This is a genomic window from Hyphomicrobium sp. MC8b, from assembly GCF_905067615.1.
In the GTDB taxonomy this organism is placed as follows: domain Bacteria; phylum Pseudomonadota; class Alphaproteobacteria; order Rhizobiales; family Hyphomicrobiaceae; genus Hyphomicrobium_B.
In genome coordinates this window covers 851,562-964,188 of the sequence record NZ_LR898465.1, presented here as the reverse complement: position 1 = coordinate 964,188, position 112,627 = coordinate 851,562, and the positions used below count along the sequence as shown (strand labels likewise).

114 protein-coding genes, 1 tRNA gene, 1 other RNA gene and 2 pseudogenes (1 of these 118 running past the window's edge) are annotated in these 112,627 nt (G+C 60.9%); 65 read left to right on the top strand and 53 right to left on the bottom strand.

Annotated features, from left to right (window positions below):
• Positions 1–461, top strand: the 3' portion of a protein-coding gene (locus tag ACLB1Z_RS04650) for a type IV secretory system conjugative DNA transfer family protein (protein ID WP_409562261.1). The gene continues 1,558 nt to the left of window position 1, outside the view; only the last 461 of its 2,019 coding nucleotides appear in the window; its start codon lies off the left edge, out of view; its stop codon occupies positions 459–461.
• A 69-nt stretch (positions 462–530) separates the two neighbouring features.
• Positions 531–962 (top strand): hypothetical protein, encoded by a 432-nt coding sequence (locus ACLB1Z_RS04645; RefSeq protein WP_409562260.1) that lies wholly within the window; start codon positions 531–533, stop codon positions 960–962.
• A gap of 2 nt (positions 963–964) precedes the next feature.
• Here ACLB1Z_RS04645 and ACLB1Z_RS04640 read toward each other — a convergent pair whose 3' ends face one another.
• Together ACLB1Z_RS04640 and ACLB1Z_RS04635 are read right to left on the bottom strand one after the other, a co-directional pair.
• Positions 965–1,333 (bottom strand): hypothetical protein, encoded by a 369-nt coding sequence (locus tag ACLB1Z_RS04640; RefSeq protein ID WP_409562259.1) that lies wholly within the window; start codon positions 1,331–1,333, stop codon positions 965–967.
• Positions 1,333–1,632: a primase-like DNA-binding domain-containing protein gene (locus tag ACLB1Z_RS04635; protein ID WP_409562258.1), complete on the bottom strand. Its 300-nt coding sequence runs from the start codon at positions 1,630–1,632 to the stop codon at positions 1,333–1,335. Before ACLB1Z_RS04635 ends, ACLB1Z_RS04640 begins: the two co-directional genes overlap by 1 nt.
• A gap of 185 nt (positions 1,633–1,817) precedes the next feature.
• Between ACLB1Z_RS04635 and ACLB1Z_RS04630 the strand changes: the two genes are divergently transcribed.
• From ACLB1Z_RS04630 to ACLB1Z_RS04565, 14 genes are all read left to right on the top strand, one after another.
• Entirely contained in the window at positions 1,818–2,465 is a 648-nt protein-coding gene (locus tag ACLB1Z_RS04630) for a hypothetical protein (protein ID WP_409562257.1), read from the top strand.
• 177 nt (positions 2,466–2,642) lie between these two features.
• A complete protein-coding gene (locus tag ACLB1Z_RS04625) occupies positions 2,643–3,563 on the top strand; it encodes a restriction endonuclease (protein ID WP_409562256.1) in 921 nt (306 codons plus the stop codon).
• Positions 3,564–3,729: 166 nt separating this feature from the next.
• Entirely contained in the window at positions 3,730–4,296 is a 567-nt protein-coding gene (locus ACLB1Z_RS04620; RefSeq protein ID WP_409562255.1) for a hypothetical protein, read from the top strand.
• A 10-nt stretch (positions 4,297–4,306) separates the two neighbouring features.
• A complete protein-coding gene (locus ACLB1Z_RS04615; protein ID WP_409562254.1) occupies positions 4,307–4,579 on the top strand; it encodes a hypothetical protein in 273 nt (90 codons plus the stop codon).
• A gap of 8 nt (positions 4,580–4,587) precedes the next feature.
• Positions 4,588–4,989, top strand: a complete 402-nt coding sequence (locus ACLB1Z_RS04610; protein ID WP_409562253.1) for a hypothetical protein — start codon at positions 4,588–4,590, stop codon at positions 4,987–4,989.
• Positions 4,986–5,813: a hypothetical protein gene (locus tag ACLB1Z_RS04605; RefSeq protein ID WP_409562252.1), complete on the top strand. Its 828-nt coding sequence runs from the start codon at positions 4,986–4,988 to the stop codon at positions 5,811–5,813. Before ACLB1Z_RS04610 ends, ACLB1Z_RS04605 begins: the two co-directional genes overlap by 4 nt.
• A 193-nt stretch (positions 5,814–6,006) precedes the next feature.
• Positions 6,007–6,564, top strand: a complete 558-nt coding sequence (locus ACLB1Z_RS04600) for a hypothetical protein (protein WP_409562251.1) — start codon at positions 6,007–6,009, stop codon at positions 6,562–6,564.
• Between the two features lie 163 nt (positions 6,565–6,727).
• Positions 6,728–11,062, top strand: a complete 4,335-nt coding sequence (locus ACLB1Z_RS04595; RefSeq protein WP_409562250.1) for a strawberry notch-like NTP hydrolase domain-containing protein — start codon at positions 6,728–6,730, stop codon at positions 11,060–11,062.
• 14 nt (positions 11,063–11,076) lie between these two features.
• Positions 11,077–12,096 carry a toprim domain-containing protein gene (locus ACLB1Z_RS04590; RefSeq protein WP_409562249.1) on the top strand — a complete coding sequence of 340 codons (1,020 nt, stop codon included), beginning with the start codon at positions 11,077–11,079 and terminating at the stop codon, positions 12,094–12,096.
• Positions 12,097–12,404: 308 nt separating this feature from the next.
• A complete protein-coding gene (locus ACLB1Z_RS04585; RefSeq protein WP_409562248.1) occupies positions 12,405–13,328 on the top strand; it encodes a DUF2493 domain-containing protein in 924 nt (307 codons plus the stop codon).
• Positions 13,329–13,463: 135 nt separating this feature from the next.
• Positions 13,464–13,892, top strand: coding sequence for a helix-turn-helix domain-containing protein (locus ACLB1Z_RS04580; RefSeq protein WP_409562247.1), 429 nt, complete (start codon positions 13,464–13,466; stop codon positions 13,890–13,892).
• Complete coding sequence (locus tag ACLB1Z_RS04575; protein ID WP_409562246.1) at positions 13,843–15,846, top strand: ParB/RepB/Spo0J family partition protein; 2,004 nt, start codon at positions 13,843–13,845, stop codon at positions 15,844–15,846. Before ACLB1Z_RS04580 ends, ACLB1Z_RS04575 begins: the two co-directional genes overlap by 50 nt.
• A gap of 130 nt (positions 15,847–15,976) precedes the next feature.
• Positions 15,977–16,375, top strand: coding sequence for a hypothetical protein (locus ACLB1Z_RS04570; protein WP_409562245.1), 399 nt, complete (start codon positions 15,977–15,979; stop codon positions 16,373–16,375).
• Positions 16,376–16,524: 149 nt separating this feature from the next.
• The gene (locus ACLB1Z_RS04565) at positions 16,525–16,722 is read left to right on the top strand and encodes a hypothetical protein (protein ID WP_409562244.1); all 198 of its coding nucleotides are present in this window, start codon (positions 16,525–16,527) and stop codon (positions 16,720–16,722) included.
• Between the two features lie 300 nt (positions 16,723–17,022).
• Here the strand turns inward: ACLB1Z_RS04565 and ACLB1Z_RS04560 are convergent, their stop codons facing one another.
• Positions 17,023–17,991: a helix-turn-helix transcriptional regulator gene (locus ACLB1Z_RS04560; RefSeq protein WP_409562243.1), complete on the bottom strand. Its 969-nt coding sequence runs from the start codon at positions 17,989–17,991 to the stop codon at positions 17,023–17,025.
• 88 nt (positions 17,992–18,079) lie between these two features.
• Positions 18,080–18,316 (bottom strand): DUF262 domain-containing protein, encoded by a 237-nt coding sequence (locus tag ACLB1Z_RS04555; protein WP_409562242.1) that lies wholly within the window; start codon positions 18,314–18,316, stop codon positions 18,080–18,082.
• 306 nt (positions 18,317–18,622) lie between these two features.
• Here ACLB1Z_RS04555 and ACLB1Z_RS04550 point away from each other — a divergent pair, with 306 nt between their 5' ends.
• Positions 18,623–19,279, top strand: a complete 657-nt coding sequence (locus ACLB1Z_RS04550) for a hypothetical protein (protein ID WP_409562241.1) — start codon at positions 18,623–18,625, stop codon at positions 19,277–19,279.
• Positions 19,280–19,610: 331 nt separating this feature from the next.
• On the opposite strand, the pseudogene ACLB1Z_RS04545 reads toward ACLB1Z_RS04550, so the two are convergent.
• Together ACLB1Z_RS04545 and ACLB1Z_RS04540 are read right to left on the bottom strand one after the other, a co-directional pair.
• Positions 19,611–19,740 (bottom strand): annotated as a pseudogene (locus ACLB1Z_RS04545) (integrase); the annotation flags it as partial.
• 81 nt (positions 19,741–19,821) lie between these two features.
• A complete protein-coding gene (locus tag ACLB1Z_RS04540) occupies positions 19,822–20,691 on the bottom strand; it encodes a hypothetical protein (RefSeq protein ID WP_409562240.1) in 870 nt (289 codons plus the stop codon).
• Positions 20,692–21,024: 333 nt separating this feature from the next.
• Between ACLB1Z_RS04540 and ACLB1Z_RS04535 the strand changes: the two genes are divergently transcribed.
• Entirely contained in the window at positions 21,025–22,362 is a 1,338-nt protein-coding gene (locus ACLB1Z_RS04535; protein ID WP_409562239.1) for a helix-turn-helix domain-containing protein, read from the top strand.
• A 123-nt stretch (positions 22,363–22,485) separates the two neighbouring features.
• On the opposite strand, the gene ACLB1Z_RS04530 is transcribed toward ACLB1Z_RS04535, so the two are convergent.
• Positions 22,486–23,364: an ImmA/IrrE family metallo-endopeptidase gene (locus ACLB1Z_RS04530; protein ID WP_409562238.1), complete on the bottom strand. Its 879-nt coding sequence runs from the start codon at positions 23,362–23,364 to the stop codon at positions 22,486–22,488.
• A gap of 2 nt (positions 23,365–23,366) precedes the next feature.
• On the bottom strand, positions 23,367–23,681 hold the full coding sequence (locus ACLB1Z_RS04525) for a helix-turn-helix domain-containing protein (protein ID WP_409562237.1): 315 nt from the start codon (positions 23,679–23,681) through the stop codon (positions 23,367–23,369).
• Between the two features lie 131 nt (positions 23,682–23,812).
• Between ACLB1Z_RS04525 and ACLB1Z_RS04520 the strand changes: the two genes are divergently transcribed.
• From ACLB1Z_RS04520 to ACLB1Z_RS04505, 4 genes are read left to right on the top strand one after another with little or no spacing between them, the layout of a single operon-like run.
• On the top strand, positions 23,813–24,034 hold the full coding sequence (locus tag ACLB1Z_RS04520) for a DUF2188 domain-containing protein (protein WP_409562236.1): 222 nt from the start codon (positions 23,813–23,815) through the stop codon (positions 24,032–24,034).
• A 6-nt stretch (positions 24,035–24,040) separates the two neighbouring features.
• A complete protein-coding gene (locus ACLB1Z_RS04515) occupies positions 24,041–25,051 on the top strand; it encodes a CBASS cGAMP-activated phospholipase (RefSeq protein WP_409562235.1) in 1,011 nt (336 codons plus the stop codon).
• Complete coding sequence (locus tag ACLB1Z_RS04510; RefSeq protein ID WP_409562234.1) at positions 25,048–26,247, top strand: nucleotidyltransferase; 1,200 nt, start codon at positions 25,048–25,050, stop codon at positions 26,245–26,247. Before ACLB1Z_RS04515 ends, ACLB1Z_RS04510 begins: the two co-directional genes overlap by 4 nt.
• The gene (locus tag ACLB1Z_RS04505; protein WP_409562233.1) at positions 26,247–26,723 is read left to right on the top strand and encodes a hypothetical protein; all 477 of its coding nucleotides are present in this window, start codon (positions 26,247–26,249) and stop codon (positions 26,721–26,723) included. The genes ACLB1Z_RS04510 and ACLB1Z_RS04505 overlap by 1 nt, the downstream gene beginning before the upstream one ends.
• Before the next feature lie 331 nt (positions 26,724–27,054).
• Here the strand turns inward: ACLB1Z_RS04505 and ACLB1Z_RS04500 are convergent, their stop codons facing one another.
• Together ACLB1Z_RS04500 and ACLB1Z_RS04495 are read right to left on the bottom strand one after the other, a co-directional pair.
• Positions 27,055–28,038 carry a hypothetical protein gene (locus tag ACLB1Z_RS04500; protein ID WP_409562232.1) on the bottom strand — a complete coding sequence of 328 codons (984 nt, stop codon included), beginning with the start codon at positions 28,036–28,038 and terminating at the stop codon, positions 27,055–27,057.
• Between the two features lie 2 nt (positions 28,039–28,040).
• Positions 28,041–28,889 (bottom strand): hypothetical protein, encoded by an 849-nt coding sequence (locus ACLB1Z_RS04495; protein WP_409562231.1) that lies wholly within the window; start codon positions 28,887–28,889, stop codon positions 28,041–28,043.
• 73 nt (positions 28,890–28,962) lie between these two features.
• Between ACLB1Z_RS04495 and ACLB1Z_RS04490 the strand changes: the two genes are divergently transcribed.
• A complete protein-coding gene (locus ACLB1Z_RS04490; protein WP_409562230.1) occupies positions 28,963–29,793 on the top strand; it encodes a hypothetical protein in 831 nt (276 codons plus the stop codon).
• A gap of 422 nt (positions 29,794–30,215) precedes the next feature.
• Here the strand turns inward: ACLB1Z_RS04490 and ACLB1Z_RS04485 are convergent, their stop codons facing one another.
• Together ACLB1Z_RS04485 and ACLB1Z_RS04480 are read right to left on the bottom strand one after the other, a co-directional pair.
• Positions 30,216–32,432, bottom strand: coding sequence for a heavy metal translocating P-type ATPase (locus tag ACLB1Z_RS04485; RefSeq protein ID WP_409562229.1), 2,217 nt, complete (start codon positions 32,430–32,432; stop codon positions 30,216–30,218).
• A gap of 104 nt (positions 32,433–32,536) precedes the next feature.
• Entirely contained in the window at positions 32,537–32,962 is a 426-nt protein-coding gene (locus ACLB1Z_RS04480; RefSeq protein WP_409562228.1) for a MerR family transcriptional regulator, read from the bottom strand.
• Between the two features lie 95 nt (positions 32,963–33,057).
• Between ACLB1Z_RS04480 and ACLB1Z_RS04475 the strand changes: the two genes are divergently transcribed.
• From ACLB1Z_RS04475 to ACLB1Z_RS04450, 6 genes are all read left to right on the top strand, one after another.
• Positions 33,058–33,753, top strand: a complete 696-nt coding sequence (locus ACLB1Z_RS04475; RefSeq protein WP_409562227.1) for a ZIP family metal transporter — start codon at positions 33,058–33,060, stop codon at positions 33,751–33,753.
• Between the two features lie 1,258 nt (positions 33,754–35,011).
• A complete protein-coding gene (locus tag ACLB1Z_RS04470; protein WP_409562226.1) occupies positions 35,012–36,304 on the top strand; it encodes an efflux RND transporter periplasmic adaptor subunit in 1,293 nt (430 codons plus the stop codon).
• Between the two features lie 13 nt (positions 36,305–36,317).
• On the top strand, positions 36,318–39,605 hold the full coding sequence (locus tag ACLB1Z_RS04465) for an efflux RND transporter permease subunit (protein WP_409562225.1): 3,288 nt from the start codon (positions 36,318–36,320) through the stop codon (positions 39,603–39,605).
• A 1,314-nt stretch (positions 39,606–40,919) separates the two neighbouring features.
• On the top strand, positions 40,920–42,278 hold the full coding sequence (locus ACLB1Z_RS04460) for an MFS transporter (RefSeq protein ID WP_409562224.1): 1,359 nt from the start codon (positions 40,920–40,922) through the stop codon (positions 42,276–42,278).
• The gene (locus tag ACLB1Z_RS04455) at positions 42,262–43,908 is read left to right on the top strand and encodes a tryptophan halogenase family protein (RefSeq protein WP_409562223.1); all 1,647 of its coding nucleotides are present in this window, start codon (positions 42,262–42,264) and stop codon (positions 43,906–43,908) included. The genes ACLB1Z_RS04460 and ACLB1Z_RS04455 overlap by 17 nt, the downstream gene beginning before the upstream one ends.
• Positions 43,909–44,335: 427 nt before the next feature.
• On the top strand, positions 44,336–44,593 hold the full coding sequence (locus ACLB1Z_RS04450; RefSeq protein ID WP_409562222.1) for an AAA-associated domain-containing protein: 258 nt from the start codon (positions 44,336–44,338) through the stop codon (positions 44,591–44,593).
• 6 nt (positions 44,594–44,599) lie between these two features.
• Here the strand turns inward: ACLB1Z_RS04450 and ACLB1Z_RS04445 are convergent, their stop codons facing one another.
• From ACLB1Z_RS04445 to ACLB1Z_RS04400, 10 genes are all read right to left on the bottom strand, one after another.
• Positions 44,600–45,565 (bottom strand): cation diffusion facilitator family transporter, encoded by a 966-nt coding sequence (locus ACLB1Z_RS04445; protein WP_409562221.1) that lies wholly within the window; start codon positions 45,563–45,565, stop codon positions 44,600–44,602.
• A gap of 91 nt (positions 45,566–45,656) precedes the next feature.
• A complete protein-coding gene (locus ACLB1Z_RS04440) occupies positions 45,657–47,006 on the bottom strand; it encodes a cation diffusion facilitator family transporter (protein WP_409562220.1) in 1,350 nt (449 codons plus the stop codon).
• Between the two features lies 1 nt (position 47,007).
• Complete coding sequence (locus ACLB1Z_RS04435; RefSeq protein WP_409562219.1) at positions 47,008–47,274, bottom strand: metal-sensing transcriptional repressor; 267 nt, start codon at positions 47,272–47,274, stop codon at positions 47,008–47,010.
• A gap of 548 nt (positions 47,275–47,822) precedes the next feature.
• A complete protein-coding gene (locus tag ACLB1Z_RS04430) occupies positions 47,823–48,632 on the bottom strand; it encodes a TonB family protein (protein ID WP_409562218.1) in 810 nt (269 codons plus the stop codon).
• Between the two features lie 272 nt (positions 48,633–48,904).
• Positions 48,905–49,045: a helix-turn-helix domain-containing protein gene (locus ACLB1Z_RS04425; protein WP_409562217.1), complete on the bottom strand. Its 141-nt coding sequence runs from the start codon at positions 49,043–49,045 to the stop codon at positions 48,905–48,907.
• Positions 49,046–49,374: 329 nt separating this feature from the next.
• Positions 49,375–49,560 (bottom strand): hypothetical protein, encoded by a 186-nt coding sequence (locus ACLB1Z_RS04420; RefSeq protein ID WP_409562216.1) that lies wholly within the window; start codon positions 49,558–49,560, stop codon positions 49,375–49,377.
• Positions 49,561–49,697: 137 nt separating this feature from the next.
• Positions 49,698–49,823, bottom strand: coding sequence for a DUF4113 domain-containing protein (locus tag ACLB1Z_RS04415; protein WP_409562215.1), 126 nt, complete (start codon positions 49,821–49,823; stop codon positions 49,698–49,700).
• 201 nt (positions 49,824–50,024) lie between these two features.
• Positions 50,025–50,450 (bottom strand): hypothetical protein, encoded by a 426-nt coding sequence (locus tag ACLB1Z_RS04410; protein WP_409562214.1) that lies wholly within the window; start codon positions 50,448–50,450, stop codon positions 50,025–50,027.
• A gap of 35 nt (positions 50,451–50,485) precedes the next feature.
• Entirely contained in the window at positions 50,486–50,677 is a 192-nt protein-coding gene (locus ACLB1Z_RS04405; protein ID WP_409562213.1) for a DUF3606 domain-containing protein, read from the bottom strand.
• A gap of 111 nt (positions 50,678–50,788) precedes the next feature.
• On the bottom strand, positions 50,789–51,019 hold the full coding sequence (locus tag ACLB1Z_RS04400; RefSeq protein WP_409562212.1) for a hypothetical protein: 231 nt from the start codon (positions 51,017–51,019) through the stop codon (positions 50,789–50,791).
• Between the two features lie 282 nt (positions 51,020–51,301).
• Here ACLB1Z_RS04400 and ACLB1Z_RS04395 point away from each other — a divergent pair, with 282 nt between their 5' ends.
• Positions 51,302–51,463, top strand: coding sequence for a hypothetical protein (locus ACLB1Z_RS04395; RefSeq protein ID WP_409562211.1), 162 nt, complete (start codon positions 51,302–51,304; stop codon positions 51,461–51,463).
• A gap of 847 nt (positions 51,464–52,310) precedes the next feature.
• Here the strand turns inward: ACLB1Z_RS04395 and dnaB are convergent.
• Positions 52,311–53,774 (bottom strand): replicative DNA helicase, encoded by a 1,464-nt coding sequence (dnaB, locus tag ACLB1Z_RS04390; protein ID WP_409562210.1) that lies wholly within the window; start codon positions 53,772–53,774, stop codon positions 52,311–52,313.
• Between the two features lie 243 nt (positions 53,775–54,017).
• Between dnaB and ACLB1Z_RS04385 the strand changes: the two genes are divergently transcribed.
• The 16 genes from ACLB1Z_RS04385 (at position 54,018) to ACLB1Z_RS04310 (ending at position 66,744) form a co-directional block, all read left to right on the top strand.
• Entirely contained in the window at positions 54,018–54,491 is a 474-nt protein-coding gene (locus ACLB1Z_RS04385) for a hypothetical protein (RefSeq protein ID WP_409562209.1), read from the top strand.
• Between the two features lie 422 nt (positions 54,492–54,913).
• On the top strand, positions 54,914–55,423 hold the full coding sequence (locus tag ACLB1Z_RS04380; RefSeq protein ID WP_409562208.1) for a hypothetical protein: 510 nt from the start codon (positions 54,914–54,916) through the stop codon (positions 55,421–55,423).
• Positions 55,420–55,728 carry a hypothetical protein gene (locus ACLB1Z_RS04375; RefSeq protein ID WP_409562207.1) on the top strand — a complete coding sequence of 103 codons (309 nt, stop codon included), beginning with the start codon at positions 55,420–55,422 and terminating at the stop codon, positions 55,726–55,728. Before ACLB1Z_RS04380 ends, ACLB1Z_RS04375 begins: the two co-directional genes overlap by 4 nt.
• 44 nt (positions 55,729–55,772) lie before the next feature.
• Positions 55,773–57,128, top strand: coding sequence for a type IV secretory system conjugative DNA transfer family protein (locus ACLB1Z_RS04370; protein WP_409562206.1), 1,356 nt, complete (start codon positions 55,773–55,775; stop codon positions 57,126–57,128).
• A 10-nt stretch (positions 57,129–57,138) separates the two neighbouring features.
• A complete protein-coding gene (locus ACLB1Z_RS04365) occupies positions 57,139–58,104 on the top strand; it encodes a hypothetical protein (protein WP_409562205.1) in 966 nt (321 codons plus the stop codon).
• Positions 58,104–58,406 (top strand): HNH endonuclease, encoded by a 303-nt coding sequence (locus tag ACLB1Z_RS04360; RefSeq protein ID WP_409562204.1) that lies wholly within the window; start codon positions 58,104–58,106, stop codon positions 58,404–58,406. Before ACLB1Z_RS04365 ends, ACLB1Z_RS04360 begins: the two co-directional genes overlap by 1 nt.
• Positions 58,396–58,914, top strand: coding sequence for a hypothetical protein (locus ACLB1Z_RS04355; protein WP_409562203.1), 519 nt, complete (start codon positions 58,396–58,398; stop codon positions 58,912–58,914). The genes ACLB1Z_RS04360 and ACLB1Z_RS04355 overlap by 11 nt, the downstream gene beginning before the upstream one ends.
• Positions 58,911–59,747: a hypothetical protein gene (locus ACLB1Z_RS04350; protein WP_409562202.1), complete on the top strand. Its 837-nt coding sequence runs from the start codon at positions 58,911–58,913 to the stop codon at positions 59,745–59,747. Before ACLB1Z_RS04355 ends, ACLB1Z_RS04350 begins: the two co-directional genes overlap by 4 nt.
• Before the next feature lie 38 nt (positions 59,748–59,785).
• Positions 59,786–60,964 carry a hypothetical protein gene (locus ACLB1Z_RS04345; protein WP_409562201.1) on the top strand — a complete coding sequence of 393 codons (1,179 nt, stop codon included), beginning with the start codon at positions 59,786–59,788 and terminating at the stop codon, positions 60,962–60,964.
• Complete coding sequence (locus tag ACLB1Z_RS04340) at positions 60,961–61,794, top strand: hypothetical protein (protein WP_409562200.1); 834 nt, start codon at positions 60,961–60,963, stop codon at positions 61,792–61,794. Before ACLB1Z_RS04345 ends, ACLB1Z_RS04340 begins: the two co-directional genes overlap by 4 nt.
• Positions 61,791–62,051, top strand: a complete 261-nt coding sequence (locus tag ACLB1Z_RS04335; RefSeq protein ID WP_409562199.1) for a hypothetical protein — start codon at positions 61,791–61,793, stop codon at positions 62,049–62,051. Before ACLB1Z_RS04340 ends, ACLB1Z_RS04335 begins: the two co-directional genes overlap by 4 nt.
• Positions 62,052–62,259: 208 nt before the next feature.
• Positions 62,260–62,751, top strand: a complete 492-nt coding sequence (locus tag ACLB1Z_RS04330; protein WP_409562198.1) for a helix-turn-helix transcriptional regulator — start codon at positions 62,260–62,262, stop codon at positions 62,749–62,751.
• A 35-nt stretch (positions 62,752–62,786) separates the two neighbouring features.
• Positions 62,787–63,851, top strand: a complete 1,065-nt coding sequence (locus ACLB1Z_RS04325) for a glycosyltransferase (RefSeq protein ID WP_409562197.1) — start codon at positions 62,787–62,789, stop codon at positions 63,849–63,851.
• 154 nt (positions 63,852–64,005) lie between these two features.
• On the top strand, positions 64,006–66,003 hold the full coding sequence (locus ACLB1Z_RS04320) for a hypothetical protein (RefSeq protein WP_409562196.1): 1,998 nt from the start codon (positions 64,006–64,008) through the stop codon (positions 66,001–66,003).
• Positions 66,004–66,048: 45 nt separating this feature from the next.
• Positions 66,049–66,333 carry a hypothetical protein gene (locus ACLB1Z_RS04315; protein ID WP_409562195.1) on the top strand — a complete coding sequence of 95 codons (285 nt, stop codon included), beginning with the start codon at positions 66,049–66,051 and terminating at the stop codon, positions 66,331–66,333.
• Between the two features lie 117 nt (positions 66,334–66,450).
• Positions 66,451–66,744 (top strand): hypothetical protein, encoded by a 294-nt coding sequence (locus ACLB1Z_RS04310; protein ID WP_409562194.1) that lies wholly within the window; start codon positions 66,451–66,453, stop codon positions 66,742–66,744.
• A 70-nt stretch (positions 66,745–66,814) separates the two neighbouring features.
• On the opposite strand, the gene ACLB1Z_RS04305 is transcribed toward ACLB1Z_RS04310, so the two are convergent.
• The 4 genes and pseudogenes from ACLB1Z_RS04305 to ACLB1Z_RS04290 all read right to left on the bottom strand — a co-directional run bounded on the left by ACLB1Z_RS04305 (position 66,815) and on the right by ACLB1Z_RS04290 (position 68,690).
• A complete protein-coding gene (locus ACLB1Z_RS04305) occupies positions 66,815–66,985 on the bottom strand; it encodes a hypothetical protein (protein WP_409562193.1) in 171 nt (56 codons plus the stop codon).
• Positions 66,986–67,124: 139 nt separating this feature from the next.
• The gene (locus ACLB1Z_RS04300; protein ID WP_409562192.1) at positions 67,125–67,835 is read right to left on the bottom strand and encodes a hypothetical protein; all 711 of its coding nucleotides are present in this window, start codon (positions 67,833–67,835) and stop codon (positions 67,125–67,127) included.
• A 352-nt stretch (positions 67,836–68,187) separates the two neighbouring features.
• Complete coding sequence (locus ACLB1Z_RS04295) at positions 68,188–68,358, bottom strand: hypothetical protein (protein ID WP_409562191.1); 171 nt, start codon at positions 68,356–68,358, stop codon at positions 68,188–68,190.
• 20 nt (positions 68,359–68,378) lie between these two features.
• Positions 68,379–68,690, bottom strand: a pseudogene (locus tag ACLB1Z_RS04290) (DUF4326 domain-containing protein).
• Positions 68,691–68,965: 275 nt separating this feature from the next.
• On the opposite strand from ACLB1Z_RS04290, the gene ACLB1Z_RS04285 reads away from it, so the two are divergent.
• Genes ACLB1Z_RS04285 through ACLB1Z_RS04275 form a run of 3 tightly spaced genes read left to right on the top strand, consistent with a single transcriptional unit; the run spans position 68,966 to position 70,969 of the window.
• Positions 68,966–69,787: a hypothetical protein gene (locus tag ACLB1Z_RS04285; RefSeq protein WP_409562190.1), complete on the top strand. Its 822-nt coding sequence runs from the start codon at positions 68,966–68,968 to the stop codon at positions 69,785–69,787.
• A complete protein-coding gene (locus tag ACLB1Z_RS04280) occupies positions 69,784–70,683 on the top strand; it encodes an ArdC family protein (RefSeq protein ID WP_409562189.1) in 900 nt (299 codons plus the stop codon). The genes ACLB1Z_RS04285 and ACLB1Z_RS04280 overlap by 4 nt, the downstream gene beginning before the upstream one ends.
• Positions 70,667–70,969 (top strand): hypothetical protein, encoded by a 303-nt coding sequence (locus tag ACLB1Z_RS04275; RefSeq protein WP_409562188.1) that lies wholly within the window; start codon positions 70,667–70,669, stop codon positions 70,967–70,969. Before ACLB1Z_RS04280 ends, ACLB1Z_RS04275 begins: the two co-directional genes overlap by 17 nt.
• 14 nt (positions 70,970–70,983) lie before the next feature.
• Here ACLB1Z_RS04275 and ACLB1Z_RS04270 read toward each other — a convergent pair whose 3' ends face one another.
• The 3 genes from ACLB1Z_RS04270 to ACLB1Z_RS04260 are packed head-to-tail and all read right to left on the bottom strand — an operon-like array spanning position 70,984 to position 73,010.
• Positions 70,984–71,589, bottom strand: a complete 606-nt coding sequence (locus tag ACLB1Z_RS04270; protein ID WP_409562187.1) for a hypothetical protein — start codon at positions 71,587–71,589, stop codon at positions 70,984–70,986.
• 1 nt (position 71,590) lies between these two features.
• A complete protein-coding gene (locus ACLB1Z_RS04265; RefSeq protein ID WP_409562186.1) occupies positions 71,591–72,688 on the bottom strand; it encodes a hypothetical protein in 1,098 nt (365 codons plus the stop codon).
• Positions 72,689–72,695: 7 nt separating this feature from the next.
• Positions 72,696–73,010, bottom strand: coding sequence for a hypothetical protein (locus ACLB1Z_RS04260; protein ID WP_409562185.1), 315 nt, complete (start codon positions 73,008–73,010; stop codon positions 72,696–72,698).
• A 610-nt stretch (positions 73,011–73,620) separates the two neighbouring features.
• Here ACLB1Z_RS04260 and ACLB1Z_RS04255 point away from each other — a divergent pair.
• The 4 genes from ACLB1Z_RS04255 to ACLB1Z_RS04240 all read left to right on the top strand — a co-directional run bounded on the left by ACLB1Z_RS04255 (position 73,621) and on the right by ACLB1Z_RS04240 (position 76,939).
• Positions 73,621–74,355 carry a ParA family protein gene (locus ACLB1Z_RS04255; protein WP_409562184.1) on the top strand — a complete coding sequence of 245 codons (735 nt, stop codon included), beginning with the start codon at positions 73,621–73,623 and terminating at the stop codon, positions 74,353–74,355.
• Positions 74,352–74,756: a hypothetical protein gene (locus ACLB1Z_RS04250; RefSeq protein ID WP_409562183.1), complete on the top strand. Its 405-nt coding sequence runs from the start codon at positions 74,352–74,354 to the stop codon at positions 74,754–74,756. Before ACLB1Z_RS04255 ends, ACLB1Z_RS04250 begins: the two co-directional genes overlap by 4 nt.
• Before the next feature lie 75 nt (positions 74,757–74,831).
• Entirely contained in the window at positions 74,832–75,926 is a 1,095-nt protein-coding gene (locus ACLB1Z_RS04245; protein WP_409562182.1) for a replication protein RepA, read from the top strand.
• A 734-nt stretch (positions 75,927–76,660) separates the two neighbouring features.
• Positions 76,661–76,939, top strand: a complete 279-nt coding sequence (locus ACLB1Z_RS04240) for a hypothetical protein (RefSeq protein WP_409562181.1) — start codon at positions 76,661–76,663, stop codon at positions 76,937–76,939.
• 2 nt (positions 76,940–76,941) lie between these two features.
• Here the strand turns inward: ACLB1Z_RS04240 and ACLB1Z_RS04235 are convergent, their stop codons facing one another.
• The 3 genes from ACLB1Z_RS04235 to ACLB1Z_RS04225 all read right to left on the bottom strand — a co-directional run bounded on the left by ACLB1Z_RS04235 (position 76,942) and on the right by ACLB1Z_RS04225 (position 78,056).
• A complete protein-coding gene (locus tag ACLB1Z_RS04235) occupies positions 76,942–77,217 on the bottom strand; it encodes a hypothetical protein (RefSeq protein ID WP_409562180.1) in 276 nt (91 codons plus the stop codon).
• Between the two features lie 26 nt (positions 77,218–77,243).
• The gene (locus ACLB1Z_RS04230; RefSeq protein ID WP_409562179.1) at positions 77,244–77,510 is read right to left on the bottom strand and encodes a hypothetical protein; all 267 of its coding nucleotides are present in this window, start codon (positions 77,508–77,510) and stop codon (positions 77,244–77,246) included.
• Positions 77,511–77,573: 63 nt separating this feature from the next.
• A complete protein-coding gene (locus ACLB1Z_RS04225; RefSeq protein ID WP_409562178.1) occupies positions 77,574–78,056 on the bottom strand; it encodes a hypothetical protein in 483 nt (160 codons plus the stop codon).
• 676 nt (positions 78,057–78,732) lie between these two features.
• Between ACLB1Z_RS04225 and ACLB1Z_RS04220 the strand changes: the two genes are divergently transcribed.
• Positions 78,733–79,284 carry a hypothetical protein gene (locus tag ACLB1Z_RS04220; RefSeq protein ID WP_409562177.1) on the top strand — a complete coding sequence of 184 codons (552 nt, stop codon included), beginning with the start codon at positions 78,733–78,735 and terminating at the stop codon, positions 79,282–79,284.
• A gap of 477 nt (positions 79,285–79,761) precedes the next feature.
• A tRNA-Lys gene (locus ACLB1Z_RS04215) sits at positions 79,762–79,837 on the top strand.
• Between the two features lies 1 nt (position 79,838).
• Here ACLB1Z_RS04215 and ACLB1Z_RS04210 read toward each other — a convergent pair.
• From ACLB1Z_RS04210 to ACLB1Z_RS04190, 5 genes are all read right to left on the bottom strand, one after another.
• Positions 79,839–80,639 (bottom strand): type IIL restriction-modification enzyme MmeI, encoded by an 801-nt coding sequence (locus ACLB1Z_RS04210; protein WP_409562176.1) that lies wholly within the window; start codon positions 80,637–80,639, stop codon positions 79,839–79,841.
• A gap of 71 nt (positions 80,640–80,710) precedes the next feature.
• Positions 80,711–82,744 carry a DNA methyltransferase gene (locus ACLB1Z_RS04205; protein ID WP_409562175.1) on the bottom strand — a complete coding sequence of 678 codons (2,034 nt, stop codon included), beginning with the start codon at positions 82,742–82,744 and terminating at the stop codon, positions 80,711–80,713.
• A gap of 143 nt (positions 82,745–82,887) precedes the next feature.
• Positions 82,888–83,973, bottom strand: a complete 1,086-nt coding sequence (locus ACLB1Z_RS04200; RefSeq protein ID WP_409562174.1) for an XRE family transcriptional regulator — start codon at positions 83,971–83,973, stop codon at positions 82,888–82,890.
• A 3-nt stretch (positions 83,974–83,976) separates the two neighbouring features.
• A complete protein-coding gene (locus ACLB1Z_RS04195; RefSeq protein WP_409562173.1) occupies positions 83,977–84,561 on the bottom strand; it encodes a hypothetical protein in 585 nt (194 codons plus the stop codon).
• A 494-nt stretch (positions 84,562–85,055) separates the two neighbouring features.
• Positions 85,056–85,565 (bottom strand): hypothetical protein, encoded by a 510-nt coding sequence (locus tag ACLB1Z_RS04190; RefSeq protein WP_409562172.1) that lies wholly within the window; start codon positions 85,563–85,565, stop codon positions 85,056–85,058.
• 92 nt (positions 85,566–85,657) lie between these two features.
• On the opposite strand from ACLB1Z_RS04190, the gene ACLB1Z_RS04185 reads away from it, so the two are divergent.
• From ACLB1Z_RS04185 to ACLB1Z_RS04175, 3 genes are all read left to right on the top strand, one after another.
• Positions 85,658–85,867 carry a helix-turn-helix transcriptional regulator gene (locus tag ACLB1Z_RS04185; protein WP_409562171.1) on the top strand — a complete coding sequence of 70 codons (210 nt, stop codon included), beginning with the start codon at positions 85,658–85,660 and terminating at the stop codon, positions 85,865–85,867.
• A 572-nt stretch (positions 85,868–86,439) separates the two neighbouring features.
• Complete coding sequence (locus ACLB1Z_RS04180) at positions 86,440–88,083, top strand: B12-binding domain-containing radical SAM protein (RefSeq protein ID WP_409562170.1); 1,644 nt, start codon at positions 86,440–86,442, stop codon at positions 88,081–88,083.
• Positions 88,084–88,561: 478 nt separating this feature from the next.
• The gene (locus ACLB1Z_RS04175; RefSeq protein WP_409562169.1) at positions 88,562–89,827 is read left to right on the top strand and encodes a TonB family protein; all 1,266 of its coding nucleotides are present in this window, start codon (positions 88,562–88,564) and stop codon (positions 89,825–89,827) included.
• Here ACLB1Z_RS04175 and ACLB1Z_RS04170 read toward each other — a convergent pair.
• A complete protein-coding gene (locus ACLB1Z_RS04170; RefSeq protein WP_409562168.1) occupies positions 89,824–90,735 on the bottom strand; it encodes a LysR family transcriptional regulator in 912 nt (303 codons plus the stop codon). The genes ACLB1Z_RS04175 and ACLB1Z_RS04170 overlap by 4 nt on opposite strands.
• 120 nt (positions 90,736–90,855) lie before the next feature.
• Here ACLB1Z_RS04170 and ACLB1Z_RS04165 point away from each other — a divergent pair, with 120 nt between their 5' ends.
• Together ACLB1Z_RS04165 and ACLB1Z_RS04160 are read left to right on the top strand one after the other, a co-directional pair.
• The gene (locus ACLB1Z_RS04165; RefSeq protein WP_409562167.1) at positions 90,856–91,596 is read left to right on the top strand and encodes an SDR family oxidoreductase; all 741 of its coding nucleotides are present in this window, start codon (positions 90,856–90,858) and stop codon (positions 91,594–91,596) included.
• Positions 91,597–92,027: 431 nt separating this feature from the next.
• On the top strand, positions 92,028–93,419 hold the full coding sequence (locus ACLB1Z_RS04160) for an NAD-dependent succinate-semialdehyde dehydrogenase (RefSeq protein WP_409562166.1): 1,392 nt from the start codon (positions 92,028–92,030) through the stop codon (positions 93,417–93,419).
• 65 nt (positions 93,420–93,484) lie between these two features.
• Here the strand turns inward: ACLB1Z_RS04160 and ACLB1Z_RS04155 are convergent, their stop codons facing one another.
• Positions 93,485–94,150 (bottom strand): O-methyltransferase, encoded by a 666-nt coding sequence (locus ACLB1Z_RS04155; protein ID WP_409562165.1) that lies wholly within the window; start codon positions 94,148–94,150, stop codon positions 93,485–93,487.
• 93 nt (positions 94,151–94,243) lie between these two features.
• Between ACLB1Z_RS04155 and ACLB1Z_RS04150 the strand changes: the two genes are divergently transcribed.
• Positions 94,244–94,939 (top strand): TetR family transcriptional regulator, encoded by a 696-nt coding sequence (locus tag ACLB1Z_RS04150; protein ID WP_409562164.1) that lies wholly within the window; start codon positions 94,244–94,246, stop codon positions 94,937–94,939.
• Here ACLB1Z_RS04150 and ACLB1Z_RS04145 read toward each other — a convergent pair.
• Positions 94,912–95,142 carry a hypothetical protein gene (locus ACLB1Z_RS04145; RefSeq protein ID WP_409562163.1) on the bottom strand — a complete coding sequence of 77 codons (231 nt, stop codon included), beginning with the start codon at positions 95,140–95,142 and terminating at the stop codon, positions 94,912–94,914. The two genes, ACLB1Z_RS04150 and ACLB1Z_RS04145, sit on opposite strands and share 28 nt — an antisense overlap.
• 340 nt (positions 95,143–95,482) lie before the next feature.
• Here ACLB1Z_RS04145 and mgtE point away from each other — a divergent pair, with 340 nt between their 5' ends.
• From mgtE to folE, 4 genes are all read left to right on the top strand, one after another.
• Positions 95,483–96,853 (top strand): magnesium transporter, encoded by a 1,371-nt coding sequence (gene mgtE / locus ACLB1Z_RS04140; protein WP_409562162.1) that lies wholly within the window; start codon positions 95,483–95,485, stop codon positions 96,851–96,853.
• Between the two features lie 336 nt (positions 96,854–97,189).
• Complete coding sequence (locus ACLB1Z_RS04135; protein WP_409562161.1) at positions 97,190–98,380, top strand: efflux RND transporter periplasmic adaptor subunit; 1,191 nt, start codon at positions 97,190–97,192, stop codon at positions 98,378–98,380.
• 60 nt (positions 98,381–98,440) lie between these two features.
• Positions 98,441–101,641, top strand: a complete 3,201-nt coding sequence (locus ACLB1Z_RS04130) for an efflux RND transporter permease subunit (RefSeq protein ID WP_409562160.1) — start codon at positions 98,441–98,443, stop codon at positions 101,639–101,641.
• Between the two features lie 179 nt (positions 101,642–101,820).
• Positions 101,821–102,414 (top strand): GTP cyclohydrolase I FolE, encoded by a 594-nt coding sequence (folE, locus tag ACLB1Z_RS04125; protein ID WP_024275372.1) that lies wholly within the window; start codon positions 101,821–101,823, stop codon positions 102,412–102,414.
• Here folE and truA read toward each other — a convergent pair.
• The 12 genes from truA to ACLB1Z_RS04065 all read right to left on the bottom strand — a co-directional run bounded on the left by truA (position 102,362) and on the right by ACLB1Z_RS04065 (position 112,627).
• On the bottom strand, positions 102,362–103,162 hold the full coding sequence (gene truA / locus ACLB1Z_RS04120; protein ID WP_013946285.1) for a tRNA pseudouridine(38-40) synthase TruA: 801 nt from the start codon (positions 103,160–103,162) through the stop codon (positions 102,362–102,364). The genes folE and truA overlap by 53 nt on opposite strands.
• Positions 103,163–103,232: 70 nt before the next feature.
• Positions 103,233–103,547 (bottom strand): hypothetical protein, encoded by a 315-nt coding sequence (locus tag ACLB1Z_RS04115; protein ID WP_409562159.1) that lies wholly within the window; start codon positions 103,545–103,547, stop codon positions 103,233–103,235.
• Between the two features lie 75 nt (positions 103,548–103,622).
• Positions 103,623–104,558 carry a methionyl-tRNA formyltransferase gene (gene fmt, locus ACLB1Z_RS04110; RefSeq protein ID WP_409562158.1) on the bottom strand — a complete coding sequence of 312 codons (936 nt, stop codon included), beginning with the start codon at positions 104,556–104,558 and terminating at the stop codon, positions 103,623–103,625.
• 89 nt (positions 104,559–104,647) lie between these two features.
• Complete coding sequence (def, locus tag ACLB1Z_RS04105; RefSeq protein ID WP_024275369.1) at positions 104,648–105,154, bottom strand: peptide deformylase; 507 nt, start codon at positions 105,152–105,154, stop codon at positions 104,648–104,650.
• A 32-nt stretch (positions 105,155–105,186) separates the two neighbouring features.
• Complete coding sequence (locus tag ACLB1Z_RS04100) at positions 105,187–106,173, bottom strand: NAD-dependent epimerase/dehydratase family protein (protein WP_409562157.1); 987 nt, start codon at positions 106,171–106,173, stop codon at positions 105,187–105,189.
• 91 nt (positions 106,174–106,264) lie between these two features.
• Positions 106,265–107,629: an MATE family efflux transporter gene (locus ACLB1Z_RS04095; RefSeq protein ID WP_409562156.1), complete on the bottom strand. Its 1,365-nt coding sequence runs from the start codon at positions 107,627–107,629 to the stop codon at positions 106,265–106,267.
• A 44-nt stretch (positions 107,630–107,673) separates the two neighbouring features.
• Complete coding sequence (gene recR / locus ACLB1Z_RS04090; protein ID WP_024275366.1) at positions 107,674–108,279, bottom strand: recombination mediator RecR; 606 nt, start codon at positions 108,277–108,279, stop codon at positions 107,674–107,676.
• A gap of 179 nt (positions 108,280–108,458) precedes the next feature.
• Positions 108,459–108,779 carry a YbaB/EbfC family nucleoid-associated protein gene (locus ACLB1Z_RS04085; protein WP_409562155.1) on the bottom strand — a complete coding sequence of 107 codons (321 nt, stop codon included), beginning with the start codon at positions 108,777–108,779 and terminating at the stop codon, positions 108,459–108,461.
• A gap of 39 nt (positions 108,780–108,818) precedes the next feature.
• Positions 108,819–110,657 carry a DNA polymerase III subunit gamma/tau gene (locus tag ACLB1Z_RS04080; RefSeq protein WP_409562154.1) on the bottom strand — a complete coding sequence of 613 codons (1,839 nt, stop codon included), beginning with the start codon at positions 110,655–110,657 and terminating at the stop codon, positions 108,819–108,821.
• A gap of 117 nt (positions 110,658–110,774) precedes the next feature.
• Positions 110,775–110,870: signal recognition particle sRNA small type (gene ffs / locus ACLB1Z_RS04075), an RNA gene on the bottom strand.
• A 118-nt stretch (positions 110,871–110,988) separates the two neighbouring features.
• A complete protein-coding gene (locus tag ACLB1Z_RS04070; protein WP_409562153.1) occupies positions 110,989–111,900 on the bottom strand; it encodes a prephenate dehydratase in 912 nt (303 codons plus the stop codon).
• A gap of 28 nt (positions 111,901–111,928) precedes the next feature.
• Positions 111,929–112,627 carry a 3-deoxy-manno-octulosonate cytidylyltransferase gene (locus tag ACLB1Z_RS04065; RefSeq protein WP_409563226.1) on the bottom strand — a complete coding sequence of 233 codons (699 nt, stop codon included), beginning with the start codon at positions 112,625–112,627 and terminating at the stop codon, positions 111,929–111,931.

The window sequence follows — 112,627 nt, the reverse complement described above, 5'->3', positions numbered from 1 at the left end:
CCACCCAAAGCAGGCCCGGCGAATTGCCGATCACCTTCTTCCTCGACGAGATGCCCCAGCTCGGCAACTTCAATTCCATCCTCCAGCTCCAGGACGTCGGCCGTGGGTCCGGCCTGAGGCTGTGGATGTTCTGCCAATCGCTCGGCCAACTCGCCAAGGCGTTCGGCCAAAACCGTTACGAGGGTGTTGTTGATGCCTGCCGGGCGCGTTGCTTTTTCCAGCCCGACAACCAGGCGGTGCGGATGATCGAACCGAGCCTCGGCGAAACCCAACATCTGTTCCATGGAACAAAAGAACCACTGGCCCGGGCCAACGACCTCATGGGCAAGGCCTTTGATGACAAGATCATCGTGACCACGCGCGGCGACCATCCCGTCGCCCTCGACAAGCGGTGGGCATGGAAGGAGATGCAGCACCTCATGTTGCCACCGCCCCAGCTCAAATCGATCAAGACCGTATAGGGTTTGATCTGCCCGCATTGACACGGTTCGCCATCGTGCAAGGCTTCTCGTTCAAGGGAAGCCGCATGGATGGAATTCAGCTATGACGACTGGGATGAGGAAGAGGAGGTAGAGCTTTTTGCATCGACAGCGCTCAAGGCGCCGTCGCCCTCTCCCTGGCGATCGTTGACCTCGGAACTGGCCCGCATGGGCGGGGTCTCGTCGTCCTCCATCTATCCCTACGGCTACAGCGTCCATTACCTCATCCGCCACCTCACGGCACGGGAGGGGAACATCCTCGCGGCGGACGACATCTTCCGCCATTTCCGCTGCCACTTGCCCGAGGACAAGCGCATCCCGAACATCGGATGCGACCACTTCCTTGAGCACCTCGCCCGGTGGGGCTCCGTTGCGGGGTTTCGCCTGGAAGGAAGGTGGGTGGCGGGAGCGGCCTATCGGACCCCGCCGCTGGACCTGCAGGCCACACAGGCTTTTGTCGAAGCGCTCGCCCTGCTCGGCTGACGTCAGCGGGAGAGGCCGTCCTCCTCTTCCATGTCCTCGGCGTCCATCTTGGCCATGGCGGGTATGAGCGGGTTCACCCGCTCCTCATCTCTTGCCTTGGCCTTCTCGGCCTCGCGGGCGCGCTCACGTTCCGCCGCATAGGCCCTCAGCTGCTTCAGCGGCGCGAATTCCCCGACGCGGGCCTCGGGGAACGATTCCAGCCGATCCAGCAATTGGTCCATCTGCCGCTTGGCGTGGTGCTTCGCGAAACTCCGCTCCGCCCTGCCCCTGAACCGTTCATGCGCGAGCAGGGCATGTTCCAGCAGCACATTCTGGGGAAGCTCCTCGCCCCGGTCCTTGGCGATGCGCTTCAACGTCTCCACCGTCCACATCAACCGCCCTTTCCGTGTTTCAAGGCAACGTCACGGTAGTAGACGTTGGCGCCATGCTGGCAGCGGACGATTCCCGCCTTGGCCGCGATCAGCTTCCACTCCTCCTCGAAGGACGTGAGGGTGAGCCGCTCCTCGTTCCTTGACTTGCACCAGCCCTGATATGCATCCCACAACTGGGTGATGGTCGTGAGGGTCTTGTCTTCCGGGACGAGGTTCTCCGCGGCGAAGGTTGCGATGCGCCAGCCGAGGCATTTCCCGTCGGCGAGCTCGTCGCCCTGTGTCGCGCTGTTGAGTTCCATGGCCCCACCAGTAGCGCATGTCACGCGGCGGCGGACCATTCACGTGGATAGGTGCTGCATGCCTACGGAAGAGTCAGCTTGTCCACCGTGTGCATGCGGTTGAGGCAATCTTGTATCCCCACTGTATTGACGCGGTATGCACCCTTCGGGGAGGCTTCGCGTGTCCACCAAAGAAAGAAACGACCATGGACCAAAAGACCAAGCCTTCCTTCTCTGTCAACATGCAGGCCGGCCCGCGCCAAAGCCGCTACGGCAAGCAACTGCCCCACTACAAGGGGACCATCACCGCGCCCGAGTCCGGCATCGCGCAAGACGTCGCGCTGTGGAGCGGCGAATACACCAACCAGGCAGGTGTCGTGATGACCTACTTCAATGGTGTGGTCGAACCCGTCTCCCGCTCCGCCGACGCCATGGTGCAAATCCGCGCCCGCGCCGCCTCCGCCGAGAAGGCTGCCCCGATCGCCATCGGCGGCAAGGATGGCCGCGAGCCCATCACCGTTGAGGACGGACGCGTTGTGCTGTTCGAAGCCCAGCACAAGGACGGCACCAACATCGCTTCCAACGGCAAGCGCCGCGCCGACGTCTACGGCTACTGGAACAACGGCGGCCAGCTGGTGCAGATCGGCGCCTACGTCAGCAAGCAGGAAGGCCGTCTCGCCTCCCTCGTGGGCAAGACGCAGTTCCCGCTGTCGAAGGAGCAGCTCGAGACCACCGGCGGCGAAATGGACCAGGCCGACATCGACAGCATGAGCCGCATGCTGGAAGAGCGCGACGAAGTCGTGCCCTTCGGCCAGGATCCGAAAGCCGGCAAGCGTGCGCGCGGCGGACGGTAATCAGGCGCTCACCGATGAAGGCCCTTCGGGGCCTTCTTGTTTATCGTCCTAGCCAACTATAGCCCATTAGTCAGCGCAACTTGCTATACGGTCGTCTATTGGATTGGGCTGAATAACGAGCAATAACTAGAGACTCTACGCGGCTCGCTTTTTTTGTCCAACAACCTTTGAAGCTTCATGACCACCAACAAACGCCAGTCCCGCTACGACCAGCTCCTTGACAAGTATCACAACATACTTTCGACCAAGTCTGGAACTCGTTACGAAATCCTCGCCGCGTTAGTGTTCAAGGCCCTGGACGACAAGCGGGTGGTTATCCACGATCTCAAACTGGCCGGCGCTGCCGTGCAGCACCAGATTGACGTCACCGTCGACATCGCCGGCACCACACGGCGCACCCTCATCGAATGCAAGGACTACGACCTCTCCGGCGGCAAGGTCGGCCTCGACATCATTCGCAGCTTCAGGTCCGTCGTTGAGGACACCGGCGCCGACGAAGGTATAGTCATCACCTGCAATGGCTTCACTGAGGACGCTCAAGCCTACGCCGCATCCAAAGGCATCAAACTTGCCGTCTTGCGCATCTTCGAAGAGCGCGACCGGGAGGGTCGCATCGAGAGGATTATCATCAACATCACAGTCCAGCGACCCGCAAACCCTAACGTCACCATCAAGATCGAGCCCTCACATTTGCCGACCTACACCGCGCAACTAGCTGCCGCCGGAATATCCAACGGCATCCACGTATCCGACCGGGTATACTTTGTGAACGGTTCAGAACAGGTGCAATTCAACGAGTTTCTGTCCCCGCGCGTCGACGAGGCCATGCTCACCACCGCCAACACTGTCTCGGTCTCTTTCCCCTCGGCCGGCTGGCAACTTCAAGTCGACGACAACCTTCCCCTGCCATTCCAATCCATTGATCTTGCTTTTGACATTCATGAACAAACTCTCACCAGCCAAATCGTCTCGACCCGCGTCGCGGAGCTCATCCTCTCTGGTTTTGGCCCCGATGACCTCATCGTATTCGGCGACCAGATCGAGCGCTACGCCGTTGACCCCGTGACAGGCGCAGCCACTCGGAACCCCGCTGTCTAGTTCTGTCACGCCACACCAAGCTCCAATTTCTTTCTACTGCAGTCGACACAGCCTCGGGCTCCCGTAACCTCCCGTAGATCACGTAAGGCTGTTTGATTGGTCCCCTCTTGCGGACGCTTATGTCGGACGCCGTCGCAATCACGCGCGGTGTTCACACGAGGTCCACATGGCCACGAAACGATATGATGCCCCCCTGCGCTTCCACGTCCACCTCAACAAGGGCAAGCAGCCCGGCGACAGGCAGCCGTTGCTCACCGGCGGGATCCTGCCCCCCGGCATCGACCAGGAAAGGAAGGTCTCGCTCTGGGCGCACTACACGGGCAAGGAAACCGCGAAACTGCCCGGCATCCTCTCCGGCAGGATGAGTCTGGGGCTCTCGGCGGAAGACCAGTTCGCGCAGTTTTCCAAGGACGGTCTTCAGGACCAATCGGTGCACGAGCTCGCGATGAACGGCGAGCGAGACCCGATGCAGATCAAGCCCGGCGAGGTGGTGCTGTTTCTGGCGCCCAACCGCGACGAGGCAAAGAAGCAGCCGCACTACTTCGGCTACGCCAACCCCGGCGCGGGCGAGCCCCTGACCTCCATCGGCGGATGGGTGGGCACCGACCGCAACGGCGATCTGCAGATCACCGGCGACACGCAGGTGTACGAGCCGCGCAATGAGCAGGAGAGGTCCAACCACGGCCGCGAACCCATCGACGAGCAGGAGGACGAACACGAACACAGCATGTGAGGACGGGCCTTTGCCCGCACGCGAAGGGGCGGACCGCTTCGGCGGCTCGCCCGACCCCAACCCTTCAACGACCTTGCTGTTGCCGCCCTCCGTTTCATCAATGGGAACCCACGCCATGAACGAACGAGAATACAATCGCCGCCAGCAGAAGCGCTTCCTGATGACCCGCAAGCGCCTTTTGGTCCGTGTGCAGAAGGTGCGCATCGCGCGCGCGCGCAAACTCTGGATGGCGAAGACCAGGAAGCTCGAGGCCTGGGCGCATGCGCAGGAGATGGCGCGATGAGGCGCGTGATGAAGCCCTACGGCGCGCGCTGCGAACACGGCAACCTCGTCCTCGAGTTCGCGGAGCCTTGGGACGGCACGCCTTGCCTCAAGCAGTTTCCTCCGCATGTGCGCCGCGCGTTGCTTTCGGAGCCGCAGATCAAGAGCGGCATCCATCTTGAGGCGGTGCTGACCGCCGCGCATTTGGGCGGGGACGTCTTCGTTGCGGTGAAGGACGATGTCGAATGCCTCATTGCCACCCGGTTGGTGCTGGAGCGTTTTCCGATGGACCCGGTGGCGAAGGACGCGGCGTTGACGTTTCACGATTTCGCGGGAGCGTCGGCCTCGCCGCTCGATGAGATCCTGGAGAGCGCGACCTTCGAACCGCTGGCCGGCGCCGATGAGGAAAACGAGGAGGAGGCGGCGCCATGAAACCCTTCCGCCGCGTCATCGACTATGTCCGCGACCGCCATGGCACGCTCAACGTCTACGTCATGGGCCCGCTGGAAACGGCCAGCACCATCGACGATTTCCCGCAAGGCGTCATCAACGCGATGGAGGGTCGGCGGTGGCCGCAGACACCGTTTGAGCTCGAAGCATCCGAAGCGGCGCTGAAGCTCGGCGAATGGCTGGCGCGGGCGGCGTCCTCCGAAATGGAATGCCACCACGCGGTGGCGGTGATGGAGCGGCTGATGCCGAATGATCCGCTCACTGACGAGGCGCGGGCGGCGTTTCCGCACCGGACGCTGGAGCAGGTGGCAGACCGCGAGGCCTACGACATCGAGATGGGGCTCGTAAGCCTCGTCCGCGACCATGTCATCCTCGAGCGCGCGGTCCGGTACTCGCGAAGCGCCGATGGGGCACTGTCCATCCAGCTGGACCCGGATTGGGATGGCGTTTCCCGGCTGGTCTATTTCCCGGACCACATCCAGCGCACGGTGCAAGGCCGGCCGCTGATGCTCTCGCCGGAGTACACCGAACGGGTGCGCGTAGCGAAGGCGATGGGGCCGGATGTCCATGCGGCGGTGTGGGATGACACCCAATGCGTGCTGGCGGCGCGGCTGGTCGCGGATGCGACCCTTCCCACGGACCCGTTCCGGCAGGAAGCGTTGCGGGTTTACGGAGAGGGTCATGAGGACCCCCAGCCGATCAGGAATTTGGCGGAGCCTTTGGTGTTGCAGGCGGCGCGGGTTCGCGGGTCGGCTTTGCCAGAGGTGATGCTGCTCGATGAGGCCGATGATGAGCTGGAGATATGAGAGGCCTTGTCTGGAATGGGTTCGGTGGGGCGCTCCCTCGGTTCCCTCGGGCCACGCTCTACTCGGCGATGCCTCACGGCGCCGCGTTCCGCGTCTCCGCCCTCGCGGGTGACGATCGTTGCGCCGGAACAAGTGGCGAGGCCGGTGGCCAGGAACACAGACTTGCATACTGACATAGGGAGAAGACACAACGATGCCGCCGTTGCGCACGTTCAAGAGTGATGCCATCGTCTTTAGGCGCGGTATCGCCGTCGCAGGACTCATCGGTGACAGCTATGCCCCACGTGCCGAATGGACCCGCGTCCGCAAAACGGCCGAGGCGTTATTCACCGAAGGCCCGGCGCACCGGCAAACTTTTCCGGACCACGGCATGGACGCCGAAGGCACCGGCTACCTCCTCGAATTTGGCAAGCGCCAGTTTTTCGCCATGGTGCCGGCGGTACCGGGACCGGAGTTCCCGCTCGCGAACGGCCAGCCCCAAATCATCATGACGCGCCCGCGCACCACGCAGGAATGCGCCTTCGTCTACCGCCTCATGGAGCAATGCCATCTCGGCCTGCAGATGTCCCCGGCAACGGGATACAAAAACGTCTATCCGCCGACGGTATCGCTGGACGCCGTGCTCGCCGAGAAAATGGCGGCGGGAGCAACGCGCATCAGCCTGGAATCAATCAGCGCAACAGCCTTTCGCGTGAATGACGGCGCGGAACTGTCACGCTTCCTGCGGTCAATCACTGGACGCGTCGCGTGACAGCCCCGCGACGGTTGTCGGCCTGGGCGGGTCCGCCAGCACCGCCGTACGGGGAGCTTTTTCATTTCAAAGGCGAGAGGGAAGAGGAGGGGCCGGGAAGGGTGCCCTTGAGGGGTTCGCGAGAGGCGCGGGCCCCGGGGTGAGTCAATCGGAGCACCCGCCCATGTACACACCGTCTGCCATCACGACCGCCACAATAGCCGCTTCGCCGCCTTCTGAGGCTGTTTTTGAATCCTCAGACGCACCGGCAATCATCCGGGCGGGCGAAATCCTCCTCAAAACGCTCTCAGGCGGCCGTCACCTCGACGCGACGATCCTGCGGAGCGCCATGGAGACCGCGTTCGGGGCCTCCGACGCGAGCGGGGCGTGGAGCTGGAAGGACGCTTACGAAAGCGTGGAGGTGGCGCAGGTGCTGTTCCTCAGGAAATACCTGCCCGCCATCCGCCGCGAACGCTCCCGCGCCGCCGTACTCACGATGCTGGAGAAGACGGCCGCCTTGCTGCCCACCCACACGCGGCGGTCGGAGGAAAGCGTCGCCCTCCAGCAATTCTCGACACCTCTGGAGCTGGCCTTTCTGGTGGGCGAGGCGGCGGGATTGCGCGCCGACGATGTCGTCCTTGAGCCCTCCGCCGGCACAGGGCAGCTTGCGGTGTTCGGCGCGGCGGTGACCAATAAGCTCGCGCTCAACGAATACGCCAACAGCCGCGCGGACATCCTCCAGCTGCTGTTCCCCGGTGCCCCACTCACGCGCTTCAACGCCGAGCAGCTGCATGACCGCGCGGACAGGTCCCTGGTGCCGACCGTCGTGTTGATGAATCCGCCCTTTTCGGCCTCGCCCCACGTCAGCGGCACCATGGCGGGCGTGGATCTCCGCCACCTGAGGTCGGCCTTGCGCCGCCTGGCGCCGGGAGGCCGGTTGGTGGCCATCACCTCGTTCGGACTGACACCCGACGACACCCGCTATGCGGATGCCTTCCACCGCATGCGGGCCGAGTGCACGATGCAGCTTTCGGCCGGGCTCGACGGCAGGCTATACCGCCGCCACGGAACCACCATGGAGACGCGGCTCCAGGTCTTCGACAAGGCGCCCACGCCGCCCGGCCATCGGCCCATCCGGGGCATTTGCGCCACGCCCGCCGAATTGCTCCACCTGATTTGCGAGTTGCCCGCGCGGTTGCCGTCGTCCGGGTCATACCCTGCGGCTCCCGTTCCGCCGAAACCGGCCGGGACACGCGGGACCACGATCACCCCATCGCCCGCGCCGGCCGCCGGTCCCGCCGTGGCTCGCGAGACCCAAGGCATCGAGCTCGACTACGAGGTGATGTCCGACGCCCAGCCCCGCGCCACGTCGATCGACGCCTTGTACGAACCTTATGCCCCCGAGCGCATCCGCATCCCCGGCGCGGCACCGCACCCCGACAAGATCGTGCAGTCGGCGGCGATGGCGTCGGTGCTGCCGCCGATCCCGACCTACCGGCCGCATCTGCCGGACGGCCTGGTCGCGCAGGGATTGCTCTCGGCCGCCCAGCTGGAAACCATCATCTACGCGGGTGAAGCCCACGCGCGCCACCTCGCCGGACGGTGGACAGTCAATGAAACGCTGGACGTCCTCACCGCCACGGCGGACGGCGCCGGGGTTTCGTTCCGCCGCGGCTTCTTCCTCGGCGACGGCACCGGCGTCGGGAAGGGGCGGCAGGTCGCCGGCATCATCCTCGACAACTGGCTCAAGGGACGCCGCCGCGCGCTCTGGATCTCCAAATCCGACAAGCTGCTCGAGGACGCCCAGCGCGACTGGTCGGCGCTGATGCAGGAACGGTTGCTGGTGGTGCCCCAGGACCGCTACCGCCAAGGCAAGCCCATCAAGCTCCGCGAGGGCATCCTGTTCACCACCTACGCCACGCTCCGCTCGGAGTCCGAAGGCAAGCCATCCCGCCTGCAGCAGATCCTCGACTGGGTCGGCCGCGATTTCGACGGCGTCATCGTCTTCGACGAGGCCCACGCGATGGGCAACGCCGGCGGCTCCACATCCAACCGCGGCCACCAGAAGGCGTCGCAGCAAGGCCTCGCCGGCCTCAAGTTGCAGCATGCCTTGCCGGAGGCCCGCGTGGTCTACGTGTCCGCGACCGGTGCCACGACTGTCGAGAACCTCGCCTATGCGCAACGCCTGGGACTATGGGGCTCGGACGACCTGCCGTTTGATACGCGCACGTCGTTTTTGGTTGCGATGAATGAAGGCGGCATCGCCTCCACCGAGGTGCTTGCCCGCGATCTGAAGGCGCTCGGCCTCTACGTGGCGCGGTCGCTGTCCTACGAGGGCGTGGTGGTCGAGATGCTTGAACACACGCTCACGCCGGGCCAGGTCGAGATCTATGACGAGTACGCCAAGGCCTACCAGATCATCCATGCGCATCTGAACGAGGCCCTGTCCGCCACCGGGATCTCCGGCGAGGCGGGCGAATGCCTCAACAAGAATGCGAAGAGTGCCGCGCGGTCCGCGTTCGAAGGCAACAAGCAGCGCTTCTTCAACCACCTCATCACCGCGATGAAGATGCCGACGCTGATCGCCGACATCGAGGCCCAGCTGCGCGATGGCCACGCCGCGGTGGTGCAATTGGTCTCGACGTCGGAAGCCTTGCTGGAACGCCGTCTCGCCGAGTTGCCGCAATCCGAATGGGACGACCTCAATTTCGATGTCACGCCACGGGAATATTGCCTGTCGTATTTGAAGCATTCGTTCCCGGTCCAGCTTTACGAGACCTACACCAACGACGAGGGGCAGCTCGCCTCACGTCCGGTCTTCGACGCCGAAGGCAATCCTGTGGCGAGCCGCGAGGCCGAGGAGATGCGCGACGACCTGATGTTCCGCCTGTCGGCGCTGCCGCCGCTGCAATCGGCCCTTGACCAGCTCATCCACCATTTCGGCGCTGACGCCGTGGCGGAAGTCACCGGCCGCTCGCGCCGCATCGTGCGCAAATCCACTGCACGGGGTGAGGTGCTTGCGGTCGAGAACCGTCCCGCCTCGTCAAACATCGGCGAGACCCAAGCCTTCATGGACGACAAGAAGCGCATCCTCGGCTTTTCCGACGCCGGCGGCACCGGCCGGAGCTACCACGCCGACAAGGGATGCCTCAACCGGCGCAAGCGCGTCCATTACCTCCTCGAGGCCGGGTGGAAGGCGGACACCGCCATCCAGGGTCTCGGCCGCTCCAACCGCACCAACCAGGCGCAGCCTCCCCTGTTCCGCCCCGTCGCCACCAACGTGCGCGGAGAAAAGCGTTTCCTCTCCACGATCGCGCGCAGGCTGGACTCGCTCGGCGCGATCACGCGCGGGGAACGCAAGACCGGCGGCCAAGGCTTGTTCCGCGCCTCGGACAACCTCGAAAGCGTTTACGCGTGGGCGGCGCTCCGACAGTTCTACACCCTCATCCATCTGGGGAAGGTGGCGTGCTGCTCCCTCCGGATGTTCGAGGACGTGACCGGCCTTTCGCTCACCAACGCGGATAGCGGCACGTTGCTGGACGATCTCCCGCCGATGCACACGTTCCTCAACCGGATGCTGGCGCTCCAGATCGGTTTGCAGAACGCGCTGTTCGAGGTCTTCGAGGACCTCATCGACGGACGCGTGCAGGAAGCCATCGCCAAGGGGACCTATGAGGTCGGGCTTGAAACCATCCGCGCGGAACGGTTGGAACTCGTGGGCCGCCGTGTCATCGCGGTGCACGGCCTCACCGGCGCGAAGACCGAAATCCTCGACATCAAGCGCCGGGACCGGAACAAGCCGTTGCAGCTTGCCGAGGTCCTCGCGCGCGCCTCGGAGGCCGGTGATGCGGCGGTGATGCTTGTCAACAGGAAGTCATCCCGGGTGGCGCTGCAGGTTCCGACCTCCTCGCTCACCTTGGACGACGGCACGGTCCAACAGCGGGTGCGATTGCTGCGGCCGACCGAAAATATCGCCGTTCCCGTGTCGATGATGGAGGACACCCACTGGGAGGCGACCGACCGCGCGACCTTCGGCGCGCTGTGGCAAGCCGAAGTCGACGCCGTGCCGGAATACGTCGACAGCCGCTTCCACATGATCACCGGCCTGCTGCTGCCGATCTGGAAGAAATTGCCGTTCGCGCACCCCCGCGTGTTCCGTTTTGTGACCGACGACGGTGTGGGTGTGCTCGGCCGCCTGTTGCCGCCCGAGTGCCTGGACCAGTTCGACGTGCCGGATGGCCCGCACCTTTCAGCCGAAGAGCTGTGGCAACGCCTCACCGACGGCGGGACCGTGAAACTGGAACCGGGCTTCGTGCTCAAACGCGTGCGCAGCATGGGCCAACCGCGCATCGAGCTCCAGGGCTTCACGCACGACATGCTGCCGAAGCTCAAGGCCATGGGCCTGTTCCCGGAGATCATCGCCTACGCCACTCGGTTGTTCCTGCCCACCGGCGCGGATGGCCCGAGGGTCCTTTCAAACCTGCTCGCACGTCATGCCGTCGTGCGGAAACCGAATTGAGTGAGGATGACGCCATGGCACACGACATCCGGCATATCTCGGAGCGGTTGGCGCAGCATGCCGAGGCGGTATGCGCGCACTATCTCTCGAACGGCATGAAGAGCGGCCGCTACTGGCTGGTGGGCGACGTCTTCAACACGCGCGGGCGGTCCCTCTGGGTGCGCCTGGTGGGCCCGACCTCAGGGCCGGGTGCCGCCGGAAATTGGACCGATGAGGCGACCGGCGAATATGGCGACCTCGTCGACCTCATCCGCATCAACCGCCAGCTCAACAACTGGTCCGACGTGCGGGAGGAAGCGCTCACGTTCCTGTCCGAACCCCGCCATGTCGAGTACCCCATGCGTGCTCCGGCACCGCGCAACAGCCCCGAGGCCGCGCGGCGGTTGTTCGCGGGGTCACGCCCCGTCAAGGGAAGCCTTGCCGAGACCTACCTCTCCTCGCGCGGCATCACCGGGCTTGGCGACATCCCGTCCTTGCGGTTCCATCCGAGTTGCTTCTACCGGGCGCGCGACAGCGCGGCCTTGATGAGGCTGCCCGCGCTCGTCGCCGCCATCACCAGCCTTACCGGCGATGTCACCGCCGTGCTCAGGACCTACCTTGCCGAGGATGGCCGGGCCAAGGCCACGGTGAGCACCCCCCGCCTCGTGCTCGGGGACCAGCTCGGCCATGCGATCCGCATCGGCCCGGCGGGAGACGCGCTGCTCGTCGGGGAGGGGCTTGAGACCGTTCTTACGTTGCGTTCGCTCCTGCCCTCGATGCCGATGAACGCGGCGGGCTCCGGGAACCACCTGGCCGCGCTCCGGCTGCCGAAGGACCTCAAACGCCTCTACATCGCCGTGGACAACGATTCTCCCGGCAGGACGGCGGCGCAGTCGCTGATCTTCCGCGCCATGGATGACGTCGCGCACATCCGCCTGCTCATTCCCCGGCACGATGACTGGAACACCGATCTCGTGCGGGATGGGCCGGAGGCGACCTTTGCCCGGTTGGCCGATCAGTTGTCGGAGGTCGACCGGCCCCCGCGCGCAAGATAGGGGGCCGGACGGGAAGGGGTGCGGTTTGGGGAGACCCGAGGTGTGGGGCCCTCCGACGTCCATCGGCCTTTAAGGGGCGGCGAGTGGGCCAGAGTCCGGTCCGGGCGCAACGGCGGGCCTGGAACTCTTTTCCGCCGGGCGCTTCGCGCCCTTTGCATCGCGAAGCAAAAGAGTTCGGCCCTTCGTCCTCCGCTCCGCTACGGCCGCCAAGAGGGGCGGTGCTGCCCCGCCCGGAACCCCGGCCAAGGGCTCGCCGGAAAGGCCGGCGATGGGCGCCGGCAAGTCCTCAAACAACGGGAGCTTATCCCATGACACTCACCAATCCCTTGACCGGCTACCCCACCTCCTCCGCCACCGCGCGCGCCGCGGACCACATGGCCCTCCATGGCTTCTCACCGCGCGAGGACGAGCCCGACACGCGCCCTGTCCCGGAAGACGACGCCATCGCGGCCATCGTCACCCACCTCTTCGAGGCCGTCACCGCCCCGCTCGCCGACACGGCACTTGAGCCCGACGTGCCGAACCTCCTCTGGTCCGTGGTCAACATGTTCCAGATCAAGCTGGACCGGCTGCAGCGCGAGCTCGACGACAACGAGCTCCGCCAGCGCGAGGCGCAGGAGCAGCAGGACGGTTCCGAAATCCGCTCCCTCGAGCTCGAGCGCCTCCTCGACAAGGGCCACAACCTCCTCGACCGCCGCGAGGCCTTCGAAGCCATGCGGGACGCCGCGGCCGAATCCTACGCCGACTTCACCGGGTCCGCCTGGAAGCCCAGCCGCGGCTCCCTCGTCAACCACAAGAAGATGACGGCGTCGCTCATCGACAGCCGCGACTTCCTCTCGGCCCGCAAGTACGCCGAGACCAACGTGCTCCTGCCCTCGGGCACCAAGATCGCCTTCGCGGGCGGCCAGGACTGCAACGATGTCGACGGCATCTGGAGGGTCCTCGACAAGGTCTTCGCCAAATACCCGGACATGATCCTCATGCACGGTGGCAACCAGCGTGGCGCCGAGCGCATCGCCTCCTGCTGGGCCGAAGCCCGCAAGGTGCGGGAGTTCGTGTTCCGCCCCGACTTCAAACTCCACGCCAAGGCGGCGCCGTTCAAGCGCAACGACCGCATGCTGGAGGCCATGCCGCAGGGCCTGATCGTCTTCCCGGGCAACGGCATCACCGACAACCTCGCCGACAAGGCCAAGAAGCTCGGCGTCTCGCTCATCGACATGCGGAGCCGCTAGCTCCGCCAATAGCAACCGCCAGCGCGCTGCGCTGGCGGTCCTTTCATGGTGGAAGAGGAAAAGAAAGGGGTTCGCACCGCGGAGCACGGACAGAAGAGACAATCCCTCAGTGCCCGCATCAACGGGAGAACCGCCATGGCCTATCCATCACCACCCATCACCCTCGAGGCGCGCAAGGCCTTCCTGCAGGACAAGCTCGTCGCCGCCCTCCACGACACCGTGGGCTTCGTCGCCCCGCACGACCTCTCCTGGATCGCCGATGGCGCGCTCATCCGCTTTGCCCTCGAGCGCTGCCATGGAAACCTCACCAAAGGCGGGCGCCTGCTCGGCATGACCCGCATGACCTTCAAGAAGCGGGTCGTTGCGCATGGCTTCGACCATGTGTCGTTCGGCGGCCAGCGCGGGCGGGATCAACGACGGCCCCAGGGGAAAGGATGGGATGGCGAGGGTGAGGAAGGCAGAGGGGAGAGAGAGGCTCTCCCGGGTCTTCCGAAAACCGACAGGAGTACCGACCATGGCCAAAGCCAAACCCGCCGCGACAGCGCCGATCCCGCAGCACAATGAAATCACCGTGCCGCTGAACAAGCTCGTCCTCAGCGCCGCGAATGTCCGCAACATCTACGACCCCAAAAGCATCAGCGACTTCGCCGAAAGCATCGCCGCCAAGGGCCTGCTGCAAAACCTGATCCTCCGGCCCGCCGGCGATGCGGACGGCGTCGGCCTCTACGAAATCCACGCGGGCGGCCGTCGCTTCCGCGCCCTGCAGCTTCTCCTGAAGCAAGGCCGCATCGCGCCCGACTTCCCCGTTCGCGCGATCGTCGAGACCGCCGGCGTCGCCGCCGACGTGAGCCTCACAGAAAACACCGAGCGCGAGAACCTGCACCCGCTCGATGAGTTCAAGGCCTTCAAGGCGATGAAGGATGACGGCATGTCGGATGCGGCGATCGCCGCCACCTACCGCGTCACGCCCACCGTGGTGAAACAGCGCCTGCGCCTCGTGTCGGCGAGCCCGAAGCTCCTTGACGCCTACGGCCGCGACAAGCTCGACCTCGATCAGCTGATGGCCTTCTGCATCATCGACGACCACAAGCGCCAGGACACGCTCTTCAAGGCGATCTCCAACGGCACCATGAACGGCGCCGCGTGGGCCATCAAGCGCGCCCTCACCGAAAACACCATCGCGCTCTCCGACCGCCGCGTGAAGTTCGTGGGCCTCAAGGCCTACGAAGCCGCGAACGGCACCGTCCTGCGCGACATGTTCGACACCAAGGACAGCGGCTACATCGAGGATGTCGACACCCTGACCCGTCTCGTCGATGCGAAACTCGCCACCGAACGCGCCGCCCTCCTCGCCGCCGGATGGAAGTGGGTCGACGCCGCGCTCGATGTCGACTACGCCGCCAAGCAATCCCTTGGCCGCATCACCGGAAGCTCGGCGCCGCTGACGAAGAAGGAGGAGAAGCGCCTCGAGAAAATCGCTGCGCGCCTTGAGGAACTCGACCGCATGTCGGAGGATGACGCCGACGAGACCGACGACGGGCTCCAGGAGGAATTCGAGGCCCTGGACGCCGAAGCCGAGGCCATCCGCAAAAAGCCTGCCGTCTTCACCACCGAGGAGATGGCGCGCTCCGGCGTGCTCCTGTCGATCAGCCCATCGGGAGAGCTCCTCGTGCAGCCCGGTTTCGTGAAACCCGAGGACGAGGAAAAAGCGGCAACGCCCGAGGCCACCGCAACCTCGGATGATGAAACCGAGGATGACAACGCGCCCAAACCCATCGCCGAGCGCCTTGTGCAGGACCTGACCTCATACCGCACGGTGGCGATGCGTGATGCCATGAGCAAGGACTTCCGTGTCGCCTTCGTGACCACACTCCACACGATGGTCCTCTCGCACTTCTATCATGCCTCCTATGACAGCTGCATGCAGTTGAGCATCCAGCACAACTTCGCGGCCAACGCGCCGGGGCTGGACACCTGGAAGACCACGGTCGCCCTCGACGAGCGCAATGAAGCCTGGCGCGCGAAGCTGCCGAAGGACCGCACCAAGCTCTGGGCCGCCCTGTGGGACATGGACGATGCCGAGAAACACGGCCTCTTCGCCCACTGCGCCGCGATGAGCGTCAATGCGGTCCAGACGAGCCGGCGAGATGTCAAACGCAACCGCGACCAGGTCGCGCACGCGTTGGGCCTCAGCATGGTGGCGGCGGGCTGGCAGCCCTCCGGCGACATGTACCTCTCGCGCGTGTCCAAGCCGCACATCATCGCGGCGGTGGAGGAAGCACTCGGCGAAGACAAGGCGCACCTCATCTCCGACATGAAGAAGGAGGGCATGGTCCGTGAGGCCGAACGGCTTCTCACGGGCACGGGCTGGTTGCCCGAGGTTCTAAGGACCGTCGATCCGGCAACCCTTCTGCCCGATGTGGATGAGGCCGATGACGGCGAGGCCGAGGGCGAAGAAGCCTTGCCGGAGTTCCTCACCGAGGCTGACGGCGACACTGAAACCGCCGTTGCCGCGTGAGCGCACCGCTGGTCGTCTGGGCCACCTTCCCACCGGGAGGTGGCCTATTTCTTTTTCCCGGACCTATCCGCCCGGATGGTTACGTTCGCCGTGCCCCCGCCCATCATCGCCGCTCAACAGGGAGCACCGCATGACCGAATTCCTGCAGTTCTACGTCCACTGCTCGCGCACCAGGCAGCGTTACATCGTGAGCGGCTACGTCCAGAACGGGACCCTGCACTGGGCGGCCGCCTTCATCCCCAAACCAGGCTATTCCGCGCCTTCGCTGCCCCCTCCTTCCGCGGCGATCTACAGCAGCATCGACGCCTCGAAGTTCCGCTGCCCGTGTTGCGAAACATCCGGCACCAACAACGGCACCAAATTCGGGATGTGGACCTGCAGCACCTGCGGTTCCGTCCATTGCATGGGAACCGACAACCTCGGCAATTGCCATGGATCGTGCGGGCAGCCAACCTGCATCCATGAGAGGGCGAAATTCGATAATCCCGCCCCTTTGAGCGTCCAGATCGCCCAGGGGCACGACCGTTAGTGAACGTTGCAGGGGTTTCAAAGCGGGCCGCGTCGCCAGCGGCGTCCCACTTGATGTCCACTTCGTGGGCACACGCCGAAGCTCGATCCGTATGCTTCTTTTACTCCCACCTGCTTGTGCGCCTTGGCGCGGTGATCTTTACTTGCAAGATGACGAACGATTTTCACGAGCCTGAATTCCGCCGGCTCTTTGACCGGGCCTTTGACGGCACGCAAAGCTTCGCCGAATGGATGGCGATGAACCGGTCCGCCTACCGCGTGATGAACCGCGCGGACGCCGATGACCGCGGCGCCGAATTCTATTTCTTCATGCTCGATGCCTACGACGGGCAGCTTGCCCTGGCGTGAGCCCCAGGTTCGGGCTGATCACGACCGTATGACGCCGGGCCCATGGGGCAACTCCCCGGCATGGCCAAGCGCCATTCCGAGATCCCGCATGTCGATGAGCGCGCCGCAGCCCGGGCAGACCATGTAATGGTCCGCCTCACCTTCCGGCGCCCAGCCTATCGGCACACCGATAATACATGGTTTCCGATCGTCACCCATGACGGGGAAACCAACTCAACTCCCGATCCGTTGCCGGCCGGACAGACGCAGGAGGTCGTCCAGCAAAGGCGCGCGTGCCCGACGCCACGCGGCAACCCACCGCTATCCGAAAATTTCCTTCATCAGCGCCACGACCTGGTACTGGGACGTGCACTCGAGGTGGCAGAGCACCTTGCGCATATGCCAGCGCACGGTTGGCAACGCCACGTTCGCCTCCTCCGCATACTGGCGAAGGTCGAGGCCACGGACCAGCGCGCACACCAGCCGCGCCTGCGCGATGGAAAGCTTGGTGACCTTCGACACCCGCATTGGATCAAGCATCAGCGGCTGGCGGAGGGGTTTAAGGTGCAGGAGGGCAAGGTGCTCGCCGGACACCCAGCTTGAGCGTTCCCGCGACAGGTGACCCAAGAGGTCGTTTTCAAGCAGCGTTCGCGCCTCCTCATGCGCGCCCCTGAAGAAGGCCTCCACCATCTCCGCAAACATCCGGCTCGCCTCGCGGGTGCCGAAGTTCAGTTGCTCGTTCGGCGAAACCGAGACATTCGCCGCGCCGGAATGCAGCAGGTTCTTGGCCAGGAGGTTCATCGCGTGGATGTGGCGATGTTCATCGATCAGCAGGCAGGGGTGCTTGCTGTACATCGTCACCCGCTTGATGTGGTTCACGTCCTTGTCGAACAGGCGGTGGCTGTGCTCGAGCGCGGCCAGGACTTTCGGGTCGGTGAAGGCGCCCACCGCTTCCTCGAGGTCCCCGTCCCTGGCTCCGGTCGCGTAGACGCCAGCCGCCACGCCGCGAGGCTCCAACGCCACGATCCTTGTCTTCCAGGGCACCACCCTCGGTTTGGGGGCGGCACCTGTCCCCACCGGATGGCAATTGAGGAACCCCTCCACGTCCGCGCGGGCGGGGCCGGTGGCAATTTCGTAAGTGAGCTTAGGCCGCTGGCTCACGACAAAGCGCAAGGCAATGCCGGCGAGCATCTGGCTCCGAGTCATTATTTCCGCAAGATAGGAATTCCATGCCTGCAGAAGATCGACGTCGGTCGACGCCTGGATCACGCTATCAATAAGCATATTCACTCAAAACATCTGATAAAATAACATCGTTAAGCTGCCGCAGCCGACGGTCGAACGCAAGGACCAGATAACGACTGCGGAGCCGCGGAACTCACAAATCCCAGGCAGTGGCCAACGTGCCGGCCAGCTCACGGGTAAGCAACGCTTCAGCGTTTTCCGGTCCCCACCCATAGGGCCGCTGATAGAGAGGGAAGCTGAAGACGAACGCGTCGGAAAACAGGTCGCCTATATCCAATTGCTCGGTTTCAAAAGCTGCCACTGAAAATACCCCGCTGTACACCCACGCGCAAAACATACGCGGGCGCGGCGGCGGGATGCCCATCCACATGAATAGGTCGCGAAAGAAAATCACCCCATGCGGGGAGGGGCCTTATTTGTCGAAGGCGAGAGGCTTGGTCCGGCAATCCCCGACGTGATGTTCAGGCCCGGAACGCGGAAAGCATTTCGCTGCTCCGGGGTTCGCTGCCGTAGAGCTGTCTTTACAGCCCCTTTTTCTCGCACGGCGTGATCTGTTGCTTATTGGCACTGAAGCGTTTCGCGCTCTCTCGGTGGATAGGTTCTGCCGCTTTTGCAGGCATTTAGAAGCGCGTCCGCACCAACGGTGCTAAAATAGCCCGGCAAGAAAGCAAGTCATTTGGGTTCTCGTTCAAGCCTCTCGGTCGATGCGGCGTTAGCGGAAGAATTGTCCGCGTTGTCGAAGAATAAGCGTTGCCCGCCGGTGAGGCGGGCAACGGACGAGGCAATCCGCGACTACATTGAACGGAAAAAGCTTACCAGCGAACAGCAGTGGTGGGAGGAAACTCTCCGCCGCCTGGACAGCGTCAATCACGTCCAGGCGGAAGACGATATCGATGCGAAAGAGATGTTCGATGTGGTGCTGTCGCCCTTGCGGAAAGAATTCGGAAGCGTTGCGGATTTCCGCGCCCCGCAAATCTTCACCGGCGGCACGCCGCGTGCGCGGCCGGTCTACATGACGGCGGGCGCGGGGCTCGACCTTTTTGAGCTTTGGCGCGTCGTATTCAGCAAGCGGGCGTTCCGCGCGAACGCCGCGGTCAATAAGCTTGGTAACTTCATCGAGCGCATCAACGCCGGGATCACGTTGCGGGTTGATGTTCACGATGACCGGGCGGATGGGCTGAGGAGCATGCGTGTTCCCTCCCTGACGGCGCTCAACGTGCTGTTTGTCCGCAATCCTCGTCGCATCGTCATCGCGCGGTTCGTTTACCCGGGCATGACGAGCGAAGGCGAGGTACCGGCGCGGTTCTCCCGCAAAAAGTTGGGCATGGCCTGATCCGAATTACGTGCGGCGGGAGACGAAGGCGTACCGCTGTATCCGAATTTATGCAGAAACGTTCTGAGCGATTGTCGTTACAGAAATCAATGGCGGGAGGTCCAACGCCGGACTCGATTTAACATAAGATACATTATGCGCTGCGATAGCCGCATGTGATTTCCTACATAATCAAACAAGTCGGTTCTGTTCCTTCATCGAGCGCCTTCTCGATTATTCCTTCGAAAATCGCCTACAAGACGTCCGCTAAGTCCCAATTGCGGAAGTAGACGCGCCGGTATCGGCGAGGCGAAAGCGATCTCCGAGCACGTCCGCTCTCGGAGGTATCGCGTTAAATGTCGATCGCATCATCAACCTCGATGCCGAGATAACGAACCGTGCTCTCGAGCTTCGGGTGTCCGAGCAGTTGAAACGCGCAGGTTACCAGTCCATCGGTAAATCAGCATGGCCTTAATTCGCCGCGGGCCGGCAAAAAGGACCTGCCCCGCCTTCCTCTTTGCAATCAGTTTGTTCCAATGTGTACGAGTTTAAGCCAACTGCTCTCAAGTCTCTTTGTTGGGCCGCCGGCGTAGATCGCGAGCAATAGTCTCAGCGGCGACAGGCATTCCAATCTCAGCGAAAAACGTGGTGGCAAATCTAACGAAAGGGCCTCCAACTTCTCCAGTGCCACTTGGTCTCGAAGCGCCTGCTTTGCGTCCATATAGACCTTCAAAACATTCTGTCAGCTTATCGCGGACAAATACTTGCCGTGAGTTCGCGCTTTCGTCGTTGCGCTGTCGCTTAGTTTCCGCTTGTCTCGCGTTTGCAGTCATATTGGCGATCAGCGTAAGCTCGGCTGTGAGAGATCGAAACTTTTGTAATTCAGGCCAGTCCGAAATAAGGCGATCAGTTGCCGGATCGTTCAAGATGTCTCGGAATCGGCGCGATGCCTTCGCAAGTTTTTCGGCATGACCCACCGGCGGGCGTGCGGCCGTTGATGGATAGATGTGAAGAACGTGCATGTCATTTAGCAGAAGCGCGATCGCCGCAATGCCGTAGAAATACATCTCTTCCGGTGTGAACCGGCTTGCGTTCCCATTGTCGCGAATACTATTCCAATCCAGAGGAACGATGGGCAACTCGGCTGCGGCTAGTATTCTGTGAGCCTGTTCGGGGCTAAGGGAGAACCAATCACGAGGATCAGTTTCGATCTTACTCGATGGGCTGCTCGGCATCTCATCGCCGAGAGCCTTGTGCATTAGTTTTACTGCTCGATCTGGATCGTAGCTTACGAGCACTCGGCTGAGTTTGCCAACGCCAATGACCGCCACGGCACAAAATCCAAGGCTAGTATGCGCGCGCCGCATCAACAGTTCCCTGGTGGAGCTGCCGATGTCATTCTCTTCACTTGGCTTAGGGGCTTCGGCTTCCATTTTCGTAGAACTGACCTCCGCAAGAAGTATGTGGTGGATCGCCGACTAAGGCGATCCACCACAGCCCGCGAACCTGGAAACCTCTCCAACCAATCAGGCTGGCTGTTGTCCGATGTTCAGGTTCCTTCAGCAGGTGAGGCCTGCTGTAGAGGCAAGAGAGGACACCGCCCTTTCCTTGAATTTGTACCTATATCCGAGCATCCTCGATTCGGAGTGGGCGGCCTCCGCAAAAAGTCGTCCAACCCGCCCACTCGGGCCCATCAAACTTGCGCGGCGAAAAAACGTCCACAAGCGCGGTGCTGGCACTGAGCGCCAGCAAGCCAATGGTAGTCTATGACCGACGAGCAAATTCAAGCGCTGATCAATAACCTTCAAGAAGGCCTCTACGTTGAGGTCAAAAACTGGCTCGGAGGACTGGCAGAGGAGCGTGAGAGAGCGCGATTGGCGAAAGAGATTATAGCACTGGCCAACAGCGGAGGCGGTGCAATATTTATTGGTTTCGACGACACGGCTCAGGGGCACCCGGAAATTGCACCGGAGCAGGGACACCTAGAGGCTTTCTCACAAGACCGGATTGCAGCGGTGGTGGCGCGATATGTAACTCCGCCCTGTCAGTGTCGCGTCGCGTATGCCCAAAGACTGGGTTCAGAGATCAGGCATCCCGTTATCATTGTTCCTGGAGATCACCGGACGCCATTGTGGGCGTCGCGCGCAGATCCCGAGCAGCGCATACTACAAACGGATCGCGTCTACGTACGTCGACCTGGGGGGGCAAGTGAACCATCACGAACGCAAGACGATTGGGAGAAACTCATTGATCGGCTGGTGAAGGCGCGCCAAGACGACCTTCTCACTGCGATGAGGAAGGTCATAAACCCTCTGGCTGAGACTGATCAAACTCCAAGACCCAATCTTGAAGAGTGGGATCGCGAAAGCTACGCGGCATGGACCGCGAAGATAGCGCAGCTGGCGGCCGACAGCCCACACCGATTGGCCGAGGGACATTGGACATTTTCGTTCTCGATAGAGGGTTTCCAAGCAGAGTCCCTGAACGCACTCAACGAGATGCTGCGTCAGGACATGCCGGCTTATTCTGGTTGGCCGCCATTTACGTACTTGCAGGCGGAAGGACGTCGTCCCGTAGCTCGTGGCGATCTGATCGAAGCGTGGCTTGCCAACCTTGCAGATAACAACGGCGAAACCAGTGACTATTGGCGCATTTCGCGGGATGGGAAAGGCTTTCTGTTGCGCCCGATGCAAGAGGATCGTGCTGACTTCATGGCGAACCGCATGCCTCGACCGCAACCACCTCTATTCGACTGGATTTTGCCGATTTACCGTGTGACGGAACTTCTAAAATTCGTCGAGGCTCTGGCGTTACGTTTTGCTGGCGCGAACTCGCAGATCAGTGTGATTCTTCGGTACTACAGCGCCGTGGGAAGACGATTGTGCTGTCATAGCCTAAGATGGAACGTGCTAGAGGGCGCGCGGTGTGCCGAAGAATCAATTTCGAGCAGTCTGACCTTTCCCACCGAGGAGATCGGAATCAACATTGAGGAGCGGGTGCAAGCACTTCTGGTTCCGATCTTCGAGCAGTTTGAATTCACGGAGCTACGAAAAGCAATTGTCGATCGGGTTGTGCAAGAGGTCCTCGGAAATAGGGCGCGCTAACTTGGCACAAGTGCGGATCTCAGCCGCATTGGCTCCGCGCTACGTTAAGTTCAAAGGGCAAGAAATTAGCCCGTCCAATAGCGAATGTCCGCTGAAACGGAGAGACGGGCGGCGAAGGCATGGTCATTTGCGCGCGAACCTCGGCGTCCAGGATTCTAGCAGTTCAGCTTCCTCATCTTCTTGCTGGTCCGGATCGTCCGGTAGTGCTTCACCGGTCAAGATCGTCAGCGTAAATCCATATTTACCGAGGCCCAGCACTTCTTCGTCCAGGGAAATGCGCGAGCTGCCGTCGAACCAGGCGGCGAGATCCGTCTCTCCGCAGGTCTTGTTGCCGCCAACAATATTTTCTCGATCGGCATTGAAACGCGCCGTCGCGCTCGCCGGCAGTTTCATGCCCTTCTTCAGCCATTTCAGCTTACCGAGCGCTTTGAAATTGTCGGTCATGAACGCGTAAGCGACGGCATCGCCTTCACTCACAACGATCGCCATCGGGTAAGGACTGCATGCCGCAGACCTTATTGCTGCTGCGGTCGCAGAGGATTCCGCCTCGGATGCCAATTTCAGGATTCCCTCAAGCCCGGTCTGATGCCGTTGCAGAAACTTCTTCGTGAGGGACGATGGAAGAAGAAGCCCGGCTGCAAAGTGATCGGCCTCGAGCTCTATTGAGGAACTCTGTGTAAAGTTCGCGCGCGACATGTGCACTCCGCCGGCCCCTATGATCTCTTCAGGATGCCCAGGAAGGAAAAAATGCCCCAATTCGTGCGATACTGAAAAGTTCTCGAAGCCACGGTTGTTGTGCTCCGTCGAATAGATTAGCGTCACAAGATTATTTACGAAGATGAGGGCGCCCGATATTCCCGGCGCGTCGGGCGGCTTCGCTTCGACAATAATATCGTTGTCGGCCGCAATCTGCAGCGGTCGAATGGGAAACGTCGTGAACCCGGCTTCCCTCGCTACCTTTTCTCCGAGTTGCGTCGCAAGTTTTAAGCGAAATGCCGCCATGGCTACTTCTTCTTGCTGACCATGTTGTCGATGACACCCTGGATGATATCTCGGTCTCTGACCGACAGCTTGTCTTCATCGCGAAACGCTGTCGTCGCTTCTCCCGTGCCGAGCAAATAGTCCGTCGAGATAACAAGGGCTTTGGCGAGCGCACGAATGTTGTCGAAGGAGGGTTTTCGTCGGTCGGCTTCAAAATGCGCTATAGCCGACGAATCCATGCCAGCGCGACGTCCCAATTCAGACTGGCTGAGTTCCCGATCTTCGCGAATGGATTTCAAACGGGAACCGAAACTTGATGATATGATTGACCTGGTCATGACGAAAGCGTATAGATTCCACTGCTGAGGTCGTCAATGTCGCGGACCTCCTTTTTTTGGCCCGCGCCTATGACAGTTCGTCAAGTAGCGTATGACGGCGCGAATCCGAGGTCAATAGAGGGCTGCTAGAAATGGGCAAGAATCAACATGTGGTTCCACACGGCGACGGATTGGCCGTCCGCGGCGAAAACAACAGCCGCGTGACGTCCACCCACGCGACGCAATCCCAGGCGGAAAGCGCTGCGAGGAGCATCGCGATCAACCAGCGCAGCGAGGTCGTCATTCACCGGCCGAATGGCGAGATCCGCGACAAGAATTCCTACGGCAACGATCCGTATCCGCCCAAGGGATGATCATCGATGTCGGCCGAGAACCTTGATCCGCTGCCTATCCGACGCATTCTCTGCCTTGACGGCGGCGGGATCATGGGAACTCTGCCGGCATCCTTTCTCGCCGCTATTGAGAGAAATCTCGATCGCCCGATCGGCGAATACTTCGATCTGATCGCCGGAACGTCGACGGGCGGCATTCTCGCCATTGGCCTCGGCCTTGGATTGAGCGCCCAGCAGCTCCTGGACCTCTACGTTGATCGAGGGCCTTTCATTTTTGGGGAAGGAACGTCAGGGCTTGAAGGTTTCATCTCTCGCTTAGGTCGCAAAATCAAACACTGGGTAGCGACGAAGCATGACGCGACTGCTCTCCGACGCGAGCTCGATGCCATACTCGGCCAGAGGCAGCTCGGGGAATCTCGAACACGATTGTTGATCCCGTCCTGGGACCCTCTCCATCGCAGCGTATACATCTTCAAGACGGCGCATCACGACCGGTTAAAGACCGACTATTCGCGCCTTGCCGTTGACGCCGCAATGGCGACAGCCGCCGCGCCGACCATTTTCCGGCGGCACACCACGGCGGATCACGTCGGGCTTTTTGACGGTGGCGTCTGGGCGAACAATCCGATCGCGCTTGCCGTGGTCGAAGCCATTTCCATTCTCGGTTGGCCCTCGAGCAGCCTTCGCATTCTAAGCCTGGGCTGCGTCAACGAAGTGTATGCGCTTGGCGCCGCTCCCGGAAAGATCGGCATCATCCGCGATCTTTCGCGGCTTTTCATGGACGGGCAATCGCGCGGCGCGCTCGGTATAGCGAAACTGCTGACGGGACATGAGCATGAGCGGGAGGCGATCTTTCGCGTCTGTCCGGACGTTCCGAAGGATCTCTACGCGATGGATGACACCCGCAAGATTTCCGAGCTTCGCGGGATGGGCGCGGCGGCGGCCCGGAAAGAGTGTCCGCGGCTTGAGCCGATCTTCTTTCAGGCGCCCGCCGAATCGTTCGAACCTATCCATAAACTCAAGGGAACGTTGACATGAACTTGATTGCGCCGCGCGCCAATAACTTTCCCGACGTCGTTCGGAAGTCGGCGGTCTATTCCATCCTCGATGAAGTCTGCCGCGAGCTGGAGCTGACCGAAGCGCAGCTCGTTGCCGCAAAGAACAGCTACGAAGCGGTGGCAGAGTGGCTCTCGGAAAGCGACGATCCCCTACTCCGCGCCATTCGCGTGTACGCTCATGGATCGGCCGGTCTCGGCACAAGCGTGAAGCCTCTCGGCCGAGAAGATTTCGACGTCGACCTCATCTGCCTGGTGCTGGGTTTTTCTTCTCGTCGCTCACCCGCCGAACTGAAAAAGCTCATCGGCGACAGGCTTCGGGACAACGCGCGATATGCCCCGATCCTGGAAGAAAAGAAGCGTTGCTGGCGATTGAACTATGCCCGCGAGTTCCATCTGGACATTTCGCCCACGATCGTGAACGTCGAATGCGTCAACGGTGGAGAGCTGGTCCCCGACAAAAAGCTTCGCGACTGGAAGCCCACGAATCCAAGCGGTTTTAAGGCCATTTTTGAACGCCGGGCAAATCTGCGGGCGCGCCTGCGCGCGGAAAAAGCGGCCTATGCGAATGACCGCGCCGACGTCGCGCCTTTCCCAACCAAGATGACGGGCAAAGGAGTGTTGCGTCGCACAGTTCAGCTACTCAAACGCCACCGCGATATCTATTTTGAGGACACGACGAAGGAAGTCGCGCCTATCTCGATCGTCATCACGACCCTCGCCTCAATGGCTTACGAATTCTGCGTCGGAATATTCGAATTCGACACGGAATTGGACGTTGTCGTCGAGACGATCCGGATGATGCCTCACTTCATAGAAAAACGCTTGATCGACGGCCGCATCCATTACTGGGTGGCAAACGAGAGTACGGTGGGTGAAAACTTCGCGGACCGGTGGAACGCCGAGCCGGCTCGCGTCGACGCTTTTTTCGCCTGGCACGCAAAAGCACTGTCCGCCTTTGAACAGGCCGCCGCAGTCGACGGTCTCGACCGGGTGACGAGCAGCCTTGAAGGCATTCTTGGCAAATCCGTGGTTCGCCGCGTCATGGACCGACGAACAGATTCCATTGGCGCCGCACGCGGCTCCGGCAGGCTGTACATCGGATCGGCGGGCAGCTTGAGTTTTTCCAGTGCCGCCGGCGCGGCACCGATTCCCCGTAATACGAACTTCGGTGACTGATGAAAAACAGGAGTGATCGGCCGGATCTCAGCCTTGCCCAGCAATATCTCTTCCTGAAATCCAGCCGGGTCGGAGATGGTGTTGGCTCATTGAAGGCCGCCGCCCTGACGTGGGAATACCGGGACCGTCCCACACCGCTCAGCCGCGAGTACACATTACGCATTGTCTATCGGCTCAGCATGAGTCCGCAAGTCTTCGTACTAAATCCCGACATTGCCGCTCTCGCCGGCAACCGCGAACTGCCCCATGTCTACCGCAATCCGCTGCGGCTCTGTCTCTATCTGCCTGGATCGGGCGAGTGGGCCGCGCACATGAGAATCGATCAGACCTTCGTCTCGTGGGCATCGGTCTGGCTCTTCTACTTCGAGGAATGGCTTGCCTCCGGCGAATGGAAAGGCGGCGGCGTACATCCCGAACCTGCGGATCGCGAAGAACAGCCGCGACGAGCGCGGCGGGCATCACGATCGTCACGCTAGTCGCGTAATCATCTGCTACAGGCGCGACGATACCACCAGGCTAAAACGTCCACTTCGAGCCCAAAAGGGGGAGACGCTTTGTCTGCTTATTGACGGATACCGGTCATGATCATCTGACAATTGAGTTAGCCGTTCAATGATCCGGTGATGTCGGCTTTCTCGGCATCGCGACGGCACGACCGCAAGGTCCCAATTGCAGACATTCACCGTTTGGTTCGCGAAGCAAGAGAGCGCGTTCCCGAACAAGTCTGCTTTCGAATGAAAAGCAGAAGTAATCCCGACTGCGCGATCGTCTGCTCGTGACCCTAAGCGGACCTGACCCACCTTTGCCTCAAAACGGGATCTCATCGTTGAAATTTCCTGCGACCTTTGCCGGCAGAGCCTTCGCCGGCAGCGGAATATTGCTCACCACGAACAGGTTCAGGATGTCATTCCGATCCATGAAAAGAATTTGACTGCGCTTGCCCTGGTCGAGCTTCTCTCCTAACCAATTGCGCGCCTGCTTAGTGATCTCGCCTCCAGCGATGATGAAGGCGTGGTCGACTAATACTCGGCGATTGACCTCGGGATCGAAGATCTCGTGTCCCAACATCATCAAGACCTGGTTCAGGATCTCGGCGACGTTGGCGCTGCCGGGCCGGGTCGCTCCGGCAGAATCGATCTTTGCCTTCTTCGCCTGGATGCCGAAATAGAGGACATGCATGGTCGGCAACGTGAAACGCATCCACACGTCCTTGCCGTACTCCAAGGCCTTGTCCGCATGGCCGGCGGCGGTGATGCGGTGGAAACCGAGCTGCCTGAACATCGGCAACAGGATGTCGCCGATCAGTTCGTCCTCAGAACACGCATCGAGATAGGCGCTCAGCAAGTCCCGCCTCTTCCTCTCCTCCGCCGTCAAGGGACGATGGGGACTGGAGAACTCCGAAAGCTTGTCGGATGCGATGTGCCGAAACTGGGCAACGCCACGCTCGTCATAGAAGGCTTCGAACCCCTCCCTGCACATGGGCGCGTTCAAGGCGGCCAGCGCCTTGGCGCGGTCGTTGTCACCCTCCGCCGCGTCGGCCCGGTCGAGGAGCACGCGCAGCACGCGGGCAAAACGGGATGGCAGCATGTTGGGTTGGGGCGCCGGATCCGCCAGCAGTTCGGCGAGACGCTCGGACGTCCAAGCCCAACGCGTCGTGCCGTCGTGGACGAAGTCGAGGCCGCACTCCTCGAAGAACTCGGTGATGCGCGAGCTAGACCGATAGACGAAAAATCCGGTGTCACCGATCACGCATTCTGCGATAGCCCTGAGGTTTCTTGATTTGAAATTCATGCCTAGTTCCGTTTGAGGCGCTCGTGCTCGCCCAGCATGTAGGTGATGTAGCTCCGGATGATGTTGCAGAAGACCAGGGCATCGTTGGCCGTCAGGGGCGTCCCGTTCTGCAGGTCTTGCCCATGTCGGATCCCGCCGCCCGTCGGCGACGAAAGATAGCCGTGCAGCGCCACCATCGCCGCAAGAACCTGGCGTTGATGCGTGCTCAAGGTCTTGGCCTGCATTTCCTTGACGATGGCGTTGAAGTATTTGCCCTTGATTGTACCGCCCCCAGCCTCGACACCGTCGAATCCGGTCGACACCGACTCGAGCACCCACAGCAATTCGGCGACGGCCTGTCGGCCCTGCCCTTTGGCGAGAAGATATTCCGATTGGGAAATGGCCGCCTGGATAACCTCGTGCGCCTGCTCGTCGAGCGAAGGTGGTTTGGCGGGCACTTGGACCGGACGGTGGTTGGCGGCTGGGACCAACGCCCCGTCCTCAACCCGGAAGGCGGCACTGTGCTTTGCGAGGATGCGGTTGATCCGCTCGGTCGATGGAACAGGAAGCTCCGTGTCGGAGGATCGTAAGGTCTCGCAGCCGGAACAGAACGCCTGAATAAACAGTGCCGCGTTATTCGCGGCGTCGCTCATCAGGTTCTCCATGTCGGAAGCTGCCCAGCTTTCGCTGCTGCTCGGGTTGACCGTTTCCCCGACACAGGCGGCGAACTCGCGCTTGAATAGCTCGAGCACCCGTTGCGGGCGCGAGGCCTGTCCGCTCATGCGGCGGATGAGCTGGAGAAACTCTGTGAACACTTCGGGCGGAATTGCCCCAGGGCTGTTCTCTTCCCATTGCGGATCGATCTTGAGCATGCCCTACTATAACACGACGGCGACGCAGCGCTGGATCGGGAAGCTCCTGTCCACCACGTTCTAGTCTGGGTCCATGAGCAAACGATTCCTTTTCGATTTCGACCGAATCTCCGACTGGCTACCGCGCGTCGACGCGGTGCTGCTGCCTCTTATGCCGCCGAATGCGGTCACTGCGCTCCAGGCCGCCGCACCAGAGTACGTCGAAGACGCGCGCGACGTGGCCGTTGAGCTGGGTGGTCGCGAGAGTATTGGCAATGCGCTGCTGGGCTGGCTGGGCTTGGTCGATGTCGCCGCCTATCACGGGACGCGGGCGAATGCCGACGATGAAGCCTCGATCAACCGGAGCGGCTTGCTGCCGTTGGTCGCCAACGACCGCAAGGCGAGGCTCGTGCGCGCCCTGTCTGGCCACGCGGGCTGGGCTTCGGCGTCGCAACGCCTCGATGACGTCATCGACATGTACGGCCCACGAAGTCGTCACGGGAAGCGCGAAGGCCAGGCGCACCTGACCTTGTCTCGAGAGGCATTGGTCGACGGGTTCAACCACTACCTTCAGCTTGGCGCCGAGATCGACGGGCACATGGCGCGTGAGCTGCTCGGCGCCGATGGACTTGACCTGCTGAGGCGCGACGGCCGTGCCATGGTTTTCCGCTTTCGGGTGTCGGGCGAGGCCGCTTTGAGGGTGACCCACCCGTTTTTCACGCCGGCGGAGTTGATGGCGCGCGGGGATCTGCCAAACATCATTGGCGAAGTGGTGTGCGCATGGGCTTACAAGAAATCATACCCGGAGAAACCCGGAACCCGGATGCACGTGGATTGCGGTCTCGTTTTTGAAGCGGCCGTCCCGCCGGACTGGATTATCGGCAGCGAAGTCATCGATGAGGGCCTACTGGACGACGCGACCTAGCGCGCCCGATCCTGCGCGCGCTTGTTCAGTTTTGAAATCACCTCTAGGCCGACAATCGGTGTCTGCTAATGGCCCGCAGCCGTCATTCGATCGACGTCTGCTCGTGAGGCTGCAGCAGACGCTGTTGCGAAGGGTCATTGGCTATTTTGTAATCATTGCAACCCAAGTCCGCCTTCTCGGCAAAGCTGACTTAGGAGTTGACTCGCAGGTTTCGTACAAATTTCACACGGACCGTCTTGTCGGTAGCGTCGAGCCGAAGAGCCGCTTCGCCGAGAAAGCGGACATCGCGCCTTGTGCGCGCCATACCACTTAAGGGTAGCGATGCTTGTCTGCTTTCCATCGTAAGCGGACATGGTCAGGTTCTCCGCCCTGGGCCAATAGCCGTCGTTGGGTTCAACGGTGGTCTCGTGCCTATTGGTTCATTATCGGCTGTATGGCGGTTTCCAGCGCAGCAGACGCATGGCGTTGGCCGTAACCAACACAGTTGCGCCGGTGTCCGCAAGAATTGCTGGCCAGAGGCCGGTGATGCCGACGATCGTCGTAATCAAAAAAATGGCTTTGAGACCAAGCGAGATAGCGATGTTTTGATAGATATTCGCCATTGTGCTTTTCGAGAGCGCGATCATTTGCGCCACGTCTTCAACTCTTCCGTGAAGTACCGCCGCGTCCGCAGTTTCCAGCGCTACGTCCGTGCCTCCTCCCATCGCGATGCCGACATCGGCAGCGGCAAGCGCTGGTGCATCGTTAATGCCATCCCCGACCTTGGCGACCACATCCCCTTTTTGGCGCAGCTCGCCGATGATGCGCTTTTTATCTTCCGGCAATAATTCGGCGCAGACTTCGATATCGAGCTGCCGCCCGATCGCTTCTGCGGTGCGTCGGTTGTCGCCAGTGAGCATAATCGTCTTAATCCCCGCAGCCGCGAGGGCCTTCAGTCCGGCGGACGCGTCGGGGCGGGGCTCGTCGCGCATTGCAAGCGCACCAGCAACACTATTATCGGCGATGAGGATGGATACGGTCTTTCCCTCCTCATTAAGTGCTCTGACCTTTGCTGACTGGTCCGAGCTGAGCGCCGCCATGGTGCTAGCTGCTTTCGGCGACCCGAGGAACACCTCGATTTCATCGACCTGGCCGCGCACGCCTTTACCGCCGATGGCTTTAGCATCGGAGACGGCAGGGAGAGGATCTATCCCACCATTCGCGGCATGTTCTAGAATGGCATTTGCGAGCGGATGACTTGATCCCTTTTCAAGAGCCGCCGCGAGCCGCAGGACCTGCGCTTCATCGCGTCCAAATGCAACGACGTCTGTCACACGCGGTTTACCTGCTGTCAGGGTGCCGGTCTTGTCGAGCGCGACGGCGGTGATATCTCGAAGCGTCTCGAGAACGCCACCGCCTTTTATGAGTAAGCCGCGACGGGCGCCGGTCGAAAGCGCGGCTGCGATGGCGGCGGGCGTTGAGATTACAAGGGCGCAGGGACATCCGATCAGCAGGATTGCTAGGCCCTTATAGATCCAACTACTGAAATCACCGTCGAATATCAGCGGTGGAACGATTGCGACGACGGCCGAAGCGACGACCACGCTGGGCGTGTAATAGCGCGAGAAGCGATCGATGAAGCGCTCGGTGGGTGCCTTGGCGTCCTGCGCCTCTTCCACAAGCTTGACGATGCGCGCAATCGTATTGTCAGAAGCAGCAGAGGTAACGCGGACCCGCAATACCGCATCACCGTTGATTGTACCGGCGAAAACGGTTCCGTCGGCGCCCTTTCGCACTGGCGTACTCTCTCCCGTGACCGGCGCTTCGTCGATTTCGCTTTCGCCCGAGAGAATGACGCCGTCGGCCGGAATGCGATCCCCTGGTCGCACCATGATCGTGGAGCCAACAACGAGGCTTTCCGCCAGCACTTCTTTCGTTTGGCCGTTCACTTCGACCCATGCCGTTTTGGGCACAAGCTCGGTCAGCGATTGAATGCTGGCGCGCGCCTTTCCCGCCGCGACGCCCTCCAGCAATTCTCCGACCATAAACAGAAAAACAACGACCGAGGCCTCTTCGCTGGCTCCGATGATGACCGCGCCGATCGCGGCGATCGACATCAGCATCTCGATGGAAAAAGGCGTGCCTGAGCGCGCCGCCATAACGGCGCGTCGGGCGATTGGGATGAGGCCGACGAGCATGGCCGCGATAAAAAGCCATGGTTCCAGTTGCGGAAATAAATTGCCTCCGACCCATGCTGCGGCTAGCGCAAGACCTAAAGCAATTGTCAGGCGGCCTTTGCTCGATGCCCACCACGCGTTGCGCATCGGTCGCTCAGAGTTCACATCGTCCGCATGTCCGTGCTCGGTCTCCTCGGAGTGGTGCCCGTCGGAACAGCAGGAGTGGATGGCTTTTGGCGATCTAACTTCGGACGAATTCGACGCTGCTTCTTGCGCGAGCGAAAATCCGAGCGCCTTTACGGTCTTTTCGATGGTGTTTGTTAAGCCGATGCGGTCCTCGGAGCGCACGGTCATTTTCTGTGCTTGAAAGCTAACTTTAACGTCTTCGACGCCTCCGAGCCGTCGCACAGCGGTTTCAATTTTCGACGCGCAGGAACCGCAATCCATTCCTTCGACGCGATAGCGGATCTCGTGGGTAGTCATGGCTGGTCCTCAAGTTAAGAGACCAAAGCCTAATTCCTATAGTGACTAGAGGAGCAAGCCAAAATTCCGGCTAACTTCACCCTGGATGATAGAGGCGCGACAATTCAGACATGAGTTTCGTGCATACATTTGGCGTGATCCGCCAGCACTTCGATGACCCGACACTGGCTGACGTGGCCGTGACTACAGCCGTCAATCATCCGTTTCAACTCCCTCTGCAGTGCCCTGAGGCTCTTCAGACGAAGTTCCACTTCGCTTAATCTTGCGCGCGCTATCGTGTCGGCGGAATCGCACGATTGCTTGGGATTGTCCTGAAGCCTGAGCAACGTGCGGATGGCATCAAGTTCAAAACCCAGTTCACGGCAATGTCTGATAAACGCGAGCCGGTGCAGGTCATCCTCCACAAAAAGGCGCCGATTGGCCTCGGTTCGCGCCGGACGCGGCAGAAGACCTATTTCCTCATAAAAACGGATGGTGGGTACTTTGACTCCACTGAGCTTGGCGGCTTCCCCAATCGACACCTCATTCATTTTGATTGCTCCTCTAGTCACTAGAGAATGTACGAACGATGGGACCCCAGTCAAGACTCGGCTCGGAGATCATCCGAAACTGAAGGCAAATCATAATGTCCATTGCTCATTGGCTGCTTATTTCGCTTATCCCGGTGTCTGCGACCGTGATTGGATGTCTCGTTGCCGCCCGATACCAGCCCGGTCCCTTGATCTCGAGTGCGATCCAACATTTTGCAGCCGGCGTCGTCTTTGCGGCAGCGGCGGGAGAGGTTTTGCCTGAGCTAAAGCATGGATCGTCGGTGTGGTCGATTGCGATTGGGGGTGGAATCGGCATCGCAACCATGTTGACCCTCGAACAAGTGGGTAAGCGCGTGAGCGGAACGGCGGGTGTTGTCGCACTCGTCGCTCTGGATCTCTTTATCGACGGCTTGGTTTTGGGCCTTGGCTTTGCAGGAAGCGCGAAAGCGGGCATTTTGCTCACCTTCGCGCTGACACTCGAGGTTCTTTTTCTCGGCTTGTCTCTGTCGCTCAAACTCAGAGAGAACAACTTCAAGCCGACTGCCATCGTCGCGATGGTTGCGGCGATCTGCATATTGCTGCCTCTTGGCACGCTTTCCGCGGGCCTCGCCACTCAACTGCCCACGATCATCCTGAGCGGCTTTTTCGCTTTCGCACTGGTGTCTTTGCTTTATCTGGTAACGGAAGAGCTGCTCGTGGAAGCCCATGAAAGCGGTGACGCGCCGTGGGTCGCCGCCATGTTTTTCGTGGGCTTTCTTCTGTTGCTCATTCTCGATGCGCTCATTGCATAAAACGAAAATTATCTTTGGCACGAGCGGGCGTTTATATGGCGGCCCCAGTTGCCTGGGCCGCTATTCGTACCGTTGACGCTTTTGGTGCCGGAGCGCCTCAAACGGGTCCACGCGCTGATGCGTATTCAAAATCTGCGAAGTATTCGGGGTGGTTCACGCTGGCTTCTATTGTCAAGCCCGTTATCGACGAACTTATTGTCTGGGGTACGTAGAGACTGCTCTCGAACTCCGTGGTTATGGCGATGCGGGACATCCCGCAAGGAATAAATATGGCAGAGATTCGAGGACCCTCGGAAGACCCTCCGGCGTTGCGCAGCCTTGAAATTCGGACCTTTGAGCGATGTGTAACACCAAGACCGCGATTACGTGTCACTTTGCGATGCCCAATGAACATCCGGGTGATTTTTGTCGCCGATGCCCTCGTATGCTTGCAACGCGCTTCAACATCGACCACACGATCTTCGAGATAGACGTCGGGTAGAGTGCCGACTGCGAGATAGAATCCGACGACGTGATTTGAACCCATCTGTTCGAATAGATTTGCTCAAATCCAAATCATTGACAATTGAAGTCAATTAATTGACTTTCGCCGTCAATTTCGTCGCGACGCAATAGTGTCCGAAAATAAACAATTCCTGCGGCAAATTCCGCGGCGGCCGATTTCCAGCAATTGGCAGTCGCCTATCGACTTGACTTCGCCACTTTCACAAACCATTTTCGCGACCATGATCGGTTCGGCGAAAAACAATCGTGGGGATGCAGCTGACGCAATCGCGTCTTGGCTCATGCCCTCGCTTGTCTCTCGCACAAATCGGTTTTTAAAGGCGCTCCTCGTCGCGTTCCTTGTGTTTTCCGGCATGCCGGTCGCGACGTCACATGCGCAGTCGCATTTTTCGACGGGCGGACAAGCGCACATTGCCTTAGTCAGCCAAAGCGATGCGCAGGACGACTCCGATGCAGGCGGCACGCTGTTCAATGGTCTTGAGCATCACGTGTGCAGCTGCCCTTGCGTCCAACCAGTCCCAACCAGATCCCACTACATTTCCGCGTTCCTTGAGGGTTCGCGCGTGAATTATCCGGCTTACTTGGACACTCTCGGGGATTCCTTGGAGCCAGATCCTATTCACGAGCCACCTCGGTCCATCGCAGGCGCATAATCGCTCGTGCGGGCGTGATAACTGCAGCGCGGCGTACCTCTTCCATCGTCTTTAAAACCTGAAGCTTTGAACGCACGCTTTCGTCAAGCGCCGCGGTCAGCATGGATTATATTGTCATGAAGCGACTTGGTCTTGTCGCCGGCTGCCTACTCGTGGGCACGTTTGCGGGTGCGTACTTTTTTCATACAGAGCGTTTTGCGGTGACATTTCGAGATCTCATCGGTCTCGAATCTCAAGCAGAATCTGCACATGCCGCGAAAGACTCGGATCAGGGGCATGAGGGCGAATCGCCGAAACCAACGGGCCACTCCGGTCCGGAAGGCGGCAATGAGAATGAGCAGCTGGCTATCGCAGCTGACCAGATCGCGCAATCCAACATTGCTGTTCGACCCGCTGAAGCCGGCGTGTTGCGTTCACGCCTACGCGTTCCCGGCACGATCATCCCCGATCGCAACCGCGTGGGCCGCGTACCGTCTAAAGTCGTCGGTACCGTCGCGGAGTTGAGAAAGGGACTTGGCGATCCGGTCCAAGCGGGCGAGGTCATCGCCCTCCTCGATAGCCGCGAGGTTGCGGACGCGAAGAGTGAATACATCGCAGCGATTGTGAATTTCAAGCTTCAGGAAACCTTGTTCCAGCGTGAGAAAACCCTTTGGGAGAAGCAGGTCTCCTCTGAACAGCGCCTCCTTCGCGCCGACGCTACCTATCGGGAGGCGCAAGTCCGACGGGACGTGGCGAAACAAAAGCTCTCCGCGCTTGGAGTCAGTGAAGACGCGATCACGAAGCTTGCGGATGCGACTGACGAGCCTAAAGGCCTTGAGCGCTACGAGATCAAAGCGCCAATCGGAGGCCGCGTGGTCGAGCAACTTGTCGACGTCGGCACACCGATGGGCGGAGAAGGGCAAGCGCACGAACTCTACGCCATCGCGGATCTCAGCAAGGTCTGGGTCGAGTTGACCGTTTCGCCGCAGGATCTTCCCTTGATCAAGGAAGGCCAGCAGCTGACCTTGGAGGGTGCTGATAAGGCGCGCGGCACGATCATTTTCACCAGTCCGGTTCTCAATCAGGACACCCGCTCGGCACGAGTAATCGCTTCGGTCGACAATCGCGACGGCGCGTGGCGCCCAGGCTCCTTCGTTACGGCCGATATTGCCGTGTCCGAAGCGATGGCGGATCTCGTCATCCCGAAAGCCGCACTTCAGACGATTGAAGGCAAATCCCGCGTGTTTGTCCGCACGTCTGCCGGATTTGAGTCACGCGAAGTCTCGGTCGGCAAGGATGATGGAAGCTCGGTTGAGATTCTCTCAGGCCTCTCGGCGGGCGAGCCGATCGCCGTCGCCAACACTTTCTTGCTCAAGGCCGAGCTTGGAAAATCAGAAGCAGAACACGGCCATTGATTAGGACACTCAGATGATCGCTCGACTGCTCTCATTTTCTGTTCATCAGCGCTGGCTCATAGTCTTGCTGACGGCGTTGACGGCGGCGTACGGAGTTTATTCACTCGATAAACTTCCGATCGACGCCGTACCCGACATCACCAATAACCAAGTCCAGATCAACACAATCGCCGCTTCTCTGTCGCCCGTCGACATCGAGAAACAGATCACATTTCCGATAGAGACTGCGCTCGCGGGAATCTCAGGTCTTGAATATACGCGGTCCCTCTCCCGCAACGGCTTCTCCCAAGTAACGGCCGTATTCTCGGAGAAAACGGACATTTACTTTGCCCGCCAACAGGTCGGTGAGCGTCTAAGGGAGGCAGAAAAAAACCTTCCCGACGACACCAAGCCGAAGCTCGGTCCCATCTCAACCGGCCTTGGCGAGATCTACATGTGGACCGTGCAGTTTGCGCCCCCGGCGACTTCGCAAATTCAAGAGGGCAAAGCGGGTCCCCAGAGTGACGGTAGCTATGTCACCCCCGAAGGCCAGCGGCTAACAACAGAAGTCGAGCGGACGGCCTATCTCAGAACCATCCAGGATTGGATCATCAAACCTCAGATGATCACCGTGCCTGGTATCGCGGGAATTGATGTCATCGGAGGCTTAGAAAAGCAGTACGTGGTGCAGCCCGATCCGGCTCGCCTTACTGCTCTTAGGCTGTCGTTCTCTGATATCGCGCTTGCGCTCAGTCAAAACAACGTCAACAGGGGCGCGGGATACGTTGAGCGCAATGGCGAAGGCTTTGCCGTGCTCAGTACGGGCCGACTTGCGACGTCCGAGCAAATCGCGAACGTGGTGATCACGACACGCGGCGGGGTCGCCATCCGCGTCAAGGATGTCGCCGCGGTGGGCATCGGGAAAGAGATCAGGACGGGAAGCGCCAGCGAAAATGGCCGGGAAGTGGTCGTCGGAACAGCGCTTATGGTAATCGGCGGAAACAGCCGCACGGTGGCCGCCGCGATTGACGCCAAAATGCAAGAGGTACGTCGAAGCCTGCCGCCCGGAATAGAGGTGCAAACGGTTCTCAACCGCACCCAATTGGTCGACGCCACGGTTGCAACGGTGAGCAAGAATCTCGCTGAGGGTGCGCTTCTTGTCATCGTCGTCCTCTTCCTAATGCTCGGAAACTTCCGAGCCGCCTTGATTACGGCGCTGGTTATTCCGCTCGCGATGCTGCTGACAATGACGGGAATGGTTCAAGCGAAGATCAGTGCAAATCTTATGAGCCTGGGCGCTCTTGATTTTGGTCTGATCGTCGACGGTGCGGTGATTATCGCGGAGAACACGCTTCGAAGAATAGCGGAGCATCAGCACGAACTAGGGCGCAAGCTGGCCCTTGAAGAGCGTTTGGAAGTAGTCATTCGGTCCGCCGAGGAAATGATCAAACCTTCGGTCTATGGGCAGGCCATCATCATTCTAGTCTACGTGCCGCTTCTCACGTTCACTGGCGTAGAAGGCAAGATGTTCGAGCCCATGGCTTTGACCGTCATCATCGCCCTCATCGCCGCTTTTGTGCTCTCTATGACCTTTGTTCCGGCAGCCATTGCGATCGCTCTTTCCAAGAGCGTTGAGGAGAAGGAAAACTTTCTCGTCCGAATTCTCCGCCGCGCTTACGAACCGTTACTCCGTGGGGCCCTGCTTAAACCGGTGTATTACATTCTTGGAGCGGTCGCGCTGCTGGTGGTTGCTGGCTCGCTTTTTTCTCGGCTTGGAGAAGAGTTCATTCCGACGCTCGACGAGAAAAACCTCTCTATGCAGGCAATCCGTATTCCGAGCACGTCGCTCTCGCAATCTCAGCAGATGCAGATTGAGCTGGAGAAAGTTGTCAGCAAATTTTCCGAAGTCGCGTTCATCTATTCGAAGACGGGCACGGCAGAAGTTGCCTCCGATCCGATGCCGCCCAACGCATCTGATACCTTCATCATTCTAAAACCGACGGAAGCGTGGCCGGATCCAAATTTAGGGAAGGACGGGCTCGTAGCGAAAATTCAGGCTGCCATAGAAAAGCAGCCGGGCAACAATCTCGTTTTCTCGCAGCCAATCCAGATGCGGTTCAACGAGCTCCTCGCCGGTGCTCGAGGCGACCTCGCTGTGAAAGTCTTCGGCGATGATTTTGAGCCGATGCTTCAAACCGCAAATCGAGTTGCTTCAATCTTACGAAGGACGGAGGGCGCCACCGATATTAGCGTGGAGCAGGCTTCGGGGCTCCCTTTCCTTTCAATTACTATCAACCAGGACGAAATCGCGCGGCTCGGACTTAGTGTAATGGCCGTCCAGGACGTAATCGGCGCGGCGATTGGTGGCAAAGAGGCTGGCGTGGTATTTGAGGGCGACCGCCGCTATCCCATCATCGTGCGCTTGCCAGATAGCATGCGCGAGGATCTTGAAAAGCTTAAGCACTTGCCCGTGTCATTACCTGCCGACGGCAATGGCAAAACTGCCTCCGTCCTGCTTGAGCAGGTGGCAAGTTTCGACTTCACCGAAGGGCCCAATCAGATCAGCCGTGAGAACGGCAAAAGGCGTGTTGTCGTCACGGCCAACATTCGCGGGCGCGATATCGCATCAGTGGTTGCGGAAGCTCAAAGCAAGGTTGCCAGTCAAATCAAACTGCCGTCCGGGTATTATATTTCGTGGGGCGGACAGTTTGAAAACTTGGCGGCGGCACAGCAGCGCATGATGCTGGTCGTTCCGGCATGCTTCTTCCTGATTTTCTTGCTGCTTTATTCGGCGCTCGGATCTCCGCGGGACGCGCTGCTCGTCTTTTCCGCCATTCCGCTCGCCCTTACGGGCGGCATCATTGCCTTGTGGCTTCGCGGTATGCCTTTCTCTGTGTCAGCCGCGGTTGGCTTCATCGCGCTCTCAGGCGTTGCTGTCTTAAACGGCCTTGTGATGATGACGAGCATCAACCAACTCGTGGACGAAGGGATTGAGCGAGCGAATGCGATATATGCGGGAGCGGTTACGCGCCTTCGTCCAGTTGTCATGACGGCATTGGTGGCATCGCTCGGGTTTGTTCCGATGGCGCTGTCTACCGGGACCGGCGCCGAGGTACAAAAGCCGCTCGCGACAGTGGTAATTGGCGGCCTCGTAAGCGCGACGATCCTGACCCTTCTGGTTCTTCCCGCTCTTTGCGCGAGCTTCGGAGGCAAACCAGCAACCGGGTCCGAGCCCGAGGCGGAAACTCCGATCCCGATGCCAGTCAAGCCTGAAGGCAAAGGAGCGTTAGCAGCGCTAACGGCATCCGATGCGACGCTATAGGAGCGACGTAAACATGAAGCGCGCGTTTGAAAGAAACCCGATCGTTATGCGGCTTACCGCGATATTCGTGCTGGCAATCTTTTTGCCGGCTGCCGCGATCGCAGCTCCTCTGCGTTACTGCGTGGGTCAAAACGGGCATCGCGCGATCGAACTTTGGCATGCGAAGGATCTTCACCAAGCGAAGATGCATGCGAGTATCCGTGTCCCCGCGCCCCAAAGGTCGCCTGCCGCCGTTCACTATCCGATGCGCAAGTGCGTGGACAAAATCCTCCTGCCTATCGTTGCGAAATCCGATGCGCGCTTCCTCGCGGCCGCGGGCCAAGATCCCACTGTAGAATCGGTCGACGGACTTCGCCTCGCGTCTCGCGCGAAGCGACTTACGAACGTCAAACTGCATGTCGAGTATCCTACCGCGCGTCAGTCCGATCCGCGTCTCCGGATGCTCAAAACAGTCGTGTTGCTGAACTAGGGGACAGAGAAGCCTCAAGGCTTCGATTGCGGAAGAAGCGCTTCAGTCACTTGCGCCCCGGCTTCGGAGCTGCCGCCTCCAGTTTTTTACAGTCTGAGAACTGAACGGGTGCACCTCGTGCGCGCGACGCCGAAGGTTTGCCAAAATCAACAAAAGGACCATTGAAAATGATCACCTCAAGGCAAATCAAATTCTCGAGTTTCATATTCGGGATGATTGCTTCTGTTGTCGGTATAATCGCCGATAGCCAGTCATTCGCAGCGGACAACACGGAGACAACAAGCCCGCCAGTAACCTACGGTCCGCTTGTGGTCGCAGACGCGCATTCATACCGGCATTGCCACAATCTTTCGAAGAGAACGTACTGCCACAAGGCGGATCGTCTCCCTCAGAATTGGCCGCCGAACAGCAATACTCCTCATCGGTCGGGATCCGAGAGCGGTGTTGGGAAGGATTGCCTGCCCCTCTCCCGGCGATGCCCCAGTAACACCCGCTACGGAAAAGGATGACCCGTCGAATTCCGCTGGGGCGCCTCGCCCCAGCGGAAATTGAATTTGTTCGCTCAGACAAGAGTGCGCCGGATGTCAGAGAAAGACAGCGGAGTAAGTTTCGAAAACCCGATCGCGTTTTGGATCGGCGTTGTTGCTGTAACCGCGGGCGTTATCGCCCATATCCCTATGTATCTGATGGGCCGCGAAATGGGATACCGCCTGGCTGGAATGCCCATGGATTCGACAATGATCGTTGGCATGTGTGCCATCGTCTTCGGACTTCTCGCAAGCCTCTACGGCTTGGTTCCCCGGTCGGCAAATGCACTCGCAAAGCGCGTGTCGCAACTCGAGGTCGTGACCCTCGACGACGCGAAGCTAACCCCGGCGCACCTCGGGTTGATGGTCACGATGGCGTTCTCGGTCACCATAGACGTGATGAAGCCGACGACCCTCGCTTTCGTGATGCCGGGAATGGCGTTGGAATACGACTTGTGGTCTCCCTTAAATCCTCGCGGAACAATTCCGGTATCATTGGTCGCGCTTTTTGCGATCGTTGGCACAGTGATCGGCTCGTTTCTTTGGGGTTGGCTGGGCGATCGGATCGGGCGGCGCGCTTCAATCCTGTTTGCCGGTCTTGGATTCATCGCGACATCGATATGCGGAGCAATGCCGAGTTTCAGCTGGAACTTAGCTATGTGCTTCCTGATGGGGATTAGCGTCGGAGGAATGCTTCCGATTTGTTATACGCTTCTCGCAGAGACGATGCCCGCGCGATATCGTGGAATGCTCATGGTCTTGATCGGCGCCGATGTTGCCGGTGCCTACGTGATTACGAGCTGGCTGTCAGCCGCGCTTGTACCAACCTACGGCTGGCGAGTTCTATGGCTAATCGGCTTGCCGACGGGGCTGGCGCTGATTGCGCTTAACAGATGCATTCCTGAGTCCCCCCGCTTTCTGATCGCCATAGGGAAGGACGAGGAAGCGAAAGCAGTAATGGCGCGTTATGGCGCAAGGATAACCGAAACTCCCGTTAAACTCGCACAAGCTGGTGCAGGGTCTTGGCTGAGGTTGGTCAGTGGTCCCTTCCTAAGACATTCATTGGTCATAAGTTGGATTGGCTTCGCTACAGGACTGGTCCTGTTCGGGCTTAATCTTTGGATGCCAACGAACCTTCGTCAGGTGGGTTTTTCAGACGCCGATTCCATCCTTCGGGATGCGGCGCTTATGGGCCTTCCTTCGACTTTTGTCGTTGCCTGGCTTTATGGATCCTGGAGCAGCCGCAAGACGATCGCGTTGCTAACAATCATTACCATGGCTGCGCTGTTCGCATTGATCGTAGCCGCCAGCTCCTTCGCGGACAACAGATCCTTCATCTCGGTGCTGATGATTATCCCGGTCTGCGGCATCAGCTCGTTATCGGCCGTCGTGTCCGTCTACGCATCAGAGGTCTTTCCGACTCAGATGCGCGCCAGGGGAGGTGGTCTGGCTGCCGGATCAGCAAAGCTTGGCGGTGTGATTGTCATCGCTATCGTCAGTAGTGGTCTGACACCACCGTCTACGCAGTTCATTGCGTTCATCGGCGCTGCATCGATGGCGCTGGCGTCGATCCTCGCACTCACAAGCTTGATCGAAACGAGGGGGCGGGGACTAGAGCGGCTTGAAACGACCGAACGTCTGCAATCGAAAGGGGGGGTATATGGGAAAGCCGATTAAGAACATCACCATCGTAGGAGGCGGCACAGCCGGTTGGCTCGCGGCTGCTTTCTTAAATCGTTATTGCACAGCGGAAGACCCGCGCAAGAGCATCAATATCACGCTCGTAGAGTCGCCCGACATTCCCATTGTCGGCGTCGGAGAGGCGAGCCTGCCAGGAATGGTGGTCCTCTTACACCAGTTGGGCATCACGGAGTCGGAATTTTTCGAGTCGACGGATGCGACCTTCAAAGTTGCTGCGCATTTCGTGAACTGGAACCACGACAAGAACGGCAATGCAATCGAGTATTTGAATATCTTAAATGCGCCGCCGATCTTAGAAGGCCACGCGCTTGCCGACTATTTTGTCAGCTTCGATCCATCGCGAGGAGACTCTCATGCAGGCATGTCCTATGTGAAATCGTTTTCTCCAGTGGTGCCCATTGTCACGGGAAATCTATCCCCCCGAAATCCGGAAGATCCAGAATTTAGCGGTGAAATCGGCTACACCTATCACTTCGACGCCACTAAGTTGGCCGCGTTTTTGCGAAACATCGCAACCCGTCGCGGCGTAAAGCACATCGTCGACAACGTAGATTCGGTTACCCTAGACGAGCGCGGCTTCGTTGCGAGCTTGCAACTTCGTGAGCACGACGAACACAAAGTTGATTTCATCATCGATTGTACGGGTTTTAGAGGATCCATCCTTCAGCGGACTTTAGGCGAGCCGTTCGAGTCTTACTCGGATTACCTTTTGAACGATCGCGCAGCGGTCATCCAAATTCCTCTAAAAGACCCCTTGAACATTCCTCCGGTGACTCGCGCAACCGCATTTTCCGCAGGCTGGAACTTCAATATTCCGCTCACCACACGCGTGGGCACCGGATACGTCTTCTCAAGCCAGTTCATTTCGGACGATGACGCCATTCAAGAGCTGCTTAGGGCATATGACGTGCGAGACGGAGAACCGCGTATTATACCGATCCGCACCGGCCGGGTTCGGAATGCCTGGGTGAAAAATTGCGTGGGCCTCGGTCTCGCTGGCGGGTTTATCGAACCTCTAGAAGCCACCGCGATTTTCATGACCGACTTGGCGGTTCGTTGGCTCCGCCGCTTTTTTCCCACGACCGATTTCGAGCCAGCTCTCATTAGTGCCTACAATCGCCACGTGCATCGGTTGTACGATGAAGTTCGCGACTTAGTGCAGCTTCACTATCATCTCAACAACCGTCAGGACTCTGCATACTGGCGGGCAGCCCGCGAGGGCGTGCAGCTTTCAGATCGTCTGCGAGATAATCTGCAAATATGGCGTTCGAGGACGCCCGAGGACATGGATCTCGAGAGCACTTTTCTCTTCGGAGCCCCTGTCTACGCACTCCTGTTAATCGCCAAGGGCTTTTACGCGGAAGCGCATCTGGCCAACGCTCCCTTTCTGAACCGCAGTGTGTACGACAGATACCGGCAGGCTATGCGGACAGCTCGTGCACGCCAATTAAAGAACCTCGTGCCGCAAGGCGAATTCTTGAGAAACGGCGGTGCTTTGTTGCGGCCGAAGACAACGGCTCACGTTTCCCCACCGTTTGGCGGATTCGCTCAACCCAGCACGAAAATCAAGTTACCTCCGTTTCCTCTGAAGCCAACAAAAAACTGACTCGCGACCGGTGCACCAGGATGAGCAGAACACATAATTTATCCCCCAATACGCGCCGGCCACATTCAAAGGCGCAAGAGCTTTCCGCTATCGAGGCGGAGATCTTTGCGCGATGGGTGTCTCGCGTCGACGATGCAAGGAAATTGGTGGCAGACCAAATCGTATACTCGGTCAAAGCGAAGTGGGGAACAGCGGTAGCGCTCGAGGCCGCGACTGGAATTTGCCCGACGGAAATATCGCGCATTCGTCACGGAAAATTTGACCGGTTTTCGCTGGAGCGATTGGTGCGTTTGCTGTGTATCGTCGAGCCGAACGTGGAGGTTCTACTAAAAGTGAAGATCGTCCCCAAAGGCGAAAAATGAGCTCTGCAATGCGTCGACTTTTACTCTACATCATGGGGTGAGCGGTCCGTCGGGTGGCTGCCTCAGTGTTTGGCACTTCCGGCACCGGGACCCGTCAGCACCTCATCACGCATGTCCCGAACATCGGGCACATCCGCCGCGTGCTCGACGAACGGCCCGCCCGCCGCGCGCCGGACTCGCGCTTCCAGGACGAGCCTGAGAACTACATCGACGAGGATTCCGCCAAATCCACGCTCCGCAACATCGTATCCCTCGCGCGCTGCGGGGAGATGTTCGACTTCGATAGCGAGAGCAACACCTTCAGGCTCGACAACCCGGCATAAGGGGCGTCACACAACGTCGTCGGGCTCCAATGCACAGTCGGGTGTCTCCGAGACCTCGATCTGGAAGGTGGCGTGGGCGATCTTGAACCTGTCCTTCAGCATTTCCGAGGTGCCGGATAGAAAGGCATCGCCCGGATGCCCTTTGGGCATGACGAGGTGACACGTGAGCGCGGTCTTCGTCGTGCTCATCGCCCAGATGTGAAGGTCGTGGAGCCGGGTCACGCCGGGGAGGGTCTCCAGCGATTTTCTGACCGCGGCCGTGTCGATGCCGGGCGGGACAGCCTGCATCGCCATCACCACCGAATCCCTGAGAAGGCTCCATGTGCTCCAGACAATCAGCCCGGCGATCACGAGGCTCACCAAGGGGTCGAGCGTGAGCCAGCCGGTGTAGAGCGTCACCGCGCCCGCCAGGACGACGCCGAACGAGATCGCCGCGTCTCCGGCCATATGCAGGAAGGCTGCCCTGACGTTGATGTCGTCGTTGCGGCCGGAGGTGAAAAGCCACGCCGTGAAGCCGTTCCCCAAAATGCCGATGGCGGCGACAATCATCACCGTCATTCCTGAAACCGGCTCGGGTGAATGCAGCCGCTGGATCGCCTCCCAGGCGATGGCGCCGGTCGCGACCAGCAGCAGGATGGCGTTCGCCAACGCCGCGAGGATGGAGGAGGCGCCCATCCCATAGGTGAAGCGCGCGGTGGGCTTCTTCTTCACCAGCGCGCTCGCCCCCCACGCCAAGAGGAGCCCGAAGACGTCGCTCAAGTTGTGTCCCGCGTCGGCCAACAGGGCCATGGAGTTGGACAGCACGCCGAACACCGCCTCCAGCACGACGATGCCGACATTCAGCGACGTCCCGACCGCGAAGGCCCAGCCGAAATCCTTGGGCGCATGCGCGTGGGCATGGCCCGGACCGTGATCATGGCCGTGGTCGTGCTTATGACCGTTGTGGTTATCATGATCGTGGTCGTGCGCCATCGGCATTGCTTCTCGTTGTTGTCATCGGGGGCCGCAGGGCGACCCGTGCCCACGCTACGTCCTCCAGTGACTGGAGGAGCAAGCGCTTTGTCTAATGCCCGTGGGGCTCTTCCATTTGAAATTCTATGATTTCTAATTGGTCGCCGGCACGCAGGTTGAGCGTGGCATCAAATGAATGCGGCTCCGCCGGCGCTGCGTTGCTGACGTAGCGATGGGGCTCGTCGCGCATCGGCGCGCAATCAAGATGCTCGTCACTCGACGGGCGCCGGATGTTGACTGCGACTTTCAAGCCCGCAGGATAGTGGGTGAATGTCACCCGCATGCGCTCGCCCTCGGGCGTATCGATGATTTCCACCAAGCCCCCCGCCAGCTTGCCCTCAAAGGGAAACGGCGCCGGGGCATGATGATCGTGATGACCGGCGTGCTCTTGCGGTGCGCCTGAAACGGCCTCATCCGAAGCATGGACGCGGACATTGGCGACGGCCAGCGCGGGGATGTGCGCGAACAGCTCGTTCTTGAGGGCCATGCTGATCTTGTCTGCATCGGCCAAGGTCGCTGCAGCATTGGCCAACACCGCCGTGTCGACGTGGAGCTTGTGGCCAAGCCAGCGCGCTTTGACGTCGGCGACTTTGGTGATGCCTTTGACGTGCTCCGATGCGTGGCGCACCTCGGCAACAAGACCGGGCTCGACGCCATCCAGCATGCGGGTCAGCACGGACCAGGCGGATTGCCAGACGATGAGAAAGATGGCCGCCGTGATGAGGAGGCCGATGATGGGGTCGGCCAGCGGAAACCCGAGCCACACGCCGATTGCGCCGACGACCACCGCGAGGCTGGTGAGCCCGTCGGTGCGGGCATGATAGCCGTCGGCGATCAGCGCCGCGCTGTTGATCTCGCGGCCCACGCGGATGCGGAACACCGCCACCGCCTCGTTGCCGATGAAGCCGATGAGCCCGGCAAGCGCGACCCACCCCAAGGCGCCGATGGCTTGCGGGTGCAGGATGCGCTCGATTGCTTGATACCCGGCAACCAGCGCGCTGAACAGGATGATGGCGACGATGGTAATGCCGGCCAGGTCCTCGACGCGCCCGAGACCGTAAGTGAAGGTGTCGGTCGGCTTGCGGCGGGCGAGCCGGAAGGCGATCCACAGCGGGATGGCGGTTGTGGCGTCGGCGAAGTTATGGATGGTGTCGGCCAGCAGCGCGACGCTGCCGGAGATGAGCACCACCCCGACCTGGAACGACGCCGTGATCGCCAACAGTATGAAGGACCACTTGATGGCCCAAATGCCCCGGTCCGTCGTGGCGATGGAAGCGTCGATGACGCCATGGCTGTGGCCGTGCCCTTCGCCGTCGCTATGGCTATGCCCGTGACCAACGAGCGACTTCTCGTGGAAGAAGCCGAACCAATCCAACACGTCCGTGAATTTCAACTTCATCATCTTACAGGTACTTGCTGAGGGCCTTGAACTCGGCGAGCGCGGCTTTCGCGGGCTTGCCGTTGCCCGCCACCGCGTCGTCCAGGCAATGGTCGATATGGTCGTGGATCAGTTCGCGCTTGGCATTGGCGACGGCGTTTTCGATGGCGTGGAGTTGCTGCGCGAGGTCCACGCAGGATCGCCCCTCTTCGATCATGGCGATGGTCGACCGCAAATGGCCCTCGGCCCGCTTGAGGCGCTTGATAATGTCGCTATGGTTTGTGTGCTTCATAAGCCCATCATATCCCCCTGGATAGGATATATGCAAGCCGCACACTTTCGGGAGACTTCGTTGCCCTTTGCCGTTCTCAGCCTTTTGACCATTCCTTCTGCCGCGCCTTGAACTCGGACGACACGATCTTGTAGGGCGCGATGTTGCCTTCGTGGGGCGCCAGCAGCTCGGTCTCCACCGTCTCTCGATGAAGCGGGGCCTGTCCGAAGCCCGCACATCAGCTATGCGGCCGTCGATGAGTTCTTTCGCCGATGCTTGCCGGGGCGGCCCGCGCACCACGTCGCCAAAGGTGCCCAGGATGAGGATGAGGTTGCGGTAGCGCTCGCGGAACTGGTCCGGCTCCCCAGCGTGTGGCGGAGCAGGGCGTATTCCAGCCTGTTGAACGCGTAACCGCATCCCGTTGATATAGGTCTGCTCCCGCGCGTCGATGAACGACAGCGGCAGATTCCAGTTGAGAACGGGATGTTGGCGGCGAGCCGAGCACGCGCTTGTTCACGTCCTCGAACGGCTGCAGGTAAGCAGGTGGACCAGCGCGAAGAAAAAAGCCGCTATTTGATTCTGAATTCGATCTTGAGCGAGAACTTGAGCAACTGTCCGGTCGCGTCGTCTGGAGGGAAAGGAAACGGATCGGATCGTTGGATCGTCGCCAATGCTTCTTCGTCGAGCATAGCGAAGCCTGAGGATGAGCGAATTCTCCCCTCTACCAACTTTCCGCTGCGGTCTATCGTAAATTCAACAACGGCGGCGCCTTGCTGCTCACGCTCCCTTGCTTCACGGGGATAGCTTTGGTGCTTCCTTACGTGCAAGCGGATTGATTTCTGGAAGGTGAGTACCGCTTGGGTGTCTTTGATCGCCTCGCCGATTTGGTTCGTAGACTGAGTTTTTTGTTCTGTAACCGCAATTTGAGGCGGCGCAGCTGCTGATGAAGATGCTGTTTGTTGAGGCGCCAGATTTTCGGGCTGGACCTCTTTGAGCTCTTCCTGCTTCGGCGTCGGTTCTTTGGCGGGTTTAGCAATGGGCAGCGCCACCTCCGGCTCCGGCGCTAGAGGTGATTGCTCAAATTGCGGTATGTCGAGCGGCTTGAGTTCCTCGACCTTTTCAGTCGTCGGCGGGGTAGGTACGGCGTCGTCAGCTTGCGGCCCAAGGGCCGCTTCGGGTGCTTCGACACGCTGCTGCGTTACGATCGGAGAAAGCTCCATCGCAATCGCGCCGGTCACCTCGTCGGCAACCTCGTCGACCTGCGGCTTGGAGGTTGCCCAAAGGACTAATCCGACATGAACAACTGTGATGAGCGAGCCGCAAAGCCACCATTTAAACCAAGCGTGGGACCGCGGAGGGAGAATATCCGAAGCCAGCATTACGGCCTACCCGGCGGCCCCACTGCGGGCTCGGAGGAACCGGACATTACGTCGTTGTCCAAGCCTTCGATGCCGGTCAATGCCACTTTCAGATACGAGCGCATAGTCTACTCTATCCTGAAACATCGCTCTACGCGCGCTCCTCGTTCTATCGCCATGCTGGGCAGCGTGTAAGCTCCTTGGCGAGGGCGAAGAAGTCCTCCGCGTCCACTTCAATGCCCTCACTGCGTTTCTTGTTCCGATGAGCTGGCAGAAACACCGCGTCACGTTGGTCAGATCGAAATCAGCAGCAGCACCGAGACACGAAACATCTTCGCGAGATTCACGGCATCCTCGGCGTGAAGCCGGGCAGACCCCTTCTCCAGCTTTTGATACATTTGAAAACTGCATCCAAGCTCCGCCGCCGCCTGCATCTGGGTCTTTTTGGCGCCGAGGCGCGCGACGCGGAGACGTCTCCCGCACGCGACATCCCACGGGGACGCTGGCTTTTTCTTTGGCACTCGGCGCAGCTTTCCTTGACGGCGCACCAACAAGGTGGCCGGGGAGTTCAAAGCCGTCGAATGAACGGCGCAGTATATTGCTTGCGCTATTTTGCTGCCTCCCCGACCGCAGGCCGGAGGAGCATTCGTTTCAGCTGTGCGACAGCCGCATTCGTCGAGCCTTGAATCTCGGCACCTGATGGTGCACGTGGAATCTATCGCGTGGTCCCCACTTCGCCAACGTGCCCCTTCCACGCCACCGCCTAGAAATATCGCATCACCAATCGCGGCGGCGCGCCCTTGATGAACCACACGAGACACAGCCACGCGAGGAACATCAGAAGCCAAAGCGTGATTGCACCAATCGTGAGCGCGAGGCGCGCGGTCCAGTAGATCGCGATACCGGCGCCAAGCAGACAGGGCACCCCGTAGGTGATGAGTTTTTCCATGGCGCCAGGCTACGTGCTTCCGCTTGGTCTGCCGATACATGGTGCACAGCGCGTACACATCGGGATTCTTTCGCGCGCATCTCGTGTGTCCCCTGTTGCAACATTATCGATGCTCACCTGACTTCCAGCAGCTGACCTCAATCGGTCGTGTAGTGCTTGCTCTTGCGCTCTGCCCTGAGGCCCCAGCGCTGCCGGGTGCCCGACATCGCGAACCCGATGGTGCCGCGGCCGTGATCAAGGTTGAGCTTGTCGATGGTGCGCATCTGGGCATACGCGTACTCGGTACAAAACGCTGGATGTGGGGTGCTGACAGGTTGTGGATACCGTATGTGCCCTTTCACGCCGGGCACAAGCCGAACACCAGGGGAACAGCGCGAAAATGGGCCTCATCGGTCTTTGTGATGTCGCGTGAGGACCTCGTGGGCGGGCCCAGCTCGAATGAGGGGGCCTTTCGGCCCCCGGCTTCAACGGGATTGGTCCGCGCCAAGCCCCCATGCCTTCAAGGCCCGTTCCGTCTCCTCGGGCGCGATGGTGGTCATGTAGTCCGGATGGAACTTCTGGAACTCCCTCGGCAAGTCGCGGATCGGCAGATGGCTCACCGCCTGCCCCATCGCGTCGCTGATGACCTTGCGGCGGGCCACGGCAAGGTCGCGGCCGTGGTCCAGGCGTTCGCTGATCTCCTGCGGAAGGTTCGGCGGGACAAGCGTCTCTTCGTCATGGCGGAGGCATAGCTTGTATTCATCGAGCGCCATTCCGAGGGCGTCGGGCACGCGTTCGAGGCGCAGCTGCCCAACAAGATCCGACAGTAGGTCGAGGTGGTCCATGTGGTGGTGGCTTTCATTCGTTTTTAAAATCGCCTTCACCCGGCGACGGCCGCTTATGGTGGCCACCACATGGATCGCCTGACAGCGCCTTCCCGCGTCCCCTACTTCGACACTTTTTCCTTCAGGTACTTCTCCACCGCCTTCGCGTTGTCGGACCCGGTGGCGCGACTGGCGCCGGCAAGCGCCTGGCTGCTGACGCCGAACTTGTCCTTCCAGTAGTCGACCTCATACCGCTCGCTCATATTGATCCGCGTGCGGTCTTGTTTGCCCTTCTTGGTTTTATCATCGGCCATGGGTCTCTCCTTTGCATCGTGCGGGTCAAACGCCAGAAGTGCCGAGGCAGATCCCATCGCCCACGGCTTGGCGTGCCTCGCACATGCTCCGCAAGCGGCCAGATTTGTCGATCAGCCTTCGAAGGCCTCCAACGCGCCCATCAAATCCGCGCGCAGCTTTTCCGTGAGGGAAGGGTTCTGCGCAACCTCGCGCACCACGGCCAGAAACGCGATGATGCCCGCGCCGTCGATGATCTGCCCCGCTTCCTCGGCGTAGGATTCCCACATCGCCTTGCCTTCGAACCGCGTGTCCGGCGCATTGCCATGATACGCGCACAACGACCGGCAGACCCGTTCCGCCAACGGCCGACGCCTCAGTGCCATCGTGTTCCCCCGCCACAACTCAATTACCTTCCTTTGTTGGTTAGAATCCTCGCAGAGGAAAGCAACTCCGCGCGATGTCCCTAATGGCATCCTAACACGGGCGTCTGGTTGGTGGGCTTCTGTTGAGGCTTCATCCGCAATTTGCTCCGCCTACGGAAGGGTTTCCTTTTCGCAACAGCCCCTTCCCCTCGTTCCGGCGCCACCCTTGTCAGTTCGGTTTTCGCGTTGTCCGATAAGCCTACGACAAGGAAAGCACCTTCAATGCGTGTTCTGGGACTTCTCGTTTTGGGCGCCGCGCTCTGCGGCAATGCCGCCGCACTCGAGGCGTCCGCCGGCGCCGACACGGTCAACAGCAGCCAGGTGGGCATCAACGCCAAGATCGGCCAACCAAATCACCACGTCGAGCATCAACAACATCTTTAACTGTGGTAAGAACGGGCAGCTTTACGATTCCGTCCACAACGTCTGCATTTCCGTGGACGAACCGCTCGCGAAGAAGATCGCCGCCTGCACCACCAACAAGCAGTCTATAACCAAGCCACAGGCGCGTGCATAGCCTCAGCGCCGGACCTGACCGCGAACCTCAACACCACCAACCTCGGCACCGTCACCGCCCTCCTGAACAAGGTCGTGGCGTGCAACACCGCCAAGCAGTTTTGCAGTTCCGCGACCGGCACGTGCGCGGCTGGCTCCGGCACCATCCGCCAGACCTACGCGAGCCCGATCTATAACATCGCCAAAAACAGGAACCCGCAGACTACGGCCTCGGCACGCGCGACCTGTGCGTGATCAGCTACCAGTAGGGCATGACCTCCCAGCCGCGCGGCGGCTGCCAGATCAGCTCGCCGGGTGGCGCATGGAGCCTGACCATCACGTCGTCGGACGACAGCGCGTACTGGTGCCAGGCGACCTGCTACGACATCCAGTAGGCCTGCTAAACGCGTAGGGCTCCGAAAGCGCCGCGCTCATCCAACCCTATCGATGAGGCGCCTGCGCACCTCCATGGCGAACGCCAAGCGGCCACCGGAAAGGATACCGGTGGGGAACCCAGCCGGGATCACCCACGGGCAATACGCTGTTCCTGAAGAAGTTCGGCCTCGATCATCGCGCGGAGAGGCGATGACCGCAATTCCGATTCCCGCCGGGCCAACTGCTCCGCATGCGCCCTTTTCCGCAACTCGGCCGAGGCCCGCCTACCGGCGGGAGCACGAGGTTTAGCGGTCAGATCACGTTGTTCTGTAAGTCTCAGATCTCTTGCGGAGACGGTTCGTCAGTGCGCGTGGCGGGCGAGACTGTGGAAGGTGGTGGTTTCGGCCTGGAACAGCAGGTTCACGGTGTCGGTCGGTCCCTTGCGGTTCTTCGCGATGATGAGCTCGGTAATGCCCTTGGTCCTTTCCAGCTTGTCCGTGAGCTCGATGGTCTTCTTGCGGTCGGCGTCCGTTGACGCGGCGCTTTCGGAAGCGCCGCCAAGCTGCTGTTTGAGATAGTATTCGGGCCGGAAGAGGAAAGCCACCACATCGGCGTCCTGTTCGATGCTGCCGCTCTCACGAAGGTCGGCGAGCATCGGCCGCTTGTTGTCGCGGGATTCGACGTTGCGGGAGAGCTGCGAGGCGGCGATGACGGGAACATGAAGTTCGCGGGCTATCTGCTTGAGGCCCATGCTGATGTCAGACACTTCCTGCACACGGTTGGCTTCGTTCCTCCGGCCGGGCGCGGTGGCGAGTTGCAGGTAATCGACCACGATCAGGCCGATGCCGTATTGCCGCTTCATCTGGCGGGCGCGGGCGCGCATCGCCTGGATGGACATCCCCGGCGCATCGTCGATGTAGAGCGGAAGCTCGGCCAGCGCCCCCGCCGCGCGGGTGAGCCGTTCCATCTCGCCGTCGGTGAGGTTGCCGTTGGCGATGCGCTGCGCGTCGATTCCGGCGTGTCCCGCCGCCATGCGCTGCATGAGCTGCTCGGCCGACATCTCGAGGCTGAAGACCCCGACGGCCGCGCCGTGGTCGTTGCCGGACGCGAGCGCCTGGGCGGCGTTGTGGGCGATGTTGAGGAGCAGGCTGGTCTTCCCCATCGACGGCCGCGCGCCGAGGATGATGAGGTCGCTGCGCTGGAAACCGCCCAGAAGATTATCCAGGTCGACGAGGCCCGAACCGATGCCGGTGACGCCGCCCCCTGCCCTTTTGGCCTTCTCGGCGCTGTGCAACATCGCTTTCAGGCTTTCGCGCACGTTCCGGAGCGAGCAGGTGGTGCCGGTGTTAGCTAGCCGGTAAAGCTCGTCGCCCGCCTCCTTGACGATGACCGCGGTGGCTTCCGGTGAGTCCGCCTTCTCCGCTTCCACCTTCATCGTTTCGGCAAGGCCGATGAGCATCCGCTGCGTGAAGGTGTTGCAGATGACCTCGGCGAGGCTTTTGACGTCGCCGGCCTGGCCCGCGTGCTCGAACATGCTGGAGAGGTGCGGGAAGAGGTCGTTCTGGGCGTTGAAGCTTGTAGAGTTGAGTTCCTGCGCGAGGTTGATCGGGTTGGCTTCGACGCCACGCGTGTTGATGATGCGCTCGAGCGCTTCGAAAACCGCGGCATGCAGGGGAATGTAGAAGTGTTCCGGACGGAGCGTTCCGGCGACGTCGTCGTAGAGCCTGTTGTTGACCATGAGGGCGGCGATGAGCGCCTGTTCGGCGGCGACGCTGTGGGGTGTCGCCTTGATCGCGACGACGTGCGCGGCTTTCGCCGCGGACATTCCGACCGCCTTCGCTTCTCCCATGGCCGGACACTGACGGAATTGCGCCGGGGTGTCTTGCGGCGTGCCTCTTTGGTGGGCATCCGATGCACCCGCGATCATTCCTGGTCATGTTTTCAGCAATGACCGTTCCGCCGCTTGTGCGCCGCCCCATAATCATGGGCAACGGAAGCAACGGAGCTGGCGCGACGGCCATTACCTTTACTCGCGGATGGCCAGGACCCGGATGGTCTCGCGGCGCGCGTGGCCTATCACCTGCACAGGCTGGGCATCTCGACCACGGCGCTCACCGCCGCCGCCGGACTTCACCGCGTGGAAGCCCTGCACATCCGCAACGGGCGCAGCGAGCTCTCGGTGAAGGACCTTGGTTTCCTTGCCGACGCGCTCCGCGTTCCCCTTGAGGCGCTGACGCGCCTTCTCGACGATGGCGAACGGCTCGATTGGGACTTCTACCGCGTTTCGGGAAGGCACCCCGCCGCCGTCTGGGCCAACGTCCGGAAGCAGGTGCGCGCGGCGGGCATGTCGAACGCGGCGGCCGCGCAGCTTCTCGGCTTCAAGCGCCCCAACATCGTGCGCGCGTTCTCGGGGCGGCCGCGGCACATCCTTTACCGGCCGCCAGGCCAGACGCTCGCCGAAGCGATCGGTGTCGGCGACGCCGAGGTGTTCTTGGACGGCATTGCGATGGCCGATCCCCATCGTTCGCCGCGAGACGAATAGCGTCGGCGGGAAATCACCCCCTCGCACGACGAAAACTAAAACGCGCATGTTCCGCAATTGCAACGGTGTTGGGACCATGCTTCCAAGCTTCCAAAAATGGCGTTGCGCATGATCCGCGCGCTGAGCGACCCGCATTTGCTGGCGTGCCGCGCGCATCCTGGAAAATGTTCCACAGCGTGCGCACAGCCGTGGGGTATCACTCAGTTCACGCGCCTCCGATAATTCAAACCACCGCCGCAATCCCGTCCATTTGCATGCTACTTTTCCGCACCCGGTGCCGCGGCGCTCTTGAGCGTTCGCGAATGGCAGCGGGGTCCCGCAAGATCCACTCCCGTCCTTCCCGTCACCCACGGGAGCGGGGAGCCATCGCGTCCTTGATCGGGCGACGCGGCACCACCTTTGCGTTTTGGAGGGAGTGCGCGATGCGTGGAGAAGGCACGGGAACAATTTCACGGCGGACGGTTTTCGGCCTGGGTGCGGTGCCGCTGTCGGCGTCTTGCTCATTGCCGGGAGTCAGCCCTGCAAAGAAGCCGCCGATTTTACCGGCGCGCGGAATCAGCGTCTACGTGACGAACGTGATGCGGGGCCACCGCGCGGACGGCGGATGGTCACCGCTCCCGGCAGTCCTTCTCACCACGCCCCAGTTCGACAACATCCTGACCATGGCGTGGTCAGCGCTCCGCTACGAATGGGACCCCGAGCCCGCGCTCGCCAACATCGCCATCCTCAAGGCCATTCCCTACGTGCTCGAGGTGCACCCTCGGAAGAAGCAATGGTACTTCGATGCGGGACGTTCGGTGATGTACTGCCGGATGCATCCAGAGGCACTCACGTCATCGCTGTCCTTCGAGGAATGCGAGGCACGGTACAACCAATTTCTCCAGAAGTTCGCTGCGGACTCGGCCGTCTTTTTCAAAGGGGGCGCCGCATGAGCAAGCACCGCCCCGATCCCTACGAGCAGCTGCTGAACGTGATGGAGGGCTACACCGCAGACGGCGAGCCGCGCGGCGCGCCGGTAACGCTGGAGGGCGGCAACAATGCCGTCGGCCAGATCGGCTTGATGCTTGCGGCGCTCTTCCGCGACTTCAACCAGCACATCCCCGATGAGATGGAACGGGACCAGGTCAGAACCGCGATCATCCTCGTCTTCCTGCGCTGGCTGAAGCTGACCCGCATCACCTCACACTTCCGTCTGCGGCAGATGCTGAAGCGGGTCTGCCTGCCTTCGACGCACTAGGGGCGGTCTGTTTGATTTTGTCATGTTTTGATGAGTGAAGCGTCATGTCACAACGTAGAAATGGCCCACGGCACGGCCTGGTGCTTGGTATTGCCGAGAAGGAAAAGGCGAAGGGCTTCCCGGCCCCGATCTGGGACGAGGGGCCGGACGGGCACCTGGTCACCGTCGCCCCCACCGGCGCGGGCAAAGGCGTCTCCTGCATCATCCCCGCGCTGCTGACGTGGCAGGGCCCGGCCATCGTCATCGACCCCAAGGGCGAGAACTACGCGGTGACGGCGGCAAGGCGGCGCGCGATGGGCCAGAAAGTCCACGTGCTGGACCCCTTCGGCATCACGGGCTGCGTCCAGCCCGCCTCGCTCAATCCCTTCGACATCGTGGGCAAACCCCGGACGGCGCGGTGGGAAGACTTCGTCACGCTCGCGCGCGCCGTGGTCCAGGACAAGACTTTCGGCAAGAACCAAGACCCTTACTGGGACAACCGCGCAGCCAGCCTCATCGCCTGCGCGATGGCCCACGCCTCGGCCCACCTTCCCTCGCCGACGCTCGAGGACGTCCTCACGCTGGTGCTGAGCTACGATCAGTTCGCGATGGACTTCCGCCACCAGCCCTTCGAGAACCAGTGCCATCCCGAAATCGCGGCCCCCTTCGCCCCGGCCGGCATGGCCTGGGACAAGACCCGCATCGCCATCACGTCCACCGCGGTCGATCTCATCTCCTACCTGATGGGCGGATCGGTGCTCACGAGCCTGAAGAGGTCCACGGTCGACCTCAGGAAGGTCGAGCGCGGAGACCCCATGACCCTTTACCTGGTGCTCCCGCCGGACAAGCTCGCCACGCACGGCAAGCTGCTGCGGCTGTGGATGACCTGCCTGATGACGGTCCTGACGCGCCGGCGGACGCCGCCGGCGGAGCCGACCCTGCTGCTGGTCGACGAAGCGGCGCAACTCGGTGAGATGCGCGAGCTGGTAACCGCCGTCACGCTGATGAGGGGCTACGGCATCCGGGTGTGGACGTTCTGGCAGGACCTCTCACAGCTCAAGGCGACCTACCCGGACCACTGGGAAGCGATCCTCAACAACTGCGCCTACCACCAATACTTCGGCGCCGCGACGCCGATGGCGGCCAACGCCCTGCAGGCCTATCTCGGCGACGCGCTGCTGCGCTCCGTGCACCGCATGAAGGCCAACGAACTCGCGCTGTTCCGGCCGAGGGAAAGGGGCGCGATCGTGCGCATGCCGAGCTACCTCACCGATCCGATGTACCAGGGCCTCTACGAGCCCAACCCGTTCTACGAGGCCAGGCAGCCAAAGCTTCCGTGGGAGGAACCCGGATACGCGTTGGAGGAATCCGCCGACGGCGTCGTCCTCGCCTTCCCGCAGAGGGAGGGCCGCGATGCTTGAGGGGCGCGTGATGCTTGATAACCTGCTCGCGGGCAGGACCGCCTTCGGCGAGGTCTACATCAACGAGAGGGAAGACCGGAGCCTCGACTTTACGAAGAACCCGGAGATCATCGGCCACACCATCCTCGGGCTCAACCTCGCGGCCGAGATCTTCAAACCCACACGGGGGCCCCGGGACGTCTCGTTTACGCACTTCGCCCGCAAGCTGATCCTGTTCGCGCGCAAGGGCGGGACCATCGCCGCCAATCCCGATTTCCTCACGCGGGTGGGTTATGCCACGCGCATGGCGGTGCTGGAGATCGGCCTGCTTGGCTGCGGCATCGGGTTCGGGGGCCTGGTGATGCGGGGCATGCAGGAGGAGGCCCGCGCCAGCCGCGCGGGCGGGAACGCGTGCATCGAGTCGCAAATCAGCGACATGGCGGCGAAAGCCGGAGACCCCGACGCGCCACCCGTGGTCTGGCGGAACGACACCGGCCATTACGCCCTCCACGAACTCGCGCATCCTTTCCACCTCTGGGAAGAGGGCATGCGCCTCGACAATTGCCTTTGCCGCATATTCCCCCACGACGCGCGGACGCGCGTGTCGCCCTGCGCCTCGCCGTCGCTGCTCTGGGAGCTCGAATACTGGCGCCACGTCGAGAACGACCATCTGCGGCTCTTCTCGCTGCGTTCCGGCACGGCCCGCATCGCCCTGCTCAGCGTCAGGCGCGGCGCGCTCAAGGAGCTGCAGGTGCAGTTTCCGAACGAGCCGATGCTGGGCGACATCCTCACCGATGTCACCGAATACCTCGAGGCGCGGTTCGGCGTCTTCAGCTTCAACCTCGCGCGCCAGCTCGCGGTCGAAAGCGTGGTGGTGGCCATCATCAAGGCCAAGCGCCTGACGAGGGGCAAGCGCTCGCGGAGCTTGCCGCCCGACAAGCCGAACCGCAGCAGCCGCCGCCTCCGGCGCGACACCGCGTTCGGGGGAACCGTCTGATGGGCAAGCTCAGGCAGGAGGACCCGGTACGGCGCGCGAAACTGTTCCTCGAGCAGGACGGCCGCTGTTTCTATTGCACCGTGCCGATGCTGCCGCCGCCCTTCACCCGCCCTAGGCGCCGGCGCGAGGTGACGCTCGAGCACCTGATCCCCCATTGCGAGGGAGGCCGCCGCGGTTTCTTCAATGAGGTCGCGGCCTGCAACGCCTGCAACGGCGAACGCGGGACCATGCCGTGGCTGCTGTTCTTCTGCCTCAAGGAGATCGAACGCGACGGGACCGCGGAGGCACGCCATGCCGCATGATGATACCCCCCTCACGCCGGTGCATCTCCATGAGCTGCGAGAGCTCCACGCGGCGCTGCAGGCCGATGAAGCGCCGCCGGTCACCTGGCTGCTTTCCAAATGCTTCACGCTCCAAGAGCTTCGCCATCCCCGCCAGCTCCTGCGCGCGGGAAAGGAGCTGGGGAATTGCCTCTCCCGCAAGGGCCTGCCCCTTGCCCGTTACTGGAACGCGGTCGCCGCCGAGGACATGAGGGTGTTCGAAATCCGGCACCGCCTGAAACCGTGCGCGCTCTTCACCGTGCAGGACCATGCTTACCGGGAATGGCAGTTCCATAGCTTTCCCGCAGGGCTCCCGACCTTCGTCGATGCCTGCGTGGAGAAATTGAATTCGGAATGCGGACCCCTCTTCGACGGCATCACCGAAATCATTCTGGAAGGTGACCAGGCCTTCTGCCCCTGGTTCGATGACCCAGACCCGGAGACCTCCGATCTCATCGGCCCGCAAAAGCTTCTCCGGGGGGATCTATGACCAGCATCTCACGCCGCCTGCTGCGCCTCCGGACAAAGGTTGCCAATGTCCTTGGCGGCAAGACCGTCTCTGGGCACCCCGGGCTTGCCCCGATCACCTACCCGCGAACGCCCCGCTCCCGTCTCCTGCTCCTGCGCTGGACGGATCAATTCCTGAGCATGCACCCCAATGCCACGGACGCTGAGCTCACGGCCATCATCCGCAAGCTTGCGGTCTTCATGATCCGGCACGGCCGCGACGAATTCTTGCCCGAGGAAATCATCGGCGGCCTGCGATGGTTTGCGGGCCGCCCCGGCGCCATCACGTCCAAACTCGGCTTTGGCGGCGCCGTGCGGCTGAAGCGCGACGAACGCATCCGCATCCTCCGGGAATGCGTCCGGCGGCCACGGGTGCTGTTCCGGGCGTCGATGCGGGAGCCGGACCCGGCACCGGTGGTCTGGCTCCAGCACAACACCTTCACCCTCTCCGAGCTTGTGCACCCCGAGCATCTGCTCACCGTGGGGACGCAGGCCGGGAACTGCCTCGGCAGACCGCACCTTGCCGCCGGATACTGGCTGCGCATCTCGGAGGGGCGCGGCAGGCTTTTCGCGATCACCCAGGGAGAACTCCTCTGCGCCCTCTTCATGCTGGGCGGTTCCGAGTATCTGGAATGGAGCTATCTCAACACACCGGAAGGGCTGCGGGACTTCGTCTCCCGCTCCGTGGCGGCCCTCGACCAGCGCGTCGGCCCCCACGGCGTCAATCCCCCTTTCATCCCCGAAAAGTTCCGTCGCGAACTGGGCGGGGACGCGAACCGCACCGGTGAGACGTGCCGCCCGGGAGATGCGCCGTGATGACCGGCACCCCAGACACGAATGGAGCCCGCGCTGCAATGAAGGCATTCGATACGCCATTCTGGCAACAGCTGGAGAACGTGCTTGCCGGCCTCACCGCCGATGGTGAGCGCACGCACGGGCTCTGGCCGCTCCCGGGCATTCTACCCCTTGAGAAGGACACCGCCTGCCGCATCGCCTTCACGGCCATCTGCGAGTTCGAGGACGAGGGGACCCGTGATGACGAAGACGTCCGCACCTGCGTCCTCTGGATGGTTTCGGCCCACCTCCGGCGGCTCCTCAAATCCGGAAACATCATGGAGCGGGCGGCGCGCCAGATTTCCTGGATGTGCAATCTGTATTCGTCCCGCACCGAGTTCGCGGCGTGCGTCCCGTTTATCCGGACCCTCCTTCCCGGCCGCCTGCCGGAACCACCCACGGCATCGCGCCGGGAGCGGCGGAGGGACATGCTCAAAATCCTTCACCGCGTCGATCAACATTACCGCCCGCGCGACGATGCCCCCTTCCAGGCGCTCACCGAGCGCGACTACCGCGTCGTGCAGTACCGACGACCCGACGACTGCATCCGCCATCCTCACAGCCGTCACGTGTGGGAGGATACCTTGCGTGCGATGAAGCGGGGTGAGCCAGTCGACCACGGGTATTGGCTCGACCTCATCCACGGCAAGCGCCTGGCCTTCGCGCTGTTCGTGGAAACCGCGTGTGTCGCCACGTTCGAGAACGCCGGTGGGCGGCTCATCAACATCAAGCTCCAACCCGCCGCGACGCCCGCCACGCTTTTCACGCTCACCAGGGCGTGCACCACGCTCGCGTATCTGTACGGGACGGAGTTCCGCACCGATGCGGATTCAGGGGACGCCACCATCCGTGCCTACCGCGCCGCCTGGGACCAGCGCTTGCAAGAGGCGGCGCACCTCTGGCCCGCGCTGAAGCAGAAGGTTGAGGAAAAATCCAACACGCGGCCTTTCATGATCCCCGGCTCGACGGACCAGTGGATCGGCGGCCTGATCTGCGTCTTCGCCCTCTCCTACGTCATTCCGGCATTGATCGTCGTCGCGCCCGACTTCGCCCGCTCCTACGCGCACGTGTGGCGGGCGGCGTTCGGACTGGAGCCCGCCTGCCCCGCGTCGGACCCGTATGCCGCCCGGTCGTCGTGCCTTTTTCCGCCCGCGAACCTCGAGGTCCCCATCCCCGCACACAGGGGTGATGCTCCATGACGTCGGACGCCAAAGACATGCGGGATTTCGCGAAAGGTGTCCTACGCGGCGACGAGGGCCTGCCCGCGATGGACTTCACCGCGGACGGCGACGGACTCGATCGCCTTGCCTACTGGACGACCCGCTTCCGCGACCGCGCCGGTGCTCACACCGGAAAGCAACGCGCGCTCTTTGTGCGTAAGTTCGCGCTCTACCTCATCCGCATGGGTTTGCGCGACAATCCCCGCCACACCTACCTTCTCGGCACGGACTGGTTCGCGGCCACTCCGGTGCTGCTGGAATCGACGTTGAGCTTCGGCGGCGCCGTGCGTCTCCACCGCCAGGACTGCCAGCGCCGCATCAACCTGCTCGCGCCGCTTCCCGAAACGGAGATCCTCGCCGACCTCGCGCGTCCGCTGGTCCCAAAGCCGGTCATCGGTTCGCATGACGCGTTCGTGATGGAGAAGCTGGTGCACGCCCGGCACCTCGTCGAAACCGGGATGCGCTTCGACAATTGCCTCAAGGTGCGGGGCCACAACGGCTATCTGCCCAATCCCATCTACTGGTCCCTGGTGAAGCACCGCACCACGCACCTTTACGTCGTTCGCCATCTCGACAACCCATGCCTGCTGATCGACATCACACTCGCCACGGTCCGGCAGATGCAGCACCTCGCGCCACCACCCGCGCTCGGTGCCGTGATGGCCGTCTTTGAAAAGGCGCTGGTCAACCTTCACGGGCCACTTGCGACGGCAGGAGGGCGCTCATTGCTTGGCGGGACTGCAACGGAAACCATCCGGGCTGATCCCAACCAACTCACGCTGCTCCCGGACATCAGGAGCCCGTCATGACAGACCCATGCGCTCGCAAAGCCGCGCCCGAACCGCTGCGGAAAGTACGTATCGCGTTGCTCATTCTCGCGACGGCAGGCTTGGTCGCCCCCGTGGCCATCGTCGCCGCCCCGGCTGCCGCGCGCGACTACGTGCACATCTGGCGCATCGTCCTCGGATATGACGCCAATCCCTTCGAGCATCCGCAATCATCGTGGGACTGCTTGCCGACGGTTGACGGCAAAAAGACAAACCGTCTCCCGGCGAAGGGGAAGTAACCATGCCGTTAATCGCAAGCCCTGCTGAACGGCGGATTTCCCACGTTTACGGGGTGATTTCCCACTCATCAGATGACCTTAAGCCGCCCTGGTGATAAACGCCTTTCACCGCTGAGAGAAAGCGGGGGGAATAACATTTTCTTTTTCAGATTTCTGCGCATCCCGCGAGTCATTCGACTTTCGGGAACGGGTGGATGTTGCCCACATCATGAAACCAGAACCGCTTTCATACGAAATGGCAAGCAACCGGCGCCCACAACAGGTTGACCCGTTCCTTCAGCGCGTGATGTTCATCATCGACGGATGGGTGGAGGGCGAGTGGGAAGCCAAGGAGGCGATCCGCCACGAGGCGGCGGCGCTCGGTTGGACCCCGTCGCGGACCGCACGATACAAGGACGCCATCCTGTCCTCCCACGCCCTCGCGGTCCGCGTGGACGGCATGTCGGAAACCAAGTTCCGGCGCGAGCTCGAAAAGGTCGACGCGCCGACCCCCGGGGAACTGATCCGCAAGGCGCGGATGCGCTATGCGGCGAAGCTCCTGCGCGAAACCCGCCTGCTCGTGAAGCAGGTGGCAAGGCGCGCGGGTTACGACAACGACAAGCACTTCGCCGACGCCTTCCGCGCCGAGTTCAACACCACCCCTTCCGATTACCGGAAGTCCTTCATCGCGCGCCTCTCGAAGGCAGCGGACGATACGTGAACCTTGCGCCATTGCATGATTGAGTGGAGTACGATTTGACCCTTCGCGCAGATGTCGTCATGCCGATACGGAACGGAGCCCGCTTCGTCGTTCCGGCGGTGAAAAGCATTCTTGAGGATGAAGCCCTCGGCACGCTCATTATCGTCGATGACGGGTCCAATGACGATTGGGAAGCGCGCGCGGCGGGCCTCCTCAAGCGGGACAGCGTCAGGATCATCCGCCAACCGCCCGCCGGCATCGCCGCCGCGCTCAACCGTGGGCTCACGGAAGCGACGACCAGGTATGTGGCGCGGATGGATGCGGATGACGTGTCCCTTCCGGGACGCCTCGCTTCGCAGATCAAATGGCTCGACCATCATCCCGAGATCGCGGCCTTCGGCGCGCAGATGCTGGTCATCACCGCCGATGATACGGCCGGACGGGAAAGCAACTACCCCTGCCGGCCCGAGGAGGTGAGGCACGCGCTGTTCGCGCGGGGACGGTGCGCGCTCTGCCATCCGGCGGTGATGCTCCGCCGCGAGGCCGTGCTCGCGGCCGGCGGTTACCGAACATCCTTCGAGAACGCGGAGGACTATGACCTGTGGCTTCGCCTTTCCGAAAAGGGCGCGGTCGCGAATTCCCACCACACCTTCATCCACTACCGGGTCCATCCGGGCCAGGTCTCCCACCAGCGGAAGGTCCGCCAATCGTTCGCCCGCGACCTCGCCCTCTTTTCCGCGCGCGAACGCGCCCAAGGACGCGCCGATCCCACCCAGGACTGGCTCACGCCCAAATCCTACGCCGAGCTGCAGGCACCGGAGTTTCATCCGGTCATCCGCAAGCTTGCCGTGGCCTACGAGGCGATCGACGGCGTCTGGAACGGCGGACGCCAGGTGCTGACGGCCGAGGCGGTCCGCGCCATCCCCGACCTCGCCCGGGCGTCGTATCTCGGGGAAACCCGCAGGCTCCGCTATGACCTCATCAAGAAGGCAGGTGCCACGGCCTTGTGGCGCGGCAACCTGGGACACGCGCTCGAGGCCTATTACGCCCTCGCGCATTGCCGCACCATCGACAGCAAATTCTTCCGCAAGACGTTCGAACCGGCGGGAGGTCCCGCATGACTGCCGCCTCCGCCCTGCCGGTATGCCATGGGCTCGGCATCGTCTCCCGTACCCGCCATGCCCTCACCCCCGTCATGGCCGCGATGGTGCCGAGCCCCGCGTGGATGTTCACCGGCGAGCCCCCCGCGCCGCCTCGGCCCACGGAGGACTCCTGATGTCAGCCCCGAAACCCGTGGCGGACTTTCCGCCCTACTTCCTCGACAAGTCGTTCCGCTGCACGGTGGCCGAGGCGTTGGACCGCGCCGAGCTGGTGAGCTTCGACGTTTTCGACACCTTGCTCAGGAGACCGTTCCTCGAGCCATCCCACCTGTTCGACGCCCTCGGCTCCGAAACCGGCTCACGGGCATTCGGGGAAGAACGCCGCCACGCCGAAGCCTCGGCGCGTAACCGCCATCCGAGCGCGCGGGACGTGACCCTCGAACAGATCTATGCGCATATCGACGGCGACCCCGCCCGCGAAAGCGCCTTTGAATCCTCCTGCCTCTACCCCCGCGCTGAGCTCGTCACCTGGGCCTCGATCGCCAGGGCCAAAGGCAAGCGCGTGATCGCCGTTTCCGACATGTACCTCGGCAAGGGCTTCGTGATGTCCTTGCTCTCCCGCCACAAGATCAACGTGGACGACCTCATCATCTCCTCGGAGGACGGCGTCGCGAAATACGACGGGTCCGCCTTCCGCCTGCTGTCCAATAGGACGGGTGTCGCCTTCGACCGCATGCTGCACTTCGGGGACAACGCCACATCTGACTTCCATGTGCCGCGAAGCCTTGGCGTCAAGTCTGTCCTGGTCGCGAACGCATCGCCACGCGGCGCGGACGCCCACCACGTCACGACGCTGATCGCGGCCCTGGGTTCGAACGGGTCCCATCAGGGGTCGACCGCCGGAAGCGTGATCCGCGACAGCTTCGTCCCAGGCGGCCCCCGCGAGTTCTGGGGGGACATCGGCCGCTATGTCGTGGCGCCGCTGGTGCTTGGTTACGCCCAGTGGGTTACCAGGGAAGCGGCCAAAGGCGGCCATGACCGCGTGGCGTTCGTGGCCCGGGACGGCAAGTTGCCCCGCGAGGCGTTCACACGGCTGACCCCCTGCCCGCCGGCCCCCCCTTACGTTCACCTCTCGCGTTCGGTGCTGCTGCGCGCGGGCCTCGACCTCCGCAGCGAGACCGTCCTCTACCAGCTCACCTCCGGCATCGTGGCGCCGGTTTCCGACTATGTCGCGCGGATCGGCGAGGGCACCGACACGCTCCTCGCGCGGGCCCGCGCCCACTTCCGCGGCGATCCCGTCGTCGGCCGCGAGATAAGCACACGGGACCTGGAGGGCTTCTTCCTCGAGGCGCAGGAGGACCTTTCCCGCATCGCGCGGGATGCGCGGCGGCTGCTCCGAAGGTACCTCGAACAGAACGACCTCCTGCGCAATCCCGCGAAGGTGGCCATCATCGACGTCGGCTGGGGCGGCACCGCGGCGTCGGTCCTCAGCGAGCTGTTCCCGGAAGCGAAGGAATGGACCTGGCTCTATTTCGGCACGCGCAAGGAGTTCGCGGCCAAGGACACCAAGCACAAGGCCATGTTCTTCGACTACGGCGTGCCGCACGCGCACATGGAGATGGTCTTCGACTGCGTGGAAATCGTCGAGTTCCTGTTTTCGGCGCCCGAGCCATCGGCCGTGGGCCTCATGGACACCCCGGACGGCGTCGCGCCCTCGTTCGCCGGCGTCGGCGCCCAATGGGACGGCTGGGCGCCACGGCAGGAGAAGATCGCCCAAGGTTTCCACGAGACGCTCCCCCGTTTCCTGAGGGCCGCGGAGACCGCCCCTCACCTGGTGATCGACAGGGCCACCACCGCCACGCTGATCAACCACATCGTCCGCAGCGCCGACCGCGAGGTCATTCGCGCCTTCGGCGAAATCCACCATCAGCTGGGCTTCGGCGCCTCCAAGTTCGAACCCATCCTCTCGCCCCTGGCCACGCGCTACTGGAGCAACATCTGGCGCCTGCTGAAGGGGCGTCCCGTGAAAGTGGGCACGGGACACCGTTACTGGAAAAACCAAGTGGCCGGCCAGTTCCTCTACCCGCTTGAGGGCGGCAAGAGGCGCCTCGCGCTCTATGCGCTGCGGCAATACCAACGCGGCGGGCTCATCGGCGGGAAGCGGCGACGATGACACGCCCCATCCGGATGTTCGCGGCGCGAGTCCCGGGGTGAGGCTTTGACCAACGGCGCCCTCCTCGCCTTGCTGCTTACCGGCGGCCTGCCGCTGGACCGCCTTCCCCCCTCCGTGCCGCCCACCGACGCCATCTACTGCGCGCCGTGGCGTGAGCTGGATGCGTACATGCTCAAGTACCATTTCGTGCTCGACGAGACCTATGCCTTCGAGAGCGGAGCGGCGTTCCTCCGCTACCGCTTCCTTGCCGACGTGCAGTGGGTGTTCCGGTTGCCCAACGGCGAGAGCTGCCTCGTGGCCGCCCGGACGGCACGGAGACTGCCCGATTGAACCCCCCGGCGCCGACCAGGCTGGCGCCGTGAAACAAGGACCCTTTCTGTCATAATCCCGGGGATAAGCCGCGACCCGGAAGTGACCGAATGGACCGGCGCCGCGAGCGGTGCGTATATGAAGGCCGAACCGACCTCGGGGGGGAACGTGTCGCGCAAACTGGGGAAACCGACGCCCGCCACGCGGAGCAGGCAGCTCACCGACCTCTATGACCCTGCCGCCCCGGTGATGCTCCACTGCTGCGGCTGTCATGCCCGCAAGCGTTCGACCGTGCAGAAGCTCATGGAACGATACCGGCTGCCCCAGGAGGCGCGCGCATCCAGCTTGCGCGCCTTGCTCCGCTGCTGGCGATGCGGGGCCGCCATTGTCGGCATCACGCCGATCCGACCGGACGTTGCCACGGGCAACTAGCCGCCGCGCACGAACCTGGCCCTCAGCCACACTTCGGCGGCCGTTACGGCTTTCGGCCAAGAGGGATGAACTAACGTCCCTCGCGCCAGCCTTGCTCGAGGGCGGCGATGACCTTCTCGCATTCGGGGTCGCCATTCTCAACGATGAGGCGGTTGTGCGCGGCCACCTCGCGGTTGTCGTTGGCCTCCTCACGGCGTTGCCAACGGCGGTACGCATCCGTGCCGATGAGGTCTGCAAACAAGTCGGGTTGTTTCGTGTCGCTCAGCGCATGTGGCTTTCACTTGCTGCCAACGGCCGTTGCAGGTCGTTCAGCGATTTTGCCAGTCGGTGATGCACCACGTTGGACGCGGCGGCGGCAGGCGACAGGGCGGTGCCGGTGCTCACTTCTCGTGGGGGTATTTCTCAAGGCCTTGGTGGCGGCGGAAAAGGCGAAGCCCGTCACGGAAGATCTGGGATTCAATTTTCTCTTCATCCACGCCTTGGTCCAGCGGGATCATGCGCGCCATGCGCACCAGCTCGGGCAGCGCGGCACGTCCCTTCAGCGCCTTGTCGATGTCCAGCTCCGCGACGGTCAACGCCAGGCGACCCAGACCGGAATATGGGCCGGTCGAGAAAAAATCGGCGAGCCTCTCTTCTTGGATGAGGCGGGCGAAGGCTTGCGCCATCTCGAGGTATGGCCGGGCGCCGCGATCGTCGACGGCGGGCTCTTCGGTCATGTCCGCCATTTTCTCGAGAGTGATCCGGCAAATGCTTTCCCGCTGCATGTCGTGCCCGATGTTCCTCTCCGCCACCCGCGCCCTATCCATATCGCAGGCCGCGAGCCGCGTGTAGACGCGGGCAAGGTCGCGGTACATGGCGGCCCGGTCATCCGCCGAAGGGGTCGCGAGGATTTCCGCCGCCAGGACATCCGCGTTGGTGCGGAGGTTTTCGGCGATGAGGACGCGATGGCGCTCATCCGCCCAGTTAAGAGCGGTGGAGGCGTCTTGAGCGTAACTTGTTTTCAGGGATTTAGCTTTCGTCTGTCGGCTGATGAGTATACCGGGGACATGCAAATGGCAAGTTGTCTGCATACAAAGGAGGCGAACAGCCACGATGCGCAGAAGGAATGGGCAATGGATTTTTCAATCGCAACATCTGGGAGGTCTTACGCATATCAGCAGGATATGGCGGCATATATTGAGTAATACATCGCCTCAATTATGGGACACGCTATTGAGCAGGAGCCAATATTGACGTAAGTCCATGTTATATATGGCTATCTAATTGAATTGCACGAGAATAGGCCAAATATTCCAATGGCCTCAGAACGACCATTCTATGGAATATTAGAAGACCTTATAAAACTTATCGATTGAGTTGCTAATATCGATAAGATTGCCTAAACTCCTTATAAATGAATCCCATTAGGGACCCTCGGCTGTCGAGGACCGACAGATCCTTCGCTCAACGCAGCCCGCCTGCCCGCCGGTGCAGGAGCAGCGGCAAGAGCGATGCCAAGGCCGCGAATGCCCAGAGCGGCTGGAGCTCAGGAACTTCATAGCGGCATGCGACCCATTCCAGGGACGTGCCCAAGAGCACCGCCGACCAGCACAGCTGAAATCGTGTGAGTTTCATATTGCCTCCGAGTGTTCTTTTCAGGCGGAGAGCTTTTCCGGAACGGCCTTCGCGGCAAGCTCCACCAGCACATCGGCGTGGCACGGTTCTCCGTGGGCGCACCTGCAAGCCAGGCTTTTGCCCGCGAGCTAGGGCAAGCCTTTCCGGATGATGGTGAGGCGGCTGATGAGGTGATGGGCGATGTTCTGCGGGAAGGTCTCCCGGATCGCGTCGTTGGTGAGCTCGCCCGTCACCCACAGTTTGAAATACAGCACGGATTTCTCCGGGCCATACGCAGTGAACGGATTGCCGAAGGAGGTTGAGCGGTCGACCTTGACCGCGCCCGCCGGCATCCGCCAGCCCTTCCCGCGCTTCAATTGGGCTCGCACTGGTCTTTGCATCTGCTGTTCCCCGTTTCGCCCGAGCTTCGCGGGGGAAGGGGGCCAGACCACGGCGGGTCGCGCCGCCTTGACCAGCGCCTAAGCCGGTTCCCCTTCCCGTCAAGGCTTCCGCCTCTCGCGCGTGCGCGCTCGCCCTGCGGGTGACGGGCCCCGAGGGCCCCGGCTTTTCACGGCGCTGGCGGCGCGCCTGATGCGCCCGCCCTGTGGAAAAAATGAAGGCGAGAGAGATGACCACAACACAACCGCTGCGGCAGGACCGCACCGACCTCGACGACCGGGACGAGGACATCCTGTTCGAACGGGTAACACGGCGTGCCCACATCAAGGGACCGCGTGTCGGCGACTTCTGCATCATGAAGACCGGTGAGACGCGCCGCTTCACCCATGACTGGGGCGACGCCCTGCAGGTCACGGTTCGGGACCAGGCGGGGTCATTCTACTTCGCGAGCACCGGAAACCTTGATTACTCGGGGAGCCTCGACCCCGCCATCAGGAAAACAAACCTCGAGGAATGCGAGGGCTTGCGCGAGGGCGCCGTCTGGTTCTTCCACCACAACGAACACCGGGCCCATAACGGCGTCGCCGCGATGATCCCGTGCCGCGTCTACCGTGAAATCGACGTTGCGGTCGCCCCGGAGTTCGAGGACGTGGTGGCCCCCGAGATCGTTCCCGTCACCGAGGACATCGTCTTCGACGAGAAGGATGCGGCACTCCTCGGCACCGCGATGAGGTTCCGGTCCCTCGTCTTCAAACCGTTGGTCGGCGATTACGTCATCCTGGCCAGCGGCGAGGTGCGGCGACTGGCCTTCGCCTACAGCAACCGGTTCCAGATCACCACGCCACGGTTTGCGTGCAGTTTTCATCTGCACGACGTCGGCACGATGAGCTGTTCCGGGGCGTTCCCGGAGTCGGTGCCGACAGCCGACCTCGAGGACGCCGGCTTCACGCGCGCGGCGAGGGCATGGATCTTCCACCACGGCAGGTCCGGCGGCGGGCGCGGGGTCGACGTCGTCCTGCCCGTCCGCGTGTGGCGGGAGGTGGTACGATGAGCAAGCACCTCGACGTCCACCAAGCGGTCACCGACACCATCGTCGCCGCCATCGAGCGCGGCGTCGGCGAATGGAAGATGCCCTGGCACCGGGGCAACGGGCTGTCGTTCATCCCGACCAACATCGAAGGCCACAGCTACCACGGGGTGAACTGCATTTCCCTGTTCTGCAGCGCCCTCAACAAAAGCTACGGCACCAACACCTGGGGATCCTTCCGCCAGCTTCAGGATGCCGGTCTCCAGGTCCGCAAGGGCGAGAAAGCATCCATCGTTGTCTTCTACAAATCCATCACCGTGGAGCCTGACGACGCGCGTGAGGACGACGACGGCACGCGGCGGGTGCTGAAGCATTACTCCGTCTTCAACGTCGAGCAATGCGAAGGCTGGGTGCCGAAGGAGGCGCCACCGCCGGCACCGCCCTTTGAGCGGCTCGATCACGTCGAGCGGGTGTTTGCGGCAACAGGGGCGACGGTGGTGGTGGGTGGTGACCGCGCCTGCTACGTGCGTGATGCCGACCTTATCAGGATGCCCGACGCCGGCCTGTTCCACGGCGATGTGGAACAACGGCGCGAAGCCTTCTACGCGACCCTGGCGCATGAGCTGATGCATTGGACCGGTGCGCCACACCGGCTCAACCGCGAGAAGGGAAAGACCTTCGGCGATGCGGTTTACGCGTTCGAGGAACTGATTGCCGACATCGGCTCCGCGATGGCCTGTGCCGAGCTTGGCATCTCCCCTGTCGTCCGCAAAGAGCACGCGGAATATGTCGGCCATTGGTTGAAGCATATCAAGGAAGACAAAAAGGCGATCTTCAGGGCGGCCGCGCGTGCTTCCGAAGCGGTGCGCTTCATCACCGCCTTCACGGAATCCGGAGGCCGCCATGCCGAGGCCGCCTGAAACCTTCCCTTTCACCTGGCGCGATCTTGCGTGTCGCATCGACCATGTGCGCGACCACAAGATCGACGGCTGGTCCCGCCTGGTGCTGCGGCTGGTCAGCCCGCGCGGGGCTCCCTTGCCGGTCTCTGAAAACGGCCACCATGTCGTCGAGACCGAAGAAGACAAGGTGGTGGCGGCGGGCGGGCCCGTCGCCTACTTCACCGCCCTGCTTGACCGCGAAGCCCTCCACCCGCGATACGCCCAAGCGCTTTTCAAATGGAAGCAAGCCGACCTGTTCGGGAGGTGATGGCGCCGTGTCCGTCACCCTCCCCTCACCCGCGTCGAGAGGAACCCATCATATTTGCCGTGGAATGTGGAACATTCGGCGTCGCCGCCGAGCGGCATCTCGTGCGCAGGGATCTCCCGGGTGCACCACGCGAGCGTTTGCAGGTCGTCGACCACACCGAAGTCGAAGGCCCTCTGCTCCGCGAGGAGGCCCGCCACCAGCTGCAGGCCCGCATAGGGCCCGTAGCTGAACCAGCCTAGCAACCCTTCGGCCCGCAACACGTTCGCGGCCGTCAACGCCTGAGCCACGTGCGCCCTGCCATCCCCACCCGCGAGGAAATCGGCATGGGCCGCGTCGAGCGCGTCCGCCATCCGGCCAAGCGTGCCGATGACCAGCTGGTCATTGCGCCTTGCCCGTTGCCGCCTCCGGGCGAGTTCCTCCCGCGCATCCACCACCTCGATGGCAGCAAGCCGGACAAACAGCCGGAGGGCCTTCGCTTCGACGCGTCGCCTTTCTTCTTGGCTTCCTGCGATCAGCCAGTCGAGTGCCAGCACCCGCCCCTCGTCCATCAGCCCCAGGCCTAGCTTTTCCCGGTCAGATGGATCGGCCCAGCTGAACATCTTCCTTGCGCGCCCGGACATATCAATCCCCCACAATCGCGATGCCGCCGATCCAAATGTCGCCGCCCGCCGCCGTCGCTTCCAAGCCGGCGAGTTGGGCAAAGCGGGCCATGGCCTTCTCGAAGGACGCGCGCGCCACCGGATACCGGTTCAGCTTCCGGCACCACGACAGGTAATCCGTGAACAGCTCATCGAGGCCAAGCTCTCCTTCCTCGCTCATGAAGACATTGTTGGTGACGTACTCGACGACCTCTCCCCGCTGCTGTTCCACCGGCAGGCTGTTTTGCCCGTCGGGATTATATTCATGTCCCCCGCCCTTCGCTTTCACGCCCACCCTAAGCGGCGTGGTGACGAGATAGAGCCCAAGGCCACTCCCGAGTTCGATCAGCAGCGCGAGCAACAGGGCCAAGCCGTATCCGACGACCTCCTTCGGCACAGTCACGTGGACCACGGCCAGCAGGCTTCGAATGCCCGCAAGTTGCGCATCATCCGTCGTCGGCGTTGCCCCCTCCCCTTTCATGTCCAGGCGCATCTTCTGCTCTTGCGACTCCGCTTGCTGGTAAGCTTTCGCCCTCTGCAATTCCTCCTCCAGGGCCGCCACCTTGCCGCATGGGCCCCTCGTCCATTGACGAAGGACGTTGCAATGCTCGGATGCCTTTTCGAGCGTCACCTTCCCCACCGGCCTTGCGTAGAGGGTGTCGATCGCCGCCTGCACTTCGCCGGGCGTGCGTTGCGGCCCCAGCTTGTCGAGCCTTTCGGTGATCCGGCGGTAAGCGGCCGCGGCGGTGCCGTGGTCCTCGATCCTCTTGTCGGCCCACGCCGTCCGGTCGGCGCGGTGGAACGCCGAGAATCCGTATGCGGCGGTGAAGGAATACGCGGTCAGGACAAGAAAGACCGCCAGCGCCACGCCGGCCGCCACGCGGTCTTTGTGCTTGAGGCCGTAATGCCCCATGAAGGGGGCCATGGCCTTGAGGACATCCCCGCAAGCCGCGCCGATGCCATAAACCCATCCATCAATGCCGTCGGCGCTCCGCACCCCCATCCGGAAATTGAGCGTGGCCGAGACCGCCATCAGCGCCACGCTCGCCAAGATGCCGAGCGCCACGAGCGTGTCGACCATCCATGTTCTACCGGCGGTTCCGGTCGATGAAGCCGACGATCGTATCCCACGTTGCTGGATCATGCTGAGCCTTCAGGTCCTCCTTGACCTTCGCGATGGCTTCCTCGAGCTTCCTCACACAGAAGGTGTTCTGGTCTTCGCCGGTGATGTGCTTGATGATCCGGAGATCCCTCAGAACCTGGCCTGGCAGCCTCAGGTTCAGCCTTCTCCTCGGACCCTTGTAGTCGACGCGGCGCACACGCCCGCCGCCTCCGAACAGCGTCGCCAGTCCCTTGAGTGTTTCCTTCTTGTCCGCCATCTTGCCTCGCCAGGTTGCGGGCATTTGTAGGCGCCAACGCCCTCACCCCTAACCCTCATGACGTGGTCTACGGGGGTCTACGGGAGCCTTTCGATATTGACGTCGGTGGATGCTTACCGACCGCGTTCTCTTCGCACGCTTCGCCGTTTACAGGCGCTGCTGGATTCGATTTCGCGCTGTTTGGAGATGTGAACCTGCACATGTGAAGGTGTGGACCTTCATATCTTTCGCTACATCGTCGCCGGGTGTTCCAATGTTGTGAAGGTTCACATGTGAACCTGTGAACCATCACACCTGCACATGTGCACCTTCACACCATCACAGGTATGCACCTTCACATGTGAACCTGTGCACCTTCACACCTCACATGTGAAGGTGTGGACCTTCACACCCTCACACCTTCACACCTTCATACCTACACAAGTTACGCAGCCCGCCGTGGGCCCCAATTCCATACATGTGAAGGTGTGAACCTGCACATGTGAACGTGTGAACCTGTGCAGGTGTGATGGTGTGCATGTATGAAGGTTCATACCTTCACATGTTGGGGTTATGCCACACCCCCTCATGATGACTGCACAGTATGGAAGCGGTATACGTTGACCTTATTCATCCGCGTACGCACTATCTCGTCATGAACACCTCGACGCCACCGACCATCATCACCTTCGCCTCACCGAAAGGAGGCGCGGGCAAGTCGACCAATTGCCTGAACATCGCGGGCGCGCTCGCCGCCAAGGGCCACAGCGTCCACATCATCGACTACGATGGCTCGCAAACCCTCTGGCGTTGGTACAGCGCCAACAAGGACACCCAGGACATCCACAACATCACGGTGGAGAAGGGGCCCACCGAAATCACGAAGGACGTCTTCTATGCCATCTGGCACGCGCCCGTCGACTACGTGCTCATCGACCTCGCCGGCCAACTCAACGACACGCTCATCCGTCTGGCCGTCTTCGCCGCGCTCACCATCACGCCCATCAAGTTGAGCGAACCGGACATCGCCGAGGCGAACAAGCTTCTGGGCCGCTTCCGCCATATCCAGAAGACCGTCCGCAAGAAGATCATCCACCGCCTGCTCGTCAACGACGCCGGGAACATCTTCGCGGCCTTCGAACGCGACCTCCTTGAGCAGCTCCGCAATGCCACGCTGCCGCGCTTCGACACCATCATCAGCAGGCGCGCGGCCTACGGCGAGTCATTCGTCACCGGCCTCCCGCCCCATTTCGCCGACCGCAAGCGGGGACCGGTCCAGAAGGCCGTCGACGAGATCGACGCCCTCGTCACGGAAATCGAGGGCATCATCTCCAACGCCGACAAACTGGGCACCCTTGCCGAAATGCTAGAAGAGAAAGTCGCAGCATGAACAAGCCAACCAAACGGTTCCGCTCCGTCTTCGACGATCCCACGGAAAAGGACGGCAGGCCTACCGAGGTCCCGCATTTGGACGAGCTCATGGATGCCGTCGACAAGGAAGTCCAACGCAGCAACATCCCGTCGCTTGTCTACCCCAAAGACGAAAAAGCCAAACGGGACGCCCAGGACGCCGCCAACGTCACGCAACTCCCGAAGCGCGCCCGCAAGGTCAATCCGGCGCCGACCGAGCGCTTCACCGTCGAGTTGCCAGCCTACGTGGTGAAGGAGCTCAAGCAGAAGACGATCACCGAGTCCGCCACCGTGAGGTATCTGGTCATCAAGGCCTTCAAGGATGCGGGGTATACGGTCCACGACATCGACCTGTTCAAGGATGGCCGCCGTGGAAGCTGACCTGGTCCGACACATGTGCACCTTCACACCTTCACAGGTTCATACCTTCACACCTTCGGTGGAGGCGCCCCTTGCATGAGCCGACCGCAAGCCCTGGTCGTCGCTCCGGCCGAACAGGCCGAGGCGTTGCCGCACGTGGGGCTGGAGCCTGTGGGCGGCATCCGCGACGCCGATCTCCTCAAACGGCTTTCCGACACCCCGCCCTTCATCCGCGACCATGAACTGCAACGGCTGAGGGACGAGCAGGCCCGCCGGGACCGCCTCGCCACCTTGCCGCGCGACCAGCGGCGCCGCGCCGAGACCCAGCACCTCTTCGCCGAAGGGAAGGGGGTCGAGCGTGACAACCTGCGCCACATCCACTCGGTGCTCGCGATGTGCGGGCTACCCTACAAGCCCACCGCCGACCGCACCTGGGAAGCCACCCAGGGCCAGATGAAGCTGAAGATCTCGGCGGGGGAACTCCTGAACCCCCACACCGGGCAATGGGAAGAGCAGCCGCTGCCGTCGGGCTCCCGCGCGCGCCTGCTCCTGATGCACCTCACCAGCCAGGCCATCATCCAGGGGCGGCCCGACATCGAGATCGAGAGTTCCCTGTCCGCCTTCATCAGATCGATGGGCATCGCGGTCACCGGCGGCAAGCAAGGCTCCATCCATGCCTTCAAGCAGCAGATCAACGCGCTGGCGGCCTGCAACATGCGCATCGGCCTGTTCGCGGGCGAGAAGGGGGAGAAGACCCGCAACATCAACACCCAGCCGTTCTCGCAACTGGACCTGTGGCTGCCCACGTCCGCCAAGGAGAAGATCCTCTGGCCCGAACGCATCACCTTCAGCCGCGAGTTCTTCGAGAGCATCACGCGCCATTCCATCCCCCTGAACATGAATGCGGTGAAGGCCTTCCAGGGTTCTCCCCGCAAGCTCGACATCTACTTCTGGCTCACCTACCGCTTCCGCGCGCTCAAGGAGCAGAAGTCGATCAGCTGGGAAGCCCTCAAGGAGCAGTTCGGCAAGGGCTACCTGCGCGAGCGCAAGTTCCGCGCGGATTTCGCCGAGGAGATCAAGCAGATCAAGGAAGTGTTCCCGAAGCTGCAGGTCCAGCTCAACGAACACGGTTTCACAATCCAACCCGGTGTCGCCGAGGTGATGGCCCTACCCGCCAAACCCCGGAAATAGAGCATCATTGTTACGCATATCTGGGGGCGCTGCCCATTTCGGCGTGTTCCGTGTTCCACGCAGTCCTCAGCATGTCCTTCCAAATATCTTGTCGGCCACGCTGTCTTTCATCCCCACGCATATTCGGGGGCGCAGTTCCCATGGGCCTGCGCATATTCGGGGGCGGGCGCTTCCAACCATCCACGCAGATTCAGGGGCGGGACGGCGACGCGTCCCTAAGAGGCAAGGTTCATCCTTTCAGGGGTTTGGTTGGTGCGCTCCACGCATGATCGGGGGCGTTGCCTGCACTTGGACGCGCATATTCGGGGGCGGTCGCCATGACTGTCCCCACGCAGATTCGGGGGCGTGCGTTCACCTTTGGGGCACGCATAATCGGGGGCGCCTTGGCGTTCTTCGCTCGCGGGATTGCATCCCATTGCCCACCACGCATAATCGGGTGCGCCCGGCCGGATACGGGCCCGCCGTCAGCTTGGGATTGCGGGCGGGCTTCGCATATTCGGGGGCGGGGCCACGCATATCCGGGGGCGTTTTGGATAGGGCCCGCGCATATCCGGGGGCGCTTCCGCGCATAAACGGGGGCGGACTGCGCGCATAATCGGGGGCTTTGTATATATAGAACAGAACATACCCCAGAACATTCCCGAACATTTCCTCCCGAACCTTTACAGCTACAAAACAGGCGACAGGATTTGGTTTGGCGTCAGGAAGGCTCGCGGGCGCGCGCATAGGCCCCCATGCATGGTGCCGAGCTCACGTTGAAGCGGGCGGCGGAGAAGATCCTCCGCGTTTTCGCGTACGCGCAGAAGCATCCGACACCCTTCCACCGCTATTGGGCCCTTGTGGGACCCGTGGCGTCGTTTTCCGAGGTGGCGACGGGGGTGATTGAGCAGGAGCTTGCAAAAGCGATGCAGGATGCGTTGGAGGAGGCGCTCAGGAAGACCGCGCCCAGGTCATGGCATCCGGACGCCGAGGCGGTGGAGGCGGCGATCGCGAAGATGCGGTCGAAGCGGTGAGGTCAGAGGGAGTTTTCGTCCTCGTTTTCGGAATCGTCGTTGTCCAGATCCTGATCAAACAACAACTTCTCCTCCCGCTCCATCCGTTTCACCAAATACGGAAGTACCCGTTCCGCCCTTGCGACCCAATCGACAAAGAACAACCGGTCGTCATGCCAATGGGGGTTCCTTGCACTCCAAGGCTCAGCCACCGCCACATCCAAATCCCTCGCGATGCCCCGGTACTTGTTGCACGTGGCTTCAATCATGAACTTGTAACGACTGGAAAGAGTTTGCAAAGGGAACCTGCTTTTCCTCATCGGCATCACACCAAAGGCAAAGGCAGAAGCTCACCTTCATAACGCGCCTCGGCGCAGCGCCGCTCCAGGTCGAGAAAGAACCGTTCTTTCGAAACACGGGCCTCGATGTCCCCCGCATGGGCTTCGTCAAATGCGAACACCGCCTGCTGGGCCTTAATCAACCGCTCCCTCCATTTCAGCACCGCTGCCTGATCCACCTTGGGAAACGGAATGCCATCCAACAGGGTCTGGTCTTGGGGTGACGACGTATCGGCCGGATGGGTAAGGGACATGCATGGATTCTTTCTTAGCGCGTAAATTTGAGCTGAACCTTTTTTAACGTCAATCTTGACAGATCACATTTCGATCTCGTCTTCCTCGTCCCTTTCCCAGGTCGCGTCCTTGGTGGCGTAGGTTTCCGGTTTCGCGCCCGATGCGAGGGGTGGCGGCGGTGGCCTGTTGCGTTCGGCCTCGGCCCTGATCTCCGCCTCGCGGGCAAGGTGGTTGTTCCAGTTCGCGGCGCGGCGGTTCTCGTCGTCGATGACGTCCTGGTCGCGGAGCCGCTTGGCCTCGCGGGCGAGATAGGCCTGGTGGTCGCGATACTTTTCCGCCCTGAGGCTCAGGATATGGTGGGCGACGACGCGGCGTTCCTCGAGCGGGAGGTGCCTTGAACCCCGGACCATCTGCCGTTCGGCGCGGGTGAGGGGCCAGAAGAGGATTTCGTTCCTCACGCTGCCGCTGAGCTTTTCGAAGGGGTTGTTCAGGGGATAGTCGGGTTTGACCGCGACGATCCGCACGCGGCCCAGCTCATCGCGGTCGTACGTGAAATCGTGGGGCATCTACGGGCCAGCCTCCTCTTCGCGTTCGTCTGCGGCAAGCTCTGACCGCCCGGACCTTCCCTCCCGTCTTGAGCAAGGTCATGAGGGGATTGTGCGGCGAAGCGGCGTGGTTGAGACCCTCCACGCGGATAGGTCCGGACGGGAAAACCCGGCCCCAGAGCAACGTGATGATGCTGCGGGCCGGGTCCGGATATGTCTCAGGCTTGGTCGTCGCTGAAGCAGCTTCCGCTGGCGGGGCGCCTACGCGAAGCCCACCCTTTGGTTGTTACGGTTCTCACCGCCCCGGCCATGGCGCCTCCGCTGTACCTTGCCTCCCATGCTACCCATCGATGGGGTTTCGCCAACAGCGGTTGCCTGTTTTGGATTCAATGTGTGTGCGGGCCGCATACGTGCCGCGTCCCCCTGTTGCGGAAGTGCCGACAGGGAAGGCGGGCGGGTGACGGCGGGGGAACAGGATTATTATATCCGCCTGAATCGTTTTGCGCTTTCGCGCGAATGCTGCTTTCCGTCGGTGCCTGCCCTCAATTGTCGTATTGAGGAAATACAATTACAATACATCTATTATATTGTAATTACGTTGCTTTTTGCCACGCGACGCCGAATCATAATTGACGGAAACCGGAAATGGCGCGATGCCTATTATATTGAAATAATATAGAAATAAGGAATTATCAAAATGGCAAATGGCTTCGAATTACAATTCCCCTGCGCGGAAATACCCGCATTAGCAGAGCGATACATGCAGACCCAGGGCAACAAGGATGCCGCGGCCTTTGAGGCCGGTGCGCGTATCCGGGCACGCAAGGGTCAACACACTGAGGACACGCTCAAGGATCTCGATGTGATCATGCGGTGGAAGTCTCACCTCGGCCTCCATCACTTCACGTCCAATACCCCCGAGGAAATCTTCGAGGCACTGGATTTCGCCATGAACACTGAGCAGGAGCGCACGGCGATGGGCATCCTCTGCGGCTTGGACGGTGTGGCTGCGCCTATGGCCTCCGCCATCCTTACTGCCTTGCAGGAGCCGGACGATGAGCGGTTCACGATCATCGACTTCCGCGCTCTGCAGGCCCTCGGCACTAAAATGGACAGCCCATCGGTCGGTTACTATCTCGACTACCTCGACGAGCTCTGGAAGCTCAAGGTGGCGACGGGTCATTCATTGAGGACCATAGACCGCGCCAACTGGCAGTGGTCAGTCGAGCAGAGCAAAGCGGCCACCTAACCCGCTGCCCCTGGCGGGAGAGAACCCCGCCAGGCGTTGCGCCCCAAGACGCGCAAATTGCTGGCAAGTCTCTCCTCGCATTCAGACCCGCCTTTTCGGCCTCCGGAGCATCCGGGCATCTCGTGGCACATGCGCTGCGGTGTTTGCGGCAATCCCTACTTCAACGGTGCCCGCTGCACGCTTTGCGGCAACATGGAGGACGACTACCTGGGGCACGCCGATGTGAAGACCACCTATCGGTATCTTCACCACAACAGGCGGATCAAGGAGCGGCCCTGGACCAAACCGCCTTTCCCGCCCCGCAGCCGCGACTAGCAGACAACGAGAATGATGCAGAAGATCTGGCTTCACCGAAAAAGCTCCTAAGATCTGATTGAGCGGAACGCTGGACTTATTCTGGGGTGGACAGGCTGCTCGGGAGAATGCTATGCGCTGTCCGCGTCTTCTGGGGCGCTTGATTGTCCTCAGAATTCCAGCGGGTGATTAGCTCAGTTGGTAGAGCAGCTGACTCTTAATCAGCGGGTCCACGGTTCGAGCCCGTGATCACCCACCAATCATTTCGGCAAACAAACCGCGTCCTTGGAAAATACGTCCTGCAGGCCTTGGAAGGCCTTGGGCAGCCCGGGTCCAGTAATTGGTGATTTGGCCGCCTCGAGCTGACCGAGTGAGAGGTTCAGCTCAAAGAGGAACCGGAGGGGGTCGGCATTTACGCGCATCCCGTACGCTTTCCTGACAGCCTGATCGAGTGCATCTTGAGCCGCATCCAACGGGTGATCGCCCGGGCCGTCGATGTCGCGATATAAATCGCGAAGGGAGTAGTCGTGCATATCCCTTAATCGTGTTCGCTCGCTCCGCAATTGTCGAGCAGCCTTGGCAATTGCAATCACTTCCGCCTTTGTCGGAGATTGGGGCCAAGGGAAGGAATCGAAAACCGTATTGGATGTATACCTGTATCGTTCTGTGAGCGTCGAGCAGCGCTCAGTAAACCAGTTCCAGTGCATCGTGGACTGCAAAACACCAAAAGAGTAGTCATCCGCCAAGGGAAATACCATCACCGCATCATTCGGGTGTATGTCACGGCTTACAAAATCGAAAATCGGACGTTTAGTGACCCGACCACATGCGATGTATCTTGGGACGGTTGCCAGAAGAGCCATTAGCTTTTTGCGGCGGTAAGATAGTCGCCACCACTGTGCAAGGAAGTTTGCATGGTGCTGGTTTACGTTCGCCTCCGGATTTCGTTTGAGTACGGGTTTATTTCGTTCCGCTTCCTCACGAGCGGCTTCTTTTCGATCAGGTAGAACAAGTTTCTCGACGCGAGCAAAGGGTGTTTTATAGGCCTTCGCTTCGAGCAAATCCTTTTCGCCGAAGTCGATGACAAACCGACTGGGGAGACTGCGGCGCCCGCCGATAAGGTCGTTGGCGATTAGGAATGGAAAATTACTTCTTTGTTTTTGGCGTCGGCCGCGATCATCATTTTCGCCTCGTCAGGGGTCAGTAGAAACCCTTCATGGCCGTGCGTTTGTCCCTGGTGGCATGCTTTGCTTAAAGCATTAGCGCGCAACGCGATCGCTTTGGTGACGTCGAACCCGAATGATAATGCCGAAGAAATGCTGGGCCGATCCTCAAATGTCCAGCCCGCTGTGGGATCATTCCCGACCTGGAGATAGAGGCGCTTCTCGCCGCTATCTTCGCCTTTAATCCAGTTCACGATGGAAACGTGGACATTGGCTTCACCGGACCAGGGCATACTTGATACCGCTTCGGTAATGGTGCCACCGGAGGAGACAATATAGTCGAGCCCTCCCTCTCGTGAATAGTTTTGCCGAATTGTATTTGTGCCAACAAGACCAGCGCGTTGTCCCGGTTTTAAATGGTCGTGTGTAAGCCTGAACCAGTATACACAATAATCCGCGCGGCCCGGCACATCGGGATGCTTTTCTCGTAACCTATGCAGATACTCAGCGCCAAATTCCTCCTGCATTTTGTTTTTGCTTTGGAATGGCGGATTTCCAATGATGGTGTCGACCGGAGGCCAATCTGCGAACAACGCATCACCGCACGTAAAATTCCCGTCGAGATTATCCAAAGGCAAGGTTTCCGCCGCTGCCAAGTCTAGTACGTTTTGATCGCGTCGCAATGTTTCCTGAGCTTCGTCACAGGCCAGTTTGCGGGCAAGCATTAGAGTCACTTTGGCGAGTTCCACACCAAAGGCATCTTGTTCAATGCCATAGAATTGCTTCGCACTGATAGTGCATGCGATTTTCGAAGTTTGCTCAAACGCCTTGGCACTGAACTCATGCTCGATTTTACTGAGCAGTATTGTTTCGAGTCTAGAGAGTTCGCGGAAGGCGACGAACAAGAAGTTTCCGCTGCCGCATGCCGGATCTAGAACTCGGAAAGAGCCGATTTCCGATCGCAGTTGAATCAACTCCTTGAGAGTTTTCGCGGCAGCAATTTTTGATTCAAAAGGGCGGACGATCGTGGGTGTGACGATCCGGATGATGTCCGCTTCTGATGTAAAGTGAGCACCATAGGCGTGGCGTTGGCCCTTATCCATGCTCTGTTGGAAGATAGTTCCGAAGATTACTGGATTGACCATCTTCCAGTTTTTATCTGCTGCGCCCTCGTTTTCCTCGTTTGAAATTAGAAGAAGTTCTTCAGGTCGCAGTTCGATTGGTGTGATTTGTTCAAAGAGACCACCATTAAAGTATGGAACTTGTTTATAACGACCTGCCGTTGCAGGCTTTTTGGTGTTCATTTGACTGAACAGACCGCCAAAAAGGTCATAAGCATTTTGCCCGTGCTTTAGACAGTCACGGACGATATGCGTCACCGTGTTAGCAGGCAGAAGATCGATATCTTCCGCGAACATGGTGACGACCAGTTGCAGTACAAATCTCTGCGCATCCAGGCGCGGTATTTTTCGCCCGACTAAGGCATGAAAAAGTTCTGCTACTTTCGCGGCAGCATCACGGGAAACCATCTCGCGATCGTTTCCGAAAACCGGTTCCTTATTTTCTGGAAAAAGGAAACTGAGAGGATCGTAGCGGCCCGGCAGTTCATTCAAAGTAACGACATCGACTGGTTGGTCGAATTGTTTGTCGAAGTCGTAAATCCAAAATTCATTGAAGTTACAAAGAACAACGTAACGTGGGCGATTAGGTACGAGATGCAGCCAGTAATCGAAAGCCTGGCGTTGATGAAGGTGCAGACGTTCCCCTGCCTTCTTCATTTCGATTAGCACGCGCGGTTTCCAGACTAAGTCGGCGAAACTCGTGCTTTTGGAATTGGTCTTCTTAATCCGAAATTCCAGTTCAGCGCCTGCTTCCTTGTAACCTTTGTGGCCGAACGCCTGGAATAGACGGTCACAGAAAACCTGAGCCTCACCCTTCTCGTCGCCTTTGAGAGTTTTTGCGTACTGAACAAATTCTTTGATGCGCTCGACAACGGCAGACATGTGTTCCCCCACGTTTAGCGAAGTTTATCATCTTGGGGATTTCTCCGCCCGTATCGATTTGCGCCCACTGCTCAGCGGGTGGGCACCACGCGTCTGTGGCAGCCCGTACCCTTAGGAGTGGCGCACGTAATAGCTTAGATAGATCAGTTTTTGCTAATGACGCGAAAAATTGGCCGCGCACGCGGCGCCTCCAAGCCATACATGGCTTCAACCTGTTGTGGCTTCCAGCGTAGAGCCTCACCCAAGGTACTTATGGAATAACCCAGTACCTGCAGGTGGAAATCCACCAACTTCTTGACCACCGTCGGAGCCTCCACTGGGAAATCCAATTCAGGAGGTTCTTTTTGGCGAATTCGATGAATATTAAATTGTTGCCACATATAGCGAAGTTGATTGGGGTTTACGGCTCCAATGGTTTTCGCGCGATAGAGCAACGCCTGCATTGAAACCTTCCATTCGGGTTTCAGCTCAGCCAGCCGCCGAAGATCCAATTTTCGAGAAAAGGCAGCTTTCATTTCCCGCCGCGGCAACAAGAAAGCCCCGGCAAAAAGGTTGGCCTGATCTTCCATATCCACATTGGGAACTTGATGCATCACGAGGTGGCCAATCTCGTGGGCCAGCGAAAATCGCAGCCTGTCCGCCGGTCTCTGGCTATTCAGCATTATGATTGGTGGCAAACCGGGGACATCATACTTCACGCCATCGACGTCGGCGCCACCCATGTCGGAATGCACCACCATGATGCCCGCTGACTCCGCTAATGCCGTCAAATTGGGGATAGGACCAGGCGCAATTTGCCAGTGGGCACGGACCATTTCAGCGATCCCCTCCACATCACCATTAAAGGACTCGACGTCGAGCCGTGGAATTTTCTTGGATGCCCTGAGGTCTGCGCCGTCCAAGAGGCGCCGCAGGTGAAAAGTGCGGATGTTCAGCTCCGCGATGATCTGGTCGAGCTCACGGGCCGTGACATCGGCCTTTTTGCGGAACATGGCATGGACGCTGACGGGTGCGCCGTACACCGTATCGGTTTGATAAAAAAAGGTTCTAGGTACGTCGTAGACATTCTCCGCTGCAGCCAGAAGTTCTTCACTGGGCAGGACGACGTTGTTCTCAGCCCGCGATAGAGTTGCCGCCGTGACGTGCAGCTTTTCAGCTGCCTCACCCTGTTGGAATCCACGTAGCTGCCGCGCCATGCGCAGCATCGAGCCGTTCGGAACTGTAGACATATCTCACCCGGTCTTTTTTGGTTTTTCCGGCAGCGCTTTGGGGGTGATGACGACATCCGGTTCGGTGGGCGTCGGTGCCAAAGGCAGCGGAATCACAGCTGCACCGCCCCGGTCGTCGATAACATAGGACCAGAGTTCCTGGTCGCCGTCACGGGACACCACGGCCACCGTCTCGATCTGAGTTTCAAATGCATTCAGGGCATACACTACCTCGACCTTCGAGACGGAGGGAATGCCCGGCAATTCCATTTGGGGGTCGACGAACGCCATGACGGCTTGGGTCATGATATTGGAGCCCAGCCCGTTCTCATCGGCCTTCTTGAACCTCACTACCACCTTTTCGGCGAAGATGAACTTCGCGGTTTCGTCCTTCTCCTGCCAAGTGACGCCGGAACCTTCGCCCCACAGACCCATTCCGCGCTGGACCATGAAATCGTGCACCAAGCCTGCCCGGTTCCGCTTGTACCGGAGCCGGCCGCTGAGCCCCAAATCTTGGAAGTCCTGCCAGGCGCCGTGCACCACCGCCAGAATGTCTTTCTCGTGGGGACCGAGAATCCCGCGGATCTCGGCTTCGGTCGGTGGCAGCATCGAATCGTCTTTCCTTAGCGATGTCGCCAGTATGGAAGCGGCAACTGCAAAGTCAACGATTTTTTTGCACGATTGCAAACATGGGCGGTTCTTTGCTTCAGGGTTAGGTGTCATGGGGTGCAGTCGGCGATGGCAGATAAAATTGTGATCATCACGGTCGTGCAACTCGGTCAGAAGTTCTGAAGGTCGCACGGCATCGGCCGGTCGCTGCCTCGCAAGGCGCTCCGGATTGAGATCAAGCGTCGGTGTCGCTTCAGAAACGCGCCCGGCGACTCAAGAGTCGTCGGGCGGCCGAGTTTCATGCCCACGGTTTGCCGCTGGTTGAGACGTCAACCGCAAACTGTCCTCACTTCGTCGCTAGACGAGTCGCTCGACGGGCTGATCAGCCAGGATAAATCTTTTTCCCCGTGACAGTTGCCGATGCGCCGTCGGGATAGCCAAAACACCGAGCGAATAGTTGCCAAAGGTGTTGGTCTTTTTGATTGCCTTGACGGCTAGATCCCTTGCTCTTGCTCGTCGTCCTGCTCCCCGTCGGGGGTGAGATCGCTGGTGTGGACGTGCTCCACCGTCAGTGCCTGCTCACGGCCGGTCTCCACGTCGATCGCCACGCCCCTTGTTGTGTCGACGACCGTTTCGCGGCCGGCGACCAGGATCGCCTTGGGGCGCGAGGGGTCTTTCTCCCGGAGCAGGTTTTCCTTCTCGGCCATCAGCAGGTCGGCGCGGCCCTGGGCATCATGCGCGGCGGCGAGCTGCGGCTTCACCTGGGCAAGCTCGGCGATGGTGGGGGCGCGCTCGAAATCAAGCACCTCCGGCGTCTCGGCAAGCACCTTGAGCGCGTGGTCGACGCCGAACTCCTCGGCGAGGTTCAGCAAGCGGTCCTCGGACCTCGCGCGCAAGTGCAGGCTGCGCAGCGTGTTCCTGAGGTTGATGCGGGACGTGTTGTAGCCCATCACCGCGCCGGTGAGGTCGCGTTCGATGGCCTTGATGTCGCGCGGCGTGGACAAGACGAGCCTATAAGAAAAGTTGCGGGCGGGACCCTAGCAGAAGTCGTCGTGGATGTTTAGGTTCTCGGCGGGATTTTCAAGGACCGCGACGCATGACCTCCGACGGGCGCAACCTGCCGGTCTATCTTACCACAGCCGAGGTGGCGGCCATGATCAGGATAAAGCCCCGCACGCTCGAGGACTGGCGCCTGGACGGCAAGGGGCCTCCCGCCACCAAGCTCGGGAAAGGCAACGTCGCCCGCGTTGTGTATCGGCTCGAAGCGGTCCTGCAGTGGCTGAAGGACCATGAGCGCGAGCCATAAAAGGGCCTTCAACGGGACCGAACACAACGCCTGCCACATCGCCTGTCGGCACGAGCGGTTTCTTCAAGGAATTCAAGCCCCCTCAAGGATGGTCCAGTCCCCTCCGGCAGCACCAGCATTTTTGCTCCAAAAAGCCAGGCAATACAGAGCGTGACTTCGATATTTCGAGCTGCTCCCAAGCGTCCCGTAAAGTACGTATCTCTCGGCGCCGTTGACGGTCAAATAAGCGATGAGTTGCATCGCTATTTCGATCGCTCCAGCCGCAGGTGATTTAATCCCATTCCTCGACTCTTGCTGCCCTAGACGGTATCTGAACGAGCTAACAGCAATTATGACCGCTTTCGCTCTTCAGACCTTCGCTAACTAAGCGAGGCAGGTTGCGTCGGCCCCCCCGCTTCTGCAGGCACCGCAACATTTGAGATGACATTAGTTGACCGACGCCTGCTCCGATGATCCCTTGTCTTTCGATTGGCCGATATGACGCCGTTCCAGATAGGGAACATGGCAACCAGTCTAGGTGTCACCGCGTTTGGAACCGGCAAGAGGTAGGTTTCGCCCCAGCGAGGTGACTAATGGCTGACATCGTCATCATCAATCCACGCTTCAATACGTCCTTCTGGGGCATGGAGCACTGCATGGGGATGCTGGGCAAGCGTGCGAACTTGCCGGTTGCATGCCTGCCCCTCCTCGCGGCGCTCGTCCCGGACGACCATAAGGTTACGATCGTCGATGAGAACGTCGAAGACTTGGACTTCGAGCGTCTCGGTCGTGCGGACATGGTGTGCTTGACGGGAATGTCAGTGCAGGGCGCGCGACTGCTGGAGATCCTCGACCAGCTTCGTCTGCGCAATGTATTCACGGTCGTAGGCGGCCCCATGGCAACCGTCGAGCCTGAAGCATTCCAAGATCTTGCCGACGTTATTTTTGTCGGCGAAGCAGACGTTACTTGGCCGCAATTTATCAAAGAGTGGGGGGCAGGGCGGCACGCACATCGCTACGAACAGGCTGAAAAAACCGACATGACCACACTGCCGCTGCCGCGCCTCGACCTGTTGAAATCACAGCACTATATGTTTGGGAGTATGCAGATTTCGCGCGGCTGTCCTTTCACGTGCGAGTTCTGCGATATAATCGTTACATTCGGGCGCAAGCCCCGTCTCAAGTCAGCCGATCAGGTGATCGACGAACTCGATGCCTATTATCGTGCCGGCGTTAGGATCATCTTCGTCGTTGACGACAACCTCATCGGAAATAAGAAAGCAATCAAACCGCTGCTGCGTGAGATCGCCAAATGGCAAGAGGCGCATGCCTATGCGCTCACGCTTTTCACGGAAGCTTCACTCGACTTAGCAGAAGATGAAGAGTTGATGGGCCTGATGGGACAGGCTGGGTTTCAAAGCGTCTTCATCGGTATTGAAAGCCCAGATGAGGCCTCCCTCAAGGAAACAAAAAAACTTCAGAATGTTCGAGAGCGTGCCGGGACGCTTGTTGAGCGCGTTCGACGCATCCAGGATCACGGCCTGGATGTTTGGTGCGGAATGATCGTTGGATTCGACAGCGACAAACCGCAAGCTTTCGATGTCTTGCCGGGTTTCCTCGCAGAAACCCGCATCGCGCACGCTCTTATTGGACTATTGCACGCCATTCCAACAACACCTCTTTTTGAGAGATTGAAATCAGAAGGCCGGCTGAACGATGATGCCGGCAGCGATGCCTTTGGCACGAACGTTATTCCTCTTGGAATGTCGCCTGCCATGCTGCGTGAAGGACTGGTGCGAGCGACCGAAAAGTCCTATTCGGCGAGCGCCTATTTTGAGCGTCTCGATAGGTTGTTCGTGGATGGTAAGTTCAAGTTTGCGGTTCATCAATTGCCCTATTGGCGAAATCATCGCTGGGCCTGGATAAAAAGCTGCATCGAAAATTATGTTATGTTTGCAGTTCTAGCGCTGCGCGTGGTTCACCAAATTGATGATCGGGCCATCGCACGTCGTTATCGGGCGCAGTTGCTGCAAATCGTCAAAAAGCGGATGTTCGAGCCGCAGTTATTATTTACGTATGCAATCAAAACGGCGATGCACCATCATTATGCGACGATAACAAAAAGTCTTGTGGCATCCGCCGGTGGGCCTGTACCGGAAGCGGTACGGTCGTTCTCTCGAACCAAGTCCGGGCGCCTAGACACGCGGCAATCCTCCCACATCGATCGTGTTGCTTAAGCTTTCGCAGGTTGCTTGTAGATTTTCTCTTCGATTTTTAGCTTCATTCAGGAAGCTGCCATCGAACTAGCTCAAGAGCTTAGCTTCTGGAGGCACGGTTTATGCTGAGCTCGAATTGATGAAAAGATTGGCAAATATTGTCGGCGTGGTGACCGCATGAAGGAAATGAGCGCCTGGGAACGCATGCTCCGGCAACCTCGCTCAACTTCCCCTTCTCACGTTCGTGCACCGATCAAATGTCCCCTCTTCTGCAAGACGCCGGAGGGCTGGGTGCCGGACATGTCGACAATGCCGACCTAAGCGCACCGCAACTTGGCCATGCCCACTTAAGCGCGCAGGCCGCATTTCGGCGTCGCCATAACCGCAACAAGCAGTAAAAGTTGATCGGGCCGGCGCGAAAATCTAATTTTGTCCGCCTGCATTTTTGCGTCAGCCAAGTTGCGCCTCGCACCCAGCAGGGAAGAACTTGGATCTTGCCATGTTGCTGCGAACGATTGCCATTCTGCTTTCGCTGTCCGTGCACGGCTTGATCGGCTACGCGATATGGCCCAGGCTTCACAACGAGGAGCTGGAAATCCTCGATTTCGGCACGGGACAGGACATTGAGTTGATGCCGCAAGGCATGGTCCTAGATACCGTGGCCAATCGCGGCGACAGCGTCGAAAGCCTTGCGACGCCGGACGTCGTGCCGATGGACGAGCGCAAGCCGCCGCCGGAAGCGTCAAGCACCGTTACGCCGATGCCGTTACGCGACGTGAGCGGCGGTGCGCTGGAAAAAAGCGCGCAGGACGTCGCTATGCTTCCGCAGCAAAAACCGGCGCCGCAATCATCGCCCGTTGCGCCGCCGACGCCACTTCATGACGCCCCGGACGCTCAGCAAGCACAAAACACCGAGGACATTCCGGCGATCGAACCGCGAAAGCCGTCGACGCAACCGCCGACCGTGACCTCGTCGGACCCGCTGATTGACCTCCCAGACGACGCCGGACGACAAATCACACCGGACGTCGCGCCGGTTCGCGAGCAAGCTCCGGCTGCCCAACGCCCCCTCGTAGCGACAGCGGAGCAGCTTCGCGACGACGCCAGCAAAGTTGAAAGTCGGAAACCCGACGCTGCCGCAACTGTAGAAGAGCAACGTCCCGCGCCGGCGCACCCCACAACAAAGCCGAGCGAACAGCTCGACGCCATCGCCGCACCGCAGAAAAGCGCCGTCGAACAGATCGCGGCGCAACCCACCGAGACACCGCTGCCGACCCCTCTCAAAGCGCCAAGCTCCGGCAAGCCCGGAGACTTGCCGCCCCTAGACCAACTCAAGGAATCGAAGGTTACGCAGGTCGACAAGCCATCGCCCCCCACCCCGATGGCAGAGCAGCAGCCCGATACAAAGGAAGTTGAGGCCCAGCCCGAGCAGGTCGCGATTGTCACCGAAGAAAGTTCGGCAACGGTGAAGACCGGCGGCGAGGCACGTGTCGTCGGAATTTATCTGGGACAAATCAACGACCGGGTGCAGCACTCGAAAGTCAATCCACGCTCGCGGCAAACGGGTGTGGTCGTTTTGAAATACACGATTGGCACCGACGGCGCTCTTCTTTCGAGAGAAGTGATGTCGTCATCGAAATATCGCGTTCTGGACGAAGCAGCACTCGCCGCCCTCGACCGCGCCACGCCTTTTCCGCCCATTCCGCCGGAAGTGAGCCTGAAGCCGATGACGTTCACGCAGCCCTTTAAATTCATAGTGCGCTAGGCACGCTGCACCTCGGCGTTACGCACCGCAAATTCTTTGGCCACCCAGTCGATGAAAACTCGGACCCGCGGCGACAGCTGGCGATTGCGCGGGTAAAGCAGCGAAACCGGCGTCGACGTCGGCGGATAATCCGGCAGCACTTCGACAAGCTCGCCCGCCTGCACCGCAATGTCACCGCGATAGCGCGGAATTTGAATGAGCCCGAGACCGAGCTTCGCCGCTACGTGATAGGTCTCCGCACCATTCACCGAGACAGTCGATGGCAGCATGATATTGCGCACCTTGCCATCGACGATGAATTCCAGCGGCAGATGCCCGCCCGTGGCGGTCGAATGGAACGCGACCATCCGATGCCTTCCAGGCAAATCGTCAGGATGCCGAGGCAATCCGTGCGCTGCGATATAACCGGGCGATGCGAGCGTCATCTCCTCGAGCGTTCCGACGCGGCGCGCAACCATATCGCTGTCCTGCAGTGACCCGGCGCGCAATACGCAGTCAATCCCTTCGCGGACGAGATCGACGTAACGATCGCCTTCGCTGATGTAGATTTCGATGTCCGGATAAGTTTCAAGAAACGCCGGCAGGCTCGGCAAGAGAAAGTGACGCCCGAGCGTACCGTGCACATCGACCCGCAGCAGGCCTTTAGGCTTGGCGCCCGCAAACGCGCCCTCCGCGTCTTCGATATCAGCCAAAATGGAGAGGCAGCGCTGGTAGTAAGCCTCGCCATCGAGCGTCGGACTGACGTGCCGGGTGGTCCGCTGCAGCAATTGCACCCCAAGGCGCGCTTCAAGCTGCTTGACCGCATCTGTCACCGTCGAGCGCGGCAGCCCCAAGTCTTCAGCCGCAAGCGTAAAGCTCCGCCGCTCCACGACGCGCGAGAAAACCCGCATGGCATCAATTCGGTCCATCGCCCATTTGTTCGCATATTTCGAACAGTAATGCCGGATAATGCCAGATTATACGCCAAGCTGAAAGATACATCTTCCAGCAGAGGCGCCTCGGCGCACTCTTTCAAAGGAGAAGGGAAAATGACCGTCAACCAGAACAAGGTCGCCATCGTCACGGGCGCGTCACGCGGCATCGGGGCGACCGTCGCGGAGCGTCTCGCCAAGGATGGCTTCACGGTCGTCGTCAATTATGCCGGCAGCGCCGCCCAAGCCGATGACGTCGTGCGAAAGATCGAAAAGGCGGGCGGCAAGGCCGTGACAGCCCAGGCCGACGTATCAAAGCCAGAAGACGTGTGCCGCATGTTTCAATCGGCAGAAACAGCCTTCGGCGGTATCGACGTGCTCGTCAACAATGCGGGCGTCATGGCGCTCTCATCGATTGCCGATGCCGACGACGCCACATTCGATCGCCAAGTGGCGATCAACCTTAAAGGCTCATTCAATGCCATGCGAGAGGCCGGCAAGCACCTGCGCCACGGCGGTCGAATTATCAATTTCTCGACCAGCGTCATCGGGCTCAAGCTTGAGAACTACGGCATCTACGCCGCCACCAAGGCTGCCGTCGAAGCTATGACAGGCATCATGGCGAAGGAAATGCGCGGCCGGTCGATCACCGTCAACGCCATTGCGCCCGGTCCGGTCGCGACCGAACTCTTCCTTCATGGCAAGTCTGATGAGCTGATCGACAAAATGGCGAAGATGAACCCGATGGAACGCCTCGGAACTCCGGAAGACATCGCCAATGTCGTCTCGTTCCTCGCCGGTCAGGAAGGCGCATGGATCAATGGCCAAGTGCTGCGCGCGAACGGCGGCATGATCTGACGACCCACGGCCAACCACCCTGGGTTGAAGCAAGATAGCCAGTCTGAAATTTCGCGCCTTTTGGAGGATTGTTGCGCGGCGCGCTGAATGCATAGCAGACCGTCCCATATCAGAGAGCGCGCTAAGCGTCAGCAACAGCGCGCTCCTCTCACTTGCCCACAGCGTCCAAAAAAATACCGGCGTTTTTCACAGCAATTGTCACTTATCGCGATACGCGGTGACAACGCTCGTCCGGTTAGGACCGAGCCTAGAATTGCTCTGCATCAACGTTGTCTTGAACCATAGTCGTATTCTCCAAACACTGAACCTCAATATTTTCCCCGACCGCCGGGCAACCCTTAGTTCATCCCGCACTTTCCAAAAATCAGTCCTGAGAGCTTCGGCCCGCGCTGATCGGGAAAACAAGACGATAATCCTAGGAAGGACAAACGATGAAGTTCGTGACGACCAACCCCTATACGGGAGAAGTCCTGAAGACCTTTCCGACGGCCAGCGAATCCGAAATCAAACAGGCCATCGATAAAGCCCATGATGCATTTCTCAGTTGGCGCGAGACGTCGTTCCGCGAACGCGCGCGCATCATGCAGAAGGCTGCGGACCTCCTGCGCCGCGATGTCGATAAGTACGCGCCGATTCTGACGATCGAAATGGGCAAGCTGCTTTCCGAAGCGAAAGCCGAAGTTGAGCTTTCCGCCCGCATCTTTGAATATTACGCCAAGAACGCCGAGAAACTGCTGGCTCCGGAAAAGCTTCCGGTTGCAGATCCGGAAGAAGGCGAGGCCGTTCTGGTTTGCGATCCGCTCGGCATCATCCTCGCGATCGAGCCGTGGAATTTCCCTTACTACCAGATCGCTCGCATCATCGCGCCCCAGCTCTCGGCAGGTAACGTCATCCTGCTGAAGCACGCAGCCAACGTTCCGCAATCTGCTATGGCCTTCGAAAGCCTCATGCTGGAAGCTGGTCTGCCGGACGGCGCCTTCATCAATCTCTTCTTGGACCATCCCCACGTCGGCGTGGTCCTCAACGATCCGCGCGTTCACGGCGTCGCTCTCACCGGCTCCGAATACGCCGGTTCGATCGTTGCGGCTGAAGCCGGCAAGGCACTCAAGAAGTCAACGATGGAACTCGGCGGCGCCGACGCCTTCGTCGTCCTGAAAGACGCCGACCTCGACAAGACCGCGAAGTGGGCCGTGTTCGGCCGCCACTGGAATGCCGGCCAGGTCTGCGTGTCCTCCAAGCGCATGATTATCGAAGAGCCGGCGTACGACGGCTTCATGGAACGTTATGTTAAGGGCGTTTCCGAGCTGCGCGCAGGTGATCCGATGGATCCCAACACGACGCTTGCGCCGCTCTCGTCGCAGAAAGCCGTCGATGACCTCAAGGACAAGATCCGCCAAGCCGTCGCGCACGGCGCCAAGGCGATCGAAGTCGGCCCGAGCGTCCCCAACCAGGGCGCATTCCTGCAGCCGACGATCCTCACCGACATCGCCGAAGACAACCCGGCCCGTTACTGGGAGTTCTTCGGTCCGGTCTCGATGATCTTCAAGGCTAAGGACGAAGACGATGCCGTCCGCATCGCCAACGACTCGCCGTTCGGCCTTGGCGGTTCGGTCTTCACGTCGAACCCCGCTCATGGCGCCGAAGTCGCCAAGCGCATCTCAACCGGCATGGTGTTTGTCAACCATCCGACCATGGTCAAGGCCGACCTGCCGTTCGGCGGCGTCCGGCGCTCAGGATACGGCCGCGAGTTGCTCGGCCTCGGCATCAAGGAGTTTGTGAACCACAAGCTGATCGACATCGTCGACATCGACGCGGCGTTCTAAGCGGCCGAACAGCGAAACACCACAGTTTGCACCGTGCGGGAGAACTCGCACGGTGCGACTTCGTATCAGCCGAGCCTCATCGACACTTCGACGTCGTCACCGAACGGCGTCGAAATATAACCATTCGACGGCGAACGGACGCGAGCCAGATAGTCGGGACTGTAATCGGCGTTGTCGGCGATCACGAAGGCGCCCGGCCTGAGGCGGCTTTCCAGCAAGCTTAGAATTTCCGGATAAAGTGCTTTGGCACCATCCAGCAGCACGAGGTCGATCACCTCGGGAAGATCGGCGTTCAGCGTCTGAAGCGCATCGCCTTGCCGAATTTCGACCAGATCAATCACACCGCCCGCCGTCAGATTTTCGCGTGCCTTTACCACTTTCGATGGCTCGAACTCGCTCGTAATCAGACGGCCTCCGCCATTGTCTCGAAGCGCCGCGGCGAGGTGCAGTGTCGAAATGCCGAATGACATTCCGAATTCGACGATCGATCGCGCCCGGCATCCGCGCGCAAGCATGTAGAGCAACGTTCCCGTCTCCCGCGAGACAGCAAGCGGGAAATCCTTTAGTCTCCGATAGAAATCCCGATAACCAACCTTGCTGCTCATCAGTCGCGCATGTTCTTCGGACGAAAGGTCCGCAAAATCAGGACTGTCCGTCGGTGAGACGGCGCTGGCTACTTCAAAGAGGCTATCAAGAAGCGGTCCAACAGGGGGAGTAGTCAGCGTATTCATCGTAATCTCTCCTACGACTTTTGATCAGTCTTCCGCCCGATCAAGAATACGATTAATCCATCGCATTCACTATTCGCATTTCCCACGCCGCCCATGTCTCGAAAAAAAAGAACCCAAATTTCCTCGCGAAAAGAACCCAGGCAGGTCCGTTCCACCGAGCTTGTGACGGCCATTCTGGACGCTGCTATTCAGGTTTTAGCGAAAGAAGGCGCGCAGCGTTTCACAACTGCGAGGGTCGCCGAAAGAGCTGGAGTCAGCGTCGGCTCGCTCTATCAGTATTTTCCGAACAAGGCGGCGATCCTCTTCCGTCTCCAGTGCGACGAGTGGCGGCAGACGACAGAGTTGTTGAGCAGCATTCTCGGCGACTCACGCAAACCAGCGCTTCAACGACTCCGGACGCTCGTACATACCTTTATCCGATCGGAATGCGACGAAGCCGCAGTCCGTGTCGCGTTGGACGACGCCGCCCCTCTCTACCGCAATGCCCCGGAAGCAAAGGAAGCGAGAGCATCGAGCGCACGAGCGATGGACAATTTCATGCGTGAAGCATTGCCCAATGCCTCGAAGTCGCAGCAATCGTTAGCAGCCAAACTCATCAAGACGACGCTTAGCACCGTCGGAAAGCAGTTCTCGGAAACGCCGCGCACCCCGGCGGAAATTAAGGCCTTTGCCGGTGCTCTGGCCGATATGTTTTGCGCTTACTTGGACGGGCTGGCAAATCCTCGCGGCCCGCTAAGGATAACTGGGCCAAAACGTGCTCGTCAGGCGTCCAACACCTCTTCGATCTGATAGAGCGGCCGATACCGCCGCGTCACGACCGTGATCCGCTCGCCATCTCGCAAGGCATGAAGCCCCTGGGTGACAAGCTGAATGGTAACGCCACTGTCGGTATGGAGCTCAGCATAATCGTTGCCCCACACCCGGACGGTGCCGGAGAACACGTGTGTCCCCGGTTCCAGCAGATCGGGAGTGCTTGTTCTGGTGCCACCCATGTGCCACACGCCGCAAATCCCAAAACCATCCGAGTTTGCCGACGAAATGTCGGCGTGCGCAAGGCCGTCGCGGACACCGTCTCCATAATTCTGCTGTCAGCCATCACCCTGGCCGTCCGGCCGAGGTAAAAATCCAAAAGATCGAACGTGTTGATCTTGACTATTACTCCCGAACGGCTCATGTGAACCGCGCGGTCGCCCCCGTTTAAGGCGCCGTGAATCCGAAGGAACCCAACCCTTGTCTAGCGACAGTAGTCGATTGCCCCGGCCGTCGAGGCTCGTGGACTGACCGTTGGGTCGGCTCCCGCGATCCGTGCGACGGCGGATCGGAAGGTGAGCCATGGAAAATATCCGCAAAGCATCGGGCGACGATGTCGACCCGATCGTTCTGGTCGAGTTGCTCGAAGAGCACGACGCCGACATTGTCGCTCAGCTCAATGAGGAAGACCTCGAAACGGCTGCGTCAATTCTGTCGCAGCTTCCGCTCGACCGCGTCGTCGAAATCTTCGACCGCCCCGAGCTGTCTCGCGCCAGCGACCTGATCCTCGAACTCCCAGAGGAGTTTGCAGGCCAGGTCCTGACCGGCATGTCCGCCGACCGCGCGGCCGACCTCCTGCGTCAGCTCGACGGTACCGACCGCACGAAGCTGCTGTCGCTTCTCGATTTCGAGACCGCCCAATCCCTGAAACTGCTGCTCGCCTACCATGAGGGCACCGCCGGCAGCATCATGACGACTGAGTTCGTCAGCGTCCCCTCGACCTTCACGGTCGCCGACACCTTGCGGCTGATCCGCGAGGTCGAGCACACACGCGAAACCGTCTATGCGATCTATGTTATTGATCCTGCGTCGCGCGTCCTCGTGCGCACCGTCACGCTGCGCCAGTTGATTACCGGCGAACCCGATCAGCCCATTCTGGATGTCGCGCCCGATCGCGATCCGATCTGGGTCGATCCCGACACCGATCGCGAAGAAGTCGCACGGCTGATCTCGATCCACGACCTTCTCGCTGTTCCGGTTCTCAACGCCCGGCACCGCGTGCTCGGCATTGTCACCGTCGATGACGTGATCGACGCCATCCTCGATGAGAGTACCGAAGACGTGCAGAAGTTCGGCGGCGTCGAAGGCATCGCCGAGCCGTATCTGGAAATCAGCTTCCTGGAGATGATCAAGAAGCGTGCCGGTTGGCTTTGCGCTTTGTTCCTCGGCGAAATGCTGACAGCGAGCGCGATGCAGCATTATTCCGACGAGCTTGAAAAAGCGGTGGTCTTGACGCTTTTCATTCCGCTGATCATGAGCTCGGGCGGCAACTCCGGCTCGCAGTCGACGTCGCTTCTCATTCGTGCGCTCGCGCTCGGACAGATCCGGCTGCGTGACTGGTGGCGCGTCGCCATCCGCGAGATTCCGACGGGCATTACGCTTGGCACCATCCTCGGCATCATCGGCATCGCGCGCATTTCGCTGTGGCAGACGATCGGTATCTTCGACTACGGCCCGCACTGGCAGCTCGTCGCCTTGACCGTTGGGCTCGGCCTCATCGGCATCGTCACCTTCGGCTCGCTGGCCGGCGCAATGCTGCCGTTTCTGCTGAAACGCATTGGCTTCGACCCCGCGAGCGCGTCAGCCCCGTTTGTCGCAACGCTCGTCGATGTCACCGGCCTGATGATCTACTTCAGCGTCGCCATGCTCGTGCTCAGGGGCACGCTGCTTTAGCTCGAAAATCGTACTTTGGAACGAGACGGCGTATGCAGGCAAAAAACCTGCATGCGCCTTCGTTATTTTCGTGTCGTAGTTTCATACAGCCTGCAAACGATCGCGGCATTTCTACTGGGATTGAGCGGCTTACTGAAATCCAAGTTTTGAAAGCCTCTCATTCGATCGAGGCTTTATGGCCACTATCTCGGGGCGAAATGCCCTTTGCCCGCAATGAGATGGGCCACAATGATGGTCAACATCATTGAATTTCGGATCGTCGGAATGCATGTGGTGTACTATTGTCCACTGGCGTCGGCGCGCCGTGGAAAATTCTCGCCTGTGGATTCTGAAAAAATGACGACGACCACCGCCCTTGTGAGGCTTAAGCCTCGATGCTCGGCCTTGTCCGTGCTGGCCGCGATGGCCTTCATCGCAAGCAACGCCCAATCTGCAAGCGCGCAGAGCGCGCCACCGGCGTTCCCGGTCACCGTGGCGCCCCCGATCGCGAAGCACATCAAGACGTGGGACGAATTTCCCGGCCGCTTCGAAGCCGTCGCCCGCGTCGAGCTGCGCCCGCGCGTCAGCGGCTACGTCGATCAGGTCAATTTCAAGGAAGGCACGATCGTAAAACAGGGCGATCTCCTCTTCACGCTCGATAAACGGCCGTTCCAGATCGCCGTCGAAGCCGCGAAAGCGGATGTCGCGCGCACGCAGGCCCAGGTCGAATTTGCCAAGGCCGATCTCGAACGCGCCGGCCCGCTCGTCGAAACGAAAGTCTTGAGTGAACAGGTCTACGAGCAGCGCAAATCGAGCCTCGGCGTCGCCGAAGCCCAGGTGATGTCGGCAAAGGCCAATCTCAAATCGGCCGAGCTCAATCTGGAATGGGCGGAAGTGCGCGCTCCGATCTCCGGCCGCGTCTCGGACAAGAAAATCGACGTCGGCAACCTCGTGATCGGCGGTCAGGTCAATTCGACCTTGATGGCGACCATCGTCACGACCGACCCTATCCACTTTGTCTTCGACACCTCCGAAGCCGACTACATGCGCGATGCCCGCAAGCGGAAGTCGGGCGTGCTTCCCGCATCCCGCCTCGCGCCCGTTCCCGTCCGCGTGAAACTCGCCGACGAAAAGGACTGGGCACACGAGGGCACGATGGACTTCATCGACAATGCCTTCAATCAACGATCAGGCACCATCCGCGGCCGCGCCGTTCTGTCTAACAAAGACGATCTGCTGACGCCGGGACTTTTCGCCCGCATCGCCGTTTATGGCGGCGACGCGGATGCGCTTCTCGTTCCCGACGATGCCATCATCTCCGATCAGGCGAGCAAAATTCTTTATACCGTCAATGCCGACAACGTCGTCACCGCCACGCCGGTGACGCTCGGCCAGATGTACGAAGGCTTGCGCGTCATCACCTCTGGACTGAAGCCGGACGACCGTATCGTGATCGAAGGCGTCGCAAACCCCGCCATTCGGCCGGGAACGAAAGTTGCGCCGACGACCGGTGCGATCAAACCGCCCGAGAAGACGGCGCAGAACTGATCTGCGCCGCCGCGCCTGAACGAGCATTCCGTCTGAAGCTTCCAACGCCGATAGGGCCCGATGCGTCTGTCTCACTTTTTTATCGACCGGCCGATCTTCGCTGCAGTCGTCTCGATTATCATTACGATCCTCGGTTTGATCTCGATGCGGTTTCTGCCCATCGCAGAATATCCCGACATCGCGCCGCCGACGGTTGCCGTGCACGCTACGTATCCCGGCGCGTCCGCCCAAGTCATCGCCGAAACCGTCGCCACGCCGATCGAGCAGGAAGTCAACGGCGTCGACGACATGCTCTACATCAACTCGCAATCGACCGGCGACGGCCAGTTGACGATCAACGTCGTCTTCAAGCCGGGCACCAATGTCGATCAGGCGCAGGTTCTCGTCCAGAACCGCGTCGCGGTTGCTGAGCCCCGCCTACCGGAAGACGTACGCCGGCTCGGCATCTCTGTGCGCAAGGCCTCGCCCGACCTGATGATGGTCGTGCACATGATCTCGCCTGACGGCACGCGCGACCAGCAGTACATTTCGAACTACGCGACGCTCTACGTCAAAGATGTGCTGACCCGCATCGACGGCGTCGGCGACGTCCAGGTCTTCGGCGCCCGCGACTACTCGATGCGTATCTGGCTCGACCCCGACAAGGTCGCAGCTCGCGGCCTGACTGCAGGTGAAGTCGTCTCGGCACTCCAGGCCGCCAACTTGCAGGTTGCGGCAGGCTCGATCAATCAGCCGCCCGCGTCATCCGACGGCGCATTCACGATCAACGTCAAGACGCTCGGACGTCTGTCATCGCCGGATCAGTTCGAAAATATCGTCGTGCATGCTGAACCGGACGGCTCGGTCGTTCGCATCCGCGACATCGCCCGCGTCGAGCTGGGATCGCAAGACTATACCGTCAACGCCTATCTCAATAACAAGGTCGCGACCGCCCTCGTCATCTTCCAGAAGCCGGGTTCGAACGCGCTCGCGACGGCGGCCAACGTCAAGGCCGAGATGGAGCACCTGAAGAAGAGCTTCCCGCCGGGCGTCGGCTATGCAGTCGTCTATAACCCGACAGAATTCATCCAGTTCTCGATCGACGCCGTCATCCACACGCTCATCGAAGCACTGGTGCTCGTCGTCCTCGTCGTCATCCTGTTTTTGCAGACATGGCGCGCGGCGATCATCCCGATCCTGGCGATCCCCGTATCGCTGGTCGGCACCTTCTTCATCATGAGCCTCGTCGGCATCACGTTTAACACGCTGTCGCTGTTCGGCTTGGTGTTGGCCATCGGCATCGTCGTTGACGACGCCATCGTCGTCGTCGAAAACGTCGAGCGCTACATCGCCCAAGGCATGACGCCGAAGGAAGCCGCTCATAAGACGATGGATGAAGTCGGCGGCGCGCTGCTTGCAATCTCGCTGGTGCTGATCGGCGTCTTCTTGCCGACCGCCTTCATCACCGGCCTGCAGGGGTCCTTCTTCAAACAATTCGCCATTACTATCGCCGCTTCGACCGCAATTTCGCTGATGGTCTCGCTCTCGCTTTCGCCCGCCATGGCTGCGCTGCTTTTGAAACCGCACGCCGGAGAGCATGAAAAGCGCAATCCCATTGCGACAATCCTCGGTGCGCCGCTGCGCTGGTTCTTCGCCGGCTTCAACTGGGCCTTCAGCACGCTGTCGCATGGCTACGCTTGGCTGACCCGCAACTTGATCCGCGTCGCCGCTGTTCTGCTCGTCGTCTACGCCGGCCTGCTCTACGTCACCTATGAGCGGTTAACGGCGACGCCGACGGGTCTCATCCCGCAGCTCGACCGCGCCTACTTCATCACGGTCTTCCAGCTTCCGCCGGGCTCGACCTTGAAGCGTACCGATGAAGTCGTGCGCCGCGCCTCAGAAATCATCATGCATCGGCCAGGCGTCGCCAACGCCGTCGAATTCGTCGGCTTCGACGGCGCGACATTCACGAACGCGCCGAACACCGGCGTCGTCTTCGTCGGCCTGGAACCGTTCGAACAGCGCATCGCCAGCGGCCTGACCAAGGATATGATCCTTGCCGACCTGCGCCAACAAATGGCGACCCTCAAGGACGCTTTCATTTTCGTGCTGGAACCGCCCTCTGTGCCCGGCATCGGAACCGGCGGCGGCCTCAAAGGCTATGTTCAGGATAAAGCGGGACGCGGCCTGCCCGCGCTCGAAGGCGCAGCCTGGGCAATGGCCGGCGCCACCGGCCAGACGCCGGGCTTCACACAGGCCTTTACGCTCTTCAACGTGCGGACGCCTGAGGTCTATGCCGACATCGACCGCACCAAAGCCGAACAGCTTGGCGTTCCGATCAGCCGTGTGTTCGAAACGCTCTCGGTTTATATGGGCTCGGCCTTCATCAATGACTTCAACATTCTGGGCCGCACCTATCGCGTCACAGCGCAAGGCGACAACCCATATCGCCTGTCGCTGCGCGACGTCTCCAACCTGAAGACGCGCAACAATGACGGCGACATGGTGCCGATAGGTTCGGTCGCGACCTTCCAGGATACGACCGGCGCCTATCGCGTGCCGCGCTACAATCTCTATCCGTCTGCCGAAGTGCAGGTTCAGCTTGCGCGCGGCTATTCGAGCGGCACGGCCATCGCGACGATGGAAGCGATCGCCGACAAGGTTCTACCTCAAGGCTTTGGTTTCGAATGGACCGAAATCGCGCTGCAGGAAAAGCTTGCGGGCAATACCGCAATCTACGCCTTCGGCCTGTCCGTCGTCTTCGTGTTCCTGCTGCTCGCGGCGCTCTACGAAAGCTGGGCGCTGCCGCTTGCCGTCATCCTGATCGTGCCGATGTGTATCCTGGCGGCAATGATCGGCGTGAACATCCGTGGCCTCGATCGCAATATCCTGGTTGAGATCGGCTTGATCGTGCTCGTCGGCCTCGCGGCTAAGAACGCCATTTTGATCGTGGAGTTCGCCAAACAGGGCGAGGATAACGGCCTGTCCCGCGTCGACGCCGCCGTCGAAGCTGCCCGCACCCGTCTGCGGCCGATCTTGATGACGTCGCTGGCCTTCATCCTGGGCGTCGTGCCGCTGGTCTTTGCTGAAGGAGCAGGCGCCGAGATGCGGCAATCGCTCGGCACAGCCGTGTTCGCGGGTATGCTCGGCGTGACGCTCTTCGGCCTGATCTTCACGCCGATCTTCTACGTCGTCGTCCGGAAACTGTCGCCGCGGAGAGACCCGCATGCCGATCCGCACCAAACGCCGCACAGCCCGGCGGCGGGCACGCCATCGGCTTAAAAAGGCACGGCAAGCGCCAAATTAACTTGTCCGGCCTTGCGGGGTCGACAAACCGACCATCGGTCACCATCTAAAGGGACGGCAACAGGTGTTTGCCGTCTCAAATCCAATGGGTCTATAAGGGCGCTTCGTTTGCCCCCGTTGGTATGACTGTCTTCTCACAACAACTCAGTGTTCTCATGAATTCAGATAAGAAGCCGACGCGCGCCGACGTCGAATCCGCCATCAAGACCATCCTCCGCTGGACGGGCGAAGACCCCGACCGCGACGGCCTGAAGGAGACGCCTGCCCGCGTCACCAAGGCCTTCGAGGAATGGTTCCGCGGGTACGGCGAAGATCCCGAAGCGATCCTCAACAAGACCTTCGAGGAAATCGAAGGCTACGATGAGATGATCGTGCTGCGCGGCATCCGCTTCGAAAGCCACTGCGAGCACCACATGGCGCCGATCATCGGCCGCGCCTGGGTCGGATATATTCCGAATGGCCGCGTTGTCGGCATTTCGAAACTCGCGCGGGTGGTGAATGCCTATGCCAAGCGGCTTCAGATCCAAGAGAAAATGACGGCCCAAATCGCCAATGCGATCGAAGAGGCGCTGCATCCTCAGGGTGTGGCAGTCATAATCAAGGCCGAGCATCATTGCATGACGACGCGCGGCGTACTCAAGCCGGGAACCGACATGGTGACAAGCCGCATGCTCGGCGTCTTCCGCGACAACGCGATCACGCGTCAGGAATTTCTGGCGCTGGTGACGGAGGATACGAAGACGTCGTGACATTTGCGGGCGGATAATTGACCGCGACGAGGTAAAGGCCCGACGCCGGCGCGACGGGCCCACACGCCTCCCGGTTCGCCGCCGCGAGCGCCTTGGCGAGGTCCGCCCGAGCCCACTTTCCTTCGCCGACGAGCTTTAAGCTCCCGACCATCGACCGCACCTGATGGTGCAGGAACGAACGCGCTGACACGGTGCAGACGATCTCATCGCCGTCTCGGGAAATCTCGAACCTGTCGAGCGTCTTGACGGGCGACGCCGCCTGGCACTGCGCGGCGCGGAAAGTCGTAAAATCGTGCTTGCCAACGAGCACTTGCGCGGCTTCGTGCATCGCACCCGCATCGAGCTCCTGCATCGTCCACCACACCCGGTTACGATCGAGGATCGGCGGCGCGCGGCGCGTCAGCAGACGATACTTGTAGTGCCGCTTGATCGCGCTGAAACGGGCGTCGAACTCGGCGTCGACAGCCGCGCACGCAACGATACCGATCGGATGCGGACGCAAATGAAAGTTCATCGCGTCGCGAACGCGGCCCGGCGACCACTCTTTGCTCAAGTCGAAATGCGCGACCTGACCCAGCGCATGCACGCCCGCGTCCGTGCGCCCGGCGCCGCGCACTCCGACTGTCTCTTGCGAGAACTTGCGGATTGCGTCTTCAAGCAGGCCTTGGATCGAAAGGCCCTGCGCCTGCCGTTGCCAGCCGACAAATGGCGTTCCGTCGTATTCGATGGTGATGCGATAGCGGGGCATTCAAACTCGGTGCTCAGGGATGGTCGCGCCATCCCTAGCCGTTCCGGAGCGCGGGCTCAACGTTCGGCAGTTATTCTTCGTTCTGCTTGTCTGGCGTTTGAGGCTTCGCTCTATGGACGGCCTTCGGCGCTCGCACACCTGGAACCCGGTAGAAGGCAGCGCCACGATACACGACCCCGCCGGGAATCTCGGTCTCCTCGTCGACCACCCACGCGGGATCGAACGGCACCGGACGAATGACCCTGACGCCCGCCTCGATCGTCACGTCAGCGCCGGGCACGAGATGTCTGCCAGCCGCCCCACTCGGCGCTCCGAAGTCCGCAGCCATGGCCGCGACGGGAAAAGCAGCCGTCAAAACCAGAACAACGCAGACCTGCCGAAACATTCTCGCACTCACCGCTACCAACCACTGGGTTGTAGCCTCAAGCGCTGGTCTTTGCAGCCCGGACGTCGGATATCATTAACGGGAAAATGGCGTCCCGGCCGCAACCGGCGTACCACGCAGAAAATCCGAGGCCGCCATCGGTTGCTTGCCGGCCCGCTGCAGCTTCACGATCCGTATCGCACCGCTGCCGCAGGCAATGGTCAACCGGTCGTCGATCAGCGTACCTGGCGCACCCGAACCGTCGACAACAGCCGCGAGCAAAACCTTGATCCGCTCGGGCTTCCCGCCGAGCGAAATTTCAAACCACGCGCCGGGAAACGGCGACAAACCGCGAATGTGATCCGCGACCTCTTTTGCAGACCGCGAGAAATCAATCCGCGCCTCGCTCTTGTCGATCTTGGCGGCATAGGTCGCGCCTTCGTCCGGCTGCGGCACACATGCGAGCGTCCCCGCTTCGAGTTTGCCCAGCGCCTCGACCATAAGTTCCGCGCCAAGCTTCGACAGGATGTCGTGCAGCTCGCCTGCCGTCATTTCCGGCGAAATGGGAACATCGCGGCCGAGGCACACCGGCCCGGTGTCGAGTCCCTGCTCCATGCGCATGATGTTGACGGCCGCTACCGCATCGCCCGCCATGATCGCCCGCTGGATCGGCGCCGCCCCGCGCCAGCGCGGCAGCTTCGAGGCGTGCACGTTAAAACAGCCGAGCCGTGTCGCGTCCAGGATCGCTTTCGGTAATAGCAGGCCGTAGGCAACGACCACCGCCGCATCGGCCTGCAACGCCGCAAATGCCTGGCGATCATCGTCGCTTTTGAAATTCACCGGCGTACGAACTGGAATACCGAGCGCTTCCGCGCGCCGATGCACCGGCGATTTCGCTTCCGCCATGCCCCGTCCCGCCGGACGCGGCGGCTGGCTATAAACCGCGACAACCTCATGCCCCGCCGCCACGACCGCATCGAGCACAGGCACGGAAAAATCCGGCGTCCCCATGAATACGATCTTCAATGGCATATGGACTCTTTTGTAGGCGCGATCGACGACCCAAATTTCGCGCGTGCGGCCGGCTGACCGGAGGTCAGTCGCACGCGCCAACCAAAACCTTAGCTTCGCGACTGCTTCTTGAACTTGCGGATGACCATATCGCGCTTCAGCCGCGACAGGAAATCGATGATGAGCTGGCCGTCGAGATGGTCGATCTCATGCTGGATGGCGGTCGCGAGCAAACCGTCGGCCTTAAGCTCCTGCTCTTTGCCGTTTCGGTCGATGTAGCGCACGGTCACTTCCGCCGGTCGCTCGATTTCGACCCGCACGTCGGGAATGGACAGACAGCCTTCCTCATGCACCCGCGTCGTTGATCCCAGCGCGACAAGTTCCGGGTTGGCCATGGCGAGCGGATTGGGCGGCTCGCCCTCGTCCGAGGTATCGAGCACGACGACGCGCCTCAGCACGCCGACCTGCGGCGCGGCAAGGCCGACACCCGGCGCCGCGTACATCGTCTCCAGCATGTCGTCCATCAGCTTGACGACGGCATCGTCCACGCGCTCGACCGGATCTGAGATCTTGCGCAGGACGGGATCGGGAATGGTGAGAATGGGAAGTACGGCCATGGCGCCTGACATATGAAAGGCCGCAGCCGCGGTCAATGGCGTGCGTCTCTATACCGTTCCGAGACCTGATCCCCGGCAGGTTGCCGCGCCGCCACAGAGGCCGCGAGCGCCGCGGCGGTTGTCTCCGGCGGCGCCCAGCCAATCCGGCGCAACCGGGCCGCGTCAACGACCAGATCACCCGTTAGCCGGTCGGCGAAATCGCCCTTCCCGGCAAGCCGCAGCAGGCGGGCGAGCGATGTGTCCGGCACGGGAAGCAGCATTTCCGGCCGCCCGAGCCCCCGCCGCAGCGCACGGATGATCTCGGCCATCGCCAAAGCCTCCGGGTCTGCCACGATAAATGCGGCATTTTCAGCAGTTTGGGTTTGCAGAACATATTGCAGCGCGCTGATGAGGTTGCCGATGCTGACCAGCGACCGACGCGCTTTGAGCGCGCCGAACGGCAGCGGCACCGGCAAAGCGGCGATTTTCAGCAGCGCCGCCATATTGCCTTTGACGCCCGGTCCGTAAACCAGCACTGGCCGGAGCACGGTCCAACGCGTCGCCGAACCTTCGAGCATCTGCGCCGTGACAGCTTCCGCCGCCTGCTTCGACCGGCCGTAGGCGTCCGTCGGCGCGGCCGGCGTCGCCTCCGTCACGAGCCCAGGATAGGTCACGCCCACCTGCGCTCGGATCGACGACATCAAGACGAAGCGCTTCACCCGCGCCGAACGGGCGGCTCTGGCCAGCTGCCGCGTTGCATCAACATTGATAGCCGTATAGGCCGCAGACGGCAGATCGGTCCGCGCCGCCGAAAGCCCGGCCGCGTGCACGACGGCATCGACGCCGCGAACGAGGAATTCCGCGGCGAACGATCGCGACATGTCGCCGACGGCGACGCCCTCGACGCGAGGACTGTCAAATACGATGGGGTGCCGCGACGCCGCCCGGACGTTATAGCCACGCTCCGCCAGTACGCGGACGACATGCTGTCCGATGAAACCCGACGCTCCAGTCACGAGAATGCGTTGGGCAATAGCCACACCCGCTCTCCGTTAGCTCAACGTGGCGCTGCAATCGACTCTTCCAACACGATCTAGGACCGTCTCGTCCGAAAGTGCAACGCCGCGCGCGCTAAAGTCTCAGCGTTTCCCCAACGCGCGCAACCAGACGGTAGCCTACAAATATGGAAATTAAGCCAAAGGCGACGCCCCCGACCAAATTACCCGCGAGCACGCCCTCTGCGCCGTAAAACTTCCCGCCCCAAACGACGAAAGGAATAGTGCCAACCGTGGCGCGGCCCCAGTTGAGAATCGTCGAGACGTGCGGCCGACCCAGCGTGTTAAAGACGGCGTTCGTGACGAAGATCGCACCCATAAAAACGAACAGCGGCGACAGCCAGCGGCAGAAGAAAACGATCAGATCACGCACCTCACCCGTTGCATGAAATAGCCTTGCCAGAGGGTCGGCCGCGACCGCAAGACCGAGCCACGCAACTGCCGTGAAGGCCGCCATCGTCAGCAGCGAGAGCGTGTAGGCGTCGCGCATCCGCGTCCGCAAGCCCGCACCGAAATTCTGTCCAATGATCGGTCCGACCACGCCGGAAAGCGCAAAGATCGCGCCGAACGCCACCGGAATGATCCGTCCAATGATCGCCCACGCCGCAACCGCTGCATCGCCATAGGGCGCAATGGCGTGCGTAATGTAGGCGTTACCGACGGCCGGTGCGATATTCGTCAGCACGGCAGGTGCTGCAATCCGCGAATAGGGTCCAACGTCCTGCTTCAACGTTGCGATCTTCGGCCGTCCCATCAGATCGTGCACGCGGACGACGCCGCACAGCCCGACGACCATCATCACCAGCCGCGCCAGCAAACTCGACAACACCGCGCCTTCGATGCCCAGCCCGAAATGCACAATGAAAATCAGATCGAAGATCGTATTGACGATCGCGCCCGACAGCGTGACGTTCATCGCGCGACGCGCATCGCCGACAGAGCGCAGCACCGCTGACGATGTCATGCCGAGCGATAGAAACGGCAGCGTCGGCAGCAGAATTTCGAGATAGAAGCTTGCCAGATCGAGCGTCCGCCCGCTGGCGCCGAGCAGCCGCAGCAACGGCTCGATCGCGAACCACAGCGCCAAGCTCGCAATCGCTGAGAAAACAAACGCCATCACGTGCGCGTTAGCCGTCAACCGCCGTGCCCTGACGCGCCGCTGCGCGCCAAGGGCCGGCGCGATCAGAGACGTAGCGGCGATGGAAAGCCCGATGCCGATCGACGTCGAGAAGAAGAGGATGGAACTCGCGTAGCCGACGGCGGCGACGATCGCGTCATCACCGATACGCGACAGAAAATAGATATTCGCAAGATCGCCGACGAACACCGCCATCAGGCCGAGCGCACCGGCAGCGGTCATCGCCAGAATGTGCCGCAACAGCGAGCCCGTGACGAACTTCGGCCCGCTACCGCCGCGCCTGACGATTTCGACTTCCGCCATATGCCTGACGTTTCCGCGGTGAGATGTCCGCGCTCCCGGAGTTCTTATAATTTCCGCCGGGCCTTGAAGGCGGCGGCCAGCGTGCCGTCGTCGAGATAATCGAGTTCACCGCCGATGGGAACACCTTGCGCCAGCCGCGAAACAGTAACGTCGGTACTCTGAAGCTGATCCGAGATGTAATGCGCCGTCGATTGGCCTTCGACGGTGGCGTTCAGGGCCAGCAGAATTTCCTTCACATCTGGCGATTGCGCCCGCGCGACGAGGTTCGCGATATTGAGCCGCTCCGGCCCGACGCCGTCGAGGGGCGATAAGTGTCCGCCGAGCACATGATAGCGCGCCGAGACGATGCTAGCGCGTTCGAGCGCCCAAAGATCGCCGACCTCTTCGACGACGACGATCAAACTCGCATCGCGCCGCGGATCGGCGCAGACGCTGCAAGGCGACACGGTATCGAGATTGCCGCACACAGGGCACTCGGTGATTTTGGCGATGGCCTGTTGAAGCGCGTCGGCGAGCGGCAGCATGAGATCATTGCGTCGCTTCAAGAGCGCCAGCACCGCCTTGCGCGCCGAACGCGGGCCAAGCCCTGGCATTCGCGCCAGAAGCTGCACCAGCCGTTCGATTTCAGGGCCTGCCGTTTTGCGAGACATGGTTTAATTCAAAATTCTTACCCGTCATCCTCGACCGAGTGAGCGAAGCGAATGATGGTCGGGGATCCAGCGTAAGACTCGTCGAAGACGCAAAAGTGGATCGAGCCTTCGGCAGTTTTACGCTGGATCTCCGAACGGCTCATAAATTCGCCGTTCGAGGGTGACGGGCGAGAAAAAACTCAGAAAAGCTTCATGCCCGGCGGAATCGGCAGACCGCCCGTGATCTCGGCCATCTTCGCCTGCATCACATTATCGACTTTCGCCTTGGCATCGGTCGCCGCCGCCACGATGAGATCCTCGAGGATCTCGACCTCGTCCGGCTTCATCAGGCTCGGATCGATCCGCACGCGTTTCAATTCGCCGCGGCCGTCGACCGTCACATGCACAAGACCGCCGCCCGCCTGGCCTTCGATCTCAGCCTTCTGCAGCTCGTCCTGCATTTCTTTCAGGCGCGCCTGCATCTGGCCCACCTGCTTCATCATACCCATAATGTCTTTCATATTGTCCTCGCGGCAGAGAGCCGAATTCGTCCTGAAGTTTTAAACGGCTTCGCTCTCGCTGTCCGTATCTGTCTCGCGCCCAGCAATTCGCCGCACCTCGGCGATCTTCGCATCCGGGAAAGCTTCCAGAACCGCACGCACTGCCGGATGCGCTTTCAGCGATTCAAGCTCCTGAGCTTCGCGCTCTCGGCGCACGACGCCAATAGGCGGCGCACCGGCATCCTTCGAAAGAACAACGACCCAGCGCCGCGTTGTCCAGAGGTTGAGTTTTTCCCGAAGGTCGTTGGCGAGTTCCGGCGGCGCCTCGGGCATCAGGAAAAGATCGATCGAACCCGCCACCGCATCGAACTTGACGAGGCTGACATGGTCTTCGAGGTGCCACTTGAGCTTCGCATCCCGCTTCTCGCCAGCGAGCGCTACGACGTCTGCAAATGATCTCGGATCGGACTTCATCGATCCGGCAGCGACAGCCGGAGCAGCCACTTCGTCACCCTCGGCATCGCCAATCGGCTCGCCGTCGTCGAATTCGAAGCCGTCGCCCAGATCACCGAGGTCGCCGAGATCATCCTGATCGTTTTCAGCGACCGCAACGTCAACGCGCGCATTGAGCGGACCGCGCTGACCGGCCGGAGCATCCCCGGCCGGCAATGCCGGACGCCGCGCGGGAACAGCCCCGCCGCCGAGCGCTTTGATCAACTCATCGGGCGTCGGCAGATCCGACGTGTACGCAAGCCGAATCAGAACCATCTCGGCCGCGACACGCGGATTGGGCGCGCGCGAAACCTCATCGAAACCTTTGACCAGCATCTGCCACGCTCGCGACAAGTACGGCATCGACAAACGAGATGCGAGACCGGCGATGCGCGCCTTTTCTTCCGCCGTCAGAGCTTCGCCCGCAGGCTCTTCGCCGACAGCTTTAACGCGCGCTATAGCATGCACGGCTTCAGCCAGATCGGACACGACCTCGGCCGCTTCCGCGCCGTCACGATGCAGCGATTCCAATCCGCGAATGGCCGTCGCGACATCGCCTTTGAAGAGCGCTTCGGCGAGATCAAAAATCCGCGCGCGATCGGCAAGGCCGAGCATGTCGCGAACCTTCGCCGCCGTGACGTGCCCCTCGCCCATCGCGATCGCCTGATCGAGAATGGAAAGGCCGTCGCGCACCGAACCTTCGGCCGCGCGTGCGATAAGCTGCAAAGCATCAGCGTCAGCTTCAGCACTTTCCATGCCGACGATCTTCTGGAAATGCTCAGCCAGCACCGGTTGCTCGACGCGGCGCAAGTCGAAGCGCTGACAGCGCGACAGCACCGTCACGGGAACTTTGCGAATTTCGGTCGTCGCGAAAATGAAACGGACATGCGACGGCGGTTCTTCAAGCGTCTTCAAGAGCGCGTTGAACGCGCCCTTAGACAGCATGTGAACCTCGTCGATCAGGAACACTTTCGTGCGCGCAACGAGTGGCGTGTACTGCGCGCTTTCGATGATTTCGCGGATGTTATCGACACCGGTATTCGAGGCGGCGTCCATTTCGAGCACGTCCGGATGACGGCCCTCCATGATATCTTTGCAGTGAACGCCGAGGCCCGGCATGTCGATGGTCGGTTTATCGTAGCCCGGCGCTTCGTAGTTGAGCGCCCGCGCGAGAATACGCGCCGTCGTCGTCTTGCCGACACCGCGCACGCCCGTCAGCATGTAGCCCTGCGCGATGCGCCCAGACGCGAACGCGTTGCGCAGCGTCGTCACCATCGCCGACTGGCCGATCAGGTCGTCGAATGTCGCGGGCCGATACTTCCGCGCCAGCACAACATAGGGCTTCGCCGGCTCGGTGCTTCCCGAACCTTCGACGCCGTCAGACGTTTCCGATTTCTTTTTCGCCATGATCCCTGAAACAACCTTTCGCCCGAAGGGCGAGGGAGCAAGGCGACCCGCGGTAAGCCGCGCCCCCGCGGAGAGCGCCGGATCGCCCTTGCGATCCGAATTGCGCTCGTGAGCGAGTAAAGAGGCTGGCGAACGACCCGATTTCTGATCGTTAGGGCTGCTTCCTTCCGGACCTGACCCGGTTGGCGACGAACTCGTCCGCCGCCAGCCCGTTTCTATAATGGGCCGGGCGGCAAAAAAGTACAACCCTCCCCGCACCGGAAGCTAACAGCCTCCACAACAAGGCAAGCCGCAGATTTACCGGCCGAATTTCGCTTCCGGCGCAGCGGCGCTATTCGGCGCGCTTGATCGGGACGAGGCCGTTGGCCGCAAGCTCCGCCGCCTCCTTGCGGTAGGGGCTCGCCGGATAGGTGCCTAGGATCTGCGTCTGGGTCGAGAAGAACGACAGTTCCTCAAGCGCAAGTTGCACCGGCCGGTCGACGGGATGCCCTTCGATATCGGCAAAGAAGCGCGACGCGTTGAACGTCCCCTCTTCCTGATAGCTCTCCAGCTTCGTCATGTTGACGCCGTTGGTCGCGAACCCGCCGAGCGCCTTGTAGAGCGCCGCCGGTACGTTTCGCACCCGGAACAGGAACGTCGTCATCACCGGGCCGTTGCCGGGCTCGGCGTCATCCGGCTCCTTCGCCAGGATTATGAAGCGCGTCGTATTGTGGGACTGGTCTTCGATATCGCTCCTGATGATTTCGAGACCGTAGATTTCCGCCGCAAGGCGCGACGCGATGGCGCCCGTCGAAAGATCGTCGCTCTCGGAGACGAGCCGCGCCGAACCTGCCGTATCGGCTTCCGGCACCGGCTTCAAACCGAGCTTGCGAAGTGTCGTCCGGCATTGCCCCAGCGCCTGCGTATGGCTCATGACGCGCTTGATCGTCGAAAGGCTTGCGCCCGGCTTCGCCATGAGCTGATGGCGCACGCGCAGGAAGTGCTCGCCGATGATGTAGAGCCCGGCCTCGGGCAGCAGATGGTGAATGTCCGCGACCCGCCCAGCGACCGAATTCTCGATCGGGATCATCGCATAGTCCGCGTCGCCGTTCTTCACCGCCGCGAGCGCATCCTCGAACGTCGGATAAGCGACGCTTTCGGCATCCGGATAAACTTCGCGGGCCGCGAGATGCGAATTCGCACCCGGCTCGCCTTGATACGAGATTTTGAGGGCTCCGGCTTCGGAACCTGCTGTTTTGGTCATGGTGGATCGGTTGTCCGGGAAAGAAACGTCAGGGCGCGATGAGGCGGCGGGCGCGCTCAAGGTCGGCCGGAGTATCGACACCGAGCGGAACGGTGTCAACGACGCTGACGTCGATCCGCATTTGCGCCTCAAGTGCCCGTAATTGCTCTAGCTTTTCCCGTTTTTCCAATGTCGCTTGCGGTAACGAGACGAACCGTTCGAGGCTCGCCCGCCTATAAGCATAGATGCCGATGTGGTGGTAGAGCGGCCCGTCGCCGTGGGGTGCGGTGGCTCGGGTAAAGTAAAGCGCGCGCAGCCGGTTCTCGCCGATCGGCGTTCCGACCACTTTGACCACGTTCGGATTGGTGCGCTCTTCGTCTTCCGAAATCACCGCCGCAAGCGTTGCGATGTCGGTCGCCTCATTAGCAAGCGGCGCGACACAATCGGTGACGAGCACCGGATCGAGCGTCGGTAGATCGCCCTGCAAATTGACGATGATCTGGGCTTTTTTCTCCGGATCGAGCGTCGTGACGGCTTCGTGAATCCGGTCCGAACCCGAAGCATGATCGTCCCGCGTCATAACGGCTTCGCCGCCTGCCCGCTCAACCGCCGCTAAAATCTCCGAACTGTCGGTCGCGACGACGACCCGCCCCAGACCGGCCTCCATCGCCCGTCGCCAGACGTGCACGATCATGGGCGCGCCATGAATATCCGCAAGCGGCTTTCCGGGAAGACGGGTGGCGTGCAT

Coding starts and splice junctions, on each gene's coding strand:
- ACLB1Z_RS04645 (WP_409562260.1), top strand. CDS start 531: ATGGAATTCAGCTATGACGACTGGGATGAGGAAGAGGAGGTAGAGCTT.
- ACLB1Z_RS04640 (WP_409562259.1), bottom strand. CDS start 1,333: ATGTGGACGGTGGAGACGTTGAAGCGCATCGCCAAGGACCGGGGCGAG.
- ACLB1Z_RS04635 (WP_409562258.1), bottom strand. CDS start 1,632: ATGGAACTCAACAGCGCGACACAGGGCGACGAGCTCGCCGACGGGAAA.
- ACLB1Z_RS04630 (WP_409562257.1), top strand. CDS start 1,818: ATGGACCAAAAGACCAAGCCTTCCTTCTCTGTCAACATGCAGGCCGGC.
- ACLB1Z_RS04625 (WP_409562256.1), top strand. CDS start 2,643: ATGACCACCAACAAACGCCAGTCCCGCTACGACCAGCTCCTTGACAAG.
- ACLB1Z_RS04620 (WP_409562255.1), top strand. CDS start 3,730: ATGGCCACGAAACGATATGATGCCCCCCTGCGCTTCCACGTCCACCTC.
- ACLB1Z_RS04610 (WP_409562253.1), top strand. CDS start 4,588: ATGAAGCCCTACGGCGCGCGCTGCGAACACGGCAACCTCGTCCTCGAG.
- ACLB1Z_RS04605 (WP_409562252.1), top strand. CDS start 4,986: ATGAAACCCTTCCGCCGCGTCATCGACTATGTCCGCGACCGCCATGGC.
- ACLB1Z_RS04600 (WP_409562251.1), top strand. CDS start 6,007: ATGCCGCCGTTGCGCACGTTCAAGAGTGATGCCATCGTCTTTAGGCGC.
- ACLB1Z_RS04595 (WP_409562250.1), top strand. CDS start 6,728: ATGTACACACCGTCTGCCATCACGACCGCCACAATAGCCGCTTCGCCG.
- ACLB1Z_RS04590 (WP_409562249.1), top strand. CDS start 11,077: ATGGCACACGACATCCGGCATATCTCGGAGCGGTTGGCGCAGCATGCC.
- ACLB1Z_RS04585 (WP_409562248.1), top strand. CDS start 12,405: ATGACACTCACCAATCCCTTGACCGGCTACCCCACCTCCTCCGCCACC.
- ACLB1Z_RS04580 (WP_409562247.1), top strand. CDS start 13,464: ATGGCCTATCCATCACCACCCATCACCCTCGAGGCGCGCAAGGCCTTC.
- ACLB1Z_RS04575 (WP_409562246.1), top strand. CDS start 13,843: ATGGCCAAAGCCAAACCCGCCGCGACAGCGCCGATCCCGCAGCACAAT.
- ACLB1Z_RS04570 (WP_409562245.1), top strand. CDS start 15,977: ATGACCGAATTCCTGCAGTTCTACGTCCACTGCTCGCGCACCAGGCAG.
- ACLB1Z_RS04565 (WP_409562244.1), top strand. CDS start 16,525: ATGACGAACGATTTTCACGAGCCTGAATTCCGCCGGCTCTTTGACCGG.
- ACLB1Z_RS04555 (WP_409562242.1), bottom strand. CDS start 18,316: ATGTGGATGGGCATCCCGCCGCCGCGCCCGCGTATGTTTTGCGCGTGG.
- ACLB1Z_RS04540 (WP_409562240.1), bottom strand. CDS start 20,691: ATGGAAGCCGAAGCCCCTAAGCCAAGTGAAGAGAATGACATCGGCAGC.
- ACLB1Z_RS04535 (WP_409562239.1), top strand. CDS start 21,025: ATGACCGACGAGCAAATTCAAGCGCTGATCAATAACCTTCAAGAAGGC.
- ACLB1Z_RS04530 (WP_409562238.1), bottom strand. CDS start 23,364: ATGGCGGCATTTCGCTTAAAACTTGCGACGCAACTCGGAGAAAAGGTA.
- ACLB1Z_RS04525 (WP_409562237.1), bottom strand. CDS start 23,681: ATGACCAGGTCAATCATATCATCAAGTTTCGGTTCCCGTTTGAAATCC.
- ACLB1Z_RS04520 (WP_409562236.1), top strand. CDS start 23,813: ATGGGCAAGAATCAACATGTGGTTCCACACGGCGACGGATTGGCCGTC.
- ACLB1Z_RS04515 (WP_409562235.1), top strand. CDS start 24,041: ATGTCGGCCGAGAACCTTGATCCGCTGCCTATCCGACGCATTCTCTGC.
- ACLB1Z_RS04510 (WP_409562234.1), top strand. CDS start 25,048: ATGAACTTGATTGCGCCGCGCGCCAATAACTTTCCCGACGTCGTTCGG.
- ACLB1Z_RS04505 (WP_409562233.1), top strand. CDS start 26,247: ATGAAAAACAGGAGTGATCGGCCGGATCTCAGCCTTGCCCAGCAATAT.
- ACLB1Z_RS04500 (WP_409562232.1), bottom strand. CDS start 28,038: ATGAATTTCAAATCAAGAAACCTCAGGGCTATCGCAGAATGCGTGATC.
- ACLB1Z_RS04495 (WP_409562231.1), bottom strand. CDS start 28,889: ATGCTCAAGATCGATCCGCAATGGGAAGAGAACAGCCCTGGGGCAATT.
- ACLB1Z_RS04490 (WP_409562230.1), top strand. CDS start 28,963: ATGAGCAAACGATTCCTTTTCGATTTCGACCGAATCTCCGACTGGCTA.
- ACLB1Z_RS04485 (WP_409562229.1), bottom strand. CDS start 32,432: ATGACTACCCACGAGATCCGCTATCGCGTCGAAGGAATGGATTGCGGT.
- ACLB1Z_RS04480 (WP_409562228.1), bottom strand. CDS start 32,962: ATGAATGAGGTGTCGATTGGGGAAGCCGCCAAGCTCAGTGGAGTCAAA.
- ACLB1Z_RS04475 (WP_409562227.1), top strand. CDS start 33,058: ATGTCCATTGCTCATTGGCTGCTTATTTCGCTTATCCCGGTGTCTGCG.
- ACLB1Z_RS04470 (WP_409562226.1), top strand. CDS start 35,012: ATGGATTATATTGTCATGAAGCGACTTGGTCTTGTCGCCGGCTGCCTA.
- ACLB1Z_RS04465 (WP_409562225.1), top strand. CDS start 36,318: ATGATCGCTCGACTGCTCTCATTTTCTGTTCATCAGCGCTGGCTCATA.
- ACLB1Z_RS04455 (WP_409562223.1), top strand. CDS start 42,262: ATGGGAAAGCCGATTAAGAACATCACCATCGTAGGAGGCGGCACAGCC.
- ACLB1Z_RS04445 (WP_409562221.1), bottom strand. CDS start 45,565: ATGGCGCACGACCACGATCATGATAACCACAACGGTCATAAGCACGAC.
- ACLB1Z_RS04440 (WP_409562220.1), bottom strand. CDS start 47,006: ATGATGAAGTTGAAATTCACGGACGTGTTGGATTGGTTCGGCTTCTTC.
- ACLB1Z_RS04435 (WP_409562219.1), bottom strand. CDS start 47,274: ATGAAGCACACAAACCATAGCGACATTATCAAGCGCCTCAAGCGGGCC.
- ACLB1Z_RS04430 (WP_409562218.1), bottom strand. CDS start 48,632: ATGCTGGCTTCGGATATTCTCCCTCCGCGGTCCCACGCTTGGTTTAAA.
- ACLB1Z_RS04425 (WP_409562217.1), bottom strand. CDS start 49,045: ATGCAGGCGGCGGCGGAGCTTGGATGCAGTTTTCAAATGTATCAAAAG.
- ACLB1Z_RS04420 (WP_409562216.1), bottom strand. CDS start 49,560: ATGGAAAAACTCATCACCTACGGGGTGCCCTGTCTGCTTGGCGCCGGT.
- ACLB1Z_RS04415 (WP_409562215.1), bottom strand. CDS start 49,823: ATGCGCACCATCGACAAGCTCAACCTTGATCACGGCCGCGGCACCATC.
- ACLB1Z_RS04405 (WP_409562213.1), bottom strand. CDS start 50,677: ATGGCCGATGATAAAACCAAGAAGGGCAAACAAGACCGCACGCGGATC.
- ACLB1Z_RS04395 (WP_409562211.1), top strand. CDS start 51,302: ATGCGTGTTCTGGGACTTCTCGTTTTGGGCGCCGCGCTCTGCGGCAAT.
- dnaB (WP_409562210.1), bottom strand. CDS start 53,774: ATGTCCGCGGCGAAAGCCGCGCACGTCGTCGCGATCAAGGCGACACCC.
- ACLB1Z_RS04380 (WP_409562208.1), top strand. CDS start 54,914: ATGCGTGGAGAAGGCACGGGAACAATTTCACGGCGGACGGTTTTCGGC.
- ACLB1Z_RS04375 (WP_409562207.1), top strand. CDS start 55,420: ATGAGCAAGCACCGCCCCGATCCCTACGAGCAGCTGCTGAACGTGATG.
- ACLB1Z_RS04370 (WP_409562206.1), top strand. CDS start 55,773: ATGTCACAACGTAGAAATGGCCCACGGCACGGCCTGGTGCTTGGTATT.
- ACLB1Z_RS04365 (WP_409562205.1), top strand. CDS start 57,139: ATGCTTGATAACCTGCTCGCGGGCAGGACCGCCTTCGGCGAGGTCTAC.
- ACLB1Z_RS04360 (WP_409562204.1), top strand. CDS start 58,104: ATGGGCAAGCTCAGGCAGGAGGACCCGGTACGGCGCGCGAAACTGTTC.
- ACLB1Z_RS04355 (WP_409562203.1), top strand. CDS start 58,396: ATGCCGCATGATGATACCCCCCTCACGCCGGTGCATCTCCATGAGCTG.
- ACLB1Z_RS04350 (WP_409562202.1), top strand. CDS start 58,911: ATGACCAGCATCTCACGCCGCCTGCTGCGCCTCCGGACAAAGGTTGCC.
- ACLB1Z_RS04345 (WP_409562201.1), top strand. CDS start 59,786: ATGAAGGCATTCGATACGCCATTCTGGCAACAGCTGGAGAACGTGCTT.
- ACLB1Z_RS04340 (WP_409562200.1), top strand. CDS start 60,961: ATGACGTCGGACGCCAAAGACATGCGGGATTTCGCGAAAGGTGTCCTA.
- ACLB1Z_RS04335 (WP_409562199.1), top strand. CDS start 61,791: ATGACAGACCCATGCGCTCGCAAAGCCGCGCCCGAACCGCTGCGGAAA.
- ACLB1Z_RS04330 (WP_409562198.1), top strand. CDS start 62,260: ATGAAACCAGAACCGCTTTCATACGAAATGGCAAGCAACCGGCGCCCA.
- ACLB1Z_RS04320 (WP_409562196.1), top strand. CDS start 64,006: ATGTCAGCCCCGAAACCCGTGGCGGACTTTCCGCCCTACTTCCTCGAC.
- ACLB1Z_RS04310 (WP_409562194.1), top strand. CDS start 66,451: ATGAAGGCCGAACCGACCTCGGGGGGGAACGTGTCGCGCAAACTGGGG.
- ACLB1Z_RS04295 (WP_409562191.1), bottom strand. CDS start 68,358: ATGAAACTCACACGATTTCAGCTGTGCTGGTCGGCGGTGCTCTTGGGC.
- ACLB1Z_RS04285 (WP_409562190.1), top strand. CDS start 68,966: ATGACCACAACACAACCGCTGCGGCAGGACCGCACCGACCTCGACGAC.
- ACLB1Z_RS04280 (WP_409562189.1), top strand. CDS start 69,784: ATGAGCAAGCACCTCGACGTCCACCAAGCGGTCACCGACACCATCGTC.
- ACLB1Z_RS04275 (WP_409562188.1), top strand. CDS start 70,667: ATGCCGAGGCCGCCTGAAACCTTCCCTTTCACCTGGCGCGATCTTGCG.
- ACLB1Z_RS04270 (WP_409562187.1), bottom strand. CDS start 71,589: ATGTCCGGGCGCGCAAGGAAGATGTTCAGCTGGGCCGATCCATCTGAC.
- ACLB1Z_RS04265 (WP_409562186.1), bottom strand. CDS start 72,688: ATGGTCGACACGCTCGTGGCGCTCGGCATCTTGGCGAGCGTGGCGCTG.
- ACLB1Z_RS04260 (WP_409562185.1), bottom strand. CDS start 73,010: ATGCCCGCAACCTGGCGAGGCAAGATGGCGGACAAGAAGGAAACACTC.
- ACLB1Z_RS04255 (WP_409562184.1), top strand. CDS start 73,621: ATGAACACCTCGACGCCACCGACCATCATCACCTTCGCCTCACCGAAA.
- ACLB1Z_RS04250 (WP_409562183.1), top strand. CDS start 74,352: ATGAACAAGCCAACCAAACGGTTCCGCTCCGTCTTCGACGATCCCACG.
- ACLB1Z_RS04245 (WP_409562182.1), top strand. CDS start 74,832: ATGAGCCGACCGCAAGCCCTGGTCGTCGCTCCGGCCGAACAGGCCGAG.
- ACLB1Z_RS04240 (WP_409562181.1), top strand. CDS start 76,661: ATGCATGGTGCCGAGCTCACGTTGAAGCGGGCGGCGGAGAAGATCCTC.
- ACLB1Z_RS04230 (WP_409562179.1), bottom strand. CDS start 77,510: ATGTCCCTTACCCATCCGGCCGATACGTCGTCACCCCAAGACCAGACC.
- ACLB1Z_RS04225 (WP_409562178.1), bottom strand. CDS start 78,056: ATGCCCCACGATTTCACGTACGACCGCGATGAGCTGGGCCGCGTGCGG.
- ACLB1Z_RS04220 (WP_409562177.1), top strand. CDS start 78,733: ATGGCAAATGGCTTCGAATTACAATTCCCCTGCGCGGAAATACCCGCA.
- ACLB1Z_RS04205 (WP_409562175.1), bottom strand. CDS start 82,744: ATGTCTGCCGTTGTCGAGCGCATCAAAGAATTTGTTCAGTACGCAAAA.
- ACLB1Z_RS04200 (WP_409562174.1), bottom strand. CDS start 83,973: ATGTCTACAGTTCCGAACGGCTCGATGCTGCGCATGGCGCGGCAGCTA.
- ACLB1Z_RS04195 (WP_409562173.1), bottom strand. CDS start 84,561: ATGCTGCCACCGACCGAAGCCGAGATCCGCGGGATTCTCGGTCCCCAC.
- ACLB1Z_RS04185 (WP_409562171.1), top strand. CDS start 85,658: ATGACCTCCGACGGGCGCAACCTGCCGGTCTATCTTACCACAGCCGAG.
- ACLB1Z_RS04180 (WP_409562170.1), top strand. CDS start 86,440: ATGGCTGACATCGTCATCATCAATCCACGCTTCAATACGTCCTTCTGG.
- ACLB1Z_RS04175 (WP_409562169.1), top strand. CDS start 88,562: ATGTTGCTGCGAACGATTGCCATTCTGCTTTCGCTGTCCGTGCACGGC.
- ACLB1Z_RS04170 (WP_409562168.1), bottom strand. CDS start 90,735: ATGGACCGAATTGATGCCATGCGGGTTTTCTCGCGCGTCGTGGAGCGG.
- ACLB1Z_RS04165 (WP_409562167.1), top strand. CDS start 90,856: ATGACCGTCAACCAGAACAAGGTCGCCATCGTCACGGGCGCGTCACGC.
- ACLB1Z_RS04160 (WP_409562166.1), top strand. CDS start 92,028: ATGAAGTTCGTGACGACCAACCCCTATACGGGAGAAGTCCTGAAGACC.
- ACLB1Z_RS04155 (WP_409562165.1), bottom strand. CDS start 94,150: ATGAATACGCTGACTACTCCCCCTGTTGGACCGCTTCTTGATAGCCTC.
- ACLB1Z_RS04150 (WP_409562164.1), top strand. CDS start 94,244: ATGTCTCGAAAAAAAAGAACCCAAATTTCCTCGCGAAAAGAACCCAGG.
- ACLB1Z_RS04145 (WP_409562163.1), bottom strand. CDS start 95,142: ATGGGTGGCACCAGAACAAGCACTCCCGATCTGCTGGAACCGGGGACA.
- mgtE (WP_409562162.1), top strand. CDS start 95,483: ATGGAAAATATCCGCAAAGCATCGGGCGACGATGTCGACCCGATCGTT.
- ACLB1Z_RS04135 (WP_409562161.1), top strand. CDS start 97,190: ATGACGACGACCACCGCCCTTGTGAGGCTTAAGCCTCGATGCTCGGCC.
- ACLB1Z_RS04130 (WP_409562160.1), top strand. CDS start 98,441: ATGCGTCTGTCTCACTTTTTTATCGACCGGCCGATCTTCGCTGCAGTC.
- folE (WP_024275372.1), top strand. CDS start 101,821: ATGAATTCAGATAAGAAGCCGACGCGCGCCGACGTCGAATCCGCCATC.
- truA (WP_013946285.1), bottom strand. CDS start 103,162: ATGCCCCGCTATCGCATCACCATCGAATACGACGGAACGCCATTTGTC.
- ACLB1Z_RS04115 (WP_409562159.1), bottom strand. CDS start 103,547: ATGTTTCGGCAGGTCTGCGTTGTTCTGGTTTTGACGGCTGCTTTTCCC.
- fmt (WP_409562158.1), bottom strand. CDS start 104,558: ATGCCATTGAAGATCGTATTCATGGGGACGCCGGATTTTTCCGTGCCT.
- def (WP_024275369.1), bottom strand. CDS start 105,154: ATGGCCGTACTTCCCATTCTCACCATTCCCGATCCCGTCCTGCGCAAG.
- ACLB1Z_RS04095 (WP_409562156.1), bottom strand. CDS start 107,629: ATGGCGGAAGTCGAAATCGTCAGGCGCGGCGGTAGCGGGCCGAAGTTC.
- recR (WP_024275366.1), bottom strand. CDS start 108,279: ATGTCTCGCAAAACGGCAGGCCCTGAAATCGAACGGCTGGTGCAGCTT.
- ACLB1Z_RS04085 (WP_409562155.1), bottom strand. CDS start 108,779: ATGAAAGACATTATGGGTATGATGAAGCAGGTGGGCCAGATGCAGGCG.
- ACLB1Z_RS04080 (WP_409562154.1), bottom strand. CDS start 110,657: ATGGCGAAAAAGAAATCGGAAACGTCTGACGGCGTCGAAGGTTCGGGA.
- ACLB1Z_RS04070 (WP_409562153.1), bottom strand. CDS start 111,900: ATGACCAAAACAGCAGGTTCCGAAGCCGGAGCCCTCAAAATCTCGTAT.
- ACLB1Z_RS04065 (WP_409563226.1), bottom strand. CDS start 112,627: ATGCACGCCACCCGTCTTCCCGGAAAGCCGCTTGCGGATATTCATGGC.